We start from the raw sequence: 111795 nt of genomic DNA on the forward strand, positions 1-111795 counted from the left end.
GTTTGCCGCTGACTGCGCGCTGGCCGTTTGCGGGGTCGACCCGGCTGGCCAGTACCGCGGCAAATACCGCACCGAGACAGGTGCCAAGCGCCTGCTCAAGAAACTGCACGGGTCGCTCGACGCTGCTTGGGATGCGTGCTTTCAACGCATCGACCCCGCGTTCATCCAGCGCGGTGATGTGGCGATGTACGACGGCGAGAACGGCCGGGGCGTGGCTGTGTTTTGGGCGGGCGAGTTCTGGTCGGTGGCCGAGGATGGAGTAGGGCGGATTGCCTGCGACCCTCTGGCCGTCTGGAGGGTTGAATGAGCAAGGCAGTCAAGAAGGTCGCCCTCGTCGCGGCCGGTGCTGCGCTGGGGTTCGTCACCGGCGGCATTGGCTTTGCGCTGATCGGCGGCGCGGTAGGCCTGTTTGTTGGCTCTCAGCAGGGTGCTGCACTCAAGGCTGGCGGCACTAGCAGTGAACCGTCCGCACAGACCGTTCGTTCGTCCAAGGCGCCCGCAAGGTTCATTCTGGGCCGGGTCAGCACCGGTGGTGTTCTGGTATGGGCCCAGGAGCAGACCGGCAGCCAAAGCACCGGCGAATGGGTCCATCTGGTTTATGTGCTTAGCGAAGGCGCGATTGACGCGCTGGAGGCGGTCTACCTGGGCGAGGAAGATATCTCCACCTACGGCGCGAACGCCTCGTACCAGTTGATTGTGAACCCGACACAGGTCAACGCATTCCTCAAGGCCAACTGCCGGGACTGGAGGAACTCGCAGATCGGTCGCGGCCTGTCCTTTGTCCGTGTATCGCTGAAGCACGACCCTGAAAAGTTCCCGTCTGGCATTCCCGATGCGCGCTTTGTTGTGCGCGGGCGAAACGACCTGTACGACCCGCGCATCGGTCGCACCAGGTACAGCGAGAACACCGCGCTGCACCTGCTCTGGTACCTGCGTGAGCGCTGCAAGGTGCCGGATGACGAGATCATCTTCGAGACCTTTGCCAGCGCTGCAAACGTCTGCGACGAAGCGGTGGTCAACGCTGATGGTAGGCTGGGCACCCGCTACCGCACAGGCTGCGTGATCGGCGCGGACGAGCAGCGCACCCAGGTGATCCAGAAGCTGGAGGAGTCGTGTGCCGGCCAGCTGATCCGTGTGGGCGGTAAGTGGATGCTGCAGGCCGGGGCCTACTACGGGCCGGCAGACTTCGAGATCACCGAGGACATGGTGATCGGTACTGTGTCGGGTTCGACCGAGGTCACCAATGACGCTGCGATCAACATCGTCACGGGCACCTTCATCGATCCTTCGCAAGCTTGGGCCGAGACGGACTTCCCGGAGGTGCGTGTACAGCAGTGGATTGTCGAAGATGGTGGCGAAGCGCCCGAGTCGATCTCGCTAGGCTATGTGAGTGATGCCTACCAGGCCCAGCGCCTGGCGAACATCAAGCTTCGGCGCGCCCGCGCCGGCGGATCACTGCAGCTCCCGATGAACTTCGCCGGCTACAACTGCCGCCCGGGGCGGGTGGTGAAAGTGAATCTGCCTTCGCTGAACATCGTCGGCGAGTTCATTGTGACCGACTGGAACATGGCGCCAGAGGATGGCTGCAACGTCACTGTCTCGCAGTACGAACCTGCTATTTTTGATGATGCCGTGGGCAAGCCCTACGATCCGATCGGCTTCATCAATCTGCCAACCGGGGGGCTGGGTTCACCTACCGGCCTGGCCTGGAGCACCCACGAAACCGCAGAGATCTCCCAGGGCGTGCTGAGTTGGGTGCCACCGTTTGGCATCGTCAATGGCTATGCCGTGACTGTCCGGCAAGGCGCGCGCGCCGTGCAGGCACACCAGATCCCGGCAACGGCGGTCCAGCTGGAACTGGCGGGGCTGCCATCTGGTAGCTACACGATGAGCGTTGCGGCTCTGGGGCCGCTGACGCGCTCGGGTGAAGCCAGCATCACGGTCAACATCAACGGCCCAGCAGTGCCCGAGGCGTGCGCGGTGCAGGCGACGATCGACACGATCACGCTGTTCCCGAGCAACGTGCAGCACGGCCTGAACGGTGGAACCTATGAATACTTCTTCAGCATGGACCCGTTGGCGACCGCTGGGCAGGCCGCGTACCTGGGGCAGGGGCTCAGTCTGGTGCACACGGCGCTGGCTTTCTCAACCAACTACTTCTATTTCATCCGCGCTCGAAACGCGTATGGAGTGAGTGGGTTCCTCAAGGTCATCGCCTCAACCTCGACCGACGTAACCACAATGCTACAAGCTCTTACCGGCAAGGTCGGCGAGACCCAGCTGGGCAAAGAAGTCGTCGACAAGATCGATGGCCTGCAAGACCAGATCGATGCGCTGGACGGGCTCAAGGCATACGACCCGGGTGAGCCATACGTGAAAGACCAGATGGTCGTGGTCGATGGTCGGATCTACCAGGCAAAAGGCCCTGTTCCTGCCGATGCCTCGGGTGCAAATTCTCCGCCGAACGCGAACCTCTGGATCGATGTTGGTCAGTCTGTGCAAGCGGCCAACGGCCTTGCACAGCAGGTGCAGACGAACAAGACCAACATCGAGACCGTCGACGGCAAGGTCACGGCGACAGCCGAGAGCCTGCAGGCTCTGCGGGCGTCTGCTCGTGACGCCGATGCCGAAGGCGATCTGGCCGGCGCGCTCCACCAGTGGGACGCGACAGCGGCATTTGCAGAAGAAGTGAAGGTCAGCGCCTCTCGCGATGAAGTCATCGTGCGCAAGACCGAGACGCTCGAAGCGACGATGAATGACACGACGGCGGCCGTGCAGACGATCAGCCAGGCCCAGGTCAATGCCGATGAGAAGGCCTCGACGATGTGGGCTGTTAAGATGCAGCTCAACTCGCAAGGCAAGTACGTTGTCGCCGGTATCGGCCTGGGCATCGAGAACGGACCAGCGGGCCTGCAGAGCCAGTTCATCATCAATGCCGACAGGTTCGCCGTGGTCAACGACATCAACGGCACTCCCGCATCGTTTTTCGCGATCCAGGATGGGCAGACGTTTATCCAGGCAGCCTTCATCGCTGACGGCACGATCACGAACGCCAAGATCGGGAGCTTCATCAGTTCGACGAACTACGTGCCGGGCGTCCAAGGGTGGCGACTGAACAAGGACGGAACACTCGAGATCAACGGCGCTATCGCGGGGCAGGGACGGCTCACGATCACGCACCGTGCCGTGAAGGTTTTCGACAGCAATGACCGGCTGCGCGTGCAACTTGGAGATCTGACGGCATGAGCTACGGTCTAAGGACATTCAGTGAAGACGGTGTTGTAGAGCTTGATACCGACAGCTTCACCTATCAAGTTCTTCACAGCCAAACCTACACGCTGACGGGAAATGGGGCAGTCGTTTCTGTCCCCATTTCAGGGTTCAACCCGGCAACATGCACAGCCGTGATCCTTCCAACAACTGCGCGCAAAAACGAGTTCAACGAAAGCGCAATGCCCTATATGAGGGTGGCTGTAGGCAATGTGACCGTACGATCAAAGCATCCAAACCAACCTGGCACTGAAGATTACGGCTCACACATTCAGTTCCGTCTTCTAGTAATGAGGTTCAAGAATTGAGCTTTGGACTTTACGTTAAAAATGACGATGACTACGTGCAGATCGACTCCAACAACCCCAGGCTGTGCGCGCTGTACAGCGGGACATACTCCGCGACAGGCTCAAGCACTGTAGTCGTCTCATTCCCGGCCCCGATAAGAACGACCGAGCCGCCCTGCATCTTCATTCGTAACTCGCCGAGCCAGCCAGACATTCTCTATCGGGAAATGACAATTACCGGCTCTCCAGGCAACTGGACAGGCTTCAGGCTCGAGAGCGGCAATGTGACCTGGCGGCCCACCGGGAAGTGGTTTGCAGCTGTATTTGCCAGCCGCTCAGCAGCGAGTTGGGGGTTGAGGATGTGGGACGAGGCCGGAGTCATCATCTACGACTCCGGGTCAACTCCGATCATATTCACCAAGGCCACAAACTCATGGAGCTATCAGGGCATGGTCCAGCTGGCACTGGGGAATGCCTATTACTACTTGTGCGCTGCTGTGGGGGCGCTGGCTTCGGACGAGTACTTCATGATCAACCCGTTTTCTCGCGGGCTCATGGCACCCAACCAGGCCCTCACAAATTGGTGTGGTGCAAGATTCAACTACTCAATCAACCGGCTGCAAATCTATTCAGTCGGGACCACAGGCTGGAGTGATCTGGGTCAGCCCGGAGCTGTTTTTGCCCGCTTGCCAGGGACATAACAGTCGCATTCGAAAATCAACATTACCCGCCGCGGCGGGTTTTTTATTGCCTGGAGAATTTATGCCCTGGTACAGAGAAGGCAAGGTCGCAATCGCGGCCGGACAAACCACCGTAACCGGTACCGGTACAAACTTCGCAGCGAACTCTCGCGTCGGCGATGCTTTTCAGGGGCCTGATGGCCGTTGGTATGAAGTAACGAACATCGCAAGCGGTACAGTGCTTTCAATTTATCCTGCCTATCAAGGTGCCACCATCTCGTCGGGTACCTACGGCCTGGCGCCCATGCAGGGATATGTCAAAGAATCAGCCGACCGCCTTCGGCAGATCGTCGAGCAGTTCGGCTCGACTCTGGCGGTGCTCGGCGTCGCCACGACTGCACCGAAGCTTCGGGAGAACATCGGCGCCGCGGCGCGCGGGGCGAATAGCGACATCACGTCACTGACCGGCATGACAACCGCGCTGAGCGTCGCTCAGGGCGGTACAGGCGGCAGCACACAAGCGACCGCCAGGGCAGGCCTGGGCCTAAAGGCTGCCGCAACGGCTGATATCGTCGGCACAGTGAGTCAATCGGGCGGCGTACCAACGGGTGCGATATTTGAGAAGGGCAGCAATGCAAATGGCAGGTACGTCAAATACGCGGACGGCACCGCCACCGCCGAGATGACAGTAACCACCACGTCTTTTTCTCCTGTCGCGGGCCTGCACGTCTCCAATGATATGAGCGCCCCGACCCCGATTACGTTCATTGCTGGCAGCGCTGTCCTTTCCGGCAATGACGCTTTAAACAACTCATTTCTGGTTGCGGGCCGGGTAGAACCCAACAACATCAGTGTAAAGGCCTACTTCACTTCGTCCCCTGGCGTACCGGTGAGAACCATAAACATTGTTGTTCAAGGGAGGTGGTACTGATGCGCATTAAATTGTCACCGTTCGGTGCAGACAAAAAACTCGTGCTCAGCAGGAGCGGCGAATCGATCACGATCAATGGTATGGCGCTCGATTTCGAAGCCCTGCACGACGGCGCGATGCTGCCCGCTACTGCTGCGGGCTGCCCGTGGCTGTATGGGCCAGTCCAGCGGATCGAAGGGGAGCTTACGTTGACCGTCAGGCTCCCTCACGGCGCAGAGTCCAGCGAGCAGTCGCGATTCCCGGTGGATATTGTCAATCCACCAGATGGCCGCATTCAGCTCCCCACAGACTTCGACCCCAAGCCCGAGCAGCCTGAGGTCTCCTGGCCAGATACCATCGTCTCGATCGACTGGAGCCAGATGGTCACGGCAGAGATGAAGCAGGATGCGGCTGCAGCGCAGCATCTGGCCGGCGTGCAAGCAGAAATCGCCGGTCGACGAGGCGTTGCCGACTCGGCAATCGCACCGCTGCAAGATGCGGTCGACCTCGACGACGCAACCGAGGCTGAAGCCACTGCGCTGAAGGCCTGGAAGAAATACCGGGTCGCGCTGAACCGCCTGCCAGAGCAATCAGGATACCCAGTCGACATCGACTGGCCCGTGCCGCCGGCCTGACTACAGCCGAACAACGATACCCGCCTTGAGCGGGTTTTTTATTGCCTGGAGAAACACATGGCTCGAATTTCCGACTCACTGGCGGGCAGCAAGAACGCTCTCGCTTTCCTCGACATGCTGGCATGGTCCGAAGGCACGTCGATCAGCAAGCACACCCGCGACGACGGCTATGACGTGGTGGTTGGCGGCATCGACACTCCGAACACCTTCAAGAGCTACAGCACCCATCCTGGCGTGCTGGTGACCGTGAACAACAAGGGCCTGAAGTCCACGGCCGCAGGCCGGTACCAGCAACTCCAGCGCTACTGGCCGCACTACCGCGACCTGCTCAAGCTGCCCGACTTCGGGCCCACCAGCCAAGACAAGCTGGCACTGCACCTGATCAAGGAGCGCGGCGCCCTGGCGGACGTGCACGCCGGCCATATCCAGGCCGCAATCACGAAGTGCCGGAACATCTGGGCCAGCCTGCCAGGCGCTGGGTACGGGCAGCATGAGCGCAAGCTGGATGACCTGCTGGCGCACTACGTCGCCGCCGGCGGGAGGCTGGCGTGAGCGGATGGGCCTGGCGCGCGACAGCCTTGCTGCTGTTGCTGGCGTCGTACTGGGGCGCCTATGAACATGGGCGCACGACGATGGACGCCGAGTGGCAGAGCAGGTGGGCTGCGCGCGATGCCGGGGATAAGCAGGCTTGGGCTCTGGCTGAAGTCGCCGAGCGTAAAAAAGAGCAGGCCCACCAACAAGCGATCAACAAGGTGATTCAAGATGGACAGACGTTTATTGATCAAGCGAGTGCTGATGCTGACGCTGCTCGCGCTACCGCTAGTAGCCTGCGGGACACAATCGACGGCCTTGCCCGCCGTCTTGCAGACCAAGCCAGCATCCATTCCTGCACTGCCGCCGCAAGCCAAGCAGCAACCCGCTCCATCATGGTGCTTGCCGACGTGCTCAAGCGCGCTGATGAAAGAGCGGGAGACCTGGCGAAAGCATATGACCGATCAAGAATAGCAGGCCTAACCTGCGAAGCATGGGCGCGTAGTGTTGCAGATTAGTGAACTTGCGTAGACATTTAAGCTTCTAGATGTCAAAGTGACACTACCCTGCTGCGACAAAATACAATGATTCTCATCTGTGTTTGATTTTTATTGGTTCGTAGCTTTTTATTCTGCCGTATTAGTGCTTTTAATTGCGAGGTCACATGAAGTTAACGGTGGGTGCTCAGTTTCTAGTTCTCTCAGTGGTCAGCTTGCTTGGTACGTCTCTTTGGTTCTTAACTAAGGCAGTTCTGGGGGAAATATGACTCAGCAGTTTTCAGGCGACCGCGTCGATTTATTTGAAGTGTTTGCATTGATAAAAAGGCAGCTGCGGTTTGCAGTGCTATGCTTTTTTTTGATTCTATTGCCTCCAGTGGCTTTTGTGCTTTTTCAGCCAACCATGTATGAGGCTACTGCCGGTGTTGTGATTGGTGGTGGGGATTTGTTTTCGAGAAATAATAGTCTAATAGAATCTGTCGATGAGATAAAATATCGGTATAAAGATATTGCTGATGTTTCGCAGGTTGGTAAGTCAAATATAGTTAAATTTTCTGTTAAGTATAAGACTTATGATGGTGCTAAGCAGCGTTTGGAGTCAGTTGTTAGTCAGGTTGTGGATGATCACAAGCTTCTGTACGCTAAAAAGCGAGATGTGTTTTTAGAGCTTTTGCGCACAGCTGGTAATGCAGGTAGCTTGGACTATATGAAGATTCTAGATAGTGCTTCATCGACTGTGTCAACAAGTCGTGTAGGCCTGTCTTCTGTTCAGGAGATTAAGTTTGGAGGCCATATGCGCTCCGTTCTGCTGGCTGGTTTTATTTTAGCTTTGCTATTTTCGGTTGCCGCAGCATTACTAAAAGACGCATTAGCTCGTCGAGATCTGGATTGCCAATTAGCTTGACGAGCGCTGTTAAACTTTGCTGCTCTGAAAATTTTAAACAGCTGCTGGATTAGGGGGCTTTAACTGTATCTTGACTAGGGTTTTATTTCTAATTTTCCAAAGACGCTTCAATGCATTAGGTGCATTCAAGCAAGAAGAGGTGCTTACGCCTTTCCTGTAATGCGTAGAGTGTTTTGTCGCTGGCTCCAGTCCGGGGTAACTGGCGGAGTACTCTTGTCGAAGCCAGGGAAGGGGAGCAACCTGCGAACAGGCCTATACTGCCCTGACCGAAATCGGAGGGCAGCATGGACGACTTGCAGGAGAAAATGGCGGCGGGTGAGCCGCTGATGCAGCAAGCGATGGATGCGGTACGGCGTTACCACGAGGCGCGAGATTCGCCTACTGCGGCAGAAGAGGTCGACCGCTTGCGACTTGAGGCCGAAGCGCTGATGCAGGCTGTCAGTGAGTATCAGCAGGCTGTGCTTGGAGGACAGGCGGCAATTCGCCATTAACCTGGAGGCCGCCGGCCTGCGCAGGACTGACAGCCTAGAGGTGAAGGTGAGGGCGCTCCTGGCGGAGCGCCGGCAGCGGATAGGATACGAGCGGCAACTGACCGCCGCCGTATCAGGCTGTAGATGATTAGAACTCCGGCAGGTTGCCTAGGTTGTCGCGCTTTTTACTGTTTCGGTCGGTGGACAGGTACACCCCTTCAACTTCGTGAACGTCGGCGCCCTTCTCCCAAGTTCCATCTGTTTGCTCGATCCAGGTGGAGAATGTAGCCTTTTTCAGCCGAATCAGATCAGCCACGAATCCCCTTGAAACCGTTCTCTTGGTCCCAAATTTCTTCGGCAGGTTTTCGCTTACCTCGACGTAAGAGATGTGCGTTCGGTCGGAGTTGTACCGAACTCTAGTAATGCAAAAATCAGTCATAGGGATTTCTCAGCGTGGAGCCCCGACATTGAGGCATTGGAGAGGTGGTGACCAGGGGATGGGGTTTCAAGGTCGCAGATGTCAATTTGATGGCGTTGGAAGCTATTCGCAAAGCTGGGGGAAATTTGGGGGAATGAGTCCCCCGAATGGTGTGGAATTCCGCTACGTTAGCATGTGTTGAACTTACTGATTTTATTGGGTTTTACGATTTTCTCGTAAAATTAATTGAGGGCGAAAACGGATTCGAAATCCGTTGTACTGGCAACAGTACCTAGGGTTCAAATCCCTATCTCTCCGCCATACATGCAAGAGCCCCTGAAACCTACGGTTTCAGGGGCTTTTTGCTTTTCGCGTGCGCACAGCAATTGTGCGTAGGAAACACTGTTCCCTGTTTCGGCGCATTCTGGCACTCAAGTAACACCCCATAAACCACGTATTCACGCCTGGAGTCAGGACTTTTCCTATGGGCAGTGAAAGTGGCCGGTATTACTCTCGACCTGCACCTGAAAACAAGTGCGCACATGAATCCATCATGAAAAGGATATTTCCATGGGTAAGTACTGCTGCATGTATATCAACGAGTTCAAGGTCGACCAACCTGCTGAAGACGAAGTGGATAGCGTCAAGCTGGAAGAAGAGTTCACGCCAGAAGAAGCTGCTGTACTGGCTGAGTGATGAAAATGAATGAGGCGCTTGCTGCGCCTCATTTTTCTTTCAGCGTATATGGAAATTCCAGCCGATGAACATGATTGCTCCCGAACGAACGTTGTCATTGCAAGATGCAGAAAGTGTGATAGATCAGCACTTTATCAACGAAGGAATACAGGTAACCGCTGTCCAGCACTGTGGCCACGCTTGAATTCCCCTTTGACAGCCGTGACATGGAGTCTGTCGGCTGCGGAAAAGGGTATGAAGCAGAGGCGCGCATCGGCGCCAAGTATGAAGCGTATGAACATAGCATGGGGCCACTTCAACTACGCTCCCATAGCGCCTTGCAGTGTTTTGATTCGGTTGTTTCCCAACCGGCCCTGCAGGACGTACTGCCGGTGCAGATGCTTCGTCATTCGAAGACTGCACAGATGGCTGTCATCCACTTTGCGGCGCATGAAGCATCAGGCGGCGCTGATCTGCACTACCCGTCATTCCTGATCAATCATCAGTATGCCAATGAAGCCATCGCTGGCGATGATACCGACTATGGCGCTGCGCGCCGATATTCCTGTGGTACGGGTGTGGCAGCAGGCTACGGGTTCGCCGAGGCGGCGATACATGCCGCGAGCGAAGTCATAGAGCGCCACGGTATCGGCCGCTTTATTGCACAGCACTTCTTTTACGAGTGCAAAACACCCATAAGAAAGATCGCTCACGCCTCGATGCCGCAAGCATTGCTGCAAACCTTGCGCGATGCGCAAGGTGCCATCGGGGCCTCGATCGAAGTGTTCGACGCCACCAGCCAGATACCCTATCCCGTTTTCATTGCCTATTGCTCAGACAAGACAATCGCCGATGTGCATGTGGTTGGCGGTGGCTGTTCGCTGTACCCGAGCCACGCCGCGGCACGCGCCATCAAGGAGCTGGTGCAGCAATACAAAGTCGCCGAAGGCCTGGAAGAGGTCACCCGGGAATGGACAGGTTCAAGGAACAACCTGGCACGGCACCCACGGCTGCTGCGGTGCCTGCGCCTGGCGTTTGATTCGACGCAGCGCGCCAGGATGACATCTGCCCCCATGCCACGCGACCCGGACAGAATGCCACTGGATCAACATTTGCTGCACCTGAAGCACGAGTGCTTCAAGGCGGATCATCCCATCTGGGTAAAGGAGCTGCATTGCAGCGCGGCCCAAGTGAGCCTGGCCTGTGCCGTCATGCCGAAAATGGAAAGGTTCTCCATCGTCTCGCTGGGTGGAAAAGTGGTGCCTTGCTACAAGTACGAGTAAACGGCACCACCCTCAGGTCGCCAGGGGCAGGTCATCATCAACGGGCTGGATCAGCCCTCTCTTTCGGAATCAGGCCATTCATGAGCCCAACCAAAAACGTGAGCCCGCGTGAACGGCAGCGCCGTGATTATCTGCTGTCTTCGCCACTCGGCGCTGCTACCCGCGCGATCCACCTGGGGCAACATGAGGCGGGCCTGGATCAGTTTCCAGTGCCCGCACTGATCTGCAATTCCGCGGCACTGTTGGACTCCGTTGAAGCGGGGAGGGACATGCTCGGCAATGCAGAGGGGGAAAACTTTGCCTACCAGCGCTACGCCAACCCCACCGTTTCCGTTCTGGAGGCGAAGTTTCGTGCCATCGAACACTGCGCCTACAGTCTGGCAGTCAACAGTGGAATGACCGCCTGCCTGCTAGTCTTTCGCGCGCTGCTGAGCGCAGGTGACCACGTCATCGTGCCCCGCGGCCTGTTCTATGAAGTGATCGAGCAGCTTGAGCATGAAACACGTCAGCGTGGCATGACGCTGTCGGTCATTGAAGCGTATGAAACGGCGGCGTTTCAGGCGGCCCTGCGGCCCGACACCAGAATGATCTTTATCGAGGCACCCACCAACCCGGCTTTTCTGGACATCAATATTGCGGAACTGGCGAAACTTTGCATGAAGAACGCCGTTCTTCTGGTTGTCGACAATACCTTTCTAACGCCACTTTGCCAGAAGCCGTTGTCGCTGGGGGCGGCAGTGACCTTGTATTCCACCACCAAGCATATCAATGGGCACGGCGATGTAATGGGCGGGATGGTAAGTACCAATGAACCGGATCTGTTCAAGGCATTGAAGTCTCACAGGGAAAGTGCCGGGCTGATCCTTGACCCGTTTTCGGCCTGGCTCACGGTGCGTGGTTTGAGAACACTTGCGCTCAGATTGAAAAAGCATGCCGACAATGCACTTGCGGTCATTGCCATGTTGAATCAGGAGTTTCCCACGTTGCAATGGCGTGCCGTATGGTCGACCAGGAGCGCACAGGCCAACGGCATTGATCCGTCATTGCATACAGGTCTTATTGCCATTGTGCTGCCTTCGCAGGAAGCGGGCACAATCTTTGTTAGTCAACTGCAATTGATACGAACAGGTACCACCTTCGGGAACATTGAATCCCTGTGTTATCACTACGGTAGTTTTGCCCGAGCAGGCGGCACCGACCTGGAGCGAATGGGCGTACCTCGCGGGTTGGTCCGGATCTCTGTGGGGCTGGAAGACACTGACGATATCAATGCAGACATCAGGCGCGCACTGCGCCTTGCCATGCTCACCGAAGCCTCGGCAGCAGGCGAAGTGTCGCTGGTGTGAAGCTCGAGAATCTGAGCCGAAAATCAGAATGACCGTCGAAGTCGATTCGCAGGCCCTGCCCGGGCAACTAGCACGAACGTTCCATAAGACTTTGAAAGGTGTAACAAATCTTTTGATTTATTGTGCTGACCTCCCTACAATCGCCGCGCCATCAGTAAGACGGCGAATCGTAATTTAAGGGATTTAGAATGAAAAAGTTTATCAAGGCATCGGTCGCAATCGCTGTTGTTTCGGGTGTTGCCCTGCTGTCCGGTTGCACTGGCCAAGTGTACAACCAGCCAAAGAACTGCTCGTACGATTACCTGTTCCACCCTTCGGTTTCCATCTCCAAGGTTATTGGTGGCTGCGGTCCAATCGACAAACTGCCGCAGCAGCAGTAAGTTTGGCGTGATCAGGCCATTGCGGCCTGATCAAGAAACCCCGGCACGCCAAGTGTCGGGGTTTTTTTTGGCTTGCCAATTACCTGGCAAAAAGTTGATATCAAAATGATATTAACTGTTGTGGTCAACCAAGATTTATCCAGCACGGCAAGCGGTACAACGCCTAGGCTTTGAGATGGTCGACGATCTCATCCTTGGTCAGCAGCCGTTTCTTGCGCAGTTCCGTCACCTGATCGTCCGTGGCGCTGCCGCTTTCTGCCTCGACCACTTGGGCGTCGATCGCGTTGTACTTCTCGTGCAACGTACTGAGCCGCGGATCGGTTTTCTTTTTTTCGTCGAAGGCTTCCCTGGTCAGATTCAGGTCTGCAAGCAAATCGTGTTTGACCGGCATCTCTTCACCTCTGCTGATAGGTTGGTGGGCATGAACCTTCAGGATAGACGCGTTTGCCGCCCCCCGCAGATGGGGTAGTCTGTCGAATCATTTACCCCGACGGACGCCCGAGTCATGCCCCATCTGCACCTGGAATACAGCGCCAACCTGCGCGAGCTTGAAGTCGACAAGGTTCTGCTGCGCCTGAATCACGCGCTGGTCGGCAGTGGTCAGTTCGCCCAGGAACTGGATATCAAGAGTCGCGCGCGCGCCTTCGAACATTTTCGTGTGGGCGTGGCCCCGGTCGAGCGGGCATTTGTCTGTGTGCGGCTGTCGCTGCTCAGCGGCCGCTCCCCGGAGGTCAAGAAGCAGCTCTCGGGCAGCCTGCTCGAGGTGCTCAAGGATGCGGTGGTCGAGGTGAGCGGTCGCGAGCTTCAGTTGAGCGTCGAGCTTGTCGACATGGACCGCGACAGCTACGCCAAGGTGCTGTTGCCCGCCTGACCGCTGTTCGGGAGCAGGGCGACAAGGCCCTGTTCCTGAATAAAGGCTGAACAAGAAGTGTTCTGCCCTTCGTTCAATAAAGTGCAATTATTTGTTGGCGTCTTTTTCACAAAAAATTGATGGCACCCTGCCTACAGTCCGCCTTGTTTTTAATTGATGTTGCAATGACATCGTCCCGGACTTTCAAGAAGCGAAGCGCCATGTTCAAGTTAAAGCCTCTGCGTGCCGAATGGGTAACGTTGATTGCCAGCCTGTACCTGTTGATCGGTTTCAACGCGGTGCTGTGGCAGCATGTTTTCAGTATCGTGCCGGGGGATGCCCCGGGCCTGGTTCTGCGCCTGGCGTTTGCCGTGCTGGTGTTCTGCGCGTTCAACCTGGTGCTGACCCTGGTGGCCTTCCGCCCCGTGCTCAAGCCGGTGCTGACGGGGTTGTTCCTTGTCAGCGCGGGGGTGGCCTACTTCATGAACCGCTACGGCGTGCTGATTGATGTGGGCATGTTGCGCAATACAATGGAAACCAATGCCACCGAAGTACGTGATCTGCTCTCGTTCACGTTGGCCGGCTATATCCTGTTACTGGGCGTAGTGCCGAGTATTCTTTTATATAAAACGCCGATTCTTTATCGCACCTTCCCCCGCGAGTTGTTGAGCAAGTTGGTGGTCGGTACGGCCAGCGCAACAGTACTGGGCGCGGTGGCATTGCTCAATTACCAGGGGCTTTCCTCGTTGTTTCGCAATCACCATGAACTGCACCTGATGGTCGTGCCCAGCAACTATGTCGGCGCCGCAGTAGCCTATGTCAGCGAGCAGCTAGGCAGCGCGCATGTACCGTTGCGCCGCATTGGCGAAGATGCCGTGCGCCCGCTGGCGGTAACGCCCCAGGCCCGCAAGTCGTTGACCGTGCTGGTGGTGGGCGAGAGCGCCCGCGCACAGAACTTCGGCCTGCTCGGTTACGACCGCGATACCACGCCTCAGCTGAGCAAGGAGGCGGGGCTGGTGGCCTTCAGCGACGTGCATTCGTGCGGCACCGAAACGGCGGTGTCGGTACCCTGCATGTTCTCCACCTTCACCCGCAAGCAGTATGACGCCAGCAAGGCCAGGAACCAGGAGGGTCTGCTCGACGTGCTGCAGCGTGCCGGCATCGCGGTGCACTGGCGCGACAACCAGTCCGGCTGCAAGGGCACCTGTGATCGCGTGGCGTTCGAGGATGTCAGCAACCTCAAGGACCCGGCCCTGTGCGCCGACAGCGAATGCCACGACGAAATCCTGTTGAAGGGGCTGGAGGCGATGCTCGACAACCTGCAGCAGGACACCGTGCTGGTACTGCACCAGATGGGCAGCCACGGGCCGGAGTACTTCAAGCGCTACCCCAAGGCCTACGAGCGTTTCACCCCGGTGTGCCGCAGCAATGCCCTGGACAAGTGCGACCGCCAGAGCATCATCAATGGCTACGACAACACCCTGGTGTACACCGACCACGTGCTGGCCACGCTGATCGACGTCTTGCGCAGTCGCCAGGACAAGGTCGACACCGCCATGCTGTACCTGTCCGACCATGGCGAGTCGCTGGGTGAGTACAACCTGTTCCTGCACGGCACGCCCTACATGCTCGCTCCCGAGCAGCAGAAGCACATACCGATGCTGGCGTGGTTTTCCGATGGCTATCGCAAGGACTACGCCGTGGATACCGACTGCCTGCAGCGCTCGCGCAACCAGCCGCTGAGCCAGGACAACCTGTTCCATTCGATGCTCGGCCTGCTGCGGGTGCACACCTCGGTGTACGACCCGCAACTGGACATGTTCGCCAGTTGCCGTCCGGTGGTCGCTACACACTGACCGCGTGCGCAGGCTGGCGAGGGAACGGCGGTCGAGCGGTTTCCCGGCGGTGGCCTGCGCCGTATATACTGCGCGCCATTGTTCGTGGGAGAGCCTTGTGGCCATCGATATTCACTGGATTTGCGACGACCGCAGCCTGGCCGAGCACTGCCGACAGTGGCGGCAGTTGCCTTATGTAGCGCTTGATACCGAATTCATGCGGGTTGACACGTTTTACCCCATCGCCGGTTTGATCCAGGTCGGCGACGGGCAGCGTGCCTTTCTGATCGATCCGTTGCTGATCGGCGACTGGCAGCCGCTGGCCGAGCTGCTCGAAGACAGCGCCGTGACCAAGGTGCTGCATGCCTGCAGCGAAGATCTCGAAGTGCTGATGCGCCTGACCGGCAGCCTGCCGGCGCCGCTGTTCGACACCCAACTGGCCGCCGGCTACCTGAATCTCGGGTTCTCCATGGGCTACTCGCGACTGGTGCAGGAAGTACTCGGCATCGAGCTGCCCAAGGGCGAGACCCGTTCGGACTGGCTGCAGCGCCCGCTGTCGGAAACCCAGGTCAGCTACGCCGCGGAAGATGCCGTGCACCTGGCCGAAGTCTACGAGCGCCTGCGCCCGCAGCTGTCCGAAGACAAGAATGCCTGGGTGCTGGAAGACGGCGCCGAGCTGGTGGCCCAACTGCGCCGCGAAATCGACCCCTACGAGCTGTACCGTGATGCCAAGCTGGCCTGGAAGCTGTCGCGTGCGCAACTGGCGGTACTGCGCGAGCTGTGCGCCTGGCGCGAACGCGAGGCGCGTGCGCGCAACCTGCCGCGCAACCGGGTGCTGCGCGAGCAATCGCTGTGGCCTCTGGCCCGTACCCAGCCCGACAATCTGTCGGCCCTGGCCAAGATCGAAGACATGCACCCGCGCACCATTCGCCAGGATGGCGAGTTCCTGCTCGAGCTGATCAAGAAGGCCGCCAGCGTGCCGCCCAGCGAGTGGCCGCCGGCCCTGCCCGAGCCCTTGCCGATCGAGGCTTCGGCGCTGCTCAAGCAGCTGCGTGCCATCGGCCAGGCCGAAGGCGAGCGCCTGGGCATCGCGCCCGAACTGATGCTGCGCAAGAAAACCCTCGAGGCGCTGCTCAAGAGCGGCTACCCCAACGGGCCCTATCAACTGCCTGATTCGTTGCGCGGCTGGCGCCGCGAGCGGATGGGCCAGGCGCTGCTCGATTGCCTGGCCGGCACCGGAGACCAGCCATGAAACGTATCTGCTCGATCTACAAGAGCCCGCGCAAGAATGAAATGTACCTCTACGTGCTCAAGGCCGATGGCCTGGAGCGCGTGCCCGAGGGGCTGCTGCCGGCCTTTGGCAAGCCGGTGCATGCCTTCGACCTGGTGTTGACCCCCGAACGCCAACTGGCCCGCGAAGACATCACCCAGGTGCTGGCCAATCTGGAGAAGCAGGGCTACCACCTGCAGATGCCGCCACTTGAAGACGAGTACATCGAGCATCTTCCCGAAGAGCTGTTGCGGCGCAACGATCCGGTCTGAGCTTTTTTCTGTCTTGCATGGCGCGGCCCGCGCAGTGAGCGGGCCAGCGCCGTGGTTTATGCCAAGGTTATCCAAAACATGCGCGTTCTGATCGTTGAACAGGATCATGCCCTTTACGCTCGCCTGCTGCGCGAGATGGCACCGGGCCTCGAGGTAGTGACCAGCGGCGACTCTGCCGAACTGTCGAAGCTGGCAGCAGAATGCCCGGTGTGGCTCGGCCAGCCCGATCTGCTGGCCACCCTGCTGCGTCAGGGCCACGGCCCTGCCTGGGTGCAGTCGACCTGGGCCGGCATCACCCCGCTGTTGGTCGACGGCTTGCCGCGTGGCTATCGCCTGACGCGGGCGGTGGGCATCTTTGGCCAGGTGATGGCCGAGTACGTGCTCACCTACATGCTCGGCCATGAGCGCGAGGTGCTCGCGCGCGTGCTCAGCCAGGTGGAACGCAAGTGGGACGGGCGCCTGGGGCGCAGCCTGGAAGGGCGGCGCGTGCTGATCGTGGGCACCGGTGACATCGGCCAGCAGGTTGCCGAGTTCCTGCTGCCCTTCGGTGTCACCTTGTATGGCGTGGCCAGCCAGGCCCGCGTACAGGCGCCGTTTGTCGAGGTGGCCAGCCTGGATGAGCTGGGGCGGTTGGTGGGCGAGGTGGATTATGTGGTCAACCTGCTGCCCGACACGCCTGCCACCCACGACCTGTACAACGCCGCGCTGTTCGCCAGGTTCAACCCCCAGGCGCTGTTCATCAATGCCGGGCGTGGGGTGTCGGTGGTCGATGCCGACCTGGTCGAGGCGCTGAAGCTGGGGCACCTGGCAGGCGCGGTGATCGATGTCTGCCGCCAGGAGCCGCTGCCGCAGCGTCATCCGTTCTGGACCGCCTGGGGCCTGCTGCTGACCGGGCACAGCTCGGCGCCGACCTCGCCGACGGCGATGGTGCGTTTGTTCGTGGAGAATCTGCGGGCATACGAGGCGGGGCAGGCGTTGCGTGGCGAGGTGGATTTCGAGCGGGGCTACTGACTGAAACCGCGTCGCAGCCTTCGTTGGCAAGGCCGGCGCCTACAGGGGATCCTTTAGGCGCCGGCCTTGCCGGCGAAAGGGGCGCCGCGAACTTCAGCCCTACAGGCTGAAATCACCCTCGGCCGCCAGCTCGCTCAACGGCTTGCGCGGGCTTGGCACTTCACGGGCCTGCAGGTACTCGGCCAGGCTGGCCTTGTCGCCCAGCTTGCCGATGGCGACCATCGCATGCAGTTCATAGCCATCCGGAATCTTCAGCTCCTTGCGCGCCAGCGCCTGGTCGAACCCGGCCATGCCGTGGGTATGCCAGCCACTGATGCTGGCCTGCAACGCCAGGTGGCCCCAGGCCGAGCCGGTGTCGAAGGTGTGCCACAGCGCCGGGGTTTCTTCGCTGGCGCCAGGGGCGGTAAAGGTGGTCTTGGAAATCACCAGCACCAGCGCCGAGGCGTGCTGGGCCCAGCTGCGGTTGAATTCGTTGAGCAGGCCCAGGAAGCGCTCCCAGTTCGGCGTGTCACGGCGCGCGAACAGAAAGCGCCACGGCTGCGAGTTGTAGGCCGAGGGGGCCCAGCGCGCCGCTTCGAAGAAGCTCAGCAGGGTGTCTTCGGCAATCGGTTCGGCGGTAAACGCCCGGGGCGACCAGCGCTGGATGAACTGCTCGGCAATGGCATAGTCGGCAACGCGAGGGTTGGCACTCATGGAGGGGTTCCTGACGGGGTGGGAAAACACACAGCCTGTCAAACTACTGCGTGGCGCCAGCCCTGACAAGCGGTCTGGCAAAGCCCGGCCACACGCCCTAGACTGGCGCCGCCACGCGCGCGCACTTGAATTGAAACAGGACAAAACGCACCATGCCTGCCACCCAACCCTTCTGGATCAGCAAACCCCTCGATCAGCTCGATCGCCAGGAGTGGGAGTCGCTGTGCGATGGGTGCGGCCTGTGCTGCCTGCAAAAGCTCGAGGACGAAGACGACAACAGCGTCTACTACACCAGCATTGCCTGCAAGCTGCTCGACCTCAAGACCTGCCAGTGCAGCGATTACCCCAACCGCTTTGCCTCGGTACCTGACTGCATCCAGCTCACCCCGGGCAAGGCCGACCAGTTCAAGTGGCTGCCGCCCACCTGTGGCTATCGGCTGGTCAGCGAGGGCAAGGACCTGCCCAGCTGGCATCACCTGGTCAGTGGCGATCGCGAGCAGGTGCACAAGCAACGCATTTCGTGGTCTGGCCGCATGCTCAGTGAAGACAGCGTGGCCGAAGACGATTGGGAAGACTATCTGATTTTCCGCGCCGGCTGAGGCTGCGGCGCAAGGGGATATGAATGGAGATACGTCGCTGTTTGCTGGGGGCTGCGCTGTTGCTGGCGAGCCATGGCGCCTGGGCGAAGAAGGTCGACCTGGATTACCACGTGCGCCTGCTGCCCCAGAGCGGGCAGGCCGAGGTGCGCCTGACCCTGGCCGACGGCGCAGCGGTGCGCAGCCTGGATTTCGACCTGGGCAAGGAAGCCGTCTACAGCGATTTCAAGGCCGATGGCGCCTGGCAGTTGCAGGCCGGAGCACGCCGTGGCCTGTGGCAGCCGGGGGCGGGAGTGTCCAGCCTGAGCTACCGGGTACAGCTTAACCATGCCCTGAAGAACGCCGGCTACGACAGCCGCATCACTGCGCAATGGGCCTTGTTCCGGGGCGATGACCTGGTGCCTGCCGCGCGCCTCGACCAGCAGGACGGCACCGAGCTGGTCGCGCGCCTGGTGTTCGAGTTGCCGGGCGACTGGAAGAGTGTCGAAACGCCCTGGCCGCGGATTGGCAAGCAGCGTTTCCGCATCGACAACCCTTCGCGGTTGTTCGACCGACCTACCGGCTGGATGCTCGCCGGCAACCTGGGCAGCCGGCGCACCCGTCTGGGCGAGACCGAGGTCACCGTCGCCGGGCCCCAGGGCCAGGGCCTGCGGCGCATGGACACCCTGACCCTGCTGACGTTCGTGTGGCCACAGCTGCAGAGCGTGTTCCCGCGCAATCCGCCCAAGCTGCTGCTGGTGGGCGCCCGCGACCAGTTGTGGCGCGGCACCCGGGCCGGCTACCACTCGATCTACCTCAACAGCAATCGCCCGTTGGTCAACGAGAACGGCAGCAGCCCGTTGTTGCGCGAACTGGTGCGGGTGTTCGCCCAGGTCAACGACCAGGAGCGCAGTGACTGGATTGGCGAGGGGCTGGCCGAATACTACGGCATCGAACTGCTGCGCCGTGCCGGCGGCATCACCGAGGACCGCTACCAGGCGGTGCAGGCCCGGCTGGCCAGGCAAGGTGAAAAGGTCACCACGCTGCGCGGCGAGCAGATCACCGATGCGGGGGTGGCCCGTGCGGTGTTGCTGCTGCAGGCGCTGGACCGCGAGATCCGCCTGCACACGCATAACCAGCGTTCGCTGGACGACGTGACCCAGGGCCTGATGCGCCTCAACAGCGTCAGCACCGCGGAGTTCATCCAGCTCAGTGAAAACGTGCTGGGGCGTGGCTCCGAGGTGCTGGACACCAAGCTGTTGCGTTAGGCCTTGGGGCTTTTGAGCGAGTCGTTGCCGGTGACCGTGGCGCTGTGGGTGGCCGCTTGCGCATTGGCCTTCAGCACGCTGAGCTCTTCACCGGTGCGTTCGATCTTGCTGCGGATCTGATCCAGGTCGCGGCGCCCGCGCTCGATCAGGCTCTTGGCCGAACTGTGTCCGGTGATGCCCCGGGCCAGCGCCACGCCGCCGATGGCGATCTGGATCAGGCCGAAGAAACCGCCGCGACGCAGTCCCTTGCCGACCATCACCACACCCGTGGCCAGGGAGCCAGCGCGCTCCCAGCCTTGCACGTTGTGTTCGGTCTTGCTCTGAAACGGTGTGGCCAGGGTCAGGGTCTTGTTCTGGGACATGGTCGTACTCCTGTGGGGGCATGGATAGTCAGCAGACCGCCAGGGCCGCCAGGACGTTCCCGCGGATTACTTGAATTTGGGCCCGGAGCGGGTGTTCAGGCCCTTGGCCATGCGGTCGTAGAGCACCACGTTGACGGTGGCAGCGAGGTTCATGCAGCCATTGGTCGGGATGTAGATGGTCTCTTCGCACCAGGCGCGTACGTCGGCATCCAGCGAGCCGTCTTCAGGGCCGAAGATGTAGATCGCGCGGTCGGGGTGGGTGTATTCGGGCAGCGGGCGGGCGCCCTCGACCAGTTCGACGGCAACCGGTGTGCAGCCCAGCGGGATGATCTTTTGCAGGTCGTCGATGCCGATCAGCGGGATGTCATAGTGCACCCGCTTGGTGTCGGTGACGAAGTCGCGGGCGCGCTCGTAGCGCTTGCCGGTGTAGAACACCGAGTTCACGCCATAGCAACCCGCCGCACGCATCACCGAACCGACGTTCTCCGCTGATTTGGGGTTGAACAGACCAATGCAGCTGTACCGTTTGTTCGCCACGTGCCGGGGCCCTTGAGAAAAAAGACGCGATTATACGGGCTTGCCGGCACGGGTGGGGCGCAGGGTCAGTCTTTCTTGAGCAGCCCGGCCAGCCCGGCGAACGGGTTATGGGTGGCCTTGGCGATGCTTGGGCTGGCGGTGGAGCCTTCGCTGAAGTACTGCTGGTCGGTGTAGCGCGAGTGCTCGTTGTCGTGGCAGTACAGGCACAGCAGTTCCCAGTTCGAACCGTCCTGGGGGTTGTTGTCGTGGTTGTGGTCACGGTGGTGCACGGTCAGTTCGCTCAGGCGCTTGCCGGCGAATTCGCGGGCGCAGCGGCCGCACACGTGGGGGTACATGCGCAGGGCCTTGTCGCGGTAGCCCATTTCCTTGTCGCGCTTGGCATCGGCGAGGATGCGGTCCAGCCGCGCGGTGGCGGCGGCGGAAGAGGTTGCCGAACTCATGGTTGTACCTTTCTCGGGCTTGTTACGGTTATGCCGTGAAGTTTAGCGCCATGACGGGCATTTCGGACAGGCAAACCGCAGCGCTTGCGCGTAGCCTGTAGGCAGCACTCTCCAGGAGCCCGCCCCATGCGCCATGCGAGCATTGCCCTGCTGTTGATTGCCTTGCTCGGCCAGGCCCAGGCTGCGGACCTGCAGCCACGCACCCTCGCACCGGTACCGGGTGCACCGGGTACGCCCACGCCCACCCCTTACCCGCAGGTGGCCCCGTCGACCATCCCCCGTGCCGGGCAAGGCTCGTCGGGTGCGCCGCTGTTGCCGCCGATTCCCTTGCCCAGCCCGCCGAAGGACCAGCCGCTGCCAGGGCTTGCGCCGGATGCCGGCAAGGACAAACCGCGCGAGGGCTAGACCTGCTGCGAGAGACGCTGGCCGTCGAGCATGCGCAGGCGACGCGACAGTGCCACGGCCAGGGCGCGGATGATCTTGGCGGCCACCTTGGGCGTTTCGTTGAGCATTTTTTCCAGTGAGTCCTTGCCCAGGTTGAGCAGTTGACAGTCACTGGCGGCCACGCAGCTGGCCGATCGGCGTTCGCCGTCCAGCACGGCCATCTCGCCAAAGGCGCGGCCCTTGCGCAGGGTGGCGATCTCCACCTGATGCTCGTCGGGGTCGGTCTTGCGTACCGATACCTGGCCTGAGTGGATGATGCACATGAAGGTGCCGGCATCGCCTTCGTGGAAGATTTCCTCGCCCTGGGCGATGGTGCTGATGCTGAAGTAGCCGGCAGCGGTCTGAAAGTCAGGCGGCAGCAGTTGGTCGAACAGGCCGCAGTCCATGAGCATGTCGCGAATTTCGTTGTTCAGGGAGGTCGGGTCAGGCATCGCGGTTGGTCTTTTTCTTGGAGGTTTGTGGTGTCTGGTTTTCGCCGTCAAGGCCGGCTCCTGCAATGGCCAGTGCATAGCTTGCAGGAGCCGGCCTTGCCGGCGAATTGCTGATTCAGACAACAGAAATCCTGAATTACACCAGGCCCAGCACTTTAAATACGAACGCGTACTCCAGTGCCACGTCCTTGAGCCCCTGGTAGCGCCCGCTCATGCCGCCATGTCCGGCGCCCAGCTCGGTCTTGAGCAGCAGCAGGTTGTCATCGTTCTTGTGCACGCGCAGCTTGGCCACCCACTTGGCCGCCTCCCAGTACTGCACGCGGCTGTCGTTGTAACCGGCCACCACCAGCAGGGCAGGGTAGGCCTGGGCCTTCACGTTCTCGTAGGGCGCATACGCCTTGATGCGCGCGTGCACCTCGGGCTCCTGCGGGTTGCCCCACTCGTCATACTCGGTGACGGTCAGCGGCAGATCGGGGTCGAGCATGGTGTTGAGCACGTCGACGAACGGCACCTCGGCAATCGCCGCCTTGAACAGCTCGGGACGCTGGTTGAGCACCGCGCCGATCAGCAGCCCGCCGGCACTGCCGCCACTGATCGCCAGGTGCTCGGCATCGGTCACGCCGGTGGCGATCAGGTGTTCGGCGCAGGCGATGAAGTCGCTGAAGGTGTTGGGCTTGTGCTCCTGCTTGCCGGCCCGGTACCAGGCCTCGCCCAGTTCGCCGCCGCCGCGCACGTGGGCAATGGCGAAGGCCACGCCGCGCTCCAGCAGGCTCAGGCGCGCATGGGAAAACCACGGGTCCAGGCTTTCGCCGTAGGCACCGTAGCCGTACAGGTACAGCGGCACCGGCTTGCCGAGGTCCTCACGGCGCTGAACCAGGCTGATCGGTACCTGCGTGCCGTCGCCGGCGGTGGCCCACAGGCGCTGGCTGACGTAGGCGTCGGGGTCGAACGGGCCGAGCACCGGGGTTTGCTTGAGCACCTGCTGCTGACCATCGGCAAGCGTCAGCTGGCGTACCTGCGCAGGGCGGTTCAGCGCCTCGTAGCGCAGACGGATGCGTGGGCTGTCGAACTCCAGGCTGTCCTGCACGTACAGGCTGTAGGCTGCATCCGGCAGCTCGACGCGGTAGGTGGGCAGGCCGTGGGGGCGCACCTCGATGATCGGCAGGCCGCCCTCGCGCAGGCTCAGGGTCAGGGCGCTGGCGTTCAGGGTCAGCCCCTCGAGCATCACGGTGTCGCGGTGCGGCACCAGTACCTGCCACTGCTCGTGGGTTGGCAGGGTGTCGGCCGGGCCGTGGAACAGGGCGAAATTGATGCCTTGCTGGTTGCTGCGGATGAACCAGTGCCAGTGGCCGTTCAACTGGCCATGGTCAGGGTAGTACTCATGGCCTTCGACCCGTGGTGCCAGGCAGGTGAACGCCTGTTCCGGGGTGTGCGCATCCAGTACCCAGGCCTCGCTGGTGGTCTTGCTGTTGAGCAGCAGGATCAGCTGGCGCTCGGAGCTGGCGCGGTAGCAGTGCAGGAAGAAGCGACCGTCGGCCTCCTCGAACACCTGCACCGCCCCTTGGGTGCCCAGGCGATGACGCATCAGCCGGTGCGGGCGGTGGGTGTCGTCCAGTTCGGCGAAGAACAGCGTCTGGCTGTCGTTAGCCCAGGTCATGCTGCCGTCGCAGTCTTCGAACGGCAGCTGCTCGACCGCGCCGCTGGCCAGGTCCTTGACGTACAGGGTGTAGACCTCGTCGCCGCTGGTATCCAGGCTGTAGGCCAGGCGCTGGTGGTCGGGGCTGATGTTGAAGGCGCCCAGGCTGAGGAAGCCGCCGGCGGCCAGCAGGTTGGGGTCCAGCAGCAGCTCTTCGCGGCTTTCATCGACCGTCGGCGAATCGTCGGCCGGACGTGGGCAGCGGTAATGACGCGGGTACTCGTCGCCGGCGGTGGTGCGGGTGTAGTAAAGGTAGGGGCCCCAGGGCGAGGCCAGCGACAGGTCGGTTTCGAGAATGCGGCCACGGATCTCTTCGAACAGCTGCTCGCGCAACCCGGCCTGGTCGGCCAGTTGCGCCTCCTGATAGGCGTTTTCCGCGTTCAAGTAGGCCAGCACCTCGGGGGTGTCCCGGGCCTGCAACCAGGCATAGGGATCGGTGCCGGCATCCTGGCGGGCGATCGGGGCTTGGGGGGCGTTGGCAGCTGCGGACATGCGGGGTTCTCTTTGCTGGGGCGCGCCTGCGCGCTGAAAAGTCGTTATCATAAGCATCTATTTGCCTAGCTTGCCACGGACGCCATGACCGAGAACGATTATCTGCTCGCCTGGGGACTCTATGCCCTGGCCGCCCTGGGTTGCCTGCTGGTGGGCTTTCGCCTGACCGCGTGGATGTGGCGCTGGTTGCGCGAGCCGCTGCGGGTGATCATGGCAGTGCTGCTGCTGACCCCGACCATCATCGACCCGGTGAAGGAGAAGTTTGCCCCGGCCATTGCCATCACTGCCCTGGACCTGGCCTTCAAGGTCGGCAACAACGTGCTGCGCGCCGCCTCCGACCTGGCCATGTACGGCATGATCGCGTTCATCCTGTATGGCGTGTTCGTGCTGCTGCGCTGGCCGCTGGAGCGCCGTGCCAAGGCCCGCCGCGCCGCTGCCGAAGCCGCCGCCAGGCGCGATGCCGACGAGCCGCTGGACGACCAGCCGTTCGCCGCCGACAGCCGTGACCGCTACCGCAGCGAACCCCCTGAAGCACCCGCCGGCGGCAGCCGCGAGCGCCTCGAACCGCGTTTGTAAGATCCGCCCTGGAGCGACCCCTGCATGTGTGAATTACTGGGCATGAGCGCCAATGTCCCTACCGATATCGTGTTCAGCTTCACCGGGCTGATGCAGCGTGGCGGACGTACCGGGCCGCACCGTGACGGCTGGGGCATCGGCTTCTATGAAGGCCGTGGCCTGCGCCTGTTCCAGGACCCGGCGGCCAGCTGCGAGTCGGAAGTCGCCAACCTGGTGCAGCGTTATCCGATCAAGAGCGAGGTGGTCATCGGCCACATTCGCCAGGCCAACGTGGGCAAGGTATGCCTGTCCAACACCCACCCGTTCGTGCGCGAACTGTGGGGGCGCAACTGGTGCTTCGCACACAACGGCCAGCTGGGCGACTTCCAGGGGCAACGCACCTTCTACCGCCCGGTGGGCGATACCGACAGCGAGGCCGCCTTCTGCGACCTGCTCAACCGCATCCGCGAGGCATTCCCCGAGCCGGTCGAGGTCGAGGAGCTGATCCCGGTGCTGGTGCAGGCCTGCGCCGAGTTCCGTGGCAAGGGCGTGTTCAATTGCCTGCTCAGCGATGGCGACTGGCTGTTCTGCTTCTGTTCGACCAAGCTGGTACACATCACCCGGCGTGCACCGTTCGGCCCGGCGCGGCTCAAGGACGTGGACATGATCGTCGACTTCCAGGCCGAGACCACGCCCAACGACGTGGTCACCGTCATTGCCACCGAGGCCTTGACCGAGGACGAGATCTGGCACCGCTACGAGCCTGGCCAGTGGGGCCTGTGGCGGCGCGGTGAATGCATTGCCCAGGGTCAGGCCAGCTAAGGATCAGCCTTCATGTTCAGAAGTTACCTGCGTTTGCTGTTGTTTACCTTCGGCCTGCTGGTCGGTGTGCAGATCCCCGGGCTGATCAACGATTACACCCAGCGGGTCGAGGCGCACCTGCTCGAATCGCGCGAGGGCCTCAAGGGCTTCAACCAGACCGCGCAGCGCTTTTTCAATGGCGACCTGCAGGCGCTGGTACGTCACTACCGTGCCAGCGACGACCCGGTGTTCAACAGCGATGCCGACAGCATCGACAGCCTGGTGGCGCGCAATCGCCTGCTCGAAGAAGAGTGGCAGACCCTGCAGCGCCCGTGGCTGGTGCGCACCTGGCACGTACTGGTGGCGGCCGACCCGGCCTTGCGCGAGGAAACCCTCAAGGGCTACAGCTACCAGATCCTGCTGGCGCCCGAGGCGATGGCCTGGGGCCTGGCCAGCGCCATGCTGCTGGCACTGGTGATCGAGAGCCTGCTGATGCTGATCGGCTGGGCGATCCTCGGCGGTCGGCGCAAGCCGGTGGAGCCGAGCTGGCGCTAGACGGCCTCCGGGCCGCCCCCCACCCGACACAGGAGCAACGCGCGTGAGCCGCCTGCTACTCAATTGCGACATGGGTGAAAGTTTCGGCAGCTGGAGCATGGGGCTGGATGCCGAAGTGATGCCCTTTATCGATTGCGCCAACATCGCCTGCGGTTTTCATGCTGGCGACCCGGGCATCATGCGCGCCACCGTGGCGCTGGCCGTGGCCGGGGGCGTGCTGGTGGGGGCGCACCCGGCGTACCAGGACCTGGCCGGTTTCGGGCGCCGCTCGATGGCCTGCAGCAATGAAGAGATTCGCGACCTGCTGCATTACCAGATCGGCGCGCTGGACGGTATCTGCCGCACCCAGAAGACCCAGGTGGCCTACGTCAAACCCCACGGCGCGCTGTACAACGACATGATGGCCGAGCCGGGTAAGCTGCGTGCGGTGATCGAGGCGGTGGCCGCCTACGACCGCAGCCTGCCGCTGATGCTGATGGCCACGGCCGACAATCGCGCGGCCCAGGCACTGGGTGACGAATATGGCGTCACGTTGTGGTTCGAGGCCTTTGCCGACCGTGCCTACGACCCCGCCGGACGCCTGCTGTCGCGGCGCCTGCCCGGTGCCGTGCACCACGACACGGCCCTGATCGTCGAGCAGGCCCTGCGCCTGGCACGGGGCGAGCCGCTGGTTGCCAGTGATGGCAGCGCACTGCGCCTGCAGGCCCATACGCTGTGTGTGCATGGCGACAATGCCAGCTCGGTGGCTGCGGTGCGGCAGATTCGTCAGGCTCTCGATGCGCAGGCGGCGCCATGAAGTGGCGCGTCGAGGTGGTTGCTGTCGATTGCCTGATGGTGCGCCTGTTCGATGCGATCGATGAGCCCAACATGCCCTGGATGCTCGCTGCCACCCAGCGTCTGCGCGCAGCCTTTGCGGCGCAGCTGATCGATCTGGTGCCGTCGTACACCACCGTGATGGTGCATTTCGACCTGTCGCCCACCCAGGCCCGCGAGCGTATCGCGCAGGCGCTCGAAGGTCTTCGCCCCGACGAGGGCGGGGCAGGGCAGCGCCACGACATTCCGGTGTGGTACGACCCCAGCGTCGGGCCCGAGCTGGCCTTGCTGGCGCAGCGCAGCGGCGATTCCGTGGCGGGGGTGATCCGCCGCCACAGCGCGCGCGAGTACCAGGTGTTCGCCCTGGGCTTCGCCCCGGGTTTCGCGTTCATGGGGCTGGTCGAGGAGGCGCTGGCCGCGCCGCGCCTGGCCACCCCGCGCAAGCGCGTGGCAGCCGGCAGTGTGGGCATCGCCGAGCGCCAGACGGCGGCCTACCCGGCGGTGTCGCCCGGGGGCTGGAACCTGATCGGGCGTACCCCCAGCCGCCTGTTCGATCGCCAGCGTGAGGGCTACAGCCTGCTGCAGCCGGGCGACCGGGTGCGCTTCGTGGCGGTGGACCGTGCCGAATTCCTTGCACTCGGCGGCGACGACACGCCCCTGCAGGTGTCGCCGTGAGCCGCTTGCTGATCGAGGCCAGCACGCCGCTGTGCCTGTTGCAGGATGCCGGGCGCTTTGGCGTGCGCCACCTGGGCGTGACCCAGGGCGGTGGTCTGGACTGGGTATCGATGCGCTGGGCCAACTGGCTGCTGGGCAATGCACCGCAGGCGGCGGTGGTGGAGATCACCCTGGGCGGGCTGACGCTGGTGGCCGAGCAGGCGTGCTGCCTGGCACTGGCCGGTGCTGATCTGGGCGCACGGCTCGACGACCAGCCGCTGGCGCCGTGGCGCAGTTTCGTGATGGCCAAGGGGCAGCGCCTGCAGTTCACCCAGCCGCTGCAGGGTGTGCGGGCCTACCTGGCGGCGCCAGGGGGATTCGCTGCGCCACATGTGCTGGGCAGTTGCGCTACGGTGGTGCGCGAGGAGCTGGGTGGGCTGACGGGACTGGGCAGGGCATTGGCCCGAGGCGAGTGCCTGAGCTACGCCGGCAACGCGCCGGGTGTGCGTGAGGTGCCCGAAGGGCTTCGACCCGTGCCTGGTACCTGCACCGTGCTGGACCTGGTGATGGGGGCGCAGATCGGCGAGTTTGCCGGGCAGAGCCTGTTCGATGCCTTCAACCGCGACTGGACCCTGGACACCCGCGCCGACCGCATGGGCATGCGCCTGCTGGGCCCGGCGTTGCAGTATCAGGGGCAGCCGATGATCTCGGAGGGGATACCGCTGGGCGCGGTGCAGGTACCGCCGGATGGGCAGCCGATCGTGTTGCTCAATGATCGGCAGACGATTGGCGGCTATCCGCGACTGGGGGCGCTGACCCCGCTGGCGCTGGCCGGCCTGGCGCAGTTGCTGCCGGGGCGTGTGGTGCGGTTGCGGGCCGTGGTGCAGGAGATGGCATGGCGAGAGCAGCAGGTTTATCTGCAGAGGTTTGCCGACTGACAGGGCCTCTTCGCCGGCAAGGCCGGCGAAGGGTTCACCGCTACTTGGACAGAAACCGCATCCCTTCCTCCAGCCCGCGCAAGGTCAGCGGGAACATCCGGTCCTCGACCAGCTCGCGCACGATGTTGGTCGAAGCCGTATAGCCCCAGGTGTCCTTGGGGTAGGGGTTTATCCAGATCAGCTTCTTGTACTTCTCCATGAAGCGGCGCATCCACACATACCCGGCTTCCTCGTTCCAGTGCTCCACGCTGCCACCGGGCTGGGTGATCTCGTAGGGCGCCATGGCCGCATCGCCCACGAACACCACCTTGTAGTCGGCGCCGTACTTGTGCAGCAGGTCCATGGTCGAGGTGCGCTCGGAGGTGCGGCGCAGGTTGTTCTTCCACACCGACTCGTACACGAAGTTGTGGAAGTAGTAGTACTCCAGGTGCTTGAACTCGGTCTTGCAGGCCGAAAACAGCTCTTCGCAGATCTTCACGTGGGCGTCCATCGAACCGCCGATGTCGAACAGCAGCAGCAACTTCACGCTGTTGCGCCGCTCCGGACGCATCTGGATGTTGAGCAGCCCGGCATCGCGCGCGGTGTGGTCGATGGTGCCGTCGATATCCAGCTCTTCGGCCGCGCCCTGGCGGGCGAACTTGCGCAGCCGGCGCAAGGCCAGCTTGATGTTGCGCGTACCCAGTTCCACCCCGTCGTCAAGGTTCTTGTACTCGCGCTGGTCCCATACCTTGACCGCCTTGCCCTGGCGCTTGCCGGCATCGCCCACGCGAATGCCCTCGGGGTTGAAGCCGCCCGAGCCGAACGGGCTGGTACCGCCGGTACCGATCCATTTGTTGCCGCCGGCATGGCGTTCCTTCTGTTCTTCCAGGCGTTTCTTGAACGCTTCGATCAGCTTGTCCAGACCGCCCAGGGACTGGATCTGCGCACGCTCTTCATCCGTCAGGGAACGCTCGAATTCCTTGCGCAGCCAGTCTTCGGGGATCAGCGCCTCCAGGTGGTGGTCGAGGTTTTCAAGGCCCTTGAAGTAGGCCGAGAAGGCCCGGTCGAACTTGTCGAAGTGGCGCTCGTCCTTGACCAGGATGGCGCGCGCCAAATAGTAGAACTCGTCCATGTCGGCGAAGATCACCCGCTGCTTCAAGGCATTGAGCAGGTCGAGCAACTCGCGTACCGACACCGGCACCTTGGCCGCGCGCATTTCATTGAACAGGTTCAGCAGCATGGCAATGACCCCGTTGGCTCAGCGGTTGCCGCGCCGGCTCATGAACGCCAGGCGCTCCAGCAACTGCACGTCCTGCTCGTTCTTGACCAGCGCACCGGCCAGCGGCGGGATGGCCTTGGTCGGGTCGCGCTCGCGCAATACCGCTTCGCCGATGTTGTCGGCCATCAGCAGCTTGAGCCAGTCGACCAGCTCGGAGGTGGAGGGTTTTTTCTTCAGGCCCGGCACCTTGCGCACGTCGAAGAACACGTCCAGCGCCTCGCTGACCAGGTCCTGCTTGATGTTGGGGTAGTGCACGTCGACGATCTGCTGCAGCGTGGCGCGATCGGGGAAGGCGATGTAGTGGAAGAAGCAGCGACGCAGGAAGGCGTCGGGCAGTTCCTTCTCGTTGTTGGAGGTAATGATGATGATCGGGCGCTGTTTGGCCTTGATGGTCTCGTCGATCTCGTAGACGTAGAACTCCATCTTGTCGAGTTCCTGCAGCAGGTCGTTGGGGAACTCGATGTCGGCCTTGTCGATTTCGTCGATCAGCAGGATGACCCGCTCCTCGGCTTCGAAGGCCTCCCACAACTTGCCCTTTTTCAGGTAGTTGCGCACGTCGTGCACCTTGTCCACGCCCAGCTGCGAGTCGCGCAGGCGGCTGACCGCATCGTACTCGTAGAGGCCCTGGTGGGCCTTGGTGGTGGACTTGATGTGCCAGGTGATCAGCTTGGCACCGAAGGCTTCGGCCAGTTGCTCGGCGAGCATGGTCTTGCCGGTGCCGGGTTCGCCCTTGACCAGCAGCGGGCGCTCCAGGGTGATCGCCGCGTTGACGGCCAGTTTCAGGTCATCTGTGGCGACGTATGCGCTGGTGCCTTCGAACTTCATGTACCGATCCTCAAAAAATGGTCATGCGGTGACTATCATGCGACGACTATAACGCGGGGCTTGCGTGGCTGTGAACGCGGACGGGGTATTCAGTCTGTGGATGATTGGTCATGGAACCGGGGTGGCAGGCCTGGCCTAGTCGCTGGCTTGCCAGCGAAAGGGCCAGTACCGCCATGGATCAGTCAGCTTTCGGCGGCCCCTGTTCATACCGCGCATTGAATGCCTGCACGAAGCCGTTGCGCAGAATCTGCAAAAACGCCTCGAACGCGCTGATATCGCTGTGATGCACGCTGCCGCTGAGCTCCACGCGCGTGGCGAACTGGTTCTTGCGCTGGTTCTTGAGCACCGTTTCGGTACCGCCCACCAGGGCTTCCCAGATCGAGCGCAGAAACCCCTTGTCCTTGTTCTCCACGTCCTGCTGCCAGTTGAACACTTCGACATCGCGCAACAACGGCTTGATGTAGCCCTTGAGCTGGCCCTTGTTCGCCTCGGCCTCGATCACCACGTCGCCGTGCCCGGCATTGAAGTCGAACTTGCCGTAAGCGCTGGCAAAGTCGTTCATCTGGCGCAGCTGGATGCCGGTGGCGCGCAGGCGGAACTGGAAGTCCTCGAAGTTGCTCAGCGGGTCGAAGGTGGCCGTGCTTTCCACCCGCGCGTCGCCCAGCAGCCGGGCCTTGCCCTCGAAGCGGGCGTCGCGCTTGCCTTCGACGTCCACCACGTTGGTCAGGTTGTAGACGCTGGCGTTGAGCTGGGTCGCTTCAAGGCTGACCGGCGGTTTGGAATTGAAGTTGCGAAAGGTCAGGGTGCCGTCGTCTATGCGCAGCTCGTTGAGGGTGATCGGCAGCAGCTTGCTCAGCTGCGCGCGCCAGTCGGTGCCCTTACCGGTCTGCGACGCCTGGGTGTTGCCGCCATCGACGAAGTTCAGTTTCGGGCGCAGGAAGGTCACTTCGGCCACCACGGCATGGTCGTACCACAGTGAATGCCAGCTCACCGACAGGTCGATCAGCGGCGCCTCCAGAAACGGCACCGGCACCTTGCCCGTGGTCTTGACGATGGTCAGGCCGTTGATCTTGTAGGCACCCCGCCACAGGGCCAGGTCGACATCAGTGACCTGGCCGCGGTAGTCGCCCATGTCGGCGAGCTTTTCGTTCAAGTAGTTGCGTACCAGGATCGGCAGCGTCAGGTGCAGGGCCAGCAGCAACAGTGCAATGCCCAGCAGCCCCCACAGGGGCCAGCGGTAGCGGCGTTTCATCGGCGTGGGTTCCGTGATTGAGGATGATCGGTTGACCGCCGCACGGGCGCATCGGTTCGGTCGGGGTGGACGCACCGCAGGGGCAGGCATACCCTTGAAGTTTTCGCACGGTGCCAAAAGGACCCAAGCCATGAGCCGTATCTTCGCTGACAATGCGCACTCCATCGGCAACACGCCGCTGGTGCAGATCAACCGCATCGCCCCGCGGGGCGTGACCATCCTGGCCAAGATCGAGGGGCGCAACCCCGGCTATTCGGTCAAGTGCCGGATCGGCGCGAACATGATCTGGGACGCCGAAAGCAGCGGCCGGCTCAAGCCGGGCATGACCATCGTCGAGCCGACCTCGGGCAACACCGGTATCGGCCTGGCCTTCGTGGCCGCTGCGCGCGGCTACAAGCTGATGCTGACCATGCCGGCCTCGATGAGCATCGAGCGGCGCAAGGTACTCAAGGCGCTGGGCGCCGAGCTGGTGCTGACCGAGCCTGCCAAGGGCATGAAGGGCGCGATCGAGAAGGCGGCCGAAATCGTAGCCAGCGACCCGGCCACCTACTTCATGCCGGCGCAGTTCGACAACCCGGCCAACCCGGCCATTCACGAGAAGACCACCGGTCCGGAAATCTGGAACGACACCGACGGCGGGGTCGACGTGCTGGTTGCCGGCGTGGGCACCGGCGGCACCATCACCGGTGTGTCGCGCTACATCAAGAACACCCAGGGCAAGCCGATTCTGTCGGTGGCGGTCGAGCCGCTGGTGTCTCCGGTGATCACCCAGGCCCTGGCCGGCCAGGAAATCAAGCCCAACCCGCACAAGATCCAGGGCATCGGCGCAGGTTTCGTACCCAACAACCTGGACCTGTCGATGGTCGACCAGGTCGAGCTGGCCAGCGACGAGGAGTCCAAGGCCATGGCCCTGCGACTGATGCAGGAGGAGGGCATCCTGTGCGGTATCTCCTGTGGCGCGGCGATGGCCGTGGCGGTACGCCTGGCCGAAAAGCCGGAAATGCAGGGCAAGACCATCGTGGTGATCCTGCCCGACTCGGGCGAGCGCTACCTGTCGAGCATGCTCTTCAGCGACCTGTTCACCGAGCAGGAAAACCAGCAGTAACCACCGCCAGGCTCCACCGAGGCTGATCCGCCTCAATGTTCGGCGCACTGCGTTGTTGCACAATTGCCAACACTGAATGTCCGGCCCCGGTTGTTTTTACCGGGGCCGGATCGGTTTATCATGTCCGATTATCCGGCAGCGATGGCCTGATCGAAATTCAAGGAGTGTTGCATGACCTTTTCCTTTGTCGCCAAGGCAGGTGTACTGCTGCTGTTCTTCGGCAGCACCCTGTACGTGCACCTGCGCGGCAAGGCGCGTTTGCCCGTGTTGCGCCAGTTCGTCAACCATTCGGCGCTGTTCGCCCCCTATAACGCCCTGATGTACCTGTTTTCCGGGGTGCCTTCCAAGCCCTACCTGGACCGTAGCCGCTTCCCCGAGCTGGACGTGCTCAAGGACAACTGGCAGGTAATCCGCGAGGAGGCCATGCACCTGTTCGACGAGGGCTACATCCGCGCCGCCGAAAAAGACAACGATGCCGGCTTCGGTTCGTTCTTCAAGAAGGGTTGGAAGCGCTTCTACCTGAAGTGGTACGACAAGGCGCTGCCATCGGCCGAGGCGCTGTGCCCCCGCACCGTCGAGCTGGTCAACAGCATCCCCAACGTCAAGGGCGCGATGTTCGCCCTGCTGCCGGGCGGCAGCCACCTGAACCCGCACCGCGACCCGTTCGGCGGTTCGCTGCGCTATCACCTGGGGCTGTCCACGCCGAACTCGGACGACTGCCGCATCTATGTCGACGGCCAGGTGTACGCCTGGCGCGATGGCGAAGACGTGATGTTCGATGAAACCTACGTGCACTGGGTGAAGAACGAAACCGAGACCACCCGGGTGATCCTGTTCTGCGATATCGAGCGACCGCTGACCAGCCCGCTGATGACCCGCATCAACCGCAAGGTCAGTGCCTTCCTGGGCCGGGCCACCGCGCCGCAGAACACCGACGACGAGCGCGTGGGCGGCATCAACCAGGCGTATGCCTGGAGCAAACGCTTCAGTACCGTGATCAGCAGCCGGGTCAAGACCTTCAAGCGCGCCAACCCCAAGGCCTACCGCGTGCTGCGCCCGGTGCTGGCGGTGCTGGTTGCTTACCTGCTGTACCGCTGGCTGTTCTGACCACACTTGGTGCAAGGTTGGCCCCTGCCGGGGCGGGCCTTGCACCGTGTCGCGAGTGTGGCTATATTCACCCACAGTTCACCTCACCGAAGACCTGCACATGCCAGCTTCCCGCCCCACCACCGTATTCGCTACCGCGCCCGACGCGGTCGTGGTCGTGCGTGGGTCCCAGCAGCCGGTCATGATCAGTCACTACCCACCACCTGTCAGTAGCCCCGTGGCGTGCGTTGTCGCACCACCCGGCGTGGTTGTAGTGCTGGGCTGAGCGGCCACTGGCTGCGCCCCCACCACACCTGAACCCTACTGAATACGGCCGGCTGCATCGCGCAGCTCGACCGTTCGGCTTACTTGCCCGAATACAGGTGGCATTTCATGTCAGTTATCTCGAAACAATCCGTGGCCTCGGCGGCCACCACCAGCCTGTTCGTCCTGCTCTGGAGCAGCGGCGCCATCGTCTCCAAGCTCGGCCTGGCGCAGGCCTCGCCCTTTGCCTTTCTGCTGATCCGCTTTGCGATTGCCTTTGTCGGCCTGCTGCTGCTCGGCCCGTTGCTGCGCCTGCACTGGCCACGCGGTCGCGGCCCGTTGCTGCAAGCCATCGCCACCGGCTGCGTGCTGCTCGGTGCCTACCAGATCTTCTACCTGCTGGCGCTGGACCTGAAGGTGACGCCCGGCATCATGGCCACCGTGATGGGCGTGCAGCCGATCCTCACGGTGGTGCTGATGGAGCGCAAGCGTTCGTTCAGCCGCCTGTTCGGCCTGAGCCTGGGGCTGATCGGGCTGGTGATGGTGGTGTACCAGGGCATCGGCCTGGGCGGCATCTCGCTGGCGGGCATGCTGTTCGCGCTGCTGGCGCTGGCCAGCATGACGTTCGGCTCGATCATGCAGAAGCGCATCACCAGCAACCCGGTGGGCACGCTGCCCTTGCAGTACCTGGCGGGGCTGCTGATGTGCGCGCTGTTTGCACCGTTCCAGCCGCTGGCGGTCAACCCCAGTACCAGCTTTGTGTTCTCGGTGCTGTGGATGGGGTTGGTGGTGTCGTTGCTGGCGACCTTGCTGCTGTACCGTCTGATCGCCAAGGGCAACCTGGTCAATGTCACCAGCCTGTTCTACCTGGTGCCGGCGGTGACGGCGGTGATGGACTACCTGATCTTCGGCAATCGCCTGGCGGCCTTGAGCCTGCTGGGCATGGGCTTGATCGTGGTGGGCCTGCTGTTCGTGTTCCGCAAGCCCGCGACCAAGCCTGACACGGTGGATCAGTCGCTGGCCAGCTGACGGGCCTGGCGGGCCGGCTTGAGCACCAGCCACAAGGCCACGGCAATCAGCAGCCCGCCATACAGGTGCGCCATCGACAGGGGCTCGTCCAGCAGCCACGCGCCCCACAGCACGCCGAAGGCCGGGATCATGAAGGTTACGGTGGTGGATTTTACCGGGCCGATTTCGCTGATCAGGCGAAAGTACAGGATGTAGGCGAAGGCGGTGCACAACAGGCCCAGCCCCAGCAGCGACAACCACACCTGCCAGCCGCCCCAGCTGGCAGGTGGCTGGGTGATCACGCTGAAGCCGAACAGCGGCAGCAACAGCAAGGTGGCGCCCATCATGCTGCCCAGCGCCGACAGGCGACTGTCCAGGCCGCCCTGCTGGTCGAGCCAGCGCCGCGCCAGATACCCCGAGAAGCCATAGCAGGTGGTGGCCGCCAGACACGAGAGGGCGCCCTGCATGAGCCTGGCGTCGAAGGCCACCGGCCCCGCACCACTGAGAATCCCGACCCCGAACAGGCCCAGGAAGATGCCGCCCAGCTTGGGCAGGGTCATGGCCTCGCGAAAGAACAGCGCGCCGATCAGCACGCCCATCAGCGGCGTGGTGGCGTTGAAGATCGCCGAGTAGCCGGCGGGCAGCACCTGTGCGGCCACCGAGTAGAGCGTTGCGGGTATTCCCGAGTTGATCATGCCCAGAAACAGGCAGGCCTTGAGTTTGCCCTGGAAGTCCCAGCGCACGCGCAGCAGGGCGAGAATCACCAGCAACCCGGCGCAGGCGATGGAGACGCGAAAGAAGGCGGTGGGCAGGGTGCCCAGCACCGGCGCAATGATGCGCATGAACAGAAAACTGGCCCCCCACACGGCAGCGAGAATCAACAGTCGGGTGATGGCGATGGGGCTCACGGGGGTTCTCCGGGTAACAGGGGCAGGGGCGGGAGTTTACGGTAAAAGCCCGGGTGGGCTCTCTCGCTTTCTTGCGGTGTCAATTCGGGCGCTTTCGCCAGCACCGCTGGCTCCTGCTGTGGGGGCGGTATCTGTAGCAGCCGGCCTTGCCGGCGAAGGGCGCGAAACGGTTCCTAAGTAGGCTATCGCAGCCTTGCGTGACTGGCTAAGCTCAGATCTTTGAAATTCCCGCAGAGGTCTTACCCATGCCCCAACAATGGCCGGCCGCCGCCATCGCCCGGATGATTCTCGATGGCTTCGACAGCTACCGTGAGCACTTTCGCCAGATCACCGACGGGGCACGCCAACGCTTCGAGCTCGCGCAATGGCAGCAGATCCAGACGGCCTCGGCGGCACGTATCAATCTCTACGAGGAAAAGGTCAGCGAGGTCAGCGGCTGGCTGGCCGGCGCTTTCGAGCCCGAGGTTCTGCTGGATGCGACGTTCTGGCCGCTGGTCAAGAGCGCCTACATCAGCCTGATCGACCCGCGCCTGGACGATGAACTTTCCGAAACCTGGTACAACTCGATCTTCTGCAGCCTGTTCAGCCATGACCTGATCAGCGACGGCTGCATGTTCATCCATACCACGCGCCCGGCACTGCGCGCCCATGAGCGCGCCGCGCAGACCCGCACCTACCGCCCCCAGGGCGGGCTGGGCGAGATGCTCGCGCAGGTCTTCGCCGACTACGCCTTCGCGGTGTCCTTCGCCGACCTGCCCGGCGACCTGGCGCGCCTGGAGGCGCAGTTGCGCGAGAACCTGCCCGATTGGGTGTGCAAGGACCCGCAACTGCAGGTGGAGCTGTTTTCCTCGGTGCTCTATCGCAACAAGGGGGCCTACCTGGTGGGCCGGCTGTTCACCCACGATGAACAGTGGCCGCTGGTGATTCCGCTGCTGCACCACGAAGGCCACGGCATCGAAATCGATGCGCTGATCACCGATGAAGCCGATGTGTCGATCATCTTCTCGTTCACTCGCTCGTACTTCATGGTCGATGTGCCGGTGCCGGCCGAGTTCGTGGGCTTTCTCAAGCGCATCCTGCCGGGCAAGCACATCGCCGAGCTGTACACCTCCATCGGTTTCTACAAGCACGGCAAGTCCGAGTTCTACCGGGCGCTGATCAACCACCTGGCCAGTACCGACGACCGCTTCATCATGGCCCCTGGCGTGCGCGGCATGGTCATGAGCGTGTTCACCCTGCCGGGCTTCAACACCGTGTTCAAGATCATCAAGGACCGCTTCTCGCCGTCCAAGAGTGTCGACCGCGCCACGGTCATCGAGAAGTACCGCCTGGTAAAGAGCGTCGACCGCGTGGGGCGCATGGCCGATACCCAGGAGTTCGCCGACTTTCGCTTCCCGCTGGGCAAGTTCGAGCCCGAGTGCCTGGCCGAGTTGCTGGAAGTGGCGCCGTCGACCGTGGTGGTGGAGGGCGACACGGTGCTTATCCGCCACTGCTGGACCGAGCGGCGCATGACCCCGCTGAACCTGTACCTGGAAAACGCCAACGAGGCCCAGGTGCGCGAGGCGCTGGAGGACTACGGGCTGGCGATCAAGCAACTGGCGGCGGCGAACATCTTCCCCGGCGACATGCTGCTGAAGAACTTTGGCGTTACCCGGCATGGGCGGGTGGTGTTCTATGACTATGACGAGATCTGCTTTCTGACCGAAGCCAACTTCCGCTGTATCCCGCCGCCGCGTTTCCCCGAGGACGAGATGGCCAGCGAGCCGTGGTACTCGATCGGGCCGCTGGACGTGTTCCCCGAGGAGTTCCCGCCGTTTCTGTTTGCCGATATCGGCCAGCGGCGCCTGTTCAGCCAGCTGCATGGCGAGTTGTATGACGCCGATTACTGGAAGGGGCTGCAGGCGGCGATACGGGAGGGGAAGGTGATCGATGTGTTCCCGTACCGGCGCAAGTGCCGGGAGAACTGAGCAGCTTCGCCGGCCTTGCCGGCGCCAAGGGGAAGCGCGTCGCGCCTGTAGGAGCCGGCCTTGCCGGCGAATCGGTTCAGGATTGCAGGCACTTGAGCTTGCTGAAGTCCTGCTGCACCTTGGCCAGCCTGCCCTGCAGGTGCTGACGTTGCTGCTCGCTGCTCTGCGCCATCAGGTCCACCAGCAGGCTGCGCGCCTCCTGTTCGGTACGCTGGTAGGCCATGCGGTACTCCGGCGTCCACAGGCTTTCGCGCTGCTTGAGCAGTTGTTCCAGCCTTGGTTCGAATGCCTCGCTGCGCCGTTGCTCCATCGCCGCAGTGAACTGCGCCTGCCAGTGTGCGCGGTTGGCGATCCACTGACGGTTCTGTTCGCCCAACGCCTGTGACCACTGCGCCACGCGCAGGCGCTGCTGCGGGTTCAGTTCGCCCAGCCATGGCGTCAGGCGTTTTTCCATGCGCTGCTGGCGCTGCTCGATCTGCCTGGCCAGCGGCGTCTTCACGTACTTGGCCTCGCGCTCGCGAATGTCTTCGGCAAACGCCTCGCGCATGTCGCTGACCTGTTCGTCGTCCATGCCGCGCAGCAGCTGCGTGGCCGACGGCATGATCTGGTCGGCCACCTCGGCGATGGCCTGCTTGGCCTGCTCGGTGCGCAGCCTTAGCTGCGCGTCGGTGACCTCGTTGTGCGCGACCATCTGTCGAATATCGCCCAGCCATGTCAGATAGCCCGGCAGCTGTGTACGACAATGCCATGCCAGGTGCGCCTTGAGTCGTTCGTCCAGCCAGCCTTTCTGCTGGCGATTCATGCTCAGGTAGTCGCTCAGCGACCAGGGCACCAGTACATCGAGGTTGCGGTAGGCGAGGTCCATGCGGTTGCAGCCGACCAGCAGCAGCGTCGACAGCACCAGCAGCGAAAGGCAGCGAAACAACGTGGACAGGCAGGCATCCATGGGTGCATATCCTTGCAGGGGCGTGCTTGTGTTTATAGAACAACGGCGCGCCTGGCGGTTCCCGTAGCGTGTAGAATGCCAGCCTCGCAACGAGGATTTCAGCAAATGGCTTTAGTTGGGCGTTACAACACTTTGCAAGTGGTCAAGCACACGGATTTCGGTCTGTACCTGGACGGCGGGGCGGACGGCGAGATCCTGCTGCCCAACCGTTACATCCCCAAGGACACGCCCACCGAGGTCGAGGACTGGCTCAACGTCTTCGTCTACCTCGACAGCGAAGACAAGCTGATCGCCACCACCGAGAAGACCAAACTGCAGGTGGGCGAGTTCGCCAGCCTCAAGGTGGTGGAAATCAACAGCATCGGCATCTTCCTCGACTGGGGCCTGCCCAAGGACCTGTTGATGCCGTACTCCGAAGAAAAACGCCAGATGAAGGCGGGCGAGTACTGCGTGGTGCATGCCTACCTCGACAAGCGCACCCGGCGCATCACCGCCACCGCGCGCCTGGACCGCTACCTCGACAAGCTGCCGGCCAACTACAGCGTGGGCCAGGAAGTCGACCTGCTGGTGGTCGAGGAAACCCCGATGGGGTTCAAGGCCATCATCAACAACAAGCACTGGGGCCTGATCCACAAGAACGAAGTGTTCAAGTTCTTGCGTTCGGGCAAGCAGGAGAAGGGCTACATCAAGGAGCTGCGCAGCGACGGCAAGATCGCCCTGAGCCTGCAGCCGGTCGGCCAGGCCCTGGCCAGCACGCTGAACGACAAGATCCTCGACAAGCTCAAGGCCGCCAACGGCGTACTGCCGGTCAGCGACAAGAGCGACCCGCAGGTGATCAGCGACCTGTTCGGGGTGAGCAAGGGCAACTTCAAGAAAGCGATCGGCGCCCTGTACAAGGACGGGCGCATCGTGATTCACGCCGACCGCATCGAACTGGTCTGATCAGACCTGCACGAAGGCGGCAAAACTCAGGTTTTCGCCGCCTGGACGCAAGTCCTGCAGCAGCGAGTCGCGGTCGGCGCTCAGCGCCAGGCTGATGGTCGAGCGACGCTTGCCCGGCTTGCGTACTTCCATCTTCTCCAGGTGCGCACGCAGGAAGTTGACCGGCACCTTGAGGTGCTGCAACTGGTCGGTCTCCGGGGTGTAGAGCAGCAGGTTGACCCAGTCGGCCACGCTCTTGGGCAGCACCAGCTTCACCGGCACATCGAACCACCACAGGCTGCGCTTGGTATCGAGCACGGCAAACAGGGTGTTGTCGCTGTTGAGCACAGGGCGTTCCAGCGCCTGGTTGCGACGGGCGATGGCGGTGGGTTTGTCGAGTTTCATGCAGGTTCCTACGGGTGACGCTTGAAAGGTCGGCCATTGTGCTGGGATTGCGCTGAAAACTAAAGCGGGGCCTGCTGACAGGGCCGACCATTTGCAGACAATCCCTGCCGACGAATGGCCGCCCCGCGGTCCTCAGCGCGCCAGCGCCTTGCTCAACTCCGAGGTGGCCCCGTCGGACCGGGTGACCGTCGCGGTAAACGCCTGCAGCCCATCTGCTTGCGGCAATACATACTCGAACTGCGCCTGACCCTTGGCATCCGTCGCCACCATCACTTCGCCCAGATACTGCTCCGCTTCACCGGCCTTTGAGTCAGCATTGCCGAACACCTCCACCCGCAACAGGCTGTCGGGCTCGCCACTCACCTGGCCCAGCAAGCGGTCACCTTTGACTGCCTTGAGCAGCGGGGCCGCCTGATCGTGATTGGGTATCGGCTGGCAACCCTGCGGTGCGGCCTTGTCGGTGCAGATGATCGCCCGGTTGGTGCCCGACGGGTCGACACCGATGCCGCGCGAACCCACATAGATCGCATGCTCCAGCGCCGGCACCGAAAACACGATGGCACCGGTGCGCTGATCGGGCACGCACGAACCGCCCGCTTCGCAGCGCCGGATATCCTGGCTGTTGTTCCAGATGCGGTTGGCGGTCAGGCGGTTGCTGGTGGAGGTCGGCTCCGGGCGCAGCGCCACGCCGATGCGGTTGCCGTGGATCAGGTTGCCATCGAGGATGTTGCCCGCACCGCTGACGCTCACGCCAATGGAGTTGCCGGTAAAGGTGTTGGCCCCCAGGTAATTGCGCTGGCCCCAGTTGATCTGCAGGCCGTCGGAATAGTCCTCGAAGCGGTTGCGCACCACCGTGTTGTCATTGCCCCACAGGATCTCGATGCCCTGGGAGGGCTCCGCGTTGGCCGGGGTGGAGCGAAACAGGTTGTCGGCCACCAGGTTGAACGCCGCGCCGCGGGTCAGCTCCAGGCCGTCGCCGTTGTCCACCAGCTGGTTGCGCAGCACCTTGTTGTTCACCGTGGTGGTGGCGGTCGAATTGCCCTGGCCGTCGTCGCCGGTCAGCATGATGCCGGCGCCACCCTTGTTGGCGGTGATGCGGTTGTCCTGGATGACGTTGTGGCTGGCGCGGTTGACCAGGATGCCGATGCAGAAATTACGCACATCCAGGCCGGAAATCTCCACGCCCTGGGTATCGCGTATCACCAGCCCCGGGCCGGTGGTGGTGCGCACATTGGTGCCGAACTGTCCGGGCACGGCGCCAGGGCATGCGCGCGTGCCGTTGCCGACGATATAGGCCGAACCGTCGATGGCGATGTACTCGCCGTTGCGCTTCCAGGCCGCACCTTCGAGGCTTACCGGGCCGAGAATCGGCGGCAGGGCCGAAGCGGGCTTGATCACGTAGGGCGGCTGGCCGACCGGGCGGATCTCGATCCGGTAGGTGCCGGGCGCCTGGTTGTTGCGCTCGATGGCCCAGCGCAGGCTGCCGGGCTGCTCGTCGTCGGCATAGCGATCGACCACCAGGGTGGTCAGGGCGGCGGGCTGTACGGCAGGTGCTGCGTGCAGGGCATGGGCAGGTACGGCCAGCAGCAGGGCTGCCAGCAAGGGGGAGATACGCATGGGTAGTGATCGCTGTGTCTGTTGTTTTTATCGCGCCCGGGCTGCAGGGCGCTGGTGCCCGATTCTAGGCAAAGCCGACAGCCCCTGGCGCAGGCCAGGCACGATTGGGGGCGATATTCGCCCGCTGTTTATCCATTGTGGGAATCCACACCGCACAAAAATATTTGAAACTCTCGCAGAAGCGGGCGGGTCCATTGACTGTCGACACTGACAGCTATCTGTTCCCCTTCAGGAGAAATGCCATGAGCAGCACTTCGGACAAAGCAAAAGGCTTGGCCAACGAAGCGGTAGGCAACATCAAGCAAGGCGTGGGCAAGGTGACCGATAACGATAAACTGCGCGCCGAGGGCAAGGCCCAGGAAGTCAAGGGCGAAACCCAGCAGGCAGTGGGCAAGGCCAAGGATGCGGTCAAGGATGCTGTGAAAAAGCCCTGACCGGCTGCGCGTGTAGCCGATAACGGCCATCTTCGGGTGGCCGTTCTGCTGTCTGTGGCAATCAATCGTAATCTCACAGACGTGGTCTACTAGACTACCGTCAGGTAAAACACCCCCCCAATGCTTGGATTACTGCCTATGACAGTGGAGCGGCGAAAGGAGACGCTATGATTTTCCCCAACTTGCACGGCCTGCCGTTGCATCGTGTTCTGGTGCGCACGGTAAGCGAGTTTCTCGATGACGAGATGTCCACCTATGCGTCGGCCCTGGCCTACCAGATGCTGTTTTCGCTGTTCCCCTTCCTGCTGTTCCTGATCGCCCTGATCGGGTTTCTGCATCTGCCCGACTTCTTCACCTGGCTGCGCCTGCAGTCGGAGCTGGTGTTGCCGCCCCAGGCGCTGGAGCAGGTCAACCCGGTGATCGACCAGTTGCAGCAATCCAAGGGCGGGCTGCTCTCGGTAGGTATCGTGATCGCCCTGTGGACCGCATCGGCGGGCGTGCGCCTGATGATGAGCGCGATGAACGCCGCCTATGACGTGGTGGAAGGGCGCCCGGTGTGGAAGCGCATCCCGCTCTCGGTGCTGTATACCGTCGGAATCGCCGGCATGCTGCTGGCCGCCGCCGCCTTGATGGTGCTGGGCCCGCAGGTGATGGAATGGATCGCCTCGCAGGTAGGCATGCAGGAGTTCATCGTCACGCTGTGGACCATCCTGCGCTGGCCGGCCATCATCATCCTGATGATGGTGGCGGTGGCATTGATCTATTACGTGATGCCCGATGTGGAGCAGGAATTTCGCTTCATCACCCCCGGCTCGGTACTGGCGGTGGTGGTGTGGATCATCGCGTCGCTGGGGTTTGGCTACTACGTCAAGACGTTTGCCGACTACAACGCGATGTACGGCAGCATCGGTGCGATCATCGTGCTGTTGCTGTACTTCTATATTTCTGCCGCAGTATTGCTGCTGGGGGCGGAGATGAATGCGGTGATCGAGCACATGTCGGCCGAAGGCAAGGACCCTGGCGAGAAGGAAATGCCCGACGACGATGCGCCGGAACATGATAAAAAGCATGTTTCCGGGTTGGGGCGCGATCACTCCATCCCGTCCGATTCCGCGCCTGAACCCGTGAGCCGAGCCCCGCATGATTCGTGACATCCTGAAGATGGGCGACGAGCGCCTGTTGCGCGTTGCACCGCCCGTACCGGCCCGTCTGTTCGGCACTGCCGAGCTGGAGCAGCTGATTGCCGACATGTTCGACACCATGCAGCACGTGGGCGGCGTGGGGCTGGCGGCGCCGCAGATCGGGGTCGACCTGCAACTGGTGATCTTCGGCTTCGAGCGTAGCGAGCGTTACCCGGATGCCGAGCCCGTGCCGCAGACCATTCTGCTCAACCCGGTGATCACCCCGGTGGGCACCGAGGTCGAGGATGGCTGGGAGGGCTGCCTGTCGGTGCCCGGCCTGCGCGGCGTGGTCAGCCGCTACCGGCACATTCGCTACAGCGGGGTCGACCCGCAGGGCCAGCCCATCGAGCGCTCGGCAGAGGGTTTTCATGCGCGGGTGGTGCAGCACGAATGCGATCACCTGATCGGTCGCCTGTACCCCTCGCGCATTCATGACTTCAGCAAGTTCGGTTATACCGAGGTGCTGTTCCCGGGGCTGGACCCGGCCAGCGACGACTGATCCCGCGCCAACGCGATCAACGATTTGCTGCGCTGATAGCGCGCCAGACGCTCATTGAGCTGCAGCGGCAGTGCGCCGGCAGGGCTGAACCCCAGTGGCTGGTAGAAGGCCAGCAGGTCCGGGTGGCAGAACAGCCACACCGTGCCCGGCTTGCCGGCGCAGGCATGCTCGATCAGTTGTCGTGCAATGTGCCGGCCGCGCCAGGCGGGTGCCACCAGCAAGCCGGTCAGCCAGAATCCGTCGGGTACCGCGCTCATGTTCACTGCGGCGACAAGCTCACCCGCACGCGCCACCCAGGCCTCGCCCTTGGCACTGGCACGCATGGCCGTACCTTCGGCGCGATAGAATTTGTTCAGCAAAGGGCGCTCGGCAGCGCTTAGCAGGCTGTAGCGTATTTCACTCACGGCGGTTTCCAGCAAGGGCTCTGGCACGGGCTTTTACACGGGCTTGGGTAGGCTGTCGAGGGCTTGCCGTGCGGTTATTGTTACCGAGGCGGTAACAGTGAATGTCCGGCTTCGGGCTTCAACCACCTTCGCAACCTTATAAACTTGACCCATCCCAGCAACTAGAAGCGTAACGGGATCGGTACTTCGTGTTATGTCCATTCGTTGATATGACAACTTCTCCGCGCCAACTTGGCTGATGAAGTCAAACACTTCGTTTGATTGCTTTGCAGGCCTAATACCATGAAAACCTTACTTGCACTTGTATTGGTGGGTGTCTCTTCGTTCGCCCTGGCGGACGAGGTCAAGACCGCTGCTGCGCAGCCGGTGGTCGAGCAATATGACTATTCGACCAACCTGGACATCGCCCGGGTGATCAGCCTCTCGACCCTGCCCAATGTCTGCGAAGTGGTGCCGGCCACCATGACCTATGAAGACCATCAGGGCCAGCGCCACACCATCGAATACCGCGCCATGGGCGACGGCTGCAGCCAGGGCTGATCATCACAGGTCACTGGGCTGTTGTTCCCGGGCCAGGAGCGCCTGCTTGCGCTCCACGCCCCAGCGGTAGCCGGACAGGTTGCCATCACTGCGTACCACCCGATGACAGGGCACTGCCACCGCCAGGCTGTTGGCGGCGCACGCCTGGGCCACCGCCCTGACTGCCCTGGGCGCGCCAATGCGCTGGGCGATCTCGGCGTAGCTGGCGGTGCTGCCTGCCGGGATGCTGCGCAACGCCTGCCACACCCGCTCCTGGAAGGCCGTGCCGCGCAGGTCCAGCGGCAGGTCCAGGCCCAGGGCGGGCGCTTCTATGAACCCCACCACCTTGGCCACCCACTGCTCGAATTCGGCGTCGGCGCCAATCAGTTCGGCTTTGGGAAACTTGTCCTGCAGGTCGTGCAGCAACGCCTCGGGGTCATCGCCCAGCAGGATGGCGCACACCCCGCGCTCGCTTTGGGCCACCAACAGCGCGCCGAGTGAGCACTGGGCAATGGCAAAGCGGATCGAGGCATTGGCGCCGCCCGCGCGATAGGCGGCCGGGGTCATGCCCAGCCGGGCGTTGCTGTCTTCGTAGAAACGGCTGTTGGAGTTGTAGCCAGCCTTGTACAGGGCGTCGGTGATCGAGCCCGGCTGCTCAAGCTGCCGGCGTACCTTGTGCGCGCGTCTGGCATTGGCGTAGGCCTTGGGGGTGAGGCCGGTCGCGGCCTTGAACACCCGGTGGAAGTGATACGGGCTCATGCCGACATGGGCGGCCACTTGCTTGAGGCTGGGCTCGACCTCGGCCGTTTCGATCAGCTGGCAGGCCCGGGTGACCTGGGTGGCATGCTGCTCGGCCAGTTGGCGCGGGTCGGCGGCGTAGTGCCGGCTGGGGCGATAGCCGGCGGCCTCGGCCTGGGCGGCAGTGTCGAAGAACTCGACGTTCTCCGGGCGCGGCAACCGTGACGGGCTGGAGGCGCGGCAGTAGACCCCGGTGGTGCGAACCCCATAGACGAAATCATCATCCGCCGCGGCGTCGCGGGCCAGCACGGCTTGCCAGCGTGGGTCGTTGACATCGATCGAAGGTGTGCGGGGCATGGCGTATGGCTCTTGGCTGAGGGCGATGTGGTGAGGGTAGGTGGTGCCGTGCGGGGCGGCACTCCGGGTCTTGCGGTGGAATTCGCCCGGGTTTCAGCCGGTGGCGGGAACGCGCCACAGGTACCAGGCGGCCACGGTGCGATACGGGCTCCACGGGGCGCCCAGTTCCAGCATCTGTTTGCGCGTGGGCTGGGCGGGCAGGGCGAACAGGCGACGGTAGCCTTCGCGCACGCCAAAGTCATCGGCGGGCAGGGTGTCCATGTGTTCAAGGGTGTAGATCAGCAGCATCTCCACGGTCCAGCGTCCAACCCCGCGCAGTTGCGTCAGGCGCTCGATCAGGCTGGTTTCGTCGAGACGGCGGGCCAGCTCATGGTCGGGTACCAGGCCGTCGAGGCGAGCCTGGGCGATGCCCTGGATAGTGGCCAGCTTGCTCGCGGAAAACCCGCAGGCACGCAGTTGCTCGGGCGCGGTGGCCAGCAGTTGCTCGGGGGTGGGGAAGGCCTGCCCGGGGTACAGCGCCAGGAACCGCTGCAGGATCGCTTCGGCGGCCCTGGCGTGCAATTGCTGGTAGGCAATCGACCTGACCAGCGCCTGATACGGGTCGCGGGTGGGCAGCGTTTGGTGCAGGCATGGGCCGATGCGCTCGATATGCGCGGCCCACTTCGGGTCGAGGCTGGCCAGGTGGGCGCAGGCCTGGGTGTAGAACAGCGGGTTCATGCCGGTTTCCGTGGGTAAGGGAGCAGGTTCAGTGTAGAAAAGGTGACTGGGGTTTCACTCCGGATGTTGCGATTGAATTGGAGGGCCTCTTCGCCGGCACCGGTACCGCGTTCTCTGCAGGAGCCGGCCTTGTCGGCGAAGGGGCGGCCCGCTCACCCTGAAACCACTTCCGCCACCCTTTCCAGCGCCTGCTTCAACTGCGCCCGGCTCTGCGCCGCCGACAGGCTGATGCGCACCGCTGCCCGGTCGCCCTGGCGCACCGCGAACACCTCGGCTGGCACCACTGCCACGCCGGCATCACGGCACGCTGCAGCGTGCACACCGTTGACCCAGACATGCGGCGAAGGCACATCCCCCACCAATGCCTTGCCCAGTATCCGCCTGGCCATCCGCCAGCGCTGACCCACTTCTTCACGCTGCCAGGCCACGCGTCGCGCCGCGGTGCCGTCATCGATCCAGCGGCAGGCGATCTCCAGGTCCAGCGGCGACACCGGCCAGTGTGTTGCCTGGGCATGCGGGTCGATGCGCGCCAGCAACTCGGCGCTGCCGACGATCCAGCCCAGGCGCAAACCGGCCGCGACGCTCTTCGACAGGCTGGTGACCAGCACGCCGCGCCCGCCCGCCTGTGCCAGCAGCGCCGGGGTATCGGCCAGGGCACCGTAGACATCATCCTCGATCAAGGTCAGGGCATGGCGCTCGATCACTGCGGCAATGGCGGCCTGGCGCGCAGAGCCCATGCAGGCGCCGGTGGGATTCTGCAGGGTCGGCGTCAGCACCACGACCCGCGCGCCGGTGGCACGTGCGACACGGTCCAGGTCGTCGGGCTGGATGCCCTGGCCGTCCAGCGCAACCTCGTGCAACGGCAGGCGCAACTGTCGACAGGCCGCCTTGATGCCGGGTGCGGTCAAGGCCTCGACCATCACGGCGTCTCCTGGCTGGCACAGCGAAAGCAGCACGTTGAACAACCCCAGCTGGGCACCGCCGCACAGCAGCACCTGGCGCTCGTCCAGTTGCAGGCCGCGCCGGCGCAGCCAGGCGGCGCCCTGAAGGCGCCCGCGCAGCAACTGTTCGGCACCCAGGTAATGCTCGAGCTGGCCGGCAGGGCCTTGTTCCAGCAGATGGCGCAAGGCATGCGCCAGGTCGGGGCTGCTGTCGTCGGCCACCGGCACATTGGTCGACAGGTCGATCTGCGTCGCTTGCTGGCCGGGTTGCTTGAGGCGGAACAGCGTTGCTTCCTTGCTGCCCGCCAGCACGTAGGTGCCGCGTCCTACCTCACCGGACACCAGGTGCCGGGCCGCTGCCTCGCGGTACGCCTGCTGGGTGGTGCTGGGGTTCAGGCCCAGGTTCCAGGCCAGGCGCCGCTGCGGCGGCAGGCGCTCGCCCACTTTCAGCTCGCCGCTTTCGATCGCCCGCGCAATCGCCTCGACCAGTTCGAGGTAGCGGGGCAGGGAGGTGTCGCCTAGGGTGGGGGTCCACATTTATTGTTGGCCATGCAATATAAGGGTTCACCCATACAATGCGGCGCGACTAGGATCAGGTCAATTCCCCTGGCCATCGAGGTGCCTCATGTTCGACCTGTCCGCCCTGCGCGACGCTGCCCGCCTGGTACACACCCGCGTTCCTGCCACGCCCCAGTACGCCTGGCCGCGCCTGGCCGAACGCGTGGGCTGCCAGGTGTGGGTCAAGCACGAGAATCACGCGCCCACCGGTGCCTTCAAGGTTCGCGGCGGGCTGCTGTACGTGCAGGCGCTGCTGGCGCGCTCACCCACGGTGCGCGGGCTGGTCACCGCCACCCGTGGCAACCACGGGCAGAGCCTGGCGCTGGCGGCGCGCAGTGCCGGGTTGCCGATCATCATCGTGGTGCCCGAGGGCAACTCGCGGGAAAAGAATGCCGCCATGCGCGCGCTGGGTGCGCAACTGGTGGAGCATGGCGCCGATTTCGACCTGGCGCGGGCCGAGGCGGCGCGACTGGCGCAGGTGCACGGCTATGAAAGCGTGCCGCCGTTCCACCCGGACCTGATCCGCGGCGTGGCCACCTACGCGCTGGAGCTGTTCGAGGCCGTACCGGCGCTGGACTGCGTGTACGTGCCGATCGGCATGGGCTCGGGCATCTGCGGGCTGATTCGTACCCGTGACCTGCTGGGGCTGCACACCGAGATCGTCGGGGTGGTGTCCACCGAGGCCGATGCCTTTGCCTCGAGTTTCGAGCAGAACCGCATCGTCACCACCGAAACCGCCAACACCTTCGCCGACGGCATGGCATGCCGCATGCCCTTGCCCGAGGCGTTCGAGATCATCCGCCAGGGCGCGGCGCGGGTGGTGCGCGTCAGCGACCCTGAAATCGCCAACGCCATGCGCATCTTCCACGAAGACACGCACAACACCGCCGAAGGCGCCGGTGCGGCGGGGCTGGCGGCGTTGTTGCAGGAGCGCGAGCGCCAGCAGGGGCGCAAGGTGGCAGTGGTGCTCAGTGGCGCCAATATCGACCGGGAGCGGTATGCGCAGGTGCTGGCTGGGAATGTTGAACGGTTCGAATGAGCCTGATGGCAATTTCTTCCAATACACCACCCTCCCTCACTGAGTCTAATGACGCCTGCCCTTCATCGTCGGTAGTCGAGCGTTCATGCCATTTTCCAACGGATTTCTTCTCAGCCTGTCGTTGTGCCTGGATATCGGCGTGGCCAATATCGCCATGATCACCCTGGCCATGCAGCGCGGCTTTCTGCAGGGCTTCTGGCTGGGGCTGGGCACCTGTGTGGGGGATCTGATCTATGCCGTGGCGGCATTGCTCGGCATGACCGTGCTGCTGCAGTTCACCAGCGTGCGCTGGGTGTTGTGGGTGGGCGGTTCGCTTTTGCTGGTGTGGTTTGCACTGAAGATGCTGCTGGCCGCCTGGCGCGGCAATGCGCATATGGACACCAGCCAGCAGGTGGTGCGCGAATCGGCCTGGCGCGAGTTTCTGCGCGGCATCTTTCTGGCCATGTCTTCGCCCAGCGCGATCCTGTGGTTTGCCGCGGTCGGCGGGGTGCTGATCTCGCGCTCCGGCGCAGGCGGCATGCTCGAGGCCGGGTTGTTTCTCAGCGGGTTCTTCATTGCCGGGCTGCTGTGGTGCGCGTCGCTGTGCACCTTGGCCAGCCACGGCGGGCGCCTGCTGGGCGACCGTCTGCTGACCTGGTCGTACCTGGCCTCGGCGGGCATCTTCTGCTATTTCGCGGTGTACGTGATCGTATCGGGCTACCGCGAATTCATCCTCGCCGCGCCGGTCGCCGGGGCGGGTCTATAATCAGTCGGTCACCGGCAAGCAGGTGTCGCGCTCAGCGGAGGGCCTGTCATGAAAGGTCTGGATGCGAAAAAATCGGTCAAGAAGAAACCCGCCAAAACCGCCAAGGAAAAACGCACGGCAAAACGTTCCAAGGACGGGACGGCAGGCTTTTTGCCGCATTGACCGGTCAGGGCTGCGCCAGCAGCTCTTTTGCTTATGAAGGCTTGAACGCCTGCCAGTAATGATGGGGCGTGGCGCCCATTACCCGGCGAAAACTGTTGATGAAATGGCTCTGGTCGTAGAAGCCCAGAAGCTGGGCCACGTCCAGCGGGTGCAGGCCGGCGCGCAGGCAACGGCGTGCCTCGATCAGGCGCAGTTGCATGTGGTACTGCAGGGGTGCCAGCCCTGTGGCCTTCTTGAAGCTGCGCACGAAGTGGTACTTGCTCAACCCGGCCACCTGCGCAAGCTCGTCCAGCTCAAGCTTGTGCCCCAGGTGCTGGCGCATGAACTGCAGCGCCTGGGCCAATGCGTGGCTGTATTCGCCGGGCCTGCCGGGCGACTGCTCCAGCCATTGCGCCAGCAGGGCCAACAAGGCTTCCTCCTGATGGCCGGAGTGTGCCGGCGCACGGGCGAAGGCCACGATAGCCTGGCACAGCGCAGGCTGGTCGAACACGCCTTGCTCGAACAGCGGGCTGTTCAGGTTGTTCTGGCTGACCAACCGGGCTATCGCCTCGGGCGCCATGTGCAGGCTGATGTACTCCACGCCTGCCGGGTCGAAGGTGGAGGCCTGCACCGCCAGCGGGTTGTACAGGGTCACCTGACCCGGCGCCGCCTGCAGCTCACGTCCGTCCAGCCAGATCTGCTCGCAACCGCTCAGGTTAACGCCCAGCACATACTCGTCATGGGCATGACGCGGAAAGCTGGCGGCGCTGGCCCTGACCCAGTAGGCCTCGACCAGGCCGCCCGCCTGCAGGTGCTCGGTAACCAGCGCCATGGGCCGCTATCAGCCGATGGTGATCGGCGGCGGGCTCACCAGGTCGACGCTCTGCTGCTTGCGCGGGGCGAGGATCTCGGCTTCGCCGTCCACCACCAGTTCGTCGTGCTGGTTGAACACGCGGGTGGCAATGCGCACGCGGAACTTGGGCAGCTTCTCGAGGATTTCCAGGCGCACGGTCAGGGTGTCGCCGATCTTCACCGGCTTCTGGAAGCTCATCTGCTGGCCCAGGTAGATGGTGCCGGGGCCGGGCAGTTCGCAGGCCACTGCGGCACTGATCAGCGCGCCGCTGAACATGCCGTGGGCAATGCGTTCCTTGAACATGCTCCTGGCCGCGAATTCGGCATCCAGGTGCACCGGGTTGTGGTCACCGGACATCGCGGCGAACAGCTGGATGTCGCGTTCTTCGACCGTCTTGCTGAAGCTGGCGGTCTGGCCCACTTCGAGGGCTTCGTAAGGCGTGTTGGTGACCTGGGTCATGCAGGCTGTTTCCTTCAAGGTTCGGACAAGGTGCGTACTGTATCACTCGCTGCGGGCAGGGCGGCCCTGGGTCAGCCCCTGCTCGAGCCAGGCGATGAGCGCCGCCGTCACCTCGTCACGGTTGGTTTCGTTGAGCAGTTCATGGCGTGCCTGCGGGTAGAGCTGCAATTGCACGCGCTGATTGCCGGCAAGGCGCAGGGCGCCGACCAGATCCTTCAGACGCTTGCCGGCGCTCACCGGATCACATTCGCCGCCCATCACCAGGATCGGCAGGTTGGGATCGATCTGTGCCAGGTGCCGCGGCTGGCTGATGTGTTCCAGGCCCATCAGCAGGTCGACCCACAGGCGGTTGGTGCAGCGAAACCCGCACAGCGGGTCGGCCACGTAGGCGTCGACCTCGGCGCTGTCGCGGCTGAGCCAGTCGAAGGCCGTGCGGTTGGGCTTGAACGCCTTGTTGAACGAACCGAACGACAGCCAGTCGATCAGGGCGCTGCGTCCCAGCGGGCCCTGGCGCCAGGCCTCGAGGCGGGCGATCACGCAGGCCGCGCGGTACAGCGCCGGTGGCTGGAAGTTGGAGCCGCTGAGCACCGCCCCCTGCAGGCTGGCGCTGTGGTGCAGCAGGTAGGCCTGGACGATGTAGCTGCCCATGCTGTGGCCGAACAGGAACAGCGGGGCGCCCGGGTGCTGCTGGCCGATGTGCTGGGCCAGGCTGGCCAGGTCGTTGACCACGCTGTCCCAGCCCTGGTGGCTTGCGAACAGCCCCAGGGTGCCGTGTTCGGCGGTGCGCCCGTGGCCGCGCTGGTCGTGGGCATACAGCGCGAAGCCGGCAGCGCTCAGGGCCTGCCCGAGGCGCTGGTAGCGCCCGGCATGCTCGGCCATGCCATGGGCCAGCAGCACCACGGCCCGGATCGGCGCGGCGGGCAGCCATTGATACACATGCAGGCTGCAATGGTTGCTGGCCGGCAGCCAGAACACGTCGTGGTTCATGGCGGTTCCCTTGCGCAAGTGGCTGATCCTGCAAGTGTATAGCCCATTTGTGTAATTGAACGGATGATGGCAACAAGATTCAGAATGTTAATGACAGGTCTTGGCATGTTTGCCCCCTGCGGCTTAACTGCTAACGTCGGCACACGATGCGATTTTCTGCATGCAGGCAGCCCACAGGCTCAGGAATGAGGACAAGAATAAATGCAAGCTGACTTCTGGAATGACAAGCGCCCCGCGGGCGTGCCCTCACATATCGACCTGACTGTCTACAAGTCGGTGCTGGAGGTGTTCGAGCGCTCCTGCAAGCGCTTCGCCGACCGCCCGGCGTTCACCAACCTGGGCGTCACCCTGACCTACGCCGATCTGGATCGCCAGTCCGCAGCCTTTGCCGGCTACCTGCAACAGCACACCGACCTGGTCCCGGGTGATCGCATCGCGGTGCAGATGCCCAACGTGCTGCAGTACCCGATTGCCGTGTTCGGCGCGATGCGCGCCGGGCTGATCGTGGTCAACACCAACCCGCTGTACACCGCGCGCGAGATGCGCCACCAGTTCAAGGACTCCGGCGCCCGTGCCCTGGTGTACCTGAACATGTTCGGCAAGCTGGTGCAGGAGGTGCTGCCCGATACCGGCATCGAGGTGCTGATCGAGGCGAAGATGGGCGACCTGCTGCCGCTGGCCAAGGGCTGGCTGGTGAACACCGTGGTGGCGCGGGTCAAGAAGATGGTGCCGGCGTATCACCTGCCCCAGGCGGTGCCGTTCCGGCAGGTGATGCGCCAGGGCCGTGGCCATGCGCTCAAGCCGGTGCAGGTGACGCTCGATGACGTGGCGGTGCTGCAGTACACCGGCGGCACCACCGGCCTGCCCAAGGGCGCGATGCTCACCCACGGCAACCTGGTGGCCAACATGCTGCAGGTGCTGGCGTGCTTTTCGCAGTTGGGGCCGGACGGGCAGAGGATGATCAAGGAAGGCCAGGAGGTGATGATCGCGCCGCTGCCGCTGTATCACATCTATGCCTTCACCGCGAACTGCATGTGCATGATGGTCACCGGCAATCACAACGTGCTGATCACCAACCCGCGCGACATACCGGGCTTTGTCAAAGAGCTGAAAAAGTGGCGCTTCTCGGCATTGCTGGGCCTGAACACGCTGTTCGTGGCACTGATGGAAAATCCGGATTTCAAGCACCTGGACTTCTCCTCGCTGAAGGTCACCAACTCCGGCGGCACGGCGCTGGTCAAGGCCACTGCCGAGCGCTGGGAGAGCATCACGGGGTGTCGCATCGTCGAAGGCTATGGCCTGACCGAAACCTCGCCGGTGGCCAGCACCAACCCCTACGGCCAGCAGGCGCGCCTGGGTACGGTCGGCATACCGCTGCCCGATACCGCGTACAAGGTGATCGATGATGACGGCAACGAACTGGCCCTGGGCGAGCGCGGCGAGCTGTGCATCAAGGGGCCGCAGGTGATGAAGGGCTACTGGCAGCGTCCGGACGCCACCGCCGAGGTGCTCGATGCGCAGGGCTGGCTCAAGACCGGCGATATTGCAGTGATCGACCCGGACGGCTTCACGCGCATCGTCGACCGCAAGAAGGACATGATCATCGTGTCGGGCTTCAACGTGTACCCCAACGAGATCGAGGACGTGGTGATGGCGCACCCCAAGGTGGCCAACTGCGCGGCCATCGGTGTGCCGGACGAGCGTTCCGGCGAGGCGGTGAAACTGTTCGTGGTGCCACGCGATGGCGGCGTGAGCGTCGAGGAGCTCAAGGCCTACTGCAAGGCCAACTTCACCGGCTACAAGGTGCCCAAGCAGATCGTGCTGCGCGATTCGCTGCCGATGACCCCGGTGGGCAAGATCCTGCGCCGGGAATTGCGCGATATCGCCTGAAAGCCATTCGCCGGCCAGGCTGGCTCCTACTTTGCCGTGTAGGAGCCGGCCTTGCCGGCGAAGCTTTTGCTTAATAGACCCTTTACTCTAAAAATGACTACTTGGTATTCGTTAGTCATTTATGTGACTTTGCGGCCCACTTTGGCTCTAGGCGCCCTCTGGCAAAGCTGCTACTCTCGGCGCGCTTCTGATGCTTCGGTTTGTAGCAATCCGTCATCACATATCAATAATAATCGCGTCGACTGCGGAGAAGATTTCGCTGTTGCTGGAGGAGTGGGCTTCCATGATCGAACACTTTTGGAAGGATAAGTACCCAGCCGGGGTTGCCTCGCAAATCAATCCTGATGAGTATCCGAACATTCAAGCGGTATTGAAGCAGTCCTGCCAGCGTTTCGCCGACAAGCCGGCGTTCAGCAACCTGGGCAAGACCCTCACCTATGGCGAGCTGTATGAGCTGTCGGGGGCGTTTGCCGCCTACCTGCAGCAGCATACCGACCTGCAGCCCGGTGACCGCATCGCGGTACAACTGCCAAACGTATTGCAATACCCCGTGGCCGTCTTCGGTGCGATGCGCGCCGGGCTCATCGTGGTCAACACCAACCCGCTGTACACCGCGCGGGAGCTGGAACACCAGTTCAACGATTCCGGTGCCAAGGCGCTGGTGTGCCTGGCCAACATGGCCCACCTGGCCGAAAAGGTCGTTCCCAAGACCCAGGTCAAGCACATCATTGTCACCGAAGTGGCCGACCTGCTGCCACCGCTCAAGCGTCTGCTGATCAATAGTGTGATCAAGTACGTGAAAAAGATGGTGCCGGCCTACCACCTGCCCAAGGCCGTCAAGTTCAACGATGCGCTGGCCAAGGGGCAGGGCAAGGCGGTCAACGAAGTCAGCCCCGACAGCGGCGATGTCGCCGTGCTGCAGTACACCGGTGGCACCACGGGTGTGGCCAAGGGTGCGATGCTGACCCACCGCAACCTGGTGGCCAACATGCTGCAATGCCGTGCGCTGATGGGCTCGAACCTGGGCGAGGGCTGCGAGGTCCTGATCACGCCGCTGCCGCTGTACCACATCTATGCCTTCACCTTCCATTGCATGGCGATGATGCTGATCGGCAGCCACAACATCCTGATCAGCAACCCGCGCGACCTGCCGGCGATGGTCAAGGAACTGTCCAAGTGGAAGTTCACCGGCTTCGTCGGCCTGAATACTCTGTTCGTGGCCCTGTGCAACAACGAGACCTTCCGCAAGATGGACTTCTCGGGGCTCAAGCTCACCCTGTCGGGCGGCATGGCCCTGCAGGTGGCGGTGGCCGAGCGCTGGAAGAGCGTCACCGGTTGCTCCATCTGCGAAGGCTACGGCATGACCGAGACCAGCCCGGTGGCGGCGGTCAACCCGGCCGAGCACAACCAGATCGGTACCATCGGCATTCCGCTGCCGTCGACCCTGTGCAAGGTGATCGACGACAATGGCAAGGAGCTGGCGCTGGGCGAAATCGGCGAGCTGTGCATCAAGGGCCCGCAGGTGATGAAGGGCTACTGGCAGCGCGAAGAGGCGACCACCGAGATCCTGGATGCCGACGGCTGGCTCAAGACCGGTGATATCGCGGTGATCCAGACCGATGGCTACATGCGCATCGTCGACCGCAAGAAGGACATGATTCTGGTGTCTGGCTTCAACGTTTACCCGAACGAACTCGAAGACGTGCTGGCGACCCTGCCGGGCGTATTGCAGTGCGCCGCCATTGGCGTGCCGGACGAGAAATCGGGCGAACTGATCAAGATCTTCATCGTGGCGCGGCCGGGTGTGACCCTGACCAAGGACCAGGTGATGGAGCACATGCGCGCCAATGTCACGGCGTACAAGGTGCCGCGCCTGATCGAGTTCCGCGATGCCTTGCCGACCACCAACGTGGGCAAGATCCTGCGGCGCGAGTTGCGCGATGAGGAGTTGAAGAAGCTGGGCCTCAAGAAGATCGCCTGAGGTTTAACCTTCGGGCCTCATCGCGGGTCAAGCCCGCTCCCACAAGGACAGTAGTGATCCCTGTGGGAGCGGGCTTGACCCGCGATGTTTTCAACGCAGTTTCTCAAGCATCTGGTAGTACCACATCCCCGCCGCCAGCAATGGGTTGCCCAGCACATCGCCCATCGGCACCTTGATGTGGCTGCAGCCGGCAAAGGTATCGAATCGGCTCAATGTGCCGGTGATCGCTTCGGCCATGATCTCGCCCATGATGTGGCTGGTGGCAATGCCATGCCCCGAATACCCCTGGCAGTACCACACGTTGTCCGACAGCTTGCCCAACTGCGGAATGCGGTTGACCACGATGCCCATCGCGCAGCTCCACTGGAACTCGATCGGCACGCCCTTGAGCGCCGGAAAGGTCGCCTCGATGCACGGGCGCAGCTCCCCCGCGATATCCCGCGAATCACGTCCCGAGTAATTGGCCCCGCCACCGAACAGCAGGCGCCCGTCTGCGGTCATGCGGTAATAGTCGAGCACGAAGCGGCAGTCGTACACCGCCAGGTCCTGCGGGTTGAGCTTGCGGGCCAGCTCGCCCAGTGGCGTGGTGGTCACGATGCCGCCCATGGCCGGGAAGATCTTGCCCTTGAGCTGGGGCTTTTCCAGCTTGTGGTACACGTCGCCGGCCAGCATCACCTGGCGTGCGTTGACCCGGCCCTTGGCCGTGACCACCGCAGGTTTGTCGCCATGCACGATCTCCAGCACTTCGGAGTTCTCGAAGATCAGCGCCCCCAGCTGGTGCGCCGCCCGCGCCTCACCCAGGCACAGGTTGAGCGGGTGCAGGTGCAGGTTGCGCAGGTTCTTCAGCGCGCCCAGGTACAACGGGCTGTCCAGGTGCTGGCGCACCGCCTCGCGGTCGAGCATTTGCACCTGCTCGCCCATGCCGCGCCGCTGGGCTTCGTCGGCGAAGGCCTGCAGTTCGGTCATGTGCGCAGGCTTCATGGCCGCGTGCAGGTGGCCGTGCTTGAGGTCGCAGTCGATGGCGTAGCGTTCGACCCGTTGCTGGATGATGTCGTGGCCGCGAAAGCGCAGTTGCCAGATGAAATCGTCCACGTCATCGCCCAGGCGCTTGCGCATCTGTTTGCGCATGGCCTCGTCACCCGACAGGCTGCCGGTGACCTGGCCGCCGTTGCGCCCGCTGGCGCCCCAGCCGATACGGTTGGTTTCGACGATGGCCACCTTCAGGCCGCGCTCGGCCAGTTCCACCGCGCTGGCCACGCCGGTGAAGCCGCCACCGATGATCACTACGTCGACCTCGACCGTGCCCTGCAGGGTCGGGTACTGGGTGGTGTCGTTCAGGCTGGCGGTGTAGTAGGAGGCGCTGCGCTGGGCGGTGCCGTGGTTGAGGGCTGCATTCATGGGTGTGTTCCTTGAAGAATAGGGGGCTCAGGCCTGGGTCAGGTACCAGCGCCAGTCCTGCTCGCCGACCTCGGCCATGAACTGGCGGAACTCGGCGCGCTTGACCGCCAGGTACACCCCGAGGAAGGCCTCGCCGAACGCTTCGCGCGCCCAGCTGGAGCGCTCCAGCGCGGTCAGCGAGGTCAGCCAGTCGGTGGGCAGCAGCGTCTTGGCCTGGGCGTAGCCGTTGCCCTGCACCGGGGCGCCGGGGTCCAGTTGCTGGCGGATGCCATGGTGGATGCTGGCCAGAATGGCTGCGGCTGCCAGGTACGGGTTGGCATCGGCGCCGCAGATGCGGTGTTCGATATGTCGGGTATTGGCCGGCCCGCCGGGCACGCGCAGGCTCACGGTACGGTTGTCCACACCCCAGGTCGGCGCCAGCGGTGCATAGCTGTTGGCCTGGAAGCGGCGATAGGAGTTGGCGTTGGGGCAGAACAGCAGCAGCGAGTCGAGCAGCATGGCCAGCATGCCGCCCACCGACTGGCGCAGCAGGGGCGTGCCGGCCTTGTCTTCGCTGGCGTACAGGTTGTGGCCGGCGGCGTCGGCCAGGCTCACGTGCATGTGCATGCCGGTGCCGGCCAGGTGCTCGAACGGCTTGGCCATGAAGCAGGCCTGCATGCCGTGCTTGTGTGCCACGCCCTTGACCAGGCGCTTGTAGCGCACCGCCTGGTCCATGGCCAGCAAGGCGTCGCCGTGCTCCAGGGTGATTTCCACCTGGCCGGGGGCGTATTCGGAAATCGCGGTACGCGCAGGGATGCCCTGGGCCTTGCAGGCGCTGTACAGGTCGGCCAGAAACGGTTCGATCTGCTCCAGCTCGCGCAGGCCGTATACCTGGGTAGCGCGGGGGCGACCGCCGTCGGTATCCAGTGCCGGTTGCGGGTGGCCCAGGTGATCGCGCTTCTGGTCGAGCAGGTAGAACTCCAGCTCGCAGGCCATTACCGGCTCATAGCCATCGGCCTTGAGCGCGTCGATCACCTTGGCCAGCAGTTGGCGTGGATCGGCGACGGTGGCCGGCAGGCCTTCGCTGGGGTGCATGCTCACCTGCACTGCCGCCGTGGGGATCTGCCGCCACGGCATGCGCACCAGGCTGCCGGCCAGCGGGTATGCGCGGCAGTCGATATCGCCCACGTCCCACACCAGCCCCGAGTTCTCCACATCGTCGCCGTTGAGGGTCAGGCCGAGGATGGTACTGGGCAGCGGCCGCCCGCTTTCATACACGGCCAGCAACTCCTCGCGGTGCAGCAGCTTGCCGCGGGGCACGCCGTTGGCGTCGAGGATGAACAACTCGATCATGTCGATATCGGGGTTGGCGGCCAGGAAATCCTCGGCCTCGGAAACAGGGGCAAACTGCATGGTGCACTCGCTTACGCCGTGGCGGCGTACAGGATCGCGCGCCAGTGGGCACGTCGATCGGTCGACAGGGTGGCCGCAACCGGGCCAGCGGTATCAGTGGGGTGCGAGGGCGGTATCTGGTGGGCGGGCATGGCGGCAATGCCACAAGGCCCAGAACGCGAGGATGCTATTGAACAGCGGATTTTCACCGGGGCGCGCCCGCACCTTCGGGAACGAAGGGCGCATCAGGGGGCGGGGCGTACACGCTGGCAAAGTCATGCACGGATACTCCCACGCGTGGGAAGGTTCATTAAATCAGCCTTTGTATACCTTCAGTTAATCAATGGCTAAACAATGGCCCTGCATGGCGAACCGTGCCGTGGCAGGGCAAATCTGCGACAATCCCCGACCAAACTACGCCGATCATGTGAAAGCAGGCTCACCTGCATTATTAAAAAGACGTCATGACTGACCAGAACGCCGCCATCGAGCAACTGCTGAAAAACCTTGACCACGCCATGATCGCCGAGCGTCATCGCCTGCGTCGGCAACTGCATGACCTGCGCAAGCGCCCCGACGAGGCCAAGCTGGCCCAGTGGGCCGCCCGGGTACAGGCCTCCTGCGATCAGGTCGCCGCGCGCAAGGCCAGCGTGCCGCGCATCCACTACGACGACAGCCTGCCGATCGCGGCCAAGCGTGACGAAATCAAGAAGGTGCTGGCCGCCCACCAGGTGCTGATCATTGCGGGCGAAACCGGCTCGGGCAAGACCACCCAGTTGCCCAAGATCTGCCTGGAACTGGGCCGCGGCCAGCATGGCCAGATCGCCCACACCCAGCCGCGCCGGATTGCCGCGCGCAGCGTGGCCACCCGCGTGGCCGAAGAGCTGGGTACGCCGCTGGGCGCGCTGGTCGGCTACCAGGTGCGCTTCGAAGACCAGAGCGATGCCAACACCCTGGTCAAGCTGATGACCGACGGCATCCTGCTGGCCGAAACCCAGCACGACCGCTTTCTGGAACGGTACGACACGATCATCGTCGACGAAGCCCACGAACGCAGCCTGAACATCGACTTCCTGCTCGGCTACCTCAAGACCCTGCTGCCGCGGCGCCCCGACCTCAAGGTCATCATCACCTCCGCGACCATCGACCTGGAGCGCTTTTCCAGGCACTTCAACGATGCGCCGATCATCGAGGTGTCCGGGCGTACCTACCCGGTCGAGACCTGGTACCGGCCGCTGACCAGCGAGCAGGACGAGGAGGGCAACCGCGTCGAGGACGACCTGACCGTCGACCAGGCGATCCTGGCCACCCTCGACGAGATTGCCGCCCATGAGCGCAGCATCGGCAAGGGCCCGGGCGACGTGCTGGTGTTCCTGCCCGGCGAGCGCGAAATTCGCGATGCCGCCGAGATGCTGCGCAAGGCACAGCTACGCCACACCGAAATCCTGCCGCTGTATGCACGGCTGTCGCCGGCCGAGCAGCAGAAGATCTTCCAGTCCCATCCGGGGCGGCGCGTGGTGCTGGCCACCAACGTTGCTGAAACCTCGCTGACCGTACCGGGCATCCGCTACGTGATCGACAGCGGCACTGCGCGCATCAGCCGCTACAGCTACCGTGCCAAGGTGCAGCGCCTGCCCATCGAGGCGGTGTCCCAGGCCAGTGCCAACCAGCGCAAGGGCCGTTGCGGGCGGGTCGAACCGGGTATCTGCGTGCGCCTGTACAGCGAGGACGACTTCAATGGTCGGCCCGCCTTTACCGACCCCGAGATCCTGCGCACCAACCTGGCTGCGGTGATCCTGCAGATGCTGCACCTGCGCCTGGGCGAGATCGACGCCTTCCCGTTCATCGAGCCGCCGGATGGCAAGGCCATCAGCGACGGCTTCAACCTGCTGCAGGAACTCTCGGCAGTCAATCGCGAGAACCAGCTGACCCCGCTGGGCCGCCAGCTGGCGCGCCTGCCGGTGGACCCGCGTCTGGGCCGCATGCTGCTCGAAGGCGCCAAGCAGGGCAGCCTGCAGGAACTGCTGATCGTGGCCAGTGCACTGTCGGTGCAGGACCCCCGCGAGCGTCCGCCCGAGCGTCAGCAGGCTGCCGACCAGGCCCATGCGCAGTGGAAGGACAGCGACTCGGATTTCGCCGCGCTGGTCAACCTGTGGCGCGGCTTCGAAGAACAGCGCCAGGCCCTGACGGCCAGCCCGCTGCGCAACTGGTGCCGCAAGAATTTCCTGAATTACCTGCGTCTGCGCGAATGGCGCGATGCACACCGGCAACTGAGCCTGATCTGCCGCGACCTGCAGTTGAGCATCAACAAGGAGCCGGCCGACTACCCGCGCCTGCACAAGGCGATTCTGTCCGGGCTGCTCAGCCAGATCGGCCAGAAGACCGAGGACGGCGACTACCTGGGCGCACGCCAGCGGCGGTTCTGGGTACACCCGTCCTCGGGCCTGGGCAAGAAACGCCCGCAATGGCTGATGACCGCCGAACTGGTCGAGACGACCAAGCTGTATGCGCGCATGGTGGCCAAGATCGAGCCGGACTGGATCGAGCCGCTGGCCGGGCACCTGATCAAGAAGAACCACTTCGAACCGCACTGGGAGAAGAAGCGCGGCCAGGTGGTGGCCTTCGAGCAGGTCACGCTGTACGGCATGATCGTGGTCGGCCGGCGCCCGGTGCACTACGGGCCGATCGACCCGCAGGCCTCGCGCGAGCTGTTTATCCGTCAGGCCCTGGTGGGCGGTGAGATCCAGTCGCGGGCCAAGTGCCTGGCGGCCAACACGCGCCTGCTCGAGCAGCTCGACGAGCTGGAGGCCAAGGCCCGCCGGCGCGACATCCTGGCTGATGAAGAGACCCTGTACGCCTACTACGAGGCTCGCCTGCCGGCCGAGATCCACCAGACCGCGACCTTCGACAGCTGGTACCGCGTCACCAGCCAGAAAGACCCGCAGTTGCTGATCATGCGCGAAGAGGACGTGCTGGCCCGCGAGGCCAGTGAAGTCACCGCCACGCAGTACCCCGATACCCTGCGCATCGGCGACCTGAGCCTGGCGCTGAGCTACCACTTCGAACCCAACCACCCCCGCGACGGCGTTACCGTGCGGGTGCCGGCGCCGCTGCTGCCCAGCCTGCCGGGCGAGCGCCTGGAATGGCTGGTGCCGGGGTTGCTGGAAGCCAAGTGCATTGCGCTGGTACGCAACCTGCCCAAGGCCTTGCGCAAGAACTTCGTGCCGGTGCCCGACTTCGTCAAGGCCGCCTTGCAGCGCATGACCTTCGCCGACGGCTCGCTGCCCCAGGCGCTGGGCCGCGAACTGCTGCGCATGACCGGTGCGCGGGTCAGCGACGAGGCCTGGGCCGAGGCGGCTGCGCAGGTGGAAGGCCACTTGCGCATGAACATCGAAGTGGTCGATGCCCAGGGCAAGTTCCTGGGTGAAGGCCGCGACCTGACCGAGCTGACGGCGCGCTTCGTTGCTGCCAGCCAGGCCGCGCTGGCCGTGCCGCAATCGGCCAAGGCCCAGCAGCCGGTGCAAGCCAAGGTGTTTGCCGAGGTGGCCCAGACCGCCCAGCAGAAGATCGCCGGGCTGTCGATGACGGTGTACCCGGCGCTGGTGGAAGAGGGCGGTACGGTCAAGGAAGGGCGCTTCTCGACCCAGGCCGAAGCCGAGTTCCAGCACCGCCGAGCCTTGCAGCGGCTGCTGCTGCAGCAACTGGCCGAGCCGGCGAAGTTCCTGCGCGGCAAGCTGCCGGGGCTGACCGAACTGGGCCTGCTGTACCGCGAGCTGGGGCGTGTCGATGCGCTGGTCGAGGACATCCTGCTGGCCAGCCTGGACACCTGCATCCTCGACGGCGAGAGCAGCCTGCCGCGCGACGGTGCCGGGCTTGCTTCGCTGGCCGAACGCAAGCGCGGCCACTGGGCCGATCACGCCGAGCGCCTGGCCCGCCTGACCCTCGAGATACTCAAGCTCTGGCACGGTCTGCAGAAGCGCTTCAAGGGCAAGATCGACCTGGCCCAGGCCGTGGCGCTCAACGACATCAAGCAGCAACTGGCCAACCTGGTGTACCCGGGTTTTGTGCGGGAAACCCCGGGCATCTGGCTCAAGGAACTGCCGCGCTACCTCAAGGCAGTGGAGCTGCGTCTGGAAAAACTCGGTTCGCAGGTGCAGAAGGACCGCGTGTGGAGCGGCGAGCTGAGCGGTCTGTGGGCACAGTACAAGGCGCGTGCCGACAAGCATGCCCAGGAGGGCAAGCGCGACGAGCAACTGGTGCTGTACCGCTGGTGGATCGAGGAATACCGCGTGTCGCTGTTTGCCCAGCAGTTGGGTACCAAGGTACCGATTTCCGACAAGCGCCTGGCCAAGCAATGGAGTCTGGTGGAAGCCTAATCCCCGGAACTTGTGGCACACTTGGCGAACTTCGCTACCGTGTCAGGTACCTGCCACGGTAGCTACAGAATGCAGCACAGCGTACTGCCCCGCTTGCCGGGTGCATTGCCTGTATTAATTGGTACTTTCGTGCCATTTGACCGACAGAACAGGCCGTTGCCCGGCAGGCAGCGGCCCCGAACAGAGGAACGACCGTGCATAACGTCGTCATCAGCGGCACCGGCCTGTACACCCCGGCCAACAGCATTTCCAACGAAGAGCTGGTCGAGTCTTTCAACACCTATGTGCAGCAGTTCAACGCCGACAATGCCGCTGCCATCGAACGGGGCGAAGTGCAGGCACTGGCCGAGTCGAGCGCTGCGTTCATCGAGAAGGCCTCGGGCATCAAGAGCCGCTTCGTGATGGACAAGGCCGGCATCCTCGATCCGCAGCGCATGAAGCCGCGCCTGCCGGAGCGTAGCAACGACGAGCCGTCGATCCTCTGCCAGATGGGCGTGGCAGCCGCCGAACAGGCCCTGGCGCGTGCCGGGCGCACCGCAGCCGATGTCGACGCGGTCATCGTCGCCTGCTCCAACCTGCAGCGCCCTTACCCGGCCATCGCCATCGAAGTGCAGCAGGCTTTGGGCATCGCCGGTTTCGGTTTCGACATGAACGTGGCGTGTTCGTCGGCGACCTTCGGCATTCAGGTCGCCTGCAACAGCGTGCAACTGGGTCAGGCCCGTTCGGTGCTGGTGATCAGCCCCGAGATCTGCACCGGCCATCTGAACTTCCGTGACCGTGACAGCCACTTCATCTTCGGCGACGCCGCCACGGCGGTGCTGGTCGAACGTGCCGACCTCGCTACCTCGGCGCACCAGTTCGATATCGTCAGCACCAAGCTGCTGACCCAGTTCTCCAACAACATCCGCAACAACTTCGGCTTCCTCAACCGCGCGGCGGAAGAGGGTATCGGTGCGCCGGACAAGCTGTTCGTGCAGGAAGGCCGCAAGGTGTTCCGCGAGGTGTGCCCGATGGTGGCCGAGCTGATCGGCCAGCACCTGAGCGAAAACAACCTCAACGTCAGTGACGTCAAGCGCTTCTGGCTGCACCAGGCCAACCTGAGCATGAACCACCTGATCGTCAAGAAGCTGCTGGGCCGCGACGCGCTGGTCGAGGAGGCCCCGGTGATTCTCGATACCTACGCCAACACCAGTTCGGCCGGCTCGGTGATCGCGCTGCACAAGCACCAGGACGACCTGCCCAAGGGTGCCCTCGGGGTGCTCAGTTCGTTCGGTGCCGGCTACTCGATCGGCAGCGTGATCCTGCGCAAACGTTGATCGCCCACGCCAGTGACGGCTGACGAACAGCGCTTGCTCGACCGCTTGCTGGCGGGAGAGCAGCGCGCGTTCGCCGAACTGGTTCAGACCTGCCAGGGCGCCATGCGCGCGGTGGCCTATGCCATCGTCGGCGAACGTGGCGCCGACGAGGTGGTGCAGGATGCCTGGCTGGCGGCGGTACGCGGTCTGGCGGGCTTCCAGCGCCGCTCCAGCCTCAAGACCTGGTTGCTGACCATCACCGCCAATACGGCCAAGACCCGTTACCGGCAAAACCGCCGCGAGGTGCTGCTCGACGACCTGCCGGCCCCCCATGGCAGCATCGACGACGCGCGTTTCGCCAGCGACGGTCACTGGCTGCTGGCGCCTTCGGCTTGGCACGAAGACAGCCCCGAGGCCCTGCTCAGCCAGGAGCAGTTGCGCGAATGCCTGGAGCACACCCTGCTCAGCCTGTCGCAGCTGCAGAGCAGTGTGCTGTTGTTGCGTGAGCGCCAGGGCCTCGAACTGGTGGAAATCTGTAATCTGCTCGACCTGTCGCTCTCCAATGTACGTGTGCTGCTGCACCGTGCACGCCTCAAGGTCTTCGCGACCCTGGAACATTTCGAGGACACCGGCCAATGCTGACCTGCAAGCAACTGGTCGCCTGCTCCAGTGATTACCTGGACGGGCAACTGACCCTGGGCGAGCGCCTGATGACGCGCCAGCACCTGCTGTTCTGTCGCAATTGTCGTCGCTTCATCAAGCAGTTGCGCCTGGCCCAGGCAACCCTCAAGGCGCTGCCGCCGGCGCCTGTGGAGGGGGCCGAGGCCCTTGCGGCGCGGCTGGCCGCCGAGCGCCGGGCAACGCGCTGAAACCCCGCAATCAGCCCTGCAACGGGGCTGATTGTCTTATTCACATTCGAAGTAAAAAGTTCCCCTGTCACTAAATATTTATCTAACAGCCACTGATCTGAAATAACCCCCCGCCAAGATTCGTCCCCAGCACAAGTGGCCTGAGCCGCGTGTTTTTTCAACGTAATCAAGACCATAAACGTTATGAACGTAGGGGAGTTCCTTCGATGATCCGTAAGCACTTCGCAGGTTTCGCAGCCAGCGCCTTGGCAATGGCCGTTACCGCCCAGGCTTTCGCGGGCACCGTGACTACTGACGGCGCCGATATCGTAGTCAAGACCAAGGGTGGCCTGGAGGTCGCTACCGCTGACAAGGAATTCAGCTTCAAGCTGGGTGGCCGGGTCCAGGCCGACTACAGCCGCTTCGACGGTTTCTACACCAAGAACGGCGATACCGCCGATGCGGGCTACTTCCGCCGTGCCTACCTGGAACTGGGCGGTGTGATGTACACCGACTGGGCCTACCAGATCGCCTACGACTTCTCGCATAACTCCGGTGGCGACAACCGTTCCGAAGACGGTTACTTCGACGAAGCGTCGCTGGCCTACAACGGCTTCAAGCCGGTGTCGATCAAGGTCGGTCGCTTCGACCCCGAGTTCGGCCTGGAAAAAGCCACCAGCTCCAAGTGGGTGACTGCCCAGGAGCGAACCGCTGCCTACGACCTGGTGGACTGGACCAACTCGCACAACGGCGGCTTCGGTATCCAGGCATCGGGTAACGCCGGTGACTCGCTGTACGGTTCGGCCGGCCTGTTCGCCAAGGACGCCACCAACCAGGACAAGGACGGCGACAGCTCCAAGCAGTTCAACCTGCGCGGTGTGTTCGCACCGATGCACGAGGCCGGCAACGTACTGCACGTTGGTCTGAACTACGCCCAGCGCGACCTTTCCGATACCGCGTTCGACGGCCGTATCCGCAGCCGCCTGGGCATGCGTGGGGTGAGCACCGACGGTGGCCAGGACGCCGGCAACAACGGCAACCGCCTGGTGCTGGGCGGCAACGCCACCACCCCGGCCGGTGCCTACGACACCGACAAGGCCTGGGGCCTGGAAGCCGCCTACGCGCTGGGCCCGTTCTCGGTGCAGGGCGAGTACATCAAGCGTGATGTTCAGGCAGACGACTCGGCCTTCTCCGACATCAAGGCCAAGGGTTACTACGGCCAGGTGGCCTACACCATCACCGGTGAAGCGCGTGGCTACAAACTCGGCAAGTTCGACAGCATCAAGCCTTCCAACAAGCAGATTGGCGCGTGGGAAGTGTTCTACCGCTACGACCACCTGAGCGTCGACGACAACAACGGCGCATTTGCCGACATCGGTGACGTGGAAGCCAAGGTGCACAACCTGGGTGTGAACTGGTACGCCAACGAGTCGATCAAGCTCAGCGGCGTGTACGTCAAGGCCAAGACCGACAACGCGCAGAACGCTGCCGGCGACGACAGCGGCGACGGTTTCGTGATGCGCGCGCAGTACGTGTTCTAAGCGTTACCCCTGCAACACACTCCTTCATCCGTTAGATCTTCGCCCCGCACCTGCGGGGCTTTTTTTTGCTCGCACGAGGGGGCAGACTGCGCGCATGCCCATCTCAATTCTGCCGCACCTTGCCGATATCGACGCCGCCACCTGGGATGCCCTGGTGCCGGATGCCCAGCCGTTCCTGCGCCAAGCCTTCCTGCGCAGCCTGGAAGACAGCGCCAGCGTCACCCCGCGCACCGGTTGGGCGCCGGCCCACCAGGTCCTGACCGACACTCAGGGCCAGGTACGGGCGGCCATGCCGGCCTACGTGAAGACCCATTCGTTCGGCGAGTACGTGTTCGATCACGGCTGGGCCGACGCCTGCGACCGCGCCGGTATCGACTACTACCCCAAGCTGCTGTGTGCGGTGCCGTTTTCACCGGTCAGCGGCGCGCGCCTGCTGGGTGATGCGCAGGCGGCGGGTGAGCTGATCGACGGCGTCAGCGATGCTTTGCTCGAACAGGGGCTGTCGGGCCTGCACGTGAACTTCACCGACCCGGCCAGCGACGAAGTATTGCGTGGGCGTGCGGGCTGGATGGAGCGCCTGGGGTGTCAGTTTCACTGGCGCAACCAGGGTTATCGGGACTTCCAGGATTTTCTCGACAGCCTCAGTTCACGCAAGCGCAAGCAGATGCGCAAGGAACGCGAGCAGGTGGCGGGGCAGGGTATCGAGTTTCAGTGGTACCACGGCCATGAGCTGAGTGAGGCGCAGTGGGATTTCGTGTACGCATGCTATGCCAACACCTACGCCGTGCGCCGCCGTGCCCCGTACCTTACCCGGGCGTTTTTCAGCCTGCTGGCCGAACGCATGCCCGCGTCGATCCGCGTGGTGATGGCGCATCAGGGCGCGCGGGCGGTGGCGATGGCGTTCAGCCTGGTGGGTGGTGACAGCCTGTATGGGCGCTATTGGGGCTGCCTGGCGGAGTTCGACCGGTTGCATTTCGAGACGTGCTTCTATCAGGGCATGGACGTTGCCATTGCCGAAGGGTTGAAGCGTTTCGATGCCGGGGCGCAGGGCGAGCACAAGCTGATTCGCGGGTTCGAACCGGTGATCACGCGGTCCTGGCATTACCTGCTGCATCCGGGGTTGAAGGCGGCCGTGCAGGACTTTCTGGCGCAGGAGCGGGAGGGGGTGCTGGGGTATGCCGAGGAGGCGCGTACGGCGCTGCCCTTCAGGCAAGCCTGAGGGCCAAGCCCGCACCCGCAGGCGCAGTGAAATCCCTGTGGGAGCGGGCTTGACCCGCGATACCGTCGCCGCGGTGTTCAATCGACCCCGACAAACCCTCCCGTCTGGTGATGCCACAACCGTGCGTACAGCCCCTGGTGCGCCAGCAGTTCGGCATGGGTGCCCATCTCGGCAATCCGCCCCTGCTCCAGCACCACCAGCCGGTCCATCCGCGCGATGGTCGACAGGCGGTGCGCAATGGCGATCACCGTCTTGCCCTGCATCAGGGTCTCCAGGCTCTCCTGGATGGCTGCCTCCACTTCCGAATCCAGCGCCGAAGTGGCTTCGTCCATGATCAGGATCGGCGCATTCTTGAGCAGCACCCGCGCAATCGCGATGCGCTGGCGCTGGCCGCCGGACAGTTTCACGCCACGCTCGCCCACATGCGCATCGAAACCGGTGCGCCCCTGGGCATCGGACAGCTGAGGGATGAACTCATCGGCCCGCGCCCGGCGCACCGCCTCCCACAACTCCTCTTCTGTCGCATCCGGCCGGCCATACAGCAGGTTGTCGCGAATCGAGCGGTGCAGCAGCGAGGTGTCCTGGGTGATCATGCCGATCTGTGCGCGCAGGCTGGCCTGGCTCACCTGGGCAATGTCCTGGCCGTCGATCAGGATACGGCCACTTTCCAGGTCGTACAGGCGCAGCAGCAGGTTGACCAGGGTGGACTTGCCGGCGCCCGAGGGGCCGATCAGGCCGATCTTCTCGCCGGGGCGAATGTCCAGGGTCAGGTTGCTGATGATCCGGCTGCCCTGACCGTAATGAAAGTCGACGTTGTCGAAGCGCACCGCGCCGCGATCGACCTTCAGCGCCGGAGCATCTGGCGGATCGGTGACGGTGACCGGCTGGGCGATGGTCTTGAGGCCATCCTGCACCATGCCGATGTTCTCGAAGATGCCGTTGACCACCCACATGATCCAGCCCGACATGTTGACGATGCGGATCACCAGGCCGGTGGCCAGGGCGATGGCGCCCACGGTGATCAGCGACTGGCTCCACAGCCACAGCGCCAGGCCGGTGGTGGTGACGATCAGCAGCCCGTTGAGGCTGGTGATGACCACATCCATGCTGGTGATCACCCGCGAGGCCAGCTGGGTCTTTTCGGTCTGCTCGCGAATCGCTTCGCGGGCGTACTGGCGCTCGAAGTCGGTGTGGGCGAACAACTTGAGGGTGGCGATGTTGGTGTAGCCATCGACAATACGGCCCATCAGCTTGGAGCGCGCATCCGATGACACCACCGAGCGTTCCTTGACCCTGGGCACGAAATAGCACAGTGCGCCGATGTAGGCGAAGATCCAAACGGTCAGGGGCAGCATCAGGCGCCAGTCGGCCTCGGCGAACAGTACCAGCGAGCTGATCGCGTAGATCAGCACGTGCCACAGGGCGTCCACCGCCTGCACGGCCGAATCGCGCAGCGAGTTGCCGGTCTGCATGATGCGCTGGGCGATGCGCCCGGCAAAATCGCTCTGGAAGAAATTGAGGCTCTGCTTGAGCACATGGGTGTGGTTCTGCCAGCGGATCATGCTGGTCATGCCCGGGCTGATGGTCTGGTGCACCAGCAGGTCGTGCAGGCCGAAGAACAGCGGGCGCAGCAGCAGCGTGACCACCACCATCCAGATCAGCTCGCTGGCGTGATCGCTGAAGAAATCGGGGTTTGGCGCGCCCTGGGCCAGGTCGATGATACGGCTCAGGTAACTGAACAGCGCCACTTCGATGAGCGAAGCCACCAGCCCCACCACCAGCAGTGCGGCAAAGCTGGGCCACACCTGGCGCAGGTAGTAGAAATAGAACGGCAGGACCTTGCCCGGTGGCGATGCGGTCGGTGCTTCGCGAAAGATATCGATCAGCTTTTCGAAATAGCGATACAACCTCAAAACTCTAACTCCTGTCTGACTCGACCGGGCCGGTCGTGGTTCACGTCCCTGTGAACACGGGCTCAGTCAATGCGTTTGGCGGACTTGATCAGCACGGGATCGACCGGTACATCGGCCATGCCGTTCTTGCGCGTGGTCGGCGAGTTGACGATCTGGTCGACCACGTCCATACCCTTGACCACCTTGGCGAACACGGCGTAGCCGGCATCGCGGCCCGGATCGAGGAAGGCGTTGTCGGCCACGTTGATGAAGAACTGGCTGGTGGCCGAGTTCGGGTTGGATGTGCGGGCCATCGACAGGGTGCCGCGGGTGTTGTGCAGGCCGTTGCTGGCCTCGTTGCGGATCGGGTCCTTGGTCGACTTCTGTTGCATCTGCGCGGTGAAGCCGCCGCCCTGGACCATGAAGCCCGGGATCACGCGGTGGAAGATGGTGTTGGTGTAGAAGCCGCTGTCGACATACTCGAGGAAGTTCTTGGTCGAGATGGGCGCCTTGACCGGGTCCAGTTCCACTTCGATCTGGCCGAAGCTGGTGTCGAGCAGTACGTGCGGGGCTTTTTCGGCAGCCATCAGGCTGGTGGCGAAGACGACCGAGCAGGCGCCAAGCAGAAGTTTTTTCAGCATGAACTCAATGATCCTTGAGAAGTGGTTGAAGCCGTTGCCAGAAACTGCAGCAGGGTCTGGTTGAACAGCCGGGGTTGATCCAGCGGTGTAGCGTGCCGTGAATCTTCGATGACCGCCAGTCGTGCTTGAGGAATAAGCGCGACGTAGCGCTGCTTGAGCTGTATCGGGGTGTAATCGTGGTCGGCGCTGATGACCAGCGTAGGACAGCGGATCTGGCCCAGGCGTTCCTGTACCCCCCAGCCGACGATGGCATCGAAGCTGGCCAGGTACGCACGCTTGTCGTTGCGCGCCCAGCGCTCGGCCATCTTGCGTCGCAACTCGGCCTGCTCCGGCTTGGGAAACAGGCGTGCGGCCAGGCCTTTGCCGATGGTCTCCAGGCTCAGCAGGCGGGCCAGGCTCCAGCGCTTGAACCATTGCCAGTAATCGTCGCGGCTGCGCAGCTTGACCTCGGGTGCGCTGTTGACGATGCACAGGCTGCGCAACCGGTGGGGATGGTCGACGGCAAACTGGAAGCCGATCATGCCGCCCATCGACAGGCCAGCCAGGTGTACCGGGCCGGTGTTCAGGTGCTCCAGCAGGGCCAGCAGGTCGGCGCTGAAGCCGGCGATGCTGTAGCGCTCGCGAGGCTTGTCGGAGCGCCCGTGGCCGCGCACATCGAGCAGGATCACGCGGTACTGACGGGCCAGCTCCGGTACCTGGTATTCCCAGTCCTGGCAGCTCGAGCCCAGGCCGTGCAGCAGTACCAGGGGCTCGCCCTGGCCATATTCCTCGTAATGCAGGGTGCAACCTTCATGTTCGAAATAGGCCATGGGCGTTACCTGTCAGGCTTGGGCGGGGGCGGCGAAGGGCACGTCCAGCGGCGCAGTGTCGAAGTTGCGCAGCAACTCGATGAGGATCTGCGTGGCCGGGCCCAGGGGTTTGTCCTTGTTCGAGTAAAGGTAGAACAGCGGGTGACGGCTGCCACCCTGGTCCAGCGGCAGTGGCTTGAGCACGCCTTCGCGCAGTTCGCGCTCGATCAGGTGGCGTGGCAGCCAGGCAAAGCCCAGGCCGCTGCTGACGAAGGTGGCGGCGGTGGCCAGGCTGCCGACCGTCCAGCGCTGTTCGGCGCCCAGCCAGCCCACATCCCGCGGTTGTGCCCGGCCAGAGTCGCGGATCACCACCTGCAACTGGCTCTCCAGGTCCTGGAAACTGAGCTCGCGGCCCAGGCGGTGCAGGCTGTGCTCGGGGTGTGCAACGGCCACGAACTCCACCGCGCTCAATTCGGTGCCCAGGTAGCCGGGGATGCTGAAGCCGCTGATGGCAAGGTCCGCCACCCCTTCGTGCAGCACTTCCTCGACCCCTGACAGCACCTCCTCGCGCAGGCGCACCCGGCAGCCGCGACTTTGCGGCATGAACGCACTCAGGGCACGTACCAGTCGGGCATTGGGGTAGGCGGCATCGACCACCAGGCGCACCTCGGCTTCCCAACCCTGCTCCATGTGATGGGCGAGGTCTTCGAGCTGGCTGGCCTGCTTGACCAACTGGCGCGAGCGGCGCAGCAGCACGCTGCCGGCATCGGTGAGCACCGCCTTGCGCCCGTCGATGCGCAGCAACGGCACGCCGAGCTGGTCCTGCATGCGGGCCACGGTATAGCTCACCGACGATTGGGAGCGGTGCAGGGCTTCGGCGGCCTGGGCAAAGCCGCCGTGGTCGACCACCGCCTGCAGAGTCCGCCACTGATCCAGGGTAACGCGCGGCGCTTTCATCTTCGGCTCCTGTTGTCCTAAGCTGGCGCACTTTCATGGAGAGCGCCGTTATGAAGAAAATCTGTGTTGCACTGCTGGCCCTGCTGCCGCTGACGGCCCTGGCCTACCCCATCGACGTGACCAAGAACACCGACGGGGTGAAGCTTGACTACACCACCTACGACACCGACCGTGACATCGGCTCGATCAGCCTGAACAACTACGGCGATGTGGCAGCGACGTGCAAGGTCACCTTCCGCAACGGCCCGGAGGCCCCCAGGGTACGGCGCATACAGGTACCGGCGAAAAAGAGCGTCGACGTGACGGCCAAATTCAACCGCGAAATCCTCAAGCTGCGCATCGCGCTGGACTGCAAACCGCAATAAAACAGGTTAACTGATAGATTTAACCCAGTTTTTACGCTTTTTTATCGATAGGTCAATCTCTAATCTTGCCTCCATCGACTTAGCGAACTTGCCGATGGAGGCAACCCATGTCCCGCGTACTGATCATCGAAAGCAGCGCCCGCCTGCAGGACTCCGTGTCTCGTCAGCTGACCCGTGATTTCATCAGCCAGTGGCAGGCGGCCAACCCGGCCGACCAGATCAGCGTGCGCGACCTGGCATTGAACCCGGTACCCCACCTGGACAGCCATCTGCTGGGTGGCTGGATGAAGCCCGAAGCCCAGCGCAGCGCCGAAGAAGTGCAGGCATTGGCACGTTCCAACGAACTGACCGACGAAGTGCTGGCCGCCGATGTACTGGTGCTGGCGGCGCCGATGTACAACTTCACCATCCCCAGTACGCTGAAGGCCTGGCTCGACCATGTGCTGCGTGCCGGCGTCACCTTCAAATACACCCCCACCGGCCCGCAGGGCTTGCTGACCGGCAAGCGCGCCTATGTGCTGACGGCCCGCGGCGGTATCCACGCCGGGGCCGGTAGCGACCATCAGGAGCCCTACCTGCGCCAGGTGATGGCCTTCATCGGCATTCACGAGGTGACGTTCATTCACGCCGAGGGCCTGAACATGGGCGGCGACTTCCACGAAAAAGGCCTGAACCAGGCCAAGGCGCTGCTGGCTGCGGTAGCTTGAGCCGTACCGATTTTCCCCCCGCCTGACACCTTTGCTCCTTTGGGTGTACCTGCCCGGTCAGACACTGGTTTGACCGGGCTTTTTTGTGGGTGGTTATAAAACCTGTCATTGCCAGGTTGATTGTTTATAGAGAACTGACAGTTTTGTCAGGTGCGCGCTTGAATGCCTAGCTGTTTATATACAGGTGACGGACAGACTTTCCGCAGTGAAAGTTTGTAACTTGCCTCGCGGATATAAGGATGCGTACCTATGCCTGCTAAAATTGAGTCCAAGCTATATGCCTGGGATGCCCCGACGATCGACTGTTCGATTCCACATCCCGATTACCCCCAAGACCCGTCGAGAAGGTATTTCCTGATAAGGGGGATCTACAACTGCGGCAGCAATACGGATTTTTTGTCAGTCAGGACGCTCATATCAGCCGGTATGTACGCCGGTGACAGGGTCAGGGTAAGAATTGTCGAACCTTCCGGTATCATCTTCGATTTGCCCGTGCAAGTCATCAAAAACCCGCCGCAAGCGCTGTACTCTTCTTGTCCAAAAGCGCTGATGTACAGCAGTTCCGGTCAAACGGCACAGGTAAATTTCGCGCTGAGCAGGAATGGCGGAGCATGGGTGGTTTCGCAGAGTCGTTACTATACGGTGCAAGTCCAAAGTTTCGATCCATTGGACCGGCCAACACTTGAGCGCGGTTCTCGCTGGGTCCAGATTACCTATCCCCAATGGCAACCTTCACACAAGGTTCGTCTAAGAGGTTTCACCATGACAGGGCATGAGGACCTGGGGTGGAAACCCATGACGGGTGGTACTGCCCAGTTTGAAATTCCACTGAGCTGGTTTCAGCAGAACAGAGGCAAGCAAGTGTGGCTCAATTATGCGCTTGAAGCGGTTACGGGCTCGGACTACCAATTTTCCAGGCTGCTTTATATCCCGAGCCTGGAGGTGCCCCCGGCATCTGCGAAGGCGCCTGAGGGCCCTGCGAAAGTGCCGGTGAAAAAACCTGCGAAGGCGTCAGAGGCACCTGCGAAAGTGCCTGGCAAACCTGCGAAACGCCCGCCAAGCAAGGCGTGACCCGCAAGCAAGGGTTCAAAGCCGGCGCGAGCGCAGGGAGGCACCATGTTGAACACGTTCACACTGTTGCTGTTGATCAGCCTGATGACAGCCTGCGCCAACCGGGCGCCGGTGCAGCCTGCCAATGACGAGGTTGCGCAGGCAAGCTCGGTGCCGCCAACGGTCCAGGCCGCTGCGTTGCAGTCCCGTGCAGGTACGGCGGCTGTTTCCGGAGCCACGGTTGCACGCCACCTGCAGGAACGTTACCGCGACACCCGGCAGAACTGTAACGCCTCCAGCGCGCCGGCCTTTCTGTGCAGCGGCATCCTCATGCGCGCTACGCAGAACAGCCCGGCGTTTCATTCGTGGAACCCGAACCCTACCGCCTCGGGCGTGTCGTTCTCCTACCTGCGCGCCGACTCTGCGTTCAGTCGGTTGGCCTATGGGTACACTAACGGCTTCATCTTCGTGCCTATCTTGTACGCCAACAATCAATACAAGCCCCGTGTGTTGTGCTCGTTTCCTGTGGACGCCGATTCCAACAGGCGAGAATCGCAGGGGTGCGGGCAGAATGTCGGTTATCCCACGGTGAGTCGCGAGTGCAGGGCGCAGGGCATCGGTACAGCCGAACAATGGCTGGCGCATTACAACGCCAACCGGATCAATGCACGCCAGTGCGGCTTCAATGTTCGCGATGAACTCAACAAAGAAGGCGCCATCGCGTTCTATCAGAGCCTGCGTGCCAGAAACCTGCCCGGCGCCAACCTTGGCGGCATCCAGAACGAAGTGCGCATGGCCCTGTGGCCGCAGAACATCGGTCGGCAATTGCCGATGGAAGCCTTCTTCTATATTGGCGGGAGCGCGAGCGGAAGGGCGGGGGCGCAGGCGGATCAGCGGGACTTCTTCAGCCAGACGGGCATCCTGGTGCCGATCATCGCGGTGACCTTGCCCTCTGGCGCCACCCCCGCACGCTTCCAGTTCATCACGGCCGATCAGACCCGTTGAGCCTGCTGGCACCTTGAGTGCAGGCCTTTCAAAAGCGGTTGCCGGCCCGTTGGTCAACCGCTAAGGTCGCCGCCTGCATATCAGGGGGCATACATGGGCTACTTATTGATCGTCGCGCTGATCCAGGCGTTTTCCTTCAGCCTGATCGGCGAATACCTGGCCGGGCATGTCGACAGCTACTTCGCGGTGCTGGCGCGGGTACTGCTGGCCGGCCTGGTGTTTTTGCCGTTGACCCGCTGGCGCAAGGTCGAGCCGCGCTTCATGCGGGCCATGCTGCTGATCGGCGCGTTGCAGTTCGGCATCACCTATGTGTGCCTGTATTTGAGCTTTCGTGTGCTGAGCGTGCCCGAAGTGCTGCTGTTCACCATTCTTACACCCTTGCACGTGACCCTGATCGAGGATGCCCTGAACCGGCGCTTCAACCCGTGGGCACTGGTGGCCGCACTGGTGGCGGTGGGGGGCGCAGCGGTGATTCGCTTCGACCGCATCAGCCCGGACTTCTTCATGGGCTTTGTGCTGCTGCAACTGGCCAACTTCACCTATGCCGCCGGTCAGGTGCTGTACAAGCACCTGGTTGCCCGTTACCCCAGTGACCTGCCGCACTACCGACGCTTCGGCTACTTCTACCTGGGCGCCCTGCTGGTGGTGCTGCCGGCCTTCCTGCTGTTCGGCAACGCGCAACATTTGCCCAGCACCGACGTGCAGTGGCTGGTGCTGCTGTTTCTGGGATTGTGCCCGACGGCGCTGGGGCTGTACTGGTGGAACAAGGGCGCCTGCCTGGTTTCAGGCGGCACCCTGGCGGTGATGAACAACCTGCATGTGCCGGTCGGGCTGATGCTCAACCTGCTGATCTGGAACCAGCACGAGCCGCTGGGCCGGCTGTTCATCGGTGGTGCGGTGATACTGGCCTCGCTATGGCTCAGCCGACTCGGTGCTCAACGCCCGTTGCTCGCGAACGGCACCGGCCGGTAGCAGCCCGGCGCGCAGGTCGCTGCCGCTGGGTTGCTGGTACAGGCCCAGACCGAACTCGGGCATCACGGCCAGCAGGTAGTCGAAGATATCGCCCTGGATACGTTCATAATCGGCCCAGGCGGTGGTGCGGGTGAAGCAGTAGATTTCCAGGGGCACGCCCTGGGCGGTGGTCTGCATCTGACGCACCATGCAGGTCATGTTCGGCTGGATGTCCGGGTGGCTTTTCAGGTACGCCAGGGCATAGGCGCGGAAGGTGCCGATGTTGGTCATGCGCCGGCGGTTGGCCGACAGCGCTGCCACAGGGCCCTGGGCTTCGTTCCAGGCCTGCAGTTCGCTGCGCTTGCGGGTCATGTAGTCGGTGAGCAGGCGCACCTTGCCCAGGCGTTGCTCTTCTTCATCGGTCAGAAAGCGCACGCCGCCAGCATCTATGAACAGGCTGCGCTTGATGCGCCGACCGCCGGCCTGCTGCATGCCACGCCAGTTCTTGAACGATTCGGACATCAAGCGCCAGGTGGGGATGGAGACAATGGTCTTGTCGAAGTTCTGCACCTTGACCGTGTGCAGGGTGATGTCCACTACGTCGCCGTCGGCGCCCACCTGGGGCATCTCGATCCAGTCGCCGACGCGCAGCATGTCGTTGCTGGTCAGTTGCACGCTGGCCACGAACGACAGCAGGGTGTCCTTGTACACCAACAGGATCACCGCCGACATCGCACCCAGGCCCGACAGCAGCAGTAACGGCGAGCGGTCGATCAGGGTGGCGACGATGATGATCGCGCCGAACACGAACAGCACCATCTTGGCCAGTTGCACATAGCCCTTGATCGAACGGGTACGCGCATGTTCGGTGCGGGCATAGATATCGAGCAGGGCATCGAGCAGTGCACTGATGGCCAGCACCAGGAACAGGATGGTGAACGCCAGCGCCACGTTGCCCAGAAAATGCTGGCTGGTGGCGCTGAGCTCCGGCACCAGCTTGAGGCCGAACTGCACCACCAGCGAGGGCACCATCTGCGCCAGGCGCTGGAATACCTTGTTGTGCAGCAGGTCATTGAGCCAGTGCAGGGCTGGCTGGCGGCTCAGCAGCCGGACGGCGTGCAGGATCATGAAGCGTGCCACACGCCCCAGTACCAGGGCGGCCAGCAGCAGTACCGCCAGGCCCAGGCCGGCGTGCAGCAGCGGGTGCTGATCGAGGGTGCCCCACAGATCCAGGGCGTTTTGCCAGAACAATTGAATATCCATGCCGTAGTAAAGGTGTCCGCAAAAAGAGTGGAAGTGCAATTAGAACGCGGAAAGTCGTGACAACGCCAAAAGAAATTCGGCGTGAGCGCCGGAAAACGTTACCCTATATGGCTGAATTTCTGCACTTGCCCGAGGTACACCCGTGTTTTCCCAATTCGCCCTGCACGAACGCCTGCTCAAAGCCGTGGCCGCACTGAACTTTGTCGAGCCCACGCCTGTGCAGGCGGCGGCCATCCCCCTGGCGCTGCAAGGGCGTGACCTGCGGGTGACGGCGAAAACCGGTAGCGGCAAGACCGCCGCCTTCATGCTGCCAGTGCTCAACCGCCTGGTGGACCTGAAGCAGAGCCGTGTCGAGATCCGTGCCCTGGTGCTGCTGCCGACCCGTGAGCTGGCCCAGCAGACCCTCAAGGAAATCGAGCGTTTCGCCCAGTTCACCTACATCAAGGCCGGCATGATCACCGGTGGTGAAGACTTCAAGGAACAGGCCGCCATGCTGCGCAAGGTGCCGGACATCCTGGTCGGCACCCCGGGGCGCATGCTCGAACACCTCAATGCCGGCAACCTGCACCTTGAACATGTGCAGGCGGTGGTGCTGGACGAAGCCGACCGCATGCTCGACATGGGCTTTTCCGAAGACGTCGAGCGTCTGTGCAACGAGTGCGCGAACCGCGAGCAAACCCTGCTGTTCTCGGCTACCACTGGCGGTGCCGGCCTGCGCGACATGATCGGCAAGGTACTCAAAGACCCCGAGCACCTGATGCTCAACACCGTCAGCCAACTCAACGACGGCACCCGCCAGCAGATCATCACCGCCGACCACAACCAGCACAAAGAACAGATCGTGCAGTGGCTGCTGGCCAACGAGTCCTACCAGAAGGCAATCATCTTCACCAATACCCGGGTGATGGCCGACCGTATCTACGGTCACCTGGTTGCCAAGGACATCAAGGCATTCGTGCTGCACGGCGACAAGGACCAGAAGGACCGCAAGCTGGCCATCGAGCGCCTCAAGCAGGGCGGCGCCAAGGTGCTGGTGGCGACCGACGTCGCGGCCCGTGGCCTGGACGTGGACGGCCTGGACCTGGTGATCAACTTCGACATGCCGCGCAGCGGCGACGAATATGTACACCGTATCGGTCGTACCGGGCGCGCCGGCAACGAAGGTCTGGCAGTGTCGCTGATCTGCCATGGTGACTGGAACCTGATGTCGAGCATCGAGCGCTACCTCAAGCAGAGCTTCGAGCGCCGCACCATCAAGGAAGTCAAGGGCACCTATACCGGGCCGAAGAAGGTCAAGGCGTCGGGCAAGGCCGCCGGGGTCAAGAAGAAAAAGACCGACAAGAAGACCGACAAGAAGGTGGTGCCCAAACGCAAGCCGACCGCCAAGCCCAAGCCCAATGCTCCCTCCCTGGTGAGCCAGGACGGCATGGCACCGCTGAAGAAGCGCAAGCCGGCACCGGCTGCCGAGTAAGGTTGCAGGGCCTATTCGCCGGCAAGGCCGGCTCCTACAGGAGCTGTCTTGCTAGCGAACGCGTCATCCTCGATTCAGACTTTCTTCTCTGCCGCCTTCAGTTCCTGCATGCGCTTGTCGATCAGCTGGCATTTGTCCGGCAGGTCCTTGCTCTCGGTTCCCAGCTTCATCCCCTGTAATTCTTCATTGATCTCCTTGGCCTTCTGCGGGTTCTGCTCCGTCAGTTTGCTGACCTCCTTGGCCAGCTCCTCGCGCTTCTGCGTGGCCTCTTCCAGCGTGCAGGCCCAGGTGGGCACGGCAAATAGAAGGGCAGCGGCAGCGGTGATGCTCATCAGCGTTTTCATGGTCGGACCTCGTGTTCCATTACGGGCGAAGGTGTTCGGTGGAGGGCTGTGCCGGCCGGAAAGTTCAGTCGAACCGCTGCCGCGCGCGCCTGTCACACCCTTACATCCCCTTGCTGGAGGTTGGACCGATGAGCACTACCTATGACTGGGACCTGATGGAGCGCCTGCTGCACGAAGTGCAGAACGGCGCCGGCCACAGCTTTACCCCGCGCCCGTATGCCGAGCAGCATGCTGCCGGCCTGGCTGCCAAAGGCGATGCAGTGCCGGAGCTTGATCATCTGAAGACCAAGGCCTGCGAATACGAGAAGCTGCTGTTCGAGCGCGGCTTTATCGAGACGCGCCCTGAAGAGGAAGGGGGCAATGGCGAGAACTTCGTCCTTACCCAACGAGGCTCGCGCCTGCTCAGCCTTATCGACAGCGCAATCCCGGGCAATGATCATCCGCGCCAGGTGTTGAACGAGCAGGCTGATGCACTGGATGAGGCGACCTTCGACGAAGTGGCGTCAAAGGCACAAATCGCCTGATCGGGCTGGTAATCGCTGGCAGCAGGCCCTGATAATCGGCGCTGGATCCACTATTGCCGAGAGCCTGCCATGCCGTGCCGCGATAATGGGGGTCGCCCTTGAGCGCCCTTCGTAAGAATACCGACACCTTCGCTCTGCAGGTCATGCTGGGCCTGTGCCTGATCTGGGGCATCCAGCAGGTCATGATCAAGTGGGCCGCGCCGGACATCGCACCGGTGATGCAGGCCGCCGCGCGCTCGGGCATCTCGGCACTGATGGTCGCGTTGCTGATGTGCTGGCGGGGTGGCTGGGAACAGCTGGGCACCACCTGGAAGGGCGGTCTGCTGGCCGGTTCGCTGTTCGGCCTGGAGTTTCTGCTGATCGCCGAAGGGCTGCAACTGACGTCCGCGGCGCACATGTCGGTGTTCCTCTACACCGCGCCGGTGTTCACTGCGCTGGGGCTGCACTTCATGCTGCCCAGCGAGCGCCTGCGCCCGCTGCAGTGGCTCGGCATCCTGCTGGCGTTCGCCGGCATTGCCGTGGCCTTTGCCGGCGGACTGTCGCTGGACAACCTCGATGGGCGCATGCTGCTGGGCGATGCGATGGGCGTGATGGCCGGCATGGCCTGGGGCGCGACCACCGTCGTGGTGCGGGCTTCGCGCCTGTCGGAGGCACCGGCTACCCTGACCCTGTTCTACCAGCTGATGGTCGGCTTCGTCGGCCTGCTGCTGATCGCGGTGCTGACCGGGCAGGTCGGCCATGTGACGCTGACCGCCACATCGATCAGCAGCGTGCTGTTCCAGGCGGTGGTGGTGTCGTTCTTCAGCTACCTGACCTGGTTCTGGCTGCTGCGTCGCTACCTGGCGTCCAACCTGGCGGTGTTCTCGTTCATCACCCCGTTGTTCGGGGTGACGTTCGGCGTGTTGCTGCTGGGCGAGCCGTTGAGCCTGAACTTCATCCTGGGCGCCGTCTGCGTGTTGCTGGGCATTACCCTGGTCAGTGCCGAGCAGTGGGTACGCAGGCGTCTGCGGCGCCTGCTCGGCCAGTAGCCGGGCGCAACAGCAGGGCCCCGGCGATGATCAGGCCGCTGGCGGCCACTACCAGCGCCGGTTGCAGGCTGGCGCTGAACTGATTGCTCAACGCCGCCAGCAGCGGGCCGCTGAGTTGGCCGAGGGCGAAGCAGGTGGTCAGCAGGCCGGCATTGCGGTGGGTGGCGTGGGGGGCCAGTTCGCGCGAGCGCTGCATCACCAACTGCATGCAGGCCAGAAACGGCGTGCCGCACAGCAGTACACCCAGCGCCAGGCCGGCGCCGCTGCCCAGCAGGCAGGCCAGTACCCCAGCGGCCTGCAGCCACAACGTTGCCATCAGCCAGCGCGCCGTGCTGCCGTGGTGCGGGCGGCGCAGGCTGACCAGCACCACACCCATGGCGGCAGCCAGGCCGAAGGCCGGCCAGAACAGGTCGGCCAGCCACTGGCCGTGAAAACGTGCGCTGGCCATCTGTGACATGAAAGTGGCCGGAATGATGTATCCCACCCCGTACAGTGCATAGATCAGCCCCAGCCGCCCGATGCCGGGTGTCGCACCCTGCGCGGTGGCCTTGTGCGCGGGCACTGGTTGCGGGTGTGGCAGCGTGGGCTGGATCACCAGCAGCATCAGCAGCGCCACGGCGGCGTAGATCAGCCACAGCGGTGCCGAACCCAGGCCCTGCAGATTGGCGCCCAGTGCCAGCATCCCCGTGAGCAGGATACCCATGCCAGGGCCGGCGAACACCAGTGCGCCAAGGCGCGGTTGCCGGCTTTGAGCGGCCAGGTGCTGGGTCATGCCGGTGAGCGTCACCACCACCCACGCACTGGCGATGCCGGTGCCCAGGCGCAGCGCCATATGCGGCCAGAACCCGTGAGCCCAGAACGAGGCCAGAGTCAGCAGCACACACAGCCACAACCCGGCCAGCAGGCGCCTGCGCACCTGGGCGGGGCGGTGCGCGAACATCGCGTCGAGGGCGCCGAGCAGGTAGCCCAGGTAATTGGCGGCGGCTACCAGCCCGGCGGCGGTCAGGCTGATCTGGCCTTCGCTGATCAGGTGCGGCAGTTGCGGGGTGAGGGCGAATCGGCCGATGCCCATGGCCATCATCAGGGCAACGAAGCTGGCCAGCAGGCGCATTGTCGAGGACATGGTCGGGTTCCTGTGCGATGAGCGTTGACCGTCAGGCTACTGCGGGTTGACTTTCATAAAAATTGAATAATGATGAGGAACTTGTTCTGCTTTGGAGAATTGCTGTGGAGCTGAGTCAACTGCGCATCTTTCAGGCGGTCGCCGAAGAGGGGTCGATCACCCGCGCGGCCGAGCGCCTGCACCGCGTGCCCTCCAACCTGTCCACGCGCCTGCGCCAGCTGGAAGAGCAACTGGGTGTGGAGCTGTTTCGGCGCGAGCGCCAGCGCCTGCAGCTGTCGCCGGCTGGCAAGGTGCTGCTGGACTACAGCGCACGCATGCTGGCGTTGCATGACGAAGCCTTTGCGGCGGTTCAGGGGGGCGAGCCGGCGGGGAATTTCGTGCTGGGCAGCATGTACAGTTCAGCGGCCATTCATCTGCCTGAGCTGCTGGCGCGCTATCACCGAGCTTACCCGGCGGTGAACCTGCAGGTGCAGACCGCCCCCAGCGGCGAATTGCTCGAAGGGCTGCTCAGCGGGCGTCTCGACGCGGCGCTGGTGGATGGACCGCTGGCCCTGGCCGGGCTCGACGGGGTGCCCTTGTGCGAGGAGACCCTGGTGCTGCTCACCGAGGCCGACCACCCGCCGGTGCACAGTGCCCGGGACGTGGCTGGGCGTGCGGTGTTCACGTTTCGCCAGGGATGCTCGTACCGCATGCGGCTGGAGGCCTGGTACGCCCATGATCGTGCGGCGATGGGGCGGGTGATGGAAATCGAATCGTATCCCAGCATGCTTGCCTGCGTGATCGCCGGGGCGGGTGTGGCGTTGATGGCGACCTCGATGCTTGAAAGCCTGCCGGGCCGTGAACGGGTCACGGTGCACCCGTTGCAGTCGCCGTTCGACCAGACCACCACCTGGCTGATGTGGCGCAAGGGCATGTGCGGGGCCAACCTGAGTGCCTGGATAGCGGTGCAGGAAGCGGTGAAGGGGCAGGTGAGCGATGATGCCGAGGTGGCCCTGCGTGCCTGACTGAAATCAATAGAGAAGTTTTTACCCGGGCGTGATGCTGCACATGGGGCTATGATGAGTTTGTAGCGCCGCCGCCGTACTTCGCGCGCAGATGACCCGTGAGGGGGAGTTATGAGAAACGATCTGTTCAACTGGCTCCACGACCTGGCTGTGGCATTGGGGCTTGTCCCGCCACCCATGCAGCCTGTACCGATCCCTACCGATGAGGAGCAACGCAAACGCCAACCTCGGCGCTAGCGTGCTGCTGAAACCGACGCATTGCGCAATGCGTCGGTATTCTTTTGCGATTTTTCAGCCGTCCCCATTCCCACAAAATCTCTGAAAGGCTTTGGCTTTGGCTTTGGCTTTTGATCTTCCCGTCCCCCAGGAGGCCGAATGGAACCTGCGCGTAGTGGCGTGGAGGGCCATGGATGGCCCGTAAAGCGCCGATGGGCAGGGATGCCCGTTCGGCGTGGCCCCACGGAGCGTGGGTGGAATGAGGGGACCCGTAGCGAAGCGTAGGGCCGGGTGATGGACGGGAGCGGTTTTGCTTACTTTTTCCAAGAAAAAAGTAAGCCGCTGTAAGAGCGGAAGGGGCCCTTGCTGGCTGCATCCATGCTGGATAAGCCTGCGCTTTCCGATGTTACAGAGCCTATTGCTGACCCAGGCGTGTTGCTGCCTTCGCGGGGCAAGGCCCGCTCCTACAGGTCGTCCATGACCCTCCGCCCCGCTACCCGGGCGGGGCGTCCTATGCCAGATTCACCGCGCCCATCGGCCGACGCGACATCAAACTCACCACCACAAAACTCACCAACCCGATCGCCAGGCTGTAGTAGATCGGCGTATTGGCATCCATCCCATCCTTGAACATGAACACCAGCGCCGTCACGAACCCCAGCCCCATGCTGGTGATTGCCCCGGCCGTGGTTGCACGCTTCCAGTAGATCGCCCCGATCAGCGGCACCAGCATGCCGCCCACCAGCAGGTTGTACGCCAGGGTCAATGCACTGATCACATCCACTACCACCAGCGCGATCCCCAGCACCGCAATACCCGTAAGCAAGGTAAACAACCGGTTGATGCCAAGGCTCGACTGCTTGCCGCCACGCAGCTTGGGCAGCAGGTCTTCGGTCAGCACCGTGGAGGCAGCCAGCAAGCCGGCACTGGCGGTGGACATCATCGCCGCCAGGGCTGCGGCAATCACCAGCCCACGGATGCCGTCGGGCAACGCTGACTTCACGATCGCCGCAAACGCATTGTTGGCATTGCCCAGGTCAGGCAGCAGCACATGCGCACACATGCCGATCAGGGCACACACCAGGCCGTAGATCACGCAGTACACACCGGCCGTGGTACCGGCCCGCTGGGCGACTTTTTCGTCACGGGCAGTGAACACGCGCTGCCAGATGTCCTGGCCGATCAGGATGCCGAAGAAGTAGATCAGGAAGTAGGTGATGATGGTGTCCCAACCAATGGTGGTCAGGTTGAAGCTGGCAGCCGGCAGCTTGGCCACCAGTTCGTCCCAGCCGCCCACCCGGTACAGGCAGATCGGCAGCAGGATGAACATCAGGCCCACGGTCTTGATCACGAACTGCACAATGTCGGTCAGGGTCAGCGACCACATGCCGCCAATGGTCGAGTAGACCACCACCACGCCACCACCGAGCAGGATGGCGCCCCAGAACGGCAGGTCGAACAGCACCTGCAGCACGGTGCCGATGGCCAGGGTAGAGGTCACGGCGATCATCAGGGCGTAGGCCAGCATGATCACGGCGCTGGCCTGGCGGGCCATGGGGTTGTAGCGCTTTTCCAGCACCTGGGTCACGGTGAAGATGCGCAGGCGCAGCAGCGGCTTGGCCAGGAACAGGTTCAGGGCAATGATGCCCAGGCCCAGCGCGGCGCACAGCCAGAAGCCGGAAATGCCGTGCACATAACCCAGCTTCACGGTGCCGACGGTAGAGGCGCCGCCCAGCACGGTGGCGGCCATGGTGCCCATGTACAGGCTTGGGCCCAGGTTGCGCCCGGCCACCAGGTAGTCTTCGTGGGTCTTCGCGCGGCGCATGCCGAACCAGCCCAGTACCAGCATGCCGGCGGCGTATATCAGTACAACGAATATGTCCAAGGCCATGGGGTGTCTCCGATTATCTTTATTATGGTGAGATCGATCGCCGGTGGCGTGCGCCAGGCGTCATTCATCCGCAAGCGGGCCGCGTGTACGGCCCGCCGAAAGGCTCCATCCGGGGGTGAAACTCCAGGCCGATGGCCGTTAGCGATGCGCTACGCCAGGCAGAACACACAACATTTCGTACAACAGGTTGGCGCCGAGCAACGAGGTGTTGCCGGTGGTGTCGTAGGGCGGCGAGACCTCCACCAGATCGCAACCGATCAGGTCCAGCCCCTGGCAGCCACGGATGATCTCCATCGCCTGGATGGTGGTCAGGCCACCGATTTCCGGGGTGCCGGTGCCCGGTGCCCAGGCCGGATCGATGCCGTCGATGTCGAAGCTCAGGTAAACCGGACCACCACCGACCTTTTCACGCACTTCGGCCATCAGTGGCTCCAGCGACTTGTGCCAGCACTCCTCGGCCTGCACCACGCGAAAGCCCTGCTTGCGGCTCCAGTTGAAGTCTTCGGCGGTGTAGCCCTGGGCGCGCAGGCCGATCTGCACCACGCGGTCGCAGTCCAGCAGGCCTTCTTCGACGGCGCGACGGAAGGTGGTGCCGTGGGCGATCTTCTCGCCGAACATGTGATCGTTGACGTCGGCATGGGCATCGATGTGCACCAGCCCGACCTTGCCGTGCTTCTTGTGGATCGCGCGCAGGATCGGCAGGGTGATGGTGTGGTCGCCGCCCAGGGTCATGGGGATCACGTCGTGCTCGAGGATCTCGTCGTAGGCCTCTTCGATGATGCGCACCGCGTCGAGCAGGTTGAAGGTGTTGATTGCCACGTCGCCGATGTCGGCGACCGACAGCGAGTCGAACGGGGCGGCGCCGGTGGCCATGTTGTACGGGCGGATCATCACGGATTCGGCACGGATCTGGCGCGGGCCGAAGCGGGTGCCGGAACGCAGCGAGGTGCCGATGTCCAGCGGGATGCCGATGAAGGCAGCGTCCAGGCCGGCGGCGCTGGGCAGGTGGGGAAGACGCAGCATGGTGGCGATGCCGCCGAAACGCGGCATTTCGTTGCCGCCCAGTGGTTGGTGAAGAATCTTGTCCACGGTCGGGCCTCACGGTTTGGATTGTTCTAGTTGTTGGAACCTGTCCGGCCACCCTGCGAGCAGGTGCAGCAATGCGCGAGGACAGGTGCATTGGCGCAGAGTCTGCAAAAGGTAGTGCGCCAAGAGAATCGCTACAGGCAAATACTTACTTCAGGTTTTCATGAACTAATGGCGATCAGCGGGTAGACTGGCGCGTATTCGTTGCCCTGTTGGAGCCCTTGCCATGGCCTCGGCCCTGCCTGATCTGAAATTGCTGCGCATCTTCGTCAGCGTGGTACGCCACCAGGGCTTCGCCAATGCCCAGCGCGAGCTGAACCTGTCCACGTCCGCCATCAGTACCTACATGAGCCAGCTGGAGTCGGCGCTGGGTATCGTGCTGTGCCACCGTGGGCGCGGCGGCTTCAGCCTCACCAGCAAGGGCGAACTGTTCCATCAGGAGACCCTGCGCCTGCTGGCCGAAATGGACGGTTTCGAGCAGTACGCGGCGGCGCTCAAGGGCGAGCTGCGCGGCACCCTGAACCTGGGGGTGATCGACTCCACGGTCGGCGATCGCGCATTGCCGCTGGCCGACGCCATCGGTGCCTATAGCCTCGAACACCCGGCCGTGCACCTGCACCTGTCGGTGTCCAGCCCCTACGAACTGCAACTGGGGGTGCAGGACAACCGCCTGGACCTGGCCATCGGCGCTTTCTCCACGCGCATGAGCGGGCTGGTGTATCAGCCGTTGTACCGCGAGCAGCATTGGCTGTACTGCAGCAACCGGCATTCGCTGTTCACCGAGCGGCGCATTCCCGAACAGGTGATCACCCAGCAGCGCATGGTCGGTCGCGGCTACTGGAGCCAGGCCGAACTGGCCCGCCATGGCTTCAAGCACAGCGCCGCCACGGTCGAGAGCATGGAGGCACAGCTGATCCTGGTACTGTCGGGGGCCTACATCGGCTACCTGCCTGAACACTATGCCCAGGCCTGGGTGGACAAGGGCGACCTGCGGGTGCTGTCGCCGGCGACCTTCGGCTATCAGGCGCCGTTCTCGCTGATCATTCGCCGGGGCCGCAGCCGCGAACCCTTGATCCAGACCTTTCGCGACCGCCTCAAGGCGCAGCTCACGCCGGCCTGACCGGATGCGCATGAAAATCTTTTGCGCAAATAGAAGAAAAATCCTTCAGACAAGCCCTACAAGCCCGTAAATGCTCTGCTAAACCTGTTCTTGCTTGTTGAAAATTCCCAACATCTTCCAAGCAGGGATCGCCGAGATGCGTACGAATCTGCCCGTCACTGAGCATGAAAGAACTTTCCCGAGCGATCAGCGCCTGATATCCACCACCGACCTCAACAGCCGCATCACCTACTGCAACGACGCCTTCGTCAGCATCAGCGGTTTTACCTACGACGAACTGGTGGGCCAGCCCCATAACCTTGTACGCCACCCGGACATGCCGCCCGCGGTGTTCGGGCACATGTGGGACACCCTCAAGCAAGGCAAGCCCTGGATGGGGGTGGTCAAGAACCGCGCGAAGAACGGCGATTTCTACTGGGTCAGTGCCTACGTGACGGCCATCTACGAGGATGGCCGTATCAGTGGCTACGAGTCGGTGCGCTCGGTGCCCACCCCGGACCAGATCCGTCGAGCCACGGCGTTGTATGCACGCTTGCGCCAGGGCCGGGGCGCCATGTCCTGGGCCGCGCGTGCAGCGGTGCAACTGGAGCTGGGCTGGCCGCTGGTAGGGGCGGCGCTGCTGTCGGCCGCCGGCTACCTGTGGCTGCCCCAGTACGCGGCGCTGGGCGTGTTGATGGCCAGCCTGCTCAGTGCCTGGTACCTGATCGAGGCCCATCACGACCGGATGATCCGGCGTACCCTGGCCGAGCACCCCAGGGCCTTCACCAGCCCGCTGGTAGCGCTGACCTACAGTGACAACCGGGGCCTGCAGGGGCAGTTGGACCTGGCGATCATCAGCGAGGAAGCGCGCCTGCAGACCGCGCTCACGCGGCTGGTGGACGCCGGCGTCGGGGTCAAGGCACGGGCCACGCAATCGAGCGACCTGTCCGGGGCCCAGGCGCAGATGCTCGACCGCCAGCGCTGCGAGACCGACCAGTCGGCGGCCGCCATTGCGCAGATGGCGGCAACCATCCAGCAGGTCACCCACAACGTGCAGGACACCGCCACGGCGGCGTCCGATGCCGACCAGTTGGCCCGCCAGGGCAGCGACCTGGCACAACGAAGCCTGCAGGCAATGGGCAGCATGGCCGATGCGGTGACCGAGATCGGCCAGGCGGTGAACGAACTGGCCGGGCAAACCCAGTCCATCGGCAGCGTGGTGGATGTGATCACCTCGATCGCCGAGCAGACCAACCTGCTGGCGCTCAATGCCGCCATCGAGGCGGCGCGGGCCGGCGAGCAGGGCCGCGGTTTTGCCGTAGTGGCCGACGAGGTGCGGTCGCTGGCGCAGCGCACGCGGGTCTCGACCGAGGAAATCCACCAGATCATCGCCAGCCTGCGTGCCGGGGCCGAGCGGGCGGTGAGCAGTGCCAGCCGCGGCGAGCAGATCTCGCGTGACAGCGTGCACAGTGTCGAGGCCGTGCAGACCGCGCTGGTGGGCATCAGCCAGGCGGTCAGCCGCATCACCGGCATGAGCCAGCAGATGGCCACGGCGTCGGAACAGCAGAGTCATGTGGCCGAAGACATCAACCAGCAGATCACGCGCATCGCCCAGCTGTGCGACCACAGCGCCGGGCAGGCCAAGCAGGGCGCCGAGATCAGCCAGGACCTGCAGCGCATGGCCGACTACCTGTACAGCCTGGCCGAACGCTTCAATCGCTGAATCCGCGCGTTTGACCCAGGGCGGTGAGGTATTTCGCGGGCCTGCTGTGGCACACTTCGCGCCCCAGGAGAACCCGATGTCCAGAATTCACTGCGAGCGCTGCCTGCGCCCACAAACCCATTGCCTTTGCGCGTTGATCCCCCGCCTGGACAGCCGCACCCGTGTACTGCTGCTGCAGCATCCCAGCGAAGTGAACCATGCCTTGAACACCGCCAGGCTGGCGGCGCTTGGCCTGCGCAATGCCGAGTTGCGGGTGGGCGAGGTGTTCGAGGATCTCGAGCAGTGGCTGACGCAGCCGGGGTATCGCACCGGCCTGTTGTTCCCGGGTGAGGGCGCGCAGGCGCTGCAGGCTTATGCTGGCGATGAGCGACCGTGGTTGCTGGTGGTGCCCGACGGCACCTGGCGCAAGGCGCGCAAGTTGCTGCATGTGAACCCTTTGCTGGCAACGTTGCCACGGGTCACGCTGGGGGCGTTGCAGCCGTCGCGCTACCGGTTGCGCAAGGCACCCGGGGAGGGCGCCTTGTCGACCATCGAGGCAGTGACGCAGGCGTTGAACGTGCTGGAGGCGCCGGCGCTGTTCGATGCGCTGCTGCGGCCGTTCGATGCCCTGATCGAGGGGCAGATTGCGGCGATGGGGCAACAGACCTACGAGCGCAACCACCTGCGTTGATGGGCGCTAGCGCTCGCGCAACGCCTCGGTGCGTGCCTTGAGCACCGGCTTGAGCAGGTAATCTAGCACGCTCTTGTGGCCGGTGATGATGTCCACCGTGGCGGTCATGCCCGGGATGATCAGCAACGGTTTGTTGTCCCCCCCCAGGTGGTTCTTGTCGGTGCGCACCTGGATCAGGTAGAACGCGTTGCCCTTGTCGTCCGTCACCGTGTCGGCGCCGATCAGCTCCAGCTTGGCCTTCAGGCCACCATAGATCGTGTAGTCGTACGCACTGAACTTGACCATCGCGGTCTGCCCGGGGTGCAGAAAGGCCACGTCCTGTGGGCGCACCTTGGCCTCGATCAGCAGGTTGTCTTCCAGCGGCACGATCTCCAGCAGGTCGCTGCCCGGCTGCACCACACCGCCAATGGTGTTGACCTTGAGCAGCTTGATGATGCCGTGCACCGGCGACACCACGGTGGTGCGGGTGACGCGGTCATCGATGGCGATGCTGGTGGCGGTGATCTTCGAAAGCTCGGTGCGCTTGTCGTTGAGTTCCTTGGCCGCCTCCGAGCGAAAGCCTGCCTCGGATTCCTCGATCTTGCTGCGGATCTCCGCCGCCGCCGCTTCGGCCCGCGGAATCGCCAGGCTGGTGGCGTTCAGCGAGCCGCGAGCCTCCACCGCGCTGCGCTTGAGGCGCAGGATCTCCACCGGCGAAATCGCGCCGGTGCCCACCAGCGGCGTGGACATGTTCAGCTCTTGCTGCAGCAATGCCAGGCCCGAGCGGTACTGCTCCAGTTTGGAGCGAAACTCGGCCAGCTCCTGGGTTTTCTGCCGCAGTTGCTCGTTGAGCGTCTGTTTCTCGCTGGTGAGGCGGCGCTGGCGCGACTGGTACAGCGACAGTTCGTCCTCGGCCACCTGCGGGGCCTTGCTGCGTACCACCTCCGAAAGCTGGAAGGGGCGACCCTCGGCCTCGGCGGACAGGCGCTCGACCTGCGCGGTCAGGGCATAGCGGTCGGCTTCGCTTTCGCCCTTGTTCGACAGAAAGCGCGTGTCGTCCAGGCGCAGCAGGGTGTCGCCCTTGTTCACCATCTGCCCCTCGCGCACGAAGATCTCGGTGACGATGCCGCCCTCCAGGTTCTGGATCACCTGCACCTTGCTCGACGGGATGGCCTTGCCTTCGCCCATGGTGACTTCATCGAGCACCGCGAATTTGGCCCACACCAGTGCCACCAGCAGCAAGCCTGCCGCCAGCCACACGGTGATGCGCGACAGGCGGGGCGAGTCCTGCAGCGTCGCGCCGGCCAGGTCTGGCATGTACTCGCGTTCGGCAGTCTTGCCGAAGCTGCGGATGTAATCGCCCAGGCCGGACAATGCAGACATGCTGATACCCCTCAGAGTGCAGAGCCGACACGGCCCTTGCGCAGTGCGTCGATGACCGCGTCCTTGGGCCCGTCGGCCACCACCTTGCCGTTGTCCAGCACCACCAGGCGGTCGACCAGGCTGAGCATCGAGGTGCGGTGGGTGACCAGCAGCAGGGTCTTGCCCTGCACCCAGCCGTGCAGGCGCTGGCGCAGCTGGTCTTCGCTGCTGTTGTCCATATGGCTGGTGGGTTCGTCGAGGATCAGGATCGGCGGTTCCAGCAGCATCGCGCGGGCCAGCAGCACGGTCTGGCGCTGGCCGCCGGAGAGCAGCATGCCGCGCTCGCCCACCGGCCGTTCGAAGCCTTGCGGGTGCTGGCGGGCCAGTTCGCTCACGCCGGTCATCTCGGCCACTTCGAGCATGCGCGCATCGCTGACGTAGCGTGCGCCCAGGGTCAGGTTGTCGCGCAGGCTGCCGGCCAGCAGCGGCAGGTCATGGGCCACGTAGCCGAGCTGCTGGCGCAGGTCGGCGATGTCGAGCTGGCGCAGGTCGAGGTTGTCGAGCAGGATCTGCCCCTCTTCGGGTTCGTAGAAGCCCATCAGCAGGCGTGCCAGGGTGCTCTTGCCCGAGCCGCTGCGACCGATGATGCCGATGCGCTCGCCCGGCTTGACCGTGAAGCTCACGTTGTCCAGCGCTGCGGCGTTCTGCCCGTTGTAGCGGAAGGTCACCTGGCTGACCTGCAGCGCGCCGTGCAACTGGGTGCGCTCCAGGGTCTGCTGGCCGGCAGGGCGTTCCTGGGGCAGGGCCATCAGCGCGTCGGTGCTGTGCATGGTCAGCTGGGCCTGCTGGTAGCGGGTGATCAGCCCGGCGATCTGGCCCAATGGTGCGAGCACGCGGCTGCCGAGCATGTAGCTGGCCACCAGGGCACCCACGCTGAGGTTGCCGGCAATGATGCTGTACACCCCGGCGACGATGGTGGCCATGCCGCACAGCTGCTGGATGAACAGGGTGCCGTTGGTGGCCAGTGCCGAAAGGTTGCGCGCCTGTACGTCGAGGCGGGTGAGGGCGCCGTGGGTGCTTTCCCACTGGTGCTGGCGCTCGCTTTCGGCCCCGCAGGCCTTGAGGGTTTCCAGGCCGCCCAGGGTCTCGATCAGCAGCGCCTGGCGCAGCGCGCCCAGGCTCAGGCTTTTTTCCACGGTATCGCGCAGGCGTGCCTGGATGAACAGCGCAAAGGCGATGGTGATCGGAAAGGCCACCAGCGGAATCACCACCAGCCAGCCGCCCAGCAGGCCGATCACCAGCAGCATCAGCACCACGAAGGGCAGGTCGATGACGCTGGTCAGGGTCACCGCCGTGAGGAATTCGCGCAGGCCCTGGAAGTCGTGGATGCTCTGGGCGAAGCCGCCGATGGTGGCCGGGCGGGCCTTCATCGACATGCCGGTGATGCGCTCGAACAGGGTGGCCGACAGGATCAGGTCGGTCTTCTTGCCGGCCTGGTCCAGCAGGTGCGCACGCACCACGCGCAGCACCAGCTCGAACAGGGTGCCGAGCATCAGGCCGATGACCAGCACCCACAGGGTGGAGGTGGCCTGGTTGGGCACCACCCGGTCGTAGGTCTGCATCACGAACAGCGGCACCATCAGGCCCAGCAGGTTGATCAGCAGGCTGGCCAGCAAGGCGTCGCTGTAGAGCCAGCGCGACTGCTTGAGGGTGTCACGGAACCAGGCGTTGACCCTGGGCAGCAGCGGTGTGCGCAGGTCTTCGACCTCGTGGCGCGGGCGTGCGAACAGGGCCTGGCCGCTGTAGACGTCGGCCAGCTCCTGGCGGCTGACCCACTGCTCGCCGCCTTCGGCTTCACTGGGCAGTATCAGGGCCTGGTCGTTCTCGCCCCAGCGCCGCAGCACGGCGCTGCGGCCATCGGCAAGCAACAGCAGCACCGGCAGGTTGAGCGCCGAGATCGCGCCCAGCTCGCGGCGCAGTACCCGTGCCTGCAGGCCGGCCCGGGCCGCTGCGCGCGGCAGCAGGTCGAGGCTCATGCGTTGTTCGGCCAGCGGCAGGCCGGCACACAGGCTGCTGCGACTGACCGCAGCGCCGTGCAGCTTGCACAGTATCAGCAGCCCGTCGAGCAACGGGTCATCGAAGCTCTGGCGCGGGTCGGCGGTGCCGGCCGGCTGCATGCTGGTCATGGGCGGCTCCTCGGGCGGTCGAACGTGTTCAACGCAGGTCCGGCAGGGTGGCGTCGCTTCTGACTTCGCTGCGTGCAATGGCCTCCGGTGGCAGCGAGATCTTCTGTTTGCTCAGCAACTCGCCCATGTTGGCCAGCACCCGGTACATCGAGAACTCCTCGGTGTAGCGCACTTCGGTGTAGCGACGGTTGGCGTTGTACAGCTCGTTCTCGCTGTCGAGCAGGTCGAGCAGGGTGCGTTGGCCCAGGCCGAACTGATCCTGGTAGGCGGCGCGCACACGGGTGGTGGTGTCGGCGTATTCGCGTGCGGTCGGGGTTTGCAGGCGCGCGTTGGTCATGGCGTTCCACGACAGCGCGAGGTTTTCGTTGAGGGTGCGCAAGGCGTTGTTGCGGATGTCCATGGCCTGGTTGATCTTGTGCGCATCCGACTGCAGGCGGGCCTTGTCGCTGCCGCCCTTGAACAGGTTGTAGCTCATCACCACGCCGGCTCGCCAATCGCTGTTGGCATGCCCGGGTTCACCGGCGATGTTGTTGTTGGCGCCGGTGGCGAGCTCTGCATCCAGGCGCGGGTAGAACGGCGACTTGGCCACTTCGTACTGTTGCTCGGCGGCCTGGATGTCGGCCTGGGCCGACTTGAGGTAAGGGTTGTTCTGCAGCATGGCCTGGCGCGCCTGGGTCAGGTCGCCGGGCATCTCGCCCTTGATCGACACCGGGGTTTCCAGCTCGTCGGGGGCACGCCCGACCACGCTGATGAAGTTGGCTTCGGCATCGGCCAGGTCGACCTGGGCGGTGTACAGATTGTTGTCGGCCAGCGCCCGGCGTGCGGTGGACTGGTCGAGGTCGGCATTGCTGCCCACGCCGCGCTCGCTGCGCAGGCCGATCTGGTCATTGACGCGCAGGTGTGCCTGCAGGTTGTTCTTGGCCAGGGTCACCAGCTCGCGGCGCTTGAGCACTTCCAGGTACACCTCGATGGCGCGCAGGGCGATGGTCTCGGAGGTGGCCTGCACGTAGTAGGCGCGTGAATTGACCACGGCCTCGGTGCGGCCCACTTCATTGGCGGTGTTGAAGCCGTCGAACAGCATCTGGCGCAGGCGCAGTTCGGACTGGGTGTAGTTCAGGGTTTCCTTGTTGTGATTGCGGCTGCCGTCGGCGTTGAAGCCGCGGGTGTTGGTGTTGTCTGAACGTTCGCGTCCGTAGCCGGCCACCAGGTCGACGGTGGGAAAGTAGCCCCCTCTGGCCACCTTCACATCCTCGTCGGCGGACAGCCGGCTGTTGATCCCGGCCTTGTTCTCCGGGTGGTAGTCCACGGCGCTCTGCACGGCTTGTGACAAGGACATGGCCTGCGCGTTGGCACAGATCATGGCGAACAGAATCGCGCTGCTGATGGGGGTCAAAACGCGCATGGATGACATCTCCCTGATTTCTTGTGGTCTCACATTCGCCAAAAAAATGACGAAAAATGGAGGTCAAACCGTTTCAGGCTTGTAACAACAGAGCTAAGAACATTTAACGGCCAACCTAAGAAGTATTTCTCATAACAGATATGCGAAAAAAAACTTATGCGCTGTGCTCAAAGCAAGACATTGTTCTCTTCAGATAGCTCGAAAACAGGCGCAGATGTTGGCCTGTCAGGGCGTCCGATAAAGTTCCTCGTTTTTTGCAGCATTGGGTATGGAGTGAGCGGAGGGGAGGTCAACGCGGCGAAATATGGCGACAAAATTTTGGCTCATGGCCGATTGCCAGATCGCAGCGTGGCTTAACCGGAGCATGGGCAGGCCGAATGCATTGATTTCGTTGAGATCGGTGCGTGCGGTCGCAAGGTTGTTCTCCGAGTCGGCCGGGCATTGCCCGCGCCAGGTTTCGCGATACCCCGGCACGTGTTTGCGAAAACCTTCGGCAATGGAGGCATGCTCATGGCTAATTTAATCGGTGTGGTCAGCAAGGTTGTCGGCCAGGTATTCGCGGTAGCGGCCGATGGCGGTCGACGTGCCCTGGTGGAAGGCGACCGCCTTTATGCCGGGGAACAACTGGAAACCGGCGCGGCCGGGGCAGTGGCGGTGCACCTGGAAAACGGTGCCGAGCTGACCCTGGGCCGTGACAGCAGCCTGCAGCTGTCTCCCGACCTGCTGGCCAACCATGCCTCGCACGTGAACGCGCCCGAGACGGTGACGCCCAGCCAGGCACAACTGACCGATGTGGAGAAACTGCAGCAGGCCATTGCGGCGGGTGCCGACCCCAGCCAGGAGGGCGAAGCTCCGGCGGCGGGCCCCGGCAACGGCGGTTCGCCAAGCGCATTGGGCGGCGGCCATTCGTTCGTGCAGCTCACCGAGGTGGGAGGGCACCTGGACCCGGTGATCGGCTTTCCGACGGCGGGTTTCAACAGCATCCCCGAGATTCCCGAACCCTGGATTGGCGCGCGGGGTGGTGACCAGGGCCCTGGCGGTTTCGTGCCGCCGGTGATCCCGCCGGTTGAGCCGCCCATCGACCACCCGGTGACACTGGACGGGCTGGAGGTGAATGGCGGTGAACTGACCGTGTACGAGAAGAACCTGGCCGATGGCTCAAGCCCCGATAATGGCGCGCTGACCCAGAGCGGCAGCTTTACCGTGCATGCCCCCGATGGCCTGCACACGCTTACCGTCGGGGGCATCAACGTGGTGATCGGCGGGGTGGTCAGTGGTTTTCCGCAATCGATCACCACAGGGCTGGGCAATACCCTCACCATCACCGGCTACAACCCCGCCACAGGCGTGGTGAGCTACAGCTACACCTTGCTCGACAACGAAGCTCATCCCGCTGGCCAGGGCATCAACAACATCGGTGAGAGCTTCAGCGTGGTGGCCATCGACAGCGATGGCAGCAAGGCCACCGGCAGCCTGGACGTGAACATTGTCGATGACGTGCCGCAGGCCAGGCCCGACAGCGCCTCGGTAGTCGAAGGCGGTACCGTCACCGGCAACGTGCTGCACAATGACAGCCTGGGCGCCGATCGACCGCCGGTCGAGCACACGGTGGTCGGTGTGCGGGCCGGCTCCGATACCTCGACATCGGCCATCGGCTCGCTGGGCGTGAACATTGCGGGTACCTACGGCACGCTGGTGCTCAACGCCAACGGCGAGGCGGTGTACAAGGCCGACCCCAACGCCGTGCCGCCAGCGGGCGCGACCGATGTGTTCACCTACACCATCCGCGATGCGGACGGTGACGAAAGCACCACGACCATCACCATCAACGTCACCGACAGCAAGCTCGTCGCCTGCCCGGACAGCGTCACGGTGTATGAAAAGGCCCTGGACCTGGTCCAGGACCCGCAAGACCTTGCGCCGGGCACAGTGGTGGGCAGCAACCCGGGCTCGGCGGGCGAGACCGCGACCGGAACGCTGGCCGGCTCGGTCGGTGGTGGCTCCGGCGCGCTGACCTTCACGCTGGTGGGCAGCAGCACCGGCGCCTACGGGCAGATCCAGATCAACGCCGACGGCAGTTACAAGTACACCCTGACGTCCGCGCCGCAGGTGGGCGGCGGCAACGACGGGGCCAATGTGGTCACCTCCGAAACCTTCACCTACAAGGCTACCGACGCGCTGGGCAACAGCGTCACCAGCACCATCGTGATCAAGATCGTGGACGATGTGCCACGGGCAGAGTCGGACAGCACCACGGTGGTGGAGGGCGGTACGGTCACCGGCAACGTATTGGACAACGACACGCTGGGTGCAGACGGCGCAGCCCAGGGCGGTGCGGTGGTGGGTGTACGGGCAGGCTCCGACACCTCGACCTCGGCCATTGGCTCGCTGGGCGTGAGCATTGCCGGTACCTACGGCACGCTGATCCTGAATGCCAATGGCGAGGCGATCTACAAGGCCGACCCCAACTCGGTAGCGCCAACCGGCGCCAAGGACGTGTTCACCTACACCATCCGCGACGCGGACGGNTGCCCGGACGATGACATCAAGGTGTACGAGCGCGGGCTGGACCTGGTGCAGGACGCCTGGGACCTGGCGCCTGGCACGGTAGAAGGCAGCGCGCCGACCAGGGCCACGGAAACCTCGGTCGGCAACCTTCAAGGCCGGGTGGGCGGGGGCTCCGGTGCCCTGACCTACAGCCTGGAAGGCAGCGCCATCGGTAACTACGGGCAGATTCAGATCAACGCCGACGGCAGCTACAAGTACACCCTGACCTCGGCGCCGCACATCGGCAACGGCAACGACGGCGCCAACGTCGTGAGCACCGAGACCTTCACCTACAAAGCCACCGATGCGCTGGGCAACAGCGTTACCAGCACCATCGTGATCCATATCGTCGACGACATGCCCATCGCCGAATCGGACAGCGCCACGGTGATGGAAGGCGGTACGGTCACCGGCAACGTGCTGCTCAACGACATCCTGGGTGCAGACGGCGCAGCCCAGGGCGGTGCGGTGGTGGGTGTACGGGCAGGCTCCGATGTCCCGTCCTGAATAAGGTTTACACCTCCCATCCCGAATTTCCGGAGAGTCAGATGGAGCAAGGTGTAAAGCGCACACAGCGTGATTACTCACTGTCTTTTAAATTGGCGGTGGTTGATCAGATTGAAAAAGGCGAACTGACCTACAAGCAGGCCCAGGTGCGGTATGGCATCCAGGGACGGTCGACGGTTCTGGTATGGTTGCGTAAGCACGGTCGGCAGGATTGGAGCCAGGGGGCCTCGATCCGCGACGAGAGGAGCTGCGCGATGTCTGACCCCAAAATGCTCACTCCAGAGCAGCGAATCAAAGAGCTTGAGCAGCAGCTTGAGCTGATGAGCCAGAAGGCCCAGTTCTTTGAAACGGTCGTTGATGTTCTGAAAAATGACTATGGTGTCTCGGTCGTAAAAAAGCGATCCGGCAAGTCCTCTCGCAAGGTCAAGTCGCAGGACTGAGCATTGCCAGGGCTTGTCAGTTTCTAGGCATCAGTCGACAGGCTTACTACAAGCGCAACCGAGCTGCTGATGGCAAAGAGCGCCAGGCAGATCGGGTGGTTCAGTTTGTTCAGCAAGTCCGGCTGCGCCAGCCCCGTCTGGGTACCCGTAAGCTGCACTATTTGCTGCATTGCCAACCTGACAAACGATTCCAGGTCGGCCGAGATAGGCTGTTTCAGGTCTTGGGAGAGCGCCGTTTGCTGGTACTGCCCAAGCGGGCATACCACAAGACAACACAGAGCTTTCATCGCTTCTACCGCCATCCCAACTTAATCAAGCCCGGTCCAAGCCAAGTCGTTCCGACAAGGCCGGAGCACGTCTGGGTTGCCGACATTACTTATCTGCCCGCACGTAACGGCCCGCTGTACCTGAGCCTGGTAACGGACGCGTACTCCAGGAAAATTGTTGGTCACCACGTCCATGAAAGCCTGCATGCCGAGTCAGTAGCGCAAGCCTTCAAGCAGGCCTTACGAAAGCGACGTCGTCGCCAGCCATTAGTCCACCATTCGGATCGAGGCATCCAATATTGCTCGGCGCTATACCAGTCACTGCACCAACGGCACGGCGTTCAGTGCTCCATGACTGATGGGTATGACTGCTACCAGAACGCGCTGGCTGAGCGAATCAACGGAATCCTCAAGATGGAGCTGCTGTTAAGCAGACCTGAAGATCTGGAGCAAGCGAGGCAGATGGTTGATGAGGCAGTGCAGATCTACAACACAGAACGGCCCCATATGGCCCTGAAAAACAAAACGCCCGATGCGGTGCATCGGGCGTTTTGAGGCCTATCGGCCTACCTGAACAGGTGTAAACCTATTTCAGGACTAGACAAGCTGCTGTCATCGATCAGAAGTCGTAACGCACCTTGGCCGAGAACACATCGGCGTCAAAGCCCGATTTGCCTATGTAGTCGTAGTTCACGCCCAGGGTCACCGCGCCCAGCTTGTAGTCGGCGCCTACGCCGGCTTCGTAGCTGTTGCGCACGGCCTTGGCGCCGCTGGTGACGAACGGGGTGCTACCCAGCAGGAAGGTCGAGGTGCTCTTGGCTTCGTCCGCCGCGAAGTCATGGTATGCCATCAGGCGAGCCTGTGGCTGCAGGGTGCCGGCGCCCAGCGGATACTCGCCGGCAACGCGCAGGCCTGCGCCCAGCTCGATGGCCTCGTAGCGCTGGTCTTCGACCTTCAGTGCAGCCGACGAACCCTTCTCGCGGTAACCGTCGATGTTCACCAGGCTGTAGCGTGCGGCAATGCGCGGCTCGACCAGCATCTGCGGGTTGATGTGATAGGTGTAGCCACCCACCACGTTCAGGCCCAGCAGGTCGCTGTCGTAATCGGCCTTGGCCGAGGTGCCGGCAATCTTGCGTTTGCTGTCGTTGTCGTTCAAGCCATAGCTCAGGCTGGCATCGACGAAGTAGTTGCCCTGCTCGAAGCCGCCGTACAGCGTGAAGGCGTGGCTGTCCACCTTGGTCTGGTTGCCGCTTTTGCCGTTGACGTCGGTGTTGATGAAGCTGTACGCCAGGCCCAGGGTCAGATTGTCGTTGAGCTTGCCGTCGGCACCCACCGCGATGCCGCGGCTGTAGGCGTTGTAGCCGGCCACGCCGTCGCGCAGGTCCTGGCTGGCATCGCTGTAGAGGGTCTGCACCCACACGCCGGTGTCCTTGAACGCTTCGCCCGAGGAGGCGCCACGCAGGCTGCTGGTACGGCTGCCGGTGACATTGCTCACCAGGTTCTGGCTGGTGGTGGCTGCCTGGGTGGCGCCGCCGTTGACTTCAGGTGTCAGTTGCTCGGCCAGCTTGGCCAGCTGGGCCTCGTCGGCATTGGCGAAGGCTTGCAGCAGCGGGTCGTTGGCGCTCAGTTTGCTCAGGATGCTGTCGCGGTTCAGGCTGCCCAGGGCCAGCTGGCTGTTGGCCGAGGCACCTTGGCCGACCAGGATCTGGTTGACTTCGTCAGCACCCTTGCCGGTGACGGTCGCGACCAGTTTGTTGCCCTGGACTTTGTAGCTGTCGACCTTGAGCAGGGCCGAGCTGCTGACCAGGTTGATGTTGCCGTCGATCTTGCCGGCTTCGATCAGGCGATAGGTATTGCCCTTGGCGTTGAAGTCACTGCCCTTGGCGGCCAGCTTGACTTGCGAGCCTTTCTCGAATTCGGCAGTGCCAGTTACCTTCAGTACCGCTGCATTCGGGTTGGTGGCCGTGCTCAGGTTCAGCCCCAGCGAGGAGTTGCCTGCTACGGTCATGCTGCCGTCCAGCACGGTATGGGGTTTTACCAGGTTCAGGTGAGCGCTTCCGGTTTCTCCGCCCACGCTCATCCAGCCACCCTGACGCAGGCGGATGTTGGCGCCGTCGTTGCCCTGGGTGCCGCTGAAGTCGACGTTGCCATAGACGTCGATGGACGTCAGATCGATCAGGTTGCCCGTCACCTTGCTGCCGTTTTGCAGGCTCAGGTAGACGGTCTTGTTGGTTTCGGATGCATCGACCGCTTCATCTTCGGAGATCAGCGTGCCGCTGTTGACGACCCACAAAGCGTCACGGTTGGCCACGTCGATGTCGAAGTTGCCGATCACGATGGCCGCATCGGTCGCCTTGATGGTGCCGGTGTTGACGATCTGGCGCTCGGCGGTGGTGAAGCTGGCGCCGTCCACACGGATGCCTTCGGCGTCATCGCCGGTGGCGATGATGGTGCCGTTGTTGACGATGCCGGCCAGGTCGACCATGTCCACATTCTGCCCGTTGAAGCTGGTAGTGACGTCGATGGCGGTAGCGCCGTTGCCGGTAACCTGGATCAGGCCGTTGTTGATCAGCTTGCCGTCGATACGGCCGCCTTCCAGGTTGATGCCCTTGGCGCTGGTGCCCTTGGCGATGATGCGGCCAGTGGTGTCATTGAGCAGGTCGCCCTTGATCGTGCCGGTGAAGTCCAGTGCACGGGCCACGTCCATTTCGCTGCCGTCGAGCAGCGGTTCGCCGGTGGCGCTGAGCAGGCCCTGGTTGATGACGCTGCCATTGATGGTGGCCGGGTCGATCATCAGGGCATTGGAGCCGCCGCCCACGGCGCTGATGCTGCCCTTGTTGATCAGGTTGCCGTCGATCTGGTTGCTGGCCCAGCTGCTGCCGTCTTCCCATGCGTCCAGGTCGATGCCGCCGGCAAAGTTGCCGCTGCTGTTGATCGTGGTGTTGAGAATCAGGTCGCCCTTGACGTGGTTGCCGTTGAATTCGATCGCGTCCTCGGCGGCACTGCCGGTGTAGGCGCCAGTGAATTCGAGGTTGCCTTCGTAGGTCTTGTGCTCGCTGATGAAGCCGGCATCGGTCAACTTGATGGTCTGGGCGCCGACAGGCAGGGCGGTGGCAGTGATTGCCAGGGCGAGCAGGGTCTTGCGAAACATCACAGGAGTCACGGTTTATTCCTTAAACACAGCGTATTGAATTCGGCGCTTGCCTGCGTGGCGTGACGGCTGTGCGGTGATAGCCAGATGCCACGTAGCGGAGCGGGACGGATCTTAGATGAGAGATAGCGAATTGACATTAAAATTTGACGCCAAAAGGGCGCAGGGTGGGGTTGCCGCTGCCAGGCAATTGCCGCTTTGCCGGTGTCTGGCGGAAATCCGTTGCCGCTTTTCTGGCATTGCCATGGCTGGCAAGCGCGGAAAAGCCCCGGCTTTGCTGGGTTTTGTGTTTTGGCACGGGACTTGCTCTATCACCGGCAACGAACCCTACGGTCAACCTTCAAAGGTTTCCCCGACATGAGCATCAGTTTCGACAAAGCGCTTGGCATTCACGAAAAGGCACTGGGCTTTCGCGCCCAGCGTGCCGAAGTGCTGGCCAACAACATCGCCAACGCCGACACGCCCAACTACAAGGCGCGCGACATGGACTTCTCGTCCGTGCTGGCGGCCGAGACCGACAAGGTCAAGAGCGGCCATTTCTCCCTCGAGCGCACCAACACCCGGCACATCGAGGCCCAAGGCCTGGCGATGGGTGACGAAACCCTGCAGTACCGCACGCCCATGCAGCCCTCGATCGACCAGAACACCGTTGACGCGCAGCTCGAGCAATCCAGCTATGCCGAGAACGCCGTGGGTTTCCAGGCCAGCTTCACGCTGCTCAACAGTAAATTCAAAGGGCTGGTGTCAGCCCTGCGCGGAGAGTAAGTCATGTCCCTTGCCAGCGTTTTCAACATTGCCGGTAGCGGCATGAGCGCGCAGACCACGCGCCTGAACACCGTTGCCTCCAACATCGCCAACGCCGAGACCGTTTCCTCGAGCATCGACCAGACCTACCGTGCCCGCCACCCGGTGTTCGCCACCACGTTCCAGCAGGCCCAGAATGGCGTCAGCCAGTCGCTGTTCCAGGACCAGGGCGAAGCCGGGCAGGGCGTTCAGGTACTGGGTGTGGTCGAAGACCAGAGCAACCTCGAGGTGCGCTATCAGCCCAACCATCCGGCGGCGAACAAGGACGGCTACGTCTACTACCCGAACGTCAACGTGGTCGAGGAAATGGCTGACATGATCTCCGCCAGCCGCTCGTTCCAGACCAACGCCGAACTGATGAACACGGCCAAAACCATGATGCAGAAGGTCCTGACCCTGGGTCAGTGATAAGGGGCGTTTTTTATGGCTGATGTAAACCTGAACGACGTCATTTCCAATTCCGGCGTCAAGAACTCCAGCAATACGAACGCGGCAAGCGGCCTGGGCGGCAAGACCGCCAACGGCCAGACCCTGGGCAAGGACGCGTTCCTTCAGCTGCTGGTTACCCAGATGCAGCACCAGAACCCGCTCGACCCGCAGGACAACAGCGAGTTCGTGGCCCAGCTGGCGCAGTTCTCCAGCCTCGAAGGCATCACCTCGCTGAACGATTCGGTCAACGCCATCACGGGGGCCATGGGTTCCTCGCAGGCGCTGCAGGCCTCCGGGCTGGTCGGTCGCTCGGTGATCACCCAGGCCGACAAGGCCGTGGTCGACACCACCAAGAGCTTCACTGGCCAGGTGGTGGTCCCGCAGTCGATCACTTCGGGCACGGTCACTGTCACCGACAAGGATGGCAAGACCATCAAGACCATCGACCTGGGCGAGCAGAAGGCCGGCAATGCCGACTTCATCTGGGACGGTACCAACGAGAAGGGCGAAAAGGTCGACCCGGGTACCTACACCTTCACGGCCAAGACCACCGTCGATGGCAAGTCGGCCGAGATGTACACCCTGCTGCCGGCCACCGTCAGCAGCGTCACCATCAGTCAGACCGGCGGCGAGCTGATGCTCAACCTCGCTGGCCTGGGCAGCGTTGCGCTGTCCAAAGTCCAAACTATCGGTATATAGAGCCGGCTAACGCGGCACAAGGAGTGGAAAGATGTCTTTCAATATCGGCCTTAGCGGTCTCTATGCAGCCAACAAGCAACTGGCTGTCACCGGCAACAACATCGCCAACGTTTCGACCACCGGCTTCAAGGCCTCGCGCGCCGAGTTCGCCGATGTGTACTCGGCCAGCAAACTGGGCGTGGGCAGCAAGACCGTCGGCAACGGCGTGCGTCTGGCTGCAGTCTCCCAGCAGTTCGGTCAGGGTGACATCAACAACACCGGCAACGTACTGGACATGGGCATCCAGGGCCAGGGCTACTTCGTCCTGAGCGACAACGGCTCGCTGAGCTACACCCGTTCCGGTGCGTTCCAGACCAACAAGGACAACTACGTGGTGACCTCGGACGGTATCCGTCTGCAAGGTTACGCGGCCGACGTCAACGGCAAGATCATCAAGGGCGTGCTGACCGACCTGAAGATCGACACCTCCGCGCTGGCGCCAAAGACCACCACGCTGATCGATCAGGGTATCAACCTGAACTCCTCGGCGCCGTCGATCCCGCTGCAGGTACTGGATGACAGCACGCCGCCGGTGCTGGTGGATAACAAGACGTTCGACCCTTCGGACGAGAGCACCTACACCAAATCGTTCCCGACCAAGATCTACGACAGTCAGGGCAACGAGCACACGATGGAGCAGTTCTATCGCAAGACCGGTGACAACCAGTGGACCACCTACACGCTGGTCGATGGTCGCAACCCGTTCGACCCTACCAGCACCAAGCCACTGTCCGGCACCATCAGCTTCAATCCTGATGGCAGTGTCAAGGCCATGACTGCCGACAATACCGGTCACCCGGCGGGCTCCGAATTCACCGTGGTCAACAACAACTTCACCATGAAAGGCTGGGTGCCGGCGTCCTACGACAAGGCCACCGACAAGTGGGCGTCCAACGGTTCGGCCGGCAATGCCGACGGCATCCGTATGAACATGACCAGCACCACGTCGTACAACACCGACACTGCCCGCATGTCCCAGGCGCAGGACGGCTATGCCACCGGCATCCTGTCCAGCCTGAGCATCGACTCCACCGGTGTGATGTTCGCCAGCTTCAGCAACCAGCAGTCCCGCGCCATCGGCCAGGTCGCGATTGCCAGCTTCGCCAACGAGCAGGGCCTGGAGCAGCTGGGTGGTACCCGCTGGAAAGAGACCTACGCCTCGGGCATCCCGGGCATCGACACGCCGAAGACCGGTACCCTGGGTTCGATCGAGTCCAACGCACTGGAAGCGTCCAACGTCAACCTGACCATGGAGCTGGTCGAGCTGATCAAGGCGCAGAGCAACTTCCAGGCGAACTCCAAGACCATCTCTACCGAAAGCACCATCATGCAGACCATCATCCAGATGACCTGATGATCGCCTGATGAAATGAGCATGGACGAACCCCTTTCTCGGAAGGGGTTCGTTGTTTCGGAGGCAGTAGAAATGAAGTGCGCACTCGCAATCGTGGGCTTCACCTTGCTGGTGGTGGCTGTGCAGGTCGGCGCCGACATGGCCGCCTGGTATCGCTGGGAAAGCCAGGCCGATGGCCGGCTCGTCTGTTCGCAGGTTTCGCCGGGCGAGGGTTGGCGTCGGTTTGCCGGGCCTTTCAACAATGGCGCTTGCCGTGACAACTGAGGTTTGCCGCTAGCGGCAAGCTGGCGCCGTATTTTCGACGGTGCATCGCACGCGCAGGCGCTGGCCTGTGCTCCAGCCCCCGCATTGACGGGGCTTTACCCCTGTTTTGCAGAGTTGGTTTGAAACTTGCTTGAGTGACCGGCAAAGCAGCGGTGAACGGCAAGTGTTCGCCAGCGCAGCGGAGGATGATCTGTGGACAAGATGCTTTACGTGGCCATGACCGGTGCCAGCCAGAACGCACTGGCGCAACGGGCGCATGCCAACAACCTGGCGAACATTTCCACCAGCGGCTTTCAGCGCGACCTGGAGCAGGCGCGCTCGATGCCGGTGTTTGGTGACAGCTTTCCGGCGCGTGCCTATGCCATGACCGAACGTCCTGCCACCGATTTCAGCCCCGGTGCCATGCAGGAGACCGGCCGCGACCTGGACATCGCCATTGGTGGCGACGGCTTCATCGCCGTGCAGGCCCCGGATGGCAGCGAAGCCTACGTGCGTACCGCCAGCCTCAACATCGATGCCCTGGGCGTGCTGCGCGCGGGCAACGGCATGCCGGTGATGGGCAATGGTGGCCCGATTGCCGTGCCGCCCGAGCAGAAGGTCGAGATCGGCCAGGACGGCACCATCAGCATTCGCGCCATGGGTGAAGGCCCGCGGGTGATGGCCGAGGTCGATCGCATCAAGCTGGTCAACCCCGACGTCAAGACCCTCAACAAGGGCCTGGACGGCATGATCCACACCAAGAGCGGCCAGCCTGCCGATGCCGATGCCAACGTGCAGGTGGTGTCCGGTTTTCTGGAAGCCAGCAACGTCAACGCCGTCGAGGAAATGACCTCGGTGCTGGCGCTGTCCCGCCAATTCGAACTGCACGTCAAGATGATGACCACGGCCAAGGAAGGCGACGAAGCCATGGCTCGGGTTTTGCAAATCGGCTAATTACACAGACGTAGCGCCGTAAAACAGGCGCACGAGGAGAACAGCATGCTTCCGGCTCTTTGGGTCAGTAAAACCGGTTTGTCCGCCCAGGACACCAACCTGACCACCATTTCCAACAACCTGGCCAACGTCTCGACCACCGGCTTCAAGCGTGATCGTGCCGAGTTCCAGGACCTGCTCTACCAGATCAAGCGCCAGCCAGGTGCACAGTCGACCCAGGACAGCGAGCTGCCATCGGGTCTGCAGGTGGGTACTGGTGTGCGCATCGTCGGCACCCAGAAAAACTTCAGCACCGGCAGCCTGCAAACCACCGAGAACCCGCTGGACATGGCCATCAACGGTCGCGGCTTCTTCCAGGTACTGCAGCCAGACGGCACCGTTTCGTACAGCCGTGACGGTACCTTCCACCTGAACTCCGATGGCCAGGTGGTCACCGCCAACGGTTTCGCCCTCGAGCCTGCCGTGGTCGTGCCGCCAGACGCGCAGACCTTCACCGTGGGCCAGGACGGCACCGTATCGATCACCACCGCCGGCAACCCGGCCGCGCAGATCATCGGCAACATCCAGACCGCCGACTTCATCAACCCGGCCGGCCTGCAGGCGATGGGCAACAACCTGTTCCTGGAAACCGCCGCCAGCGGTGCGCCGCAGATCGGCACGCCGGGCCTGAACGGCTTCGGTACCACCCTGCAGCAGACCCTGGAAAACTCCAACGTCAGCACCGTGGAAGAGCTGGTCAACATGATCACCACCCAACGTGCCTACGAGATGAACTCCAAGGTGATTTCCACCGCCGACCAGATGCTCTCGTTCGTTACCCAGAACCTGTAAGTGAAGCCCCAGGGGCGCTGATGCGGCGCCTGTTACACCGTGAGGTCAGAGTCATGAGCCGTTTGTTGTCCGTATTCGCCCTGGGTGGGGTGGTGTTGCTGGCCGGTTGCGTCGCGCCGACGCCAAAGCCCAACGACCCGTACTACGCGCCTGTGTTGCCGCGTACACCCCTGCCTGCAGCGGCCAACAACGGCTCCATCTACCAGGCCGGTTTCGAGCAGAACCTGTACAGCGACCGCAAGGCGTTCCGGGTGGGCGACATCATCACCATCACGCTCAACGAGCGTACCCAGGCGAGCAAGAACGCCAACTCGCAGATCGCCAAGAACAGCAAGGCCGAGCTTGGCCTGACCTCGCTGTTCGGTGCCGGGGTCAACACCAACAATCCGTTTGGCGACGGTGACCTGAGCCTCAGCGCCGGCTACAGCGGCGACCGCGCCACCAAGGGCGACAGCAAGGCGGCCCAGGGCAATACCCTGACCGGTTCGATCACCGTCACCGTGGCCGACGTGCTGCCCAACGGCATCATCGCGGTACGCGGCGAGAAGTGGATGACCCTCAACACCGGCGACGAGCTGGTGCGTATTGCCGGCATGGTACGCGCCGACGACATCGCCACCGACAACACCGTGCCGTCGACCCGGGTCGCCGATGCGCGCATCACCTATTCGGGCACCGGCTCGTTTGCCGATGCCAGCCAGCCCGGTTGGCTGGACCGCTTCTTCATCAGCCCGCTTTGGCCTTTCTAGGTTCGGATGATCATGTTCAACATCAAGCAGCTGATTGCCGCGACTGTCCTGTTGTCCACCGCGTTCGGCGTACATGCCGAGCGCCTCAAGGACATCGCCAGCATTTCCGGCGTGCGTACCAACCAGTTGATCGGCTACGGCCTGGTGGTGGGGCTCAACGGCACGGGTGACCAGACTACCCAGACCCCGTTCACCCTGCAGACCTTCAACAACATGCTCTCGCAGTTCGGTATCAAGGTGCCGCCGGGCTCGGGCAACGTGCAACTGAAAAACGTCGCGGCAGTGTCGGTGCACGCCGACCTGCCGGCGTTCGCCAAGCCGGGCCAGGTGGTGGACATCACGGTGTCGTCCATCGGCAACTCCAAGAGCCTGCGCGGCGGCAGCCTGCTGATGACCCCGCTCAAGGGTATCGACGGCAACGTCTACGCCATTGCCCAGGGCAACCTGGTGGTGGGCGGCTTCGATGCCGAGGGCCGTGATGGTTCCAAGATCACCGTCAACGTGCCATCGGCCGGGCGTATTCCGGGCGGTGCATCGGTAGAGCGCTCGGTGCCGAGCGGCTTCAACCAGGGCAACAGCCTGACCCTGAACCTCAATCGCCCCGACTTCACCACCGCCAAGCGTATCGTCGACAAGGTCAACGAACTGCTCGGCCCGGGTGTGGCCCAGGCGCTGGATGGTGGCTCGGTGCGCGTCACCGCGCCCCTGGACCCGAGCCAGCGCGTCGACTACCTGTCGATCCTGGAGAATCTCGAGATCGACCCCGGCCAGGCAGTGGCCAAGGTCATCATCAACTCGCGTACCGGTACCATCGTGATCGGCCAGAACGTCAAGGTATCGCCAGCGGCGGTCACCCACGGCAGCCTGACCGTGACCATCACCGAAGACCCGATCGTCAGCCAGCCCGGCCCGTTCTCCAATGGTGAGACGGCAGTGGTGCCGCGCTCGCGGGTCAACGCCGAGCAGGAAGCCAAGCCGATGTTCAAGTTCGGGCCGGGCACCACGCTCGACGAGATCGTGCGTGCGGTCAACCAGGTGGGCGCGGCCCCCGGTGACCTGATGGCGATTCTCGAAGCCCTCAAACAGGCCGGCGCGCTGCAAGCCGACCTGATCGTGATCTGAGGGGCTGCTCATGGATATGCCTAAAAGCGGCGTCAGTGCCGCCGACAGTGGTGCCTACACCGACCTCAACCGCCTCAACTCGCTCAAGGTGGGTGATCGCGACAGCGACGCCAACCTGCGCAAGGTCGCCCAGGAATTCGAGTCGCTGTTCCTCAACGAGATGCTCAAGTCGATGCGCTCGGCCAGCGATGTGCTGGCCAAGGACAACCCGCTCAATACCGAAACCACCAAGCAGTACCAGCAGATGTACGACCAGCAGTTGGCGGTGAGCATGTCCCGCGAGGGCGGCGGCATCGGCCTGCAGGATGTGCTGATGCGCCAGCTGTCCAAGCAGAAGGCCACCAACGCTGCAGCGGCGGCCAGCAGCCCGTTCCCGCGGGTCGATCTGCAGCAGCGCAGCCTGTGGGCGACCAAGGTGGCCGAGCCACTGCGTGATGCCGCCAGCACCAGCCACCGCAACGACATGGCGGCGCTCAATTCGCGGCGTCTGGCATTGCCCGGCAAGCTCACCGATCGCCTGCTGGCCGGTATCGTGCCGTCGGCAGATGGAACGCCAGCCACCACCAATACCGCCGCGTTGCCGCAGCGCACCACGGCCATGACCGATGCGCTGGTCAAGGGCGACTGGGCCCCGGCCCAGACTTTTGCCGCGCCGGGCTCGATGCGTATCTACGGACGTGCCGTCGCGCAGCCGCCACTGGCCCCGGCCAAGCGCGCGTTCGATTCCAGCGACGAGTTCGTCACCACCATGCTGCCGATGGCCGAGCAGGCCGCCAAGCGTATCGGCATCGACCCGCGGTACCTGGTGGCACAGGCCGCCCTGGAAACCGGCTGGGGCAAATCGGTGATGCGCCAGGCCGATGGCAGCAGCAGCCACAACCTGTTCGGCATCAAGGCCACCGGCAACTGGAAAGGCGATCAGGCACGTGCGATCACCAGCGAGTTCCGTGACGGGCAGTTCGTCAAGGAAACCGCTGCGTTCCGTTCCTATGACTCCTACCAGGACAGCTTCCACGACCTGGTGAGCCTGTTGCAAAACAATGCTCGCTATAAAGATGCGGTAAATGCGGCCGATAAGCCTGAACAGTTTGTGCGAGAGCTGCAGAAGGCCGGGTATGCAACCGATCCGGACTACGCCAGCAAGATCTCGCAGATCGCAAAACAGATGAAGTCGTACGAGAGCTACGCAGCTGTCGCTACTACAACGAAACTATAAGGTTTGAATTATGGCGAGTTTGATCAATATCGGCTTATCCGGTGCCAGCGCTGCCCAATCGGGCATGCACACCACGGGTAACAACATCGCTAACGTCGATACCGCTGGTTACTCGCGCCAGCAGAACATTCAAAACTCCAAGAGTTCGATCCGCGAAGGCCAGGTGTTCATCGGCACCGGCACCACGCTGGCCGATGTGCGCCGCGTGTACAACAACTTCCTGGAAAACCAGCTGCGTACCACCAACTCGCTGAGCAGCGAGGCCAACGCCTTTCTCGACCAGGTCAGCCCCACCGACAAGCTGCTGTCGGACAAGGACACCGGTATCACCGGCGCCCTGCAGAGCTTTTTCACCGCCCTGCAGAGCGCTGGCGCCAAGCCGACCGAAGACGCCTCGCGCCAGTTGCTGCTGACCAGCGCCCAGGCACTGAGCAAGCGCTTCAACACCATCGCCGCGCAGCTCAACCAGCAGAACACCAACATCAACGGCAACCTGTCGTCGATGGCCACCCAGGTCAACAACCTGACGGCCACCATTGCCAACTACAACGACCAGATCTCCCGCGTGTCGTCATTGCAGGGCAGCCCCAACGACCTGCTCGACAAGCGCAACGAAGCGGTGCGCCAGCTCAGCAACCTGGTGGGCGTGGATGTGGTCGAGCGCGAGGGCAACCTCGACGTGTACCTCAAGAACGGCCAGTCGCTGGTGCTCGGCAAGACCACCAACACCCTCGAGACGGTGAACAGCCCGACCGACCCGACCCGTTCCAACCTGGTGCTCAACCGCGGCACCACCAAGATCGATATCACCAACAGCGTCAGCGGTGGCGAGATCGGCGGCCTGATCACCTACCGCAATGACGTGCTGGAACCGGCGCTCAACGAA

109 protein-coding genes and 5 pseudogenes (2 of these 114 running past the window's edge) are annotated in these 111795 nt (G+C 63.2%); 76 read left to right on the forward strand and 38 right to left on the reverse strand.

The annotated features are described in order from the left end of the window. From CR917_RS08875 to CR917_RS28010, 11 genes and pseudogenes are all read left to right on the forward strand, one after another. On the forward strand, positions 1-307 hold the 3' portion of the coding sequence (locus tag CR917_RS08875) for a hypothetical protein (protein ID WP_104572172.1). 92 nt of this gene lie to the left of the window's left edge; the window shows 307 of its 399 coding nt (coding positions 93-399); its start codon lies beyond the left edge, outside the window; the stop codon is at positions 305-307. Beyond that, positions 304-3246 (forward strand): DUF1983 domain-containing protein, encoded by a 2943-nt coding sequence (locus CR917_RS08880; protein ID WP_104572173.1) that lies wholly within the window; start codon positions 304-306, stop codon positions 3244-3246. The genes CR917_RS08875 and CR917_RS08880 overlap by 4 nt, the downstream gene beginning before the upstream one ends. Next, positions 3243-3578, forward strand: coding sequence for a hypothetical protein (locus CR917_RS27030; RefSeq protein ID WP_146094992.1), 336 nt, complete (start codon positions 3243-3245; stop codon positions 3576-3578). Before CR917_RS08880 ends, CR917_RS27030 begins: the two co-directional genes overlap by 4 nt. Continuing rightward, positions 3575-4258, forward strand: a complete 684-nt coding sequence (locus tag CR917_RS27035; RefSeq protein WP_146094993.1) for a hypothetical protein — start codon at positions 3575-3577, stop codon at positions 4256-4258. Before CR917_RS27030 ends, CR917_RS27035 begins: the two co-directional genes overlap by 4 nt. Then, positions 4209-5168, forward strand: a complete 960-nt coding sequence (locus CR917_RS27515; RefSeq protein WP_178083047.1) for a hypothetical protein — start codon at positions 4209-4211, stop codon at positions 5166-5168. Before CR917_RS27035 ends, CR917_RS27515 begins: the two co-directional genes overlap by 50 nt. Continuing rightward, the gene (locus CR917_RS27915; protein WP_305887861.1) at positions 5168-5782 is read left to right on the forward strand and encodes a tail fiber assembly protein; all 615 of its coding nucleotides are present in this window, start codon (positions 5168-5170) and stop codon (positions 5780-5782) included. Before CR917_RS27515 ends, CR917_RS27915 begins: the two co-directional genes overlap by 1 nt. Positions 5783-5839: 57 nt before the next feature. Then, a complete protein-coding gene (locus CR917_RS08905) occupies positions 5840-6334 on the forward strand; it encodes a glycoside hydrolase family 104 protein (RefSeq protein ID WP_104572174.1) in 495 nt (164 codons plus the stop codon). Then, positions 6331-6831: a DUF2514 family protein gene (locus tag CR917_RS08910; protein ID WP_104572175.1), complete on the forward strand. Its 501-nt coding sequence runs from the start codon at positions 6331-6333 to the stop codon at positions 6829-6831. Before CR917_RS08905 ends, CR917_RS08910 begins: the two co-directional genes overlap by 4 nt. Before the next feature lie 244 nt (positions 6832-7075). After that, positions 7076-7714 (forward strand): hypothetical protein, encoded by a 639-nt coding sequence (locus CR917_RS27040; protein WP_146094994.1) that lies wholly within the window; start codon positions 7076-7078, stop codon positions 7712-7714. A gap of 284 nt (positions 7715-7998) precedes the next feature. Further along, on the forward strand, positions 7999-8205 hold the full coding sequence (locus tag CR917_RS08915) for a hypothetical protein (RefSeq protein WP_104572176.1): 207 nt from the start codon (positions 7999-8001) through the stop codon (positions 8203-8205). 7 nt (positions 8206-8212) lie between these two features. Next, positions 8213-8332 (forward strand): annotated as a pseudogene (locus tag CR917_RS28010) (hypothetical protein); the annotation flags it as partial. Here CR917_RS28010 and CR917_RS08920 read toward each other — a convergent pair. Continuing rightward, entirely contained in the window at positions 8333-8623 is a 291-nt protein-coding gene (locus tag CR917_RS08920; protein ID WP_104572177.1) for a DUF3892 domain-containing protein, read from the reverse strand. 549 nt (positions 8624-9172) lie between these two features. On the opposite strand from CR917_RS08920, the gene CR917_RS27665 reads away from it, so the two are divergent. The 4 genes from CR917_RS27665 (at position 9173) to CR917_RS08935 (ending at position 12286) form a co-directional block, all read left to right on the forward strand. Then, positions 9173-9298: a hypothetical protein gene (locus tag CR917_RS27665; protein WP_254996984.1), complete on the forward strand. Its 126-nt coding sequence runs from the start codon at positions 9173-9175 to the stop codon at positions 9296-9298. 170 nt (positions 9299-9468) lie between these two features. Next, complete coding sequence (locus CR917_RS08925; protein WP_104572178.1) at positions 9469-10560, forward strand: YcaO-like family protein; 1092 nt, start codon at positions 9469-9471, stop codon at positions 10558-10560. 80 nt (positions 10561-10640) lie between these two features. Then, positions 10641-11906: a PLP-dependent aspartate aminotransferase family protein gene (locus CR917_RS08930; RefSeq protein WP_104572179.1), complete on the forward strand. Its 1266-nt coding sequence runs from the start codon at positions 10641-10643 to the stop codon at positions 11904-11906. Positions 11907-12094: 188 nt separating this feature from the next. Beyond that, positions 12095-12286, forward strand: coding sequence for a YhfL family protein (locus CR917_RS08935; protein ID WP_043864211.1), 192 nt, complete (start codon positions 12095-12097; stop codon positions 12284-12286). A gap of 163 nt (positions 12287-12449) precedes the next feature. On the opposite strand, the gene CR917_RS08940 is transcribed toward CR917_RS08935, so the two are convergent. Then, positions 12450-12677, reverse strand: a complete 228-nt coding sequence (locus tag CR917_RS08940) for a YdcH family protein (protein ID WP_043864210.1) — start codon at positions 12675-12677, stop codon at positions 12450-12452. Positions 12678-12791: 114 nt separating this feature from the next. Between CR917_RS08940 and CR917_RS08945 the strand changes: the two genes are divergently transcribed. The 5 genes from CR917_RS08945 to CR917_RS08965 all read left to right on the forward strand — a co-directional run bounded on the left by CR917_RS08945 (position 12792) and on the right by CR917_RS08965 (position 17524). Next, positions 12792-13157, forward strand: a complete 366-nt coding sequence (locus CR917_RS08945; RefSeq protein ID WP_058541519.1) for a 5-carboxymethyl-2-hydroxymuconate Delta-isomerase — start codon at positions 12792-12794, stop codon at positions 13155-13157. Between the two features lie 200 nt (positions 13158-13357). Then, positions 13358-14992 carry a phosphoethanolamine transferase gene (locus tag CR917_RS08950; protein WP_088514491.1) on the forward strand — a complete coding sequence of 545 codons (1635 nt, stop codon included), beginning with the start codon at positions 13358-13360 and terminating at the stop codon, positions 14990-14992. Positions 14993-15089: 97 nt separating this feature from the next. Next, positions 15090-16223 carry a ribonuclease D gene (rnd, locus tag CR917_RS08955; protein WP_104572180.1) on the forward strand — a complete coding sequence of 378 codons (1134 nt, stop codon included), beginning with the start codon at positions 15090-15092 and terminating at the stop codon, positions 16221-16223. Continuing rightward, positions 16220-16513: a YcgL domain-containing protein gene (locus tag CR917_RS08960; protein ID WP_043864206.1), complete on the forward strand. Its 294-nt coding sequence runs from the start codon at positions 16220-16222 to the stop codon at positions 16511-16513. The genes rnd and CR917_RS08960 overlap by 4 nt, the downstream gene beginning before the upstream one ends. A gap of 78 nt (positions 16514-16591) precedes the next feature. Further along, positions 16592-17524, forward strand: a complete 933-nt coding sequence (locus tag CR917_RS08965; RefSeq protein ID WP_104572181.1) for a D-2-hydroxyacid dehydrogenase — start codon at positions 16592-16594, stop codon at positions 17522-17524. A 99-nt stretch (positions 17525-17623) separates the two neighbouring features. Here the strand turns inward: CR917_RS08965 and CR917_RS08970 are convergent, their stop codons facing one another. After that, complete coding sequence (locus tag CR917_RS08970) at positions 17624-18217, reverse strand: nitroreductase family protein (protein WP_043864204.1); 594 nt, start codon at positions 18215-18217, stop codon at positions 17624-17626. Positions 18218-18369: 152 nt separating this feature from the next. On the opposite strand from CR917_RS08970, the gene CR917_RS08975 reads away from it, so the two are divergent. Beyond that, a complete protein-coding gene (locus CR917_RS08975; protein ID WP_043864203.1) occupies positions 18370-18816 on the forward strand; it encodes a YcgN family cysteine cluster protein in 447 nt (148 codons plus the stop codon). A gap of 23 nt (positions 18817-18839) precedes the next feature. Continuing rightward, positions 18840-20060 (forward strand): hypothetical protein, encoded by a 1221-nt coding sequence (locus CR917_RS08980; protein ID WP_043864202.1) that lies wholly within the window; start codon positions 18840-18842, stop codon positions 20058-20060. Here the strand turns inward: CR917_RS08980 and CR917_RS08985 are convergent. From CR917_RS08985 to CR917_RS08995, 3 genes are all read right to left on the reverse strand, one after another. Then, a complete protein-coding gene (locus CR917_RS08985; protein ID WP_043864201.1) occupies positions 20057-20422 on the reverse strand; it encodes a DUF2892 domain-containing protein in 366 nt (121 codons plus the stop codon). The genes CR917_RS08980 and CR917_RS08985 overlap by 4 nt on opposite strands. Positions 20423-20488: 66 nt before the next feature. After that, a complete protein-coding gene (locus CR917_RS08990) occupies positions 20489-20959 on the reverse strand; it encodes an RNA methyltransferase (RefSeq protein WP_043864200.1) in 471 nt (156 codons plus the stop codon). A gap of 65 nt (positions 20960-21024) precedes the next feature. Next, complete coding sequence (locus CR917_RS08995) at positions 21025-21399, reverse strand: YajD family HNH nuclease (RefSeq protein WP_043864199.1); 375 nt, start codon at positions 21397-21399, stop codon at positions 21025-21027. Between the two features lie 126 nt (positions 21400-21525). On the opposite strand from CR917_RS08995, the gene CR917_RS09000 reads away from it, so the two are divergent. Further along, entirely contained in the window at positions 21526-21804 is a 279-nt protein-coding gene (locus CR917_RS09000; RefSeq protein ID WP_104572182.1) for a hypothetical protein, read from the forward strand. Here CR917_RS09000 and CR917_RS09005 read toward each other — a convergent pair. After that, on the reverse strand, positions 21801-22274 hold the full coding sequence (locus tag CR917_RS09005) for a cyclic nucleotide-binding domain-containing protein (protein ID WP_088514493.1): 474 nt from the start codon (positions 22272-22274) through the stop codon (positions 21801-21803). The genes CR917_RS09000 and CR917_RS09005 overlap by 4 nt on opposite strands. A 136-nt stretch (positions 22275-22410) precedes the next feature. After that, on the reverse strand, positions 22411-24462 hold the full coding sequence (locus tag CR917_RS09010) for a S9 family peptidase (protein WP_104572183.1): 2052 nt from the start codon (positions 24460-24462) through the stop codon (positions 22411-22413). Between the two features lie 84 nt (positions 24463-24546). On the opposite strand from CR917_RS09010, the gene CR917_RS09015 reads away from it, so the two are divergent. Genes CR917_RS09015 through CR917_RS09040 form a run of 6 tightly spaced genes read left to right on the forward strand, consistent with a single transcriptional unit; the run spans position 24547 to position 28778 of the window. Beyond that, positions 24547-25038 (forward strand): hypothetical protein, encoded by a 492-nt coding sequence (locus tag CR917_RS09015; RefSeq protein ID WP_043864195.1) that lies wholly within the window; start codon positions 24547-24549, stop codon positions 25036-25038. 24 nt (positions 25039-25062) lie between these two features. Continuing rightward, positions 25063-25839: a class II glutamine amidotransferase gene (locus CR917_RS09020; protein WP_043864194.1), complete on the forward strand. Its 777-nt coding sequence runs from the start codon at positions 25063-25065 to the stop codon at positions 25837-25839. Between the two features lie 12 nt (positions 25840-25851). Further along, positions 25852-26373 carry a DUF2937 family protein gene (locus tag CR917_RS09025; protein ID WP_054914961.1) on the forward strand — a complete coding sequence of 174 codons (522 nt, stop codon included), beginning with the start codon at positions 25852-25854 and terminating at the stop codon, positions 26371-26373. Between the two features lie 43 nt (positions 26374-26416). Further along, positions 26417-27169: a 5-oxoprolinase subunit PxpA gene (locus tag CR917_RS09030; protein ID WP_104572184.1), complete on the forward strand. Its 753-nt coding sequence runs from the start codon at positions 26417-26419 to the stop codon at positions 27167-27169. Continuing rightward, a complete protein-coding gene (gene pxpB, locus CR917_RS09035; protein WP_104572185.1) occupies positions 27166-27861 on the forward strand; it encodes a 5-oxoprolinase subunit PxpB in 696 nt (231 codons plus the stop codon). The genes CR917_RS09030 and pxpB overlap by 4 nt, the downstream gene beginning before the upstream one ends. After that, positions 27858-28778 (forward strand): biotin-dependent carboxyltransferase family protein, encoded by a 921-nt coding sequence (locus CR917_RS09040; protein WP_104572186.1) that lies wholly within the window; start codon positions 27858-27860, stop codon positions 28776-28778. The genes pxpB and CR917_RS09040 overlap by 4 nt, the downstream gene beginning before the upstream one ends. Positions 28779-28818: 40 nt before the next feature. On the opposite strand, the gene CR917_RS09045 is transcribed toward CR917_RS09040, so the two are convergent. The 3 genes from CR917_RS09045 to CR917_RS09055 all read right to left on the reverse strand — a co-directional run bounded on the left by CR917_RS09045 (position 28819) and on the right by CR917_RS09055 (position 32113). Then, positions 28819-29997, reverse strand: coding sequence for a VWA domain-containing protein (locus tag CR917_RS09045; protein WP_043864189.1), 1179 nt, complete (start codon positions 29995-29997; stop codon positions 28819-28821). An 18-nt stretch (positions 29998-30015) separates the two neighbouring features. Then, entirely contained in the window at positions 30016-30861 is an 846-nt protein-coding gene (locus CR917_RS09050) for a MoxR family ATPase (RefSeq protein ID WP_043864188.1), read from the reverse strand. 178 nt (positions 30862-31039) lie between these two features. Then, positions 31040-32113 (reverse strand): DUF748 domain-containing protein, encoded by a 1074-nt coding sequence (locus CR917_RS09055; protein WP_054914958.1) that lies wholly within the window; start codon positions 32111-32113, stop codon positions 31040-31042. Positions 32114-32243: 130 nt separating this feature from the next. On the opposite strand from CR917_RS09055, the gene cysK reads away from it, so the two are divergent. The 3 genes from cysK (at position 32244) to CR917_RS09070 (ending at position 35597) form a co-directional block, all read left to right on the forward strand. Continuing rightward, positions 32244-33218, forward strand: a complete 975-nt coding sequence (gene cysK / locus CR917_RS09060; protein WP_043864186.1) for a cysteine synthase A — start codon at positions 32244-32246, stop codon at positions 33216-33218. 171 nt (positions 33219-33389) lie between these two features. Next, the gene (locus CR917_RS09065) at positions 33390-34325 is read left to right on the forward strand and encodes an aspartyl/asparaginyl beta-hydroxylase domain-containing protein (RefSeq protein ID WP_043864185.1); all 936 of its coding nucleotides are present in this window, start codon (positions 33390-33392) and stop codon (positions 34323-34325) included. A gap of 372 nt (positions 34326-34697) precedes the next feature. Continuing rightward, positions 34698-35597 (forward strand): DMT family transporter, encoded by a 900-nt coding sequence (locus CR917_RS09070; RefSeq protein ID WP_078481634.1) that lies wholly within the window; start codon positions 34698-34700, stop codon positions 35595-35597. Here the strand turns inward: CR917_RS09070 and CR917_RS09075 are convergent. After that, on the reverse strand, positions 35579-36484 hold the full coding sequence (locus tag CR917_RS09075; protein ID WP_054914956.1) for a DMT family transporter: 906 nt from the start codon (positions 36482-36484) through the stop codon (positions 35579-35581). The two genes, CR917_RS09070 and CR917_RS09075, sit on opposite strands and share 19 nt — an antisense overlap. A gap of 245 nt (positions 36485-36729) precedes the next feature. Between CR917_RS09075 and aceK the strand changes: the two genes are divergently transcribed. After that, the gene (gene aceK, locus CR917_RS09080; RefSeq protein WP_104572187.1) at positions 36730-38451 is read left to right on the forward strand and encodes a bifunctional isocitrate dehydrogenase kinase/phosphatase; all 1722 of its coding nucleotides are present in this window, start codon (positions 36730-36732) and stop codon (positions 38449-38451) included. A 76-nt stretch (positions 38452-38527) separates the two neighbouring features. Here the strand turns inward: aceK and CR917_RS09085 are convergent, their stop codons facing one another. Continuing rightward, positions 38528-39397 carry a DUF6279 family lipoprotein gene (locus CR917_RS09085; protein ID WP_054914955.1) on the reverse strand — a complete coding sequence of 290 codons (870 nt, stop codon included), beginning with the start codon at positions 39395-39397 and terminating at the stop codon, positions 38528-38530. Between the two features lie 105 nt (positions 39398-39502). Between CR917_RS09085 and CR917_RS09090 the strand changes: the two genes are divergently transcribed. Then, positions 39503-40339 carry a S1 RNA-binding domain-containing protein gene (locus CR917_RS09090; RefSeq protein WP_043864180.1) on the forward strand — a complete coding sequence of 279 codons (837 nt, stop codon included), beginning with the start codon at positions 39503-39505 and terminating at the stop codon, positions 40337-40339. On the opposite strand, the gene CR917_RS09095 is transcribed toward CR917_RS09090, so the two are convergent. Further along, positions 40340-40723 carry a hypothetical protein gene (locus tag CR917_RS09095; RefSeq protein WP_043864179.1) on the reverse strand — a complete coding sequence of 128 codons (384 nt, stop codon included), beginning with the start codon at positions 40721-40723 and terminating at the stop codon, positions 40340-40342. Positions 40724-40855: 132 nt separating this feature from the next. After that, positions 40856-42340, reverse strand: coding sequence for a nitrous oxide reductase family maturation protein NosD (locus CR917_RS09100; protein ID WP_104572188.1), 1485 nt, complete (start codon positions 42338-42340; stop codon positions 40856-40858). Between the two features lie 242 nt (positions 42341-42582). On the opposite strand from CR917_RS09100, the gene CR917_RS09105 reads away from it, so the two are divergent. From CR917_RS09105 to def, 3 genes are all read left to right on the forward strand, one after another. Continuing rightward, a complete protein-coding gene (locus tag CR917_RS09105; protein ID WP_043864177.1) occupies positions 42583-42774 on the forward strand; it encodes a CsbD family protein in 192 nt (63 codons plus the stop codon). Between the two features lie 167 nt (positions 42775-42941). After that, complete coding sequence (locus CR917_RS09110; protein WP_043864176.1) at positions 42942-43925, forward strand: YihY/virulence factor BrkB family protein; 984 nt, start codon at positions 42942-42944, stop codon at positions 43923-43925. Then, complete coding sequence (gene def / locus CR917_RS09115; protein WP_043864175.1) at positions 43915-44454, forward strand: peptide deformylase; 540 nt, start codon at positions 43915-43917, stop codon at positions 44452-44454. Before CR917_RS09110 ends, def begins: the two co-directional genes overlap by 11 nt. Here the strand turns inward: def and CR917_RS09120 are convergent. Beyond that, on the reverse strand, positions 44406-44858 hold the full coding sequence (locus tag CR917_RS09120; RefSeq protein WP_104572189.1) for a GNAT family N-acetyltransferase: 453 nt from the start codon (positions 44856-44858) through the stop codon (positions 44406-44408). The two genes, def and CR917_RS09120, sit on opposite strands and share 49 nt — an antisense overlap. Before the next feature lie 282 nt (positions 44859-45140). Here CR917_RS09120 and CR917_RS09125 point away from each other — a divergent pair, with 282 nt between their 5' ends. Then, the gene (locus CR917_RS09125; protein WP_043864173.1) at positions 45141-45398 is read left to right on the forward strand and encodes a DUF2790 domain-containing protein; all 258 of its coding nucleotides are present in this window, start codon (positions 45141-45143) and stop codon (positions 45396-45398) included. Positions 45399-45401: 3 nt separating this feature from the next. Here the strand turns inward: CR917_RS09125 and ada are convergent, their stop codons facing one another. From ada to CR917_RS09140, 3 genes are all read right to left on the reverse strand, one after another. Beyond that, positions 45402-46472 (reverse strand): bifunctional DNA-binding transcriptional regulator/O6-methylguanine-DNA methyltransferase Ada, encoded by a 1071-nt coding sequence (ada, locus tag CR917_RS09130; RefSeq protein ID WP_043864172.1) that lies wholly within the window; start codon positions 46470-46472, stop codon positions 45402-45404. A 93-nt stretch (positions 46473-46565) separates the two neighbouring features. After that, entirely contained in the window at positions 46566-47189 is a 624-nt protein-coding gene (locus tag CR917_RS09135) for a DNA-3-methyladenine glycosylase (protein ID WP_104572190.1), read from the reverse strand. Between the two features lie 152 nt (positions 47190-47341). After that, entirely contained in the window at positions 47342-48667 is a 1326-nt protein-coding gene (locus CR917_RS09140) for a PLP-dependent aminotransferase family protein (protein WP_104572191.1), read from the reverse strand. 88 nt (positions 48668-48755) lie between these two features. Here CR917_RS09140 and CR917_RS09145 point away from each other — a divergent pair, with 88 nt between their 5' ends. Beyond that, positions 48756-49727: a threonine dehydratase gene (locus tag CR917_RS09145; RefSeq protein ID WP_104572192.1), complete on the forward strand. Its 972-nt coding sequence runs from the start codon at positions 48756-48758 to the stop codon at positions 49725-49727. Positions 49728-49812: 85 nt separating this feature from the next. Then, positions 49813-50472 carry a LysE family translocator gene (locus CR917_RS09150; RefSeq protein ID WP_104572193.1) on the forward strand — a complete coding sequence of 220 codons (660 nt, stop codon included), beginning with the start codon at positions 49813-49815 and terminating at the stop codon, positions 50470-50472. A gap of 193 nt (positions 50473-50665) precedes the next feature. Here CR917_RS09150 and CR917_RS09155 read toward each other — a convergent pair whose 3' ends face one another. Genes CR917_RS09155 through CR917_RS09165 form a run of 3 tightly spaced genes read right to left on the reverse strand, consistent with a single transcriptional unit; the run spans position 50666 to position 52912 of the window. Next, a complete protein-coding gene (locus CR917_RS09155; RefSeq protein ID WP_054914949.1) occupies positions 50666-51445 on the reverse strand; it encodes an AraC family transcriptional regulator in 780 nt (259 codons plus the stop codon). Between the two features lie 9 nt (positions 51446-51454). Further along, entirely contained in the window at positions 51455-51925 is a 471-nt protein-coding gene (locus CR917_RS09160; protein WP_043864165.1) for a MaoC family dehydratase, read from the reverse strand. 42 nt (positions 51926-51967) lie between these two features. Next, positions 51968-52912: an alpha/beta hydrolase gene (locus CR917_RS09165; protein WP_088514503.1), complete on the reverse strand. Its 945-nt coding sequence runs from the start codon at positions 52910-52912 to the stop codon at positions 51968-51970. A gap of 201 nt (positions 52913-53113) precedes the next feature. Between CR917_RS09165 and fadD2 the strand changes: the two genes are divergently transcribed. Both fadD2 and fadD1 read left to right on the forward strand, forming a co-directional pair. Further along, complete coding sequence (gene fadD2 / locus CR917_RS09170) at positions 53114-54802, forward strand: long-chain-fatty-acid--CoA ligase FadD2 (RefSeq protein WP_058541533.1); 1689 nt, start codon at positions 53114-53116, stop codon at positions 54800-54802. Between the two features lie 283 nt (positions 54803-55085). Next, entirely contained in the window at positions 55086-56783 is a 1698-nt protein-coding gene (gene fadD1, locus CR917_RS09175; protein ID WP_043864162.1) for a long-chain-fatty-acid--CoA ligase FadD1, read from the forward strand. Positions 56784-56873: 90 nt separating this feature from the next. On the opposite strand, the gene CR917_RS09180 is transcribed toward fadD1, so the two are convergent. Both CR917_RS09180 and CR917_RS09185 read right to left on the reverse strand, forming a co-directional pair. Beyond that, positions 56874-58181, reverse strand: a complete 1308-nt coding sequence (locus tag CR917_RS09180) for an FAD-binding oxidoreductase (protein WP_054914947.1) — start codon at positions 58179-58181, stop codon at positions 56874-56876. Between the two features lie 27 nt (positions 58182-58208). Further along, positions 58209-59573 (reverse strand): glutamine synthetase family protein, encoded by a 1365-nt coding sequence (locus CR917_RS09185; protein ID WP_104572194.1) that lies wholly within the window; start codon positions 59571-59573, stop codon positions 58209-58211. Positions 59574-60016: 443 nt separating this feature from the next. On the opposite strand from CR917_RS09185, the gene hrpA reads away from it, so the two are divergent. The 6 genes from hrpA to CR917_RS09215 all read left to right on the forward strand — a co-directional run bounded on the left by hrpA (position 60017) and on the right by CR917_RS09215 (position 68831). Further along, the gene (hrpA, locus tag CR917_RS09190) at positions 60017-63928 is read left to right on the forward strand and encodes an ATP-dependent RNA helicase HrpA (RefSeq protein WP_054914945.1); all 3912 of its coding nucleotides are present in this window, start codon (positions 60017-60019) and stop codon (positions 63926-63928) included. 194 nt (positions 63929-64122) lie between these two features. Then, positions 64123-65244, forward strand: a complete 1122-nt coding sequence (locus tag CR917_RS09195; protein WP_043864158.1) for a beta-ketoacyl-ACP synthase III — start codon at positions 64123-64125, stop codon at positions 65242-65244. 12 nt (positions 65245-65256) lie between these two features. Further along, complete coding sequence (locus CR917_RS09200; RefSeq protein ID WP_043864157.1) at positions 65257-65865, forward strand: RNA polymerase sigma factor; 609 nt, start codon at positions 65257-65259, stop codon at positions 65863-65865. Then, positions 65859-66092 (forward strand): anti-sigma factor, encoded by a 234-nt coding sequence (locus tag CR917_RS09205; protein ID WP_054914943.1) that lies wholly within the window; start codon positions 65859-65861, stop codon positions 66090-66092. Before CR917_RS09200 ends, CR917_RS09205 begins: the two co-directional genes overlap by 7 nt. 206 nt (positions 66093-66298) lie before the next feature. Then, the gene (locus CR917_RS09210; RefSeq protein WP_043864155.1) at positions 66299-67612 is read left to right on the forward strand and encodes an OprO/OprP family phosphate-selective porin; all 1314 of its coding nucleotides are present in this window, start codon (positions 66299-66301) and stop codon (positions 67610-67612) included. A 94-nt stretch (positions 67613-67706) separates the two neighbouring features. Beyond that, positions 67707-68831 (forward strand): GNAT family N-acetyltransferase, encoded by a 1125-nt coding sequence (locus CR917_RS09215; RefSeq protein ID WP_104572195.1) that lies wholly within the window; start codon positions 67707-67709, stop codon positions 68829-68831. A gap of 77 nt (positions 68832-68908) precedes the next feature. Here the strand turns inward: CR917_RS09215 and CR917_RS09220 are convergent, their stop codons facing one another. The 4 genes from CR917_RS09220 to CR917_RS09235 all read right to left on the reverse strand — a co-directional run bounded on the left by CR917_RS09220 (position 68909) and on the right by CR917_RS09235 (position 73109). Continuing rightward, a complete protein-coding gene (locus tag CR917_RS09220) occupies positions 68909-70738 on the reverse strand; it encodes an ABC transporter ATP-binding protein (protein ID WP_058541540.1) in 1830 nt (609 codons plus the stop codon). Positions 70739-70806: 68 nt separating this feature from the next. Beyond that, a complete protein-coding gene (locus tag CR917_RS09225) occupies positions 70807-71364 on the reverse strand; it encodes a peptidylprolyl isomerase (protein ID WP_043864152.1) in 558 nt (185 codons plus the stop codon). Further along, the gene (locus tag CR917_RS09230) at positions 71358-72173 is read right to left on the reverse strand and encodes an alpha/beta fold hydrolase (protein ID WP_043864151.1); all 816 of its coding nucleotides are present in this window, start codon (positions 72171-72173) and stop codon (positions 71358-71360) included. Before CR917_RS09230 ends, CR917_RS09225 begins: the two co-directional genes overlap by 7 nt. Before the next feature lie 12 nt (positions 72174-72185). Further along, positions 72186-73109, reverse strand: coding sequence for a LysR family transcriptional regulator (locus CR917_RS09235; protein WP_043864150.1), 924 nt, complete (start codon positions 73107-73109; stop codon positions 72186-72188). A gap of 50 nt (positions 73110-73159) precedes the next feature. On the opposite strand from CR917_RS09235, the gene CR917_RS09240 reads away from it, so the two are divergent. From CR917_RS09240 to CR917_RS09255, 5 genes are all read left to right on the forward strand, one after another. Next, positions 73160-73474, forward strand: a complete 315-nt coding sequence (locus CR917_RS09240; protein WP_043864149.1) for a hypothetical protein — start codon at positions 73160-73162, stop codon at positions 73472-73474. A 107-nt stretch (positions 73475-73581) separates the two neighbouring features. Further along, entirely contained in the window at positions 73582-74181 is a 600-nt protein-coding gene (locus CR917_RS09245; RefSeq protein ID WP_054914940.1) for an FMN-dependent NADH-azoreductase, read from the forward strand. 249 nt (positions 74182-74430) lie between these two features. Then, complete coding sequence (locus CR917_RS27045) at positions 74431-75252, forward strand: hypothetical protein (protein ID WP_146094995.1); 822 nt, start codon at positions 74431-74433, stop codon at positions 75250-75252. Positions 75253-75297: 45 nt separating this feature from the next. Next, complete coding sequence (locus CR917_RS09250; RefSeq protein ID WP_054914938.1) at positions 75298-76236, forward strand: hypothetical protein; 939 nt, start codon at positions 75298-75300, stop codon at positions 76234-76236. A 93-nt stretch (positions 76237-76329) separates the two neighbouring features. Then, positions 76330-77208 (forward strand): carboxylate/amino acid/amine transporter, encoded by an 879-nt coding sequence (locus CR917_RS09255; RefSeq protein ID WP_104572196.1) that lies wholly within the window; start codon positions 76330-76332, stop codon positions 77206-77208. On the opposite strand, the gene CR917_RS09260 is transcribed toward CR917_RS09255, so the two are convergent. Then, positions 77149-78450 (reverse strand): mechanosensitive ion channel family protein, encoded by a 1302-nt coding sequence (locus CR917_RS09260; protein ID WP_043864145.1) that lies wholly within the window; start codon positions 78448-78450, stop codon positions 77149-77151. The genes CR917_RS09255 and CR917_RS09260 overlap by 60 nt on opposite strands. A gap of 142 nt (positions 78451-78592) precedes the next feature. Between CR917_RS09260 and CR917_RS09265 the strand changes: the two genes are divergently transcribed. Next, complete coding sequence (locus tag CR917_RS09265) at positions 78593-79921, forward strand: DEAD/DEAH box helicase (RefSeq protein ID WP_104572197.1); 1329 nt, start codon at positions 78593-78595, stop codon at positions 79919-79921. Positions 79922-79995: 74 nt separating this feature from the next. On the opposite strand, the gene CR917_RS09270 is transcribed toward CR917_RS09265, so the two are convergent. After that, positions 79996-80265, reverse strand: coding sequence for a hypothetical protein (locus tag CR917_RS09270; RefSeq protein ID WP_043864143.1), 270 nt, complete (start codon positions 80263-80265; stop codon positions 79996-79998). A 128-nt stretch (positions 80266-80393) separates the two neighbouring features. Here CR917_RS09270 and CR917_RS09275 point away from each other — a divergent pair, with 128 nt between their 5' ends. Then, positions 80394-80789, forward strand: coding sequence for a hypothetical protein (locus CR917_RS09275; protein ID WP_043864142.1), 396 nt, complete (start codon positions 80394-80396; stop codon positions 80787-80789). A 143-nt stretch (positions 80790-80932) separates the two neighbouring features. Continuing rightward, the gene (locus tag CR917_RS09280) at positions 80933-81817 is read left to right on the forward strand and encodes a DMT family transporter (RefSeq protein WP_370409175.1); all 885 of its coding nucleotides are present in this window, start codon (positions 80933-80935) and stop codon (positions 81815-81817) included. Here the strand turns inward: CR917_RS09280 and CR917_RS09285 are convergent. Beyond that, positions 81765-82940, reverse strand: a complete 1176-nt coding sequence (locus CR917_RS09285; protein WP_104572198.1) for an MFS transporter — start codon at positions 82938-82940, stop codon at positions 81765-81767. The genes CR917_RS09280 and CR917_RS09285 overlap by 53 nt on opposite strands. 104 nt (positions 82941-83044) lie before the next feature. On the opposite strand from CR917_RS09285, the gene CR917_RS09290 reads away from it, so the two are divergent. Next, positions 83045-83944: a LysR family transcriptional regulator gene (locus tag CR917_RS09290; protein ID WP_088514513.1), complete on the forward strand. Its 900-nt coding sequence runs from the start codon at positions 83045-83047 to the stop codon at positions 83942-83944. Between the two features lie 111 nt (positions 83945-84055). Beyond that, positions 84056-84181 (forward strand): PA1414 family protein, encoded by a 126-nt coding sequence (locus CR917_RS27920; protein ID WP_286900691.1) that lies wholly within the window; start codon positions 84056-84058, stop codon positions 84179-84181. Positions 84182-84671: 490 nt separating this feature from the next. Here CR917_RS27920 and CR917_RS09295 read toward each other — a convergent pair whose 3' ends face one another. Both CR917_RS09295 and speB read right to left on the reverse strand, forming a co-directional pair. After that, a complete protein-coding gene (locus CR917_RS09295) occupies positions 84672-86051 on the reverse strand; it encodes a sodium:solute symporter (protein ID WP_054914933.1) in 1380 nt (459 codons plus the stop codon). A 138-nt stretch (positions 86052-86189) separates the two neighbouring features. After that, complete coding sequence (gene speB / locus CR917_RS09300; RefSeq protein WP_043864136.1) at positions 86190-87140, reverse strand: agmatinase; 951 nt, start codon at positions 87138-87140, stop codon at positions 86190-86192. A gap of 223 nt (positions 87141-87363) precedes the next feature. Here speB and CR917_RS09305 point away from each other — a divergent pair, with 223 nt between their 5' ends. The 4 genes and pseudogenes from CR917_RS09305 (at position 87364) to CR917_RS09315 (ending at position 90629) form a co-directional block, all read left to right on the forward strand. After that, positions 87364-88257 (forward strand): LysR family transcriptional regulator, encoded by an 894-nt coding sequence (locus tag CR917_RS09305; protein WP_043864135.1) that lies wholly within the window; start codon positions 87364-87366, stop codon positions 88255-88257. Between the two features lie 136 nt (positions 88258-88393). Next, a pseudogene (locus CR917_RS28015) lies at positions 88394-88675 on the forward strand (PAS domain-containing protein); the annotation flags it as partial. Between the two features lie 786 nt (positions 88676-89461). Continuing rightward, positions 89462-89959 (forward strand): annotated as a pseudogene (locus CR917_RS28020) (methyl-accepting chemotaxis protein); the annotation flags it as partial. A 76-nt stretch (positions 89960-90035) separates the two neighbouring features. After that, a complete protein-coding gene (locus tag CR917_RS09315; protein WP_058541545.1) occupies positions 90036-90629 on the forward strand; it encodes a tRNA-uridine aminocarboxypropyltransferase in 594 nt (197 codons plus the stop codon). Between the two features lie 6 nt (positions 90630-90635). Here CR917_RS09315 and CR917_RS09320 read toward each other — a convergent pair whose 3' ends face one another. From CR917_RS09320 to CR917_RS09330, 3 genes are read right to left on the reverse strand one after another with little or no spacing between them, the layout of a single operon-like run. Then, a complete protein-coding gene (locus CR917_RS09320; RefSeq protein ID WP_043864132.1) occupies positions 90636-91991 on the reverse strand; it encodes an HlyD family type I secretion periplasmic adaptor subunit in 1356 nt (451 codons plus the stop codon). 11 nt (positions 91992-92002) lie between these two features. Beyond that, the gene (locus tag CR917_RS09325; RefSeq protein WP_043864131.1) at positions 92003-94156 is read right to left on the reverse strand and encodes a type I secretion system permease/ATPase; all 2154 of its coding nucleotides are present in this window, start codon (positions 94154-94156) and stop codon (positions 92003-92005) included. 28 nt (positions 94157-94184) lie between these two features. Further along, positions 94185-95558 (reverse strand): TolC family outer membrane protein, encoded by a 1374-nt coding sequence (locus tag CR917_RS09330; RefSeq protein ID WP_043864130.1) that lies wholly within the window; start codon positions 95556-95558, stop codon positions 94185-94187. A gap of 510 nt (positions 95559-96068) precedes the next feature. On the opposite strand from CR917_RS09330, the pseudogene CR917_RS28025 reads away from it, so the two are divergent. The 3 genes and pseudogenes from CR917_RS28025 to CR917_RS09340 form a co-directional block, all read left to right on the forward strand. Beyond that, positions 96069-96521 (forward strand): annotated as a pseudogene (locus CR917_RS28025) (retention module-containing protein); the annotation flags it as partial. Positions 96522-96638: 117 nt separating this feature from the next. Further along, positions 96639-98600: pseudogene (locus CR917_RS09335) on the forward strand (Ig-like domain-containing protein); the annotation flags it as partial. Between the two features lie 53 nt (positions 98601-98653). Then, positions 98654-99873 (forward strand): IS3 family transposase gene (locus CR917_RS09340; protein WP_104571780.1). Its coding sequence is split into 2 segments (ribosomal slippage): positions 98654-99002 and positions 99002-99873, totalling 1221 coding nucleotides; the frame shifts between segments, so codons are not numbered across the junction. Between the two features lie 64 nt (positions 99874-99937). On the opposite strand, the gene CR917_RS09345 is transcribed toward CR917_RS09340, so the two are convergent. Beyond that, the gene (locus tag CR917_RS09345) at positions 99938-102469 is read right to left on the reverse strand and encodes an autotransporter outer membrane beta-barrel domain-containing protein (protein WP_104572200.1); all 2532 of its coding nucleotides are present in this window, start codon (positions 102467-102469) and stop codon (positions 99938-99940) included. A 139-nt stretch (positions 102470-102608) separates the two neighbouring features. After that, the gene (locus CR917_RS27270) at positions 102609-102767 is read right to left on the reverse strand and encodes a hypothetical protein (protein ID WP_158255584.1); all 159 of its coding nucleotides are present in this window, start codon (positions 102765-102767) and stop codon (positions 102609-102611) included. Positions 102768-102826: 59 nt separating this feature from the next. Between CR917_RS27270 and flgB the strand changes: the two genes are divergently transcribed. The 11 genes from flgB to flgK form a co-directional block, all read left to right on the forward strand. Beyond that, the gene (gene flgB / locus CR917_RS09350; protein WP_104572201.1) at positions 102827-103234 is read left to right on the forward strand and encodes a flagellar basal body rod protein FlgB; all 408 of its coding nucleotides are present in this window, start codon (positions 102827-102829) and stop codon (positions 103232-103234) included. Positions 103235-103237: 3 nt separating this feature from the next. After that, positions 103238-103681 carry a flagellar basal body rod protein FlgC gene (flgC, locus tag CR917_RS09355; RefSeq protein ID WP_104572202.1) on the forward strand — a complete coding sequence of 148 codons (444 nt, stop codon included), beginning with the start codon at positions 103238-103240 and terminating at the stop codon, positions 103679-103681. A 15-nt stretch (positions 103682-103696) separates the two neighbouring features. After that, positions 103697-104401, forward strand: coding sequence for a flagellar hook assembly protein FlgD (gene flgD / locus CR917_RS09360; protein WP_104572203.1), 705 nt, complete (start codon positions 103697-103699; stop codon positions 104399-104401). 31 nt (positions 104402-104432) lie between these two features. Continuing rightward, the gene (gene flgE / locus CR917_RS09365) at positions 104433-105794 is read left to right on the forward strand and encodes a flagellar hook protein FlgE (protein ID WP_088515594.1); all 1362 of its coding nucleotides are present in this window, start codon (positions 104433-104435) and stop codon (positions 105792-105794) included. A 72-nt stretch (positions 105795-105866) separates the two neighbouring features. Further along, a complete protein-coding gene (locus tag CR917_RS09370; RefSeq protein WP_104572204.1) occupies positions 105867-106058 on the forward strand; it encodes a hypothetical protein in 192 nt (63 codons plus the stop codon). Between the two features lie 192 nt (positions 106059-106250). Continuing rightward, positions 106251-106991 carry a flagellar basal body rod protein FlgF gene (locus CR917_RS09375; protein WP_043861786.1) on the forward strand — a complete coding sequence of 247 codons (741 nt, stop codon included), beginning with the start codon at positions 106251-106253 and terminating at the stop codon, positions 106989-106991. A 45-nt stretch (positions 106992-107036) separates the two neighbouring features. Next, the gene (gene flgG, locus CR917_RS09380) at positions 107037-107822 is read left to right on the forward strand and encodes a flagellar basal-body rod protein FlgG (RefSeq protein ID WP_043861787.1); all 786 of its coding nucleotides are present in this window, start codon (positions 107037-107039) and stop codon (positions 107820-107822) included. 53 nt (positions 107823-107875) lie between these two features. Further along, positions 107876-108571 carry a flagellar basal body L-ring protein FlgH gene (gene flgH, locus CR917_RS09385; RefSeq protein ID WP_043861788.1) on the forward strand — a complete coding sequence of 232 codons (696 nt, stop codon included), beginning with the start codon at positions 107876-107878 and terminating at the stop codon, positions 108569-108571. A 12-nt stretch (positions 108572-108583) separates the two neighbouring features. Then, positions 108584-109693, forward strand: a complete 1110-nt coding sequence (locus CR917_RS09390; RefSeq protein WP_054915656.1) for a flagellar basal body P-ring protein FlgI — start codon at positions 108584-108586, stop codon at positions 109691-109693. A 10-nt stretch (positions 109694-109703) separates the two neighbouring features. Then, a complete protein-coding gene (flgJ, locus tag CR917_RS09395; RefSeq protein ID WP_104572205.1) occupies positions 109704-110909 on the forward strand; it encodes a flagellar assembly peptidoglycan hydrolase FlgJ in 1206 nt (401 codons plus the stop codon). A gap of 10 nt (positions 110910-110919) precedes the next feature. After that, on the forward strand, positions 110920-111795 hold the 5' portion of the coding sequence (gene flgK / locus CR917_RS09400; RefSeq protein ID WP_104572206.1) for a flagellar hook-associated protein FlgK. It continues 1164 nt past the right edge of the window; the window shows 876 of its 2040 coding nt (coding positions 1-876); it begins with the start codon at positions 110920-110922; its stop codon lies off the right edge, out of view.

The sequence above is a fragment of the Pseudomonas sp. BRM28 genome, from assembly GCF_002939405.1.
GTDB lineage: Bacteria > Pseudomonadota > Gammaproteobacteria > Pseudomonadales > Pseudomonadaceae > Aquipseudomonas > Aquipseudomonas palmensis.

What these genes read in the sequence shown, in the direction of transcription:
- CR917_RS09230 (WP_043864151.1), bottom strand. Translation starts at nt 72,173, where the DNA reads ATGGCCTATTTCGAACATGAAGGTTGCACCCTGCATTACGAGGAATAT.
- CR917_RS09325 (WP_043864131.1), bottom strand. Translation starts at nt 94,156, where the DNA reads ATGACCAGCATGCAGCCGGCCGGCACCGCCGACCCGCGCCAGAGCTTC.
- CR917_RS08905 (WP_104572174.1), top strand. Translation starts at nt 5,840, where the DNA reads ATGGCTCGAATTTCCGACTCACTGGCGGGCAGCAAGAACGCTCTCGCT.
- def (WP_043864175.1), top strand. Translation starts at nt 43,915, where the DNA reads ATGATTCGTGACATCCTGAAGATGGGCGACGAGCGCCTGTTGCGCGTT.
- CR917_RS09280 (WP_370409175.1), top strand. Translation starts at nt 80,933, where the DNA reads ATGCTGGGCCTGTGCCTGATCTGGGGCATCCAGCAGGTCATGATCAAG.
- CR917_RS08935 (WP_043864211.1), top strand. Translation starts at nt 12,095, where the DNA reads ATGAAAAAGTTTATCAAGGCATCGGTCGCAATCGCTGTTGTTTCGGGT.
- CR917_RS08980 (WP_043864202.1), top strand. Translation starts at nt 18,840, where the DNA reads ATGGAGATACGTCGCTGTTTGCTGGGGGCTGCGCTGTTGCTGGCGAGC.
- CR917_RS08930 (WP_104572179.1), top strand. Translation starts at nt 10,641, where the DNA reads ATGAGCCCAACCAAAAACGTGAGCCCGCGTGAACGGCAGCGCCGTGAT.
- CR917_RS09370 (WP_104572204.1), top strand. Translation starts at nt 105,867, where the DNA reads ATGAAGTGCGCACTCGCAATCGTGGGCTTCACCTTGCTGGTGGTGGCT.
- CR917_RS09020 (WP_043864194.1), top strand. Translation starts at nt 25,063, where the DNA reads ATGTGTGAATTACTGGGCATGAGCGCCAATGTCCCTACCGATATCGTG.
- CR917_RS09180 (WP_054914947.1), bottom strand. Translation starts at nt 58,181, where the DNA reads ATGAATGCAGCCCTCAACCACGGCACCGCCCAGCGCAGCGCCTCCTAC.
- CR917_RS09160 (WP_043864165.1), bottom strand. Translation starts at nt 51,925, where the DNA reads ATGACCCAGGTCACCAACACGCCTTACGAAGCCCTCGAAGTGGGCCAG.
- flgD (WP_104572203.1), top strand. Translation starts at nt 103,697, where the DNA reads ATGGCTGATGTAAACCTGAACGACGTCATTTCCAATTCCGGCGTCAAG.
- CR917_RS09155 (WP_054914949.1), bottom strand. Translation starts at nt 51,445, where the DNA reads ATGGCGCTGGTTACCGAGCACCTGCAGGCGGGCGGCCTGGTCGAGGCC.
- CR917_RS27045 (WP_146094995.1), top strand. Translation starts at nt 74,431, where the DNA reads ATGCCTGCTAAAATTGAGTCCAAGCTATATGCCTGGGATGCCCCGACG.
- CR917_RS09135 (WP_104572190.1), bottom strand. Translation starts at nt 47,189, where the DNA reads ATGAACCCGCTGTTCTACACCCAGGCCTGCGCCCACCTGGCCAGCCTC.
- CR917_RS09345 (WP_104572200.1), bottom strand. Translation starts at nt 102,469, where the DNA reads ATGTTTCGCAAGACCCTGCTCGCCCTGGCAATCACTGCCACCGCCCTG.
- CR917_RS09320 (WP_043864132.1), bottom strand. Translation starts at nt 91,991, where the DNA reads ATGTCTGCATTGTCCGGCCTGGGCGATTACATCCGCAGCTTCGGCAAG.
- CR917_RS08985 (WP_043864201.1), bottom strand. Translation starts at nt 20,422, where the DNA reads ATGTCCCAGAACAAGACCCTGACCCTGGCCACACCGTTTCAGAGCAAG.
- CR917_RS09295 (WP_054914933.1), bottom strand. Translation starts at nt 86,051, where the DNA reads ATGGCCTTGGACATATTCGTTGTACTGATATACGCCGCCGGCATGCTG.
- aceK (WP_104572187.1), top strand. Translation starts at nt 36,730, where the DNA reads ATGCCCCAACAATGGCCGGCCGCCGCCATCGCCCGGATGATTCTCGAT.
- CR917_RS09210 (WP_043864155.1), top strand. Translation starts at nt 66,299, where the DNA reads ATGATCCGTAAGCACTTCGCAGGTTTCGCAGCCAGCGCCTTGGCAATG.
- CR917_RS08995 (WP_043864199.1), bottom strand. Translation starts at nt 21,399, where the DNA reads ATGAGTTCGGCAACCTCTTCCGCCGCCGCCACCGCGCGGCTGGACCGC.
- CR917_RS09150 (WP_104572193.1), top strand. Translation starts at nt 49,813, where the DNA reads ATGCCATTTTCCAACGGATTTCTTCTCAGCCTGTCGTTGTGCCTGGAT.
- CR917_RS09010 (WP_104572183.1), bottom strand. Translation starts at nt 24,462, where the DNA reads ATGTCCGCAGCTGCCAACGCCCCCCAAGCCCCGATCGCCCGCCAGGAT.
- CR917_RS09255 (WP_104572196.1), top strand. Translation starts at nt 76,330, where the DNA reads ATGGGCTACTTATTGATCGTCGCGCTGATCCAGGCGTTTTCCTTCAGC.
- flgC (WP_104572202.1), top strand. Translation starts at nt 103,238, where the DNA reads ATGTCCCTTGCCAGCGTTTTCAACATTGCCGGTAGCGGCATGAGCGCG.
- CR917_RS09100 (WP_104572188.1), bottom strand. Translation starts at nt 42,340, where the DNA reads ATGCGTATCTCCCCCTTGCTGGCAGCCCTGCTGCTGGCCGTACCTGCC.
- CR917_RS27040 (WP_146094994.1), top strand. Translation starts at nt 7,076, where the DNA reads ATGACTCAGCAGTTTTCAGGCGACCGCGTCGATTTATTTGAAGTGTTT.
- CR917_RS08920 (WP_104572177.1), bottom strand. Translation starts at nt 8,623, where the DNA reads ATGACTGATTTTTGCATTACTAGAGTTCGGTACAACTCCGACCGAACG.
- CR917_RS09215 (WP_104572195.1), top strand. Translation starts at nt 67,707, where the DNA reads ATGCCCATCTCAATTCTGCCGCACCTTGCCGATATCGACGCCGCCACC.
- CR917_RS27665 (WP_254996984.1), top strand. Translation starts at nt 9,173, where the DNA reads ATGGGTAAGTACTGCTGCATGTATATCAACGAGTTCAAGGTCGACCAA.
- fadD2 (WP_058541533.1), top strand. Translation starts at nt 53,114, where the DNA reads ATGCAAGCTGACTTCTGGAATGACAAGCGCCCCGCGGGCGTGCCCTCA.
- CR917_RS09165 (WP_088514503.1), bottom strand. Translation starts at nt 52,912, where the DNA reads ATGAACCACGACGTGTTCTGGCTGCCGGCCAGCAACCATTGCAGCCTG.
- CR917_RS09205 (WP_054914943.1), top strand. Translation starts at nt 65,859, where the DNA reads ATGCTGACCTGCAAGCAACTGGTCGCCTGCTCCAGTGATTACCTGGAC.
- CR917_RS09240 (WP_043864149.1), top strand. Translation starts at nt 73,160, where the DNA reads ATGAAGAAAATCTGTGTTGCACTGCTGGCCCTGCTGCCGCTGACGGCC.
- pxpB (WP_104572185.1), top strand. Translation starts at nt 27,166, where the DNA reads ATGAAGTGGCGCGTCGAGGTGGTTGCTGTCGATTGCCTGATGGTGCGC.
- CR917_RS09315 (WP_058541545.1), top strand. Translation starts at nt 90,036, where the DNA reads ATGTCCAGAATTCACTGCGAGCGCTGCCTGCGCCCACAAACCCATTGC.
- CR917_RS09145 (WP_104572192.1), top strand. Translation starts at nt 48,756, where the DNA reads ATGTTCGACCTGTCCGCCCTGCGCGACGCTGCCCGCCTGGTACACACC.
- CR917_RS27915 (WP_305887861.1), top strand. Translation starts at nt 5,168, where the DNA reads ATGCGCATTAAATTGTCACCGTTCGGTGCAGACAAAAAACTCGTGCTC.
- CR917_RS09015 (WP_043864195.1), top strand. Translation starts at nt 24,547, where the DNA reads ATGACCGAGAACGATTATCTGCTCGCCTGGGGACTCTATGCCCTGGCC.
- CR917_RS09095 (WP_043864179.1), bottom strand. Translation starts at nt 40,723, where the DNA reads ATGAAACTCGACAAACCCACCGCCATCGCCCGTCGCAACCAGGCGCTG.
- CR917_RS09105 (WP_043864177.1), top strand. Translation starts at nt 42,583, where the DNA reads ATGAGCAGCACTTCGGACAAAGCAAAAGGCTTGGCCAACGAAGCGGTA.
- CR917_RS08970 (WP_043864204.1), bottom strand. Translation starts at nt 18,217, where the DNA reads ATGAGTGCCAACCCTCGCGTTGCCGACTATGCCATTGCCGAGCAGTTC.
- CR917_RS09390 (WP_054915656.1), top strand. Translation starts at nt 108,584, where the DNA reads ATGTTCAACATCAAGCAGCTGATTGCCGCGACTGTCCTGTTGTCCACC.
- CR917_RS09140 (WP_104572191.1), bottom strand. Translation starts at nt 48,667, where the DNA reads ATGTGGACCCCCACCCTAGGCGACACCTCCCTGCCCCGCTACCTCGAA.
- CR917_RS08975 (WP_043864203.1), top strand. Translation starts at nt 18,370, where the DNA reads ATGCCTGCCACCCAACCCTTCTGGATCAGCAAACCCCTCGATCAGCTC.
- flgG (WP_043861787.1), top strand. Translation starts at nt 107,037, where the DNA reads ATGCTTCCGGCTCTTTGGGTCAGTAAAACCGGTTTGTCCGCCCAGGAC.
- flgJ (WP_104572205.1), top strand. Translation starts at nt 109,704, where the DNA reads ATGGATATGCCTAAAAGCGGCGTCAGTGCCGCCGACAGTGGTGCCTAC.
- ada (WP_043864172.1), bottom strand. Translation starts at nt 46,472, where the DNA reads ATGCCCCGCACACCTTCGATCGATGTCAACGACCCACGCTGGCAAGCC.
- CR917_RS09090 (WP_043864180.1), top strand. Translation starts at nt 39,503, where the DNA reads ATGGCTTTAGTTGGGCGTTACAACACTTTGCAAGTGGTCAAGCACACG.
- CR917_RS09330 (WP_043864130.1), bottom strand. Translation starts at nt 95,558, where the DNA reads ATGCGCGTTTTGACCCCCATCAGCAGCGCGATTCTGTTCGCCATGATC.
- CR917_RS08915 (WP_104572176.1), top strand. Translation starts at nt 7,999, where the DNA reads ATGGACGACTTGCAGGAGAAAATGGCGGCGGGTGAGCCGCTGATGCAG.
- CR917_RS09070 (WP_078481634.1), top strand. Translation starts at nt 34,698, where the DNA reads ATGTCAGTTATCTCGAAACAATCCGTGGCCTCGGCGGCCACCACCAGC.
- CR917_RS09245 (WP_054914940.1), top strand. Translation starts at nt 73,582, where the DNA reads ATGTCCCGCGTACTGATCATCGAAAGCAGCGCCCGCCTGCAGGACTCC.
- CR917_RS08960 (WP_043864206.1), top strand. Translation starts at nt 16,220, where the DNA reads ATGAAACGTATCTGCTCGATCTACAAGAGCCCGCGCAAGAATGAAATG.
- fadD1 (WP_043864162.1), top strand. Translation starts at nt 55,086, where the DNA reads ATGATCGAACACTTTTGGAAGGATAAGTACCCAGCCGGGGTTGCCTCG.
- CR917_RS27030 (WP_146094992.1), top strand. Translation starts at nt 3,243, where the DNA reads ATGAGCTACGGTCTAAGGACATTCAGTGAAGACGGTGTTGTAGAGCTT.
- CR917_RS09050 (WP_043864188.1), bottom strand. Translation starts at nt 30,861, where the DNA reads ATGAAGTTCGAAGGCACCAGCGCATACGTCGCCACAGATGACCTGAAA.
- flgE (WP_088515594.1), top strand. Translation starts at nt 104,433, where the DNA reads ATGTCTTTCAATATCGGCCTTAGCGGTCTCTATGCAGCCAACAAGCAA.
- CR917_RS08965 (WP_104572181.1), top strand. Translation starts at nt 16,592, where the DNA reads ATGCGCGTTCTGATCGTTGAACAGGATCATGCCCTTTACGCTCGCCTG.
- CR917_RS09085 (WP_054914955.1), bottom strand. Translation starts at nt 39,397, where the DNA reads ATGGATGCCTGCCTGTCCACGTTGTTTCGCTGCCTTTCGCTGCTGGTG.
- CR917_RS09055 (WP_054914958.1), bottom strand. Translation starts at nt 32,113, where the DNA reads ATGAAACGCCGCTACCGCTGGCCCCTGTGGGGGCTGCTGGGCATTGCA.
- hrpA (WP_054914945.1), top strand. Translation starts at nt 60,017, where the DNA reads ATGACTGACCAGAACGCCGCCATCGAGCAACTGCTGAAAAACCTTGAC.
- CR917_RS27920 (WP_286900691.1), top strand. Translation starts at nt 84,056, where the DNA reads ATGAGAAACGATCTGTTCAACTGGCTCCACGACCTGGCTGTGGCATTG.
- CR917_RS09110 (WP_043864176.1), top strand. Translation starts at nt 42,942, where the DNA reads ATGATTTTCCCCAACTTGCACGGCCTGCCGTTGCATCGTGTTCTGGTG.
- CR917_RS09305 (WP_043864135.1), top strand. Translation starts at nt 87,364, where the DNA reads ATGGCCTCGGCCCTGCCTGATCTGAAATTGCTGCGCATCTTCGTCAGC.
- CR917_RS08880 (WP_104572173.1), top strand. Translation starts at nt 304, where the DNA reads ATGAGCAAGGCAGTCAAGAAGGTCGCCCTCGTCGCGGCCGGTGCTGCG.
- CR917_RS09065 (WP_043864185.1), top strand. Translation starts at nt 33,390, where the DNA reads ATGACCTTTTCCTTTGTCGCCAAGGCAGGTGTACTGCTGCTGTTCTTC.
- CR917_RS09235 (WP_043864150.1), bottom strand. Translation starts at nt 73,109, where the DNA reads ATGAAAGCGCCGCGCGTTACCCTGGATCAGTGGCGGACTCTGCAGGCG.
- CR917_RS09125 (WP_043864173.1), top strand. Translation starts at nt 45,141, where the DNA reads ATGAAAACCTTACTTGCACTTGTATTGGTGGGTGTCTCTTCGTTCGCC.
- CR917_RS08950 (WP_088514491.1), top strand. Translation starts at nt 13,358, where the DNA reads ATGTTCAAGTTAAAGCCTCTGCGTGCCGAATGGGTAACGTTGATTGCC.
- CR917_RS08945 (WP_058541519.1), top strand. Translation starts at nt 12,792, where the DNA reads ATGCCCCATCTGCACCTGGAATACAGCGCCAACCTGCGCGAGCTTGAA.
- CR917_RS09000 (WP_104572182.1), top strand. Translation starts at nt 21,526, where the DNA reads ATGCGCCATGCGAGCATTGCCCTGCTGTTGATTGCCTTGCTCGGCCAG.
- cysK (WP_043864186.1), top strand. Translation starts at nt 32,244, where the DNA reads ATGAGCCGTATCTTCGCTGACAATGCGCACTCCATCGGCAACACGCCG.
- CR917_RS09045 (WP_043864189.1), bottom strand. Translation starts at nt 29,997, where the DNA reads ATGCTGCTGAACCTGTTCAATGAAATGCGCGCGGCCAAGGTGCCGGTG.
- CR917_RS09225 (WP_043864152.1), bottom strand. Translation starts at nt 71,364, where the DNA reads ATGCTGAAAAAACTTCTGCTTGGCGCCTGCTCGGTCGTCTTCGCCACC.
- CR917_RS08940 (WP_043864210.1), bottom strand. Translation starts at nt 12,677, where the DNA reads ATGCCGGTCAAACACGATTTGCTTGCAGACCTGAATCTGACCAGGGAA.
- flgB (WP_104572201.1), top strand. Translation starts at nt 102,827, where the DNA reads ATGAGCATCAGTTTCGACAAAGCGCTTGGCATTCACGAAAAGGCACTG.
- CR917_RS09270 (WP_043864143.1), bottom strand. Translation starts at nt 80,265, where the DNA reads ATGAAAACGCTGATGAGCATCACCGCTGCCGCTGCCCTTCTATTTGCC.
- CR917_RS09005 (WP_088514493.1), bottom strand. Translation starts at nt 22,274, where the DNA reads ATGCCTGACCCGACCTCCCTGAACAACGAAATTCGCGACATGCTCATG.
- CR917_RS09250 (WP_054914938.1), top strand. Translation starts at nt 75,298, where the DNA reads ATGTTGAACACGTTCACACTGTTGCTGTTGATCAGCCTGATGACAGCC.
- CR917_RS09285 (WP_104572198.1), bottom strand. Translation starts at nt 82,940, where the DNA reads ATGTCCTCGACAATGCGCCTGCTGGCCAGCTTCGTTGCCCTGATGATG.
- CR917_RS09185 (WP_104572194.1), bottom strand. Translation starts at nt 59,573, where the DNA reads ATGCAGTTTGCCCCTGTTTCCGAGGCCGAGGATTTCCTGGCCGCCAAC.
- CR917_RS09025 (WP_054914961.1), top strand. Translation starts at nt 25,852, where the DNA reads ATGTTCAGAAGTTACCTGCGTTTGCTGTTGTTTACCTTCGGCCTGCTG.
- CR917_RS09260 (WP_043864145.1), bottom strand. Translation starts at nt 78,450, where the DNA reads ATGGATATTCAATTGTTCTGGCAAAACGCCCTGGATCTGTGGGGCACC.
- CR917_RS09275 (WP_043864142.1), top strand. Translation starts at nt 80,394, where the DNA reads ATGAGCACTACCTATGACTGGGACCTGATGGAGCGCCTGCTGCACGAA.
- flgH (WP_043861788.1), top strand. Translation starts at nt 107,876, where the DNA reads ATGAGCCGTTTGTTGTCCGTATTCGCCCTGGGTGGGGTGGTGTTGCTG.